Source organism: Sphingobacterium phlebotomi (genome assembly GCF_008180195.1).
GTDB lineage: Bacteria > Bacteroidota > Bacteroidia > Sphingobacteriales > Sphingobacteriaceae > Sphingobacterium > Sphingobacterium phlebotomi.
The window spans coordinates 173,015-288,357 of sequence record NZ_VTAV01000004.1; the positions used below are offsets into that span (position 1 = coordinate 173,015).

A 115,343-nucleotide genomic window follows, 5' to 3' on the forward strand; every position below is an offset into this window, starting at 1 on the left:
GACTATGAGAAAGAAAGTGGCTTTCCACCATTGATAATCAAAGGAGGAATGGCACAGGGTAAACAGAAAGTCCGTATAAAAGGAAATGTCAGTAGCCAATATCTGTCTTCCCTCCTCCTCATAGCCGCTTCTCTAAAACAAGGGCTCGTATTAGAAATTGAAGGAGAACTAACGTCCAGACCCTATGTCACCATGACCTTGGATATGTTGCAGGAAGCCGGAATATCCCATACATGGACAGACAATACCATTGAAATCGCCCCACAGCAATTTAAACCGACAACTATTTATGTTGAACCAGATTGGAGTGCCGCATCCTATTGGTACGCTATGGTAGCGTTATCCGAAAAGGGAGAAATCGTGCTACCGGGTTTAAAAGCACACAGTTTACAAGGCGATATCGCCCTAGTGGACATCATGTCACACTTCGGCGTAGCTAGCTCTTTTCAAGCGGACGGACTACATATCGCTAAGGTTAACGAAGGCTCTGATAAGGTGCTCTTTGACTTCAAGGCATGTCCAGATTTGGCGCAAACGATCGTTGCAATGGCAGCGGCTATTCGTCGCGATATTTCTATAACAGGAGTAGAAACCTTGAAAATCAAGGAAACAGACCGATTAGCTGCATTGAAGAACGAGATAGAAAAGTTTGGTGCTACTGTATTGGCTGATGGAGAAATCTACCATGTCAAAACAAACGACGTTTACACGCCAAAACAAGTCACGTTTGACACCTATGAAGATCATCGGATGGCGATGGCATTCGCACCATTGGCATTGGTTTTTGGCGAAGTTACTATTAACGACCCGGTAGTGGTGGAAAAATCTTATCCTGATTTTTGGAAACACCTGCAACAACAGGGCTTCATCGTCAAGCAATAGGTAAGCATTTAAGCAAATAGAAAAATTACATTATGGCAGGAAATTCATTTGGCAACCTTTTTAAGATAACAACCTTTGGCGAATCGCATGGAAAAGCAATTGGTGTTATTATCGACGGTTGCCCTCCCAATATTTCCATCGACGAAGATTTTATACAGTCGGAGTTGGATAAACGTAAACCGGGACAATCGAAAATCACGACACAACGCAAGGAAAGCGATGTAGCCCAAATCTTATCCGGTGTTTTCGAAGGAAAATCAACGGGGACACCTATTGCAATCCTTATCCCCAACGAAGATCAACGGTCCAAGGACTATTCCCATATTGCGGATAAGTACCGTCCATCTCATGCCGATTATACTTATCAACAAAAGTACGGTATCCGGGACTATCGTGGCGGCGGACGATCTTCCGCAAGAGAAACAGCTGCACGGGTAGCAGCGGGCGCTATCGCCAAGCTATACCTCAAGAGTCAAGGTATTGAAATTTTTGCTCATGTTTCAGCTGTCGGTACATTGGAAGCTCCGAATTTAGATACAACTAATTTGTCGGCGCTACTTGACATACGAGAAGCCAACATTGCTCGCTGCGCGGATCCTGCAACAGCAAATGAAATGATTGCCCTTATTGATTCGATAAGAAAAGCAGGAGACACCATCGGCGGAAAAATATCGACGGTAGTACGCGGTGTACCCGTTGGACTTGGCGAACCCGTATTCGATAAATTACATGCTGATTTAGGAAAGGCCATGTTAAGCATTAATGCTGTTCATGGATTTGAGTATGGTTCCGGATTTAGCGGTTCGGAGATGCGAGGTTCCGAACACAACGACATTTTCGTGAAAGCAGAAGAGCAGGTACGCACCCGTACTAATTTTTCCGGCGGTATCCAAGGTGGCATTTCCAATGGTATGGATATTATGTTTCGTACAGCTTTCAAACCGGTTGCTACGATTATGCGTGATCAGGAAACATTGAATGAAGCTGGCGATAGCACGACCATATCGGGCAAAGGACGCCACGACCCTTGCGTTGTTTCGCGCGCCGTCATCATCGTTGAAGCCATGACAGCATTGGTATTAGCCGATCACCTGCTACGATTTAAGGCGTATAAAGATTAATTGTAGAGACGCATTACCGGCGTCTCTATATACTAAAATTAAAATAATCTTGGAAAAGCGCTTTCGTTATATTCGCTCATCATTTCGTACGCCAGTTCTACCACGTCATCTACAGACGGTTTTGTAAAATAATCGCCATCAGATCCATATGGCGGACGGTTAGGTTTGGCAGTAAGCGTTCTAGGTTGTCCGTCTAATAGATAATAGCCATTTTGTCCTTCCAATATCTCCTGTAAAATAAACGCCGCCGCGCCGCCCGGCATATCTTCGTCTACCACCAATAATTTATTTGTTTTTTCCAACGATTGATGACAAATTTCCGTGCGGTCAAAAGGTTGTAAACATTGTGCATCGATAATCTCTAAAGAAATTCCCAGTTTTTCCAATTCAATGGCAGCTTCCTGCACGACACGTAACGTCGCGCCGTAAGACACGACCGTAATATCCCGCCCTTCCCGTATCCGTTCTGCCACGCCAATGGGGACCATAAACTCCCCTACGTTACTCGGCATCTTTTCCTTTAACCGGTAGCCATTCAGACATTCTATTACCAAAGCCGGTTCATCAGAACGCAAAAGCGTATTATACATACCGGCTGCCTGTGTCATATTGCGCGGCACACAAATATGCAAACCACGAAGTCCACCTAACAAGACGGTCATGGGTGATCCTGAATGCCAGATCCCCTCCAATCGGTGCCCTCGGGTACGAATAATAACTGGCGCTTTCTGCGTTCCTTTTGTACGGTAGCTCAAACAAGCCAAATCATCACTCAGCACCGGCATCGCATAAATCAAGTAGTCCAGGTACTGGATTTCAGCAATAGGCCGCAATCCACGTAATGCCAAACCAATACCTTTCCCGATAATCGCAGATTCGCGTATACCGGTATCAAAGATCCGTAATTCGCCAAACTGTTCTTGCAACCCGGCAAAACCTTGATTAACATCTCCTATCTTCCCAACATCTTCCCCAAACGCCACAATACGTTCATCACGTCTAAAATTAGTTTCAAAACAAGCGTTCAATACCTCCCTACCGTCCACAATAGAAACGTCCTGTTCATAATGTGCAGCTATACCATCTTTTTTTAATGGAGAGTCAAGTGTATCGGAAAAGAGCTTATCGTTATAACGGTCAAAATTTTGCTCCTGTTTTTCGGCATACCAAGTCATCAGCGCATCCTTTTCGGGCGAATCTATTCCCCTCAAATCGCGAATCGCTCTCCTTACATTGCTGTAAATCTCTTTCAACGACGGTTCCGCCAACGATTGCAATGTCATTAGGGGTACATCCACCAACGGATTTCCAATAGCAGACAATAGCGCTATCGCTTCATCTAAATCAACCTGAAGCGTTTTGTGGTAGTCGGCCCATGCACGACGTTGTTCTTTACGGACAAAATCTTTGGCTTCTTTTTCCAGATCTTTTAGTTCCTCTTCCTGTGCAATACCCGATTGCAACAACCAATCCCGCATCTTCAGATTACAATCGAATGTATCTTCCCATTCTAATCGTTCAGCAGATTTATAGCGTTCATGCGATCCCGATGTGGAATGACCTTGTGGCTGTGTCAATTCAGTGACATGGACAATACATGGCACATGCTCCTCCCGCGCATAGCGAGCTGCCTGTTCATAAACTTCGCATAACGCCGGATAGTCCCAGCCACGTACTTTAAATATTTCGATACCGTTGCTATCGTTTTCACGTTGAAAACCTTTTAGCACTTCCGAGATATCGGCTTTCGTTGTCTGTACCTCATTCGGAACCGATATCCCATAGCCGTCATCCCAAACAGAAATTACAACCGGGATTTGCTTCACTGCCGCGGCATTGAGGGTTTCCCAAAATACACCCTCTGATGTGGAAGCATTCCCTATGGTACAAAAAACAACTTCTCTTCCTTGACGCGAAAAGTAGGTCAGATAATCCAGGTTTCGATTTTCCTTATATAATTTAGATGCTAAACCTAGCCCCATTATACGTGCCATCTGTCCGCCTGTTGTCGAAATATCGGAAGCGGAGTTTTTCTGTTCTGTCTGGTTTAACCAATTCCCTTCCTTATCAAGCAGTTGTGTAGAAAAATGACAGTTCATTTGCCGTCCGCCGGAGGATATATCAGCTTCCAGATCAGGATTGGCATATAGTTGTGAAAAGAAATGATAAATACTAGATATACCCAAAGCAAAGGCAAATGTTTGATCCCGGTAATATCCAGAGCGCCAGTCGCCGGGTTGGAATACTTTAGCCAACGCAATTTGCGCGATCTCTTTACCATCACCAAATACCCCGAATTTTGCCTTTCCAGTTAATACCTCCTTGCGACCCGACAGGCTTGCAATCCGGCTTTCAACCGCTAATTTATAATCTTTTAAAATGATTTCACGAAAATCGTCAAAACTGATTTTTGGCGTTTCAAAATCACTGTTTATATTCATGGTGATATTAGACATATTTAACCAATGGTTTCAACAAAAGTAATAAAAATATACGTGTTATCGGAAATAGCAGTTAAGATACGCTACATTACTAAAATACTCCGTATATTTGTACTTTGATTTGAAGAACGTTCAAAATACACCATTAGTAATGATTCATTTCTTTATGAACCCAAGCCGCATCGTGTATGGTGTGCAAACCCAAAACGACTTATCGGCAGAAGATATTTCCAGATTAAACTGGCTCTTCGGAAACGCGAAAAAGCTCGACGAACAGACGTTAGACAACTATTATGTCGGTCCTCGCGCTGCGATGGTAACCCCTTGGAGTACCAATGCTGTTGAAATTACGCAAAACATGGGTATTCAAGGCATTATCCGCATTGAAGAATTTCATCCGGTAGACGAAAACTTTACGAATTTCGACCCGATGATTTCGCAGAAATATACCGTGCTGACACAAGACATGTACACTATCGATATCCAGCCAGAACCTATTCTGGAAATTGACAATATTGATGCATACAATAAATCGGAAGGTTTAGCTTTGAGTCCGGAAGAAGTGTCGTACTTGAACAACCTTTCCGAGAAACTCGGACGTAAGCTGACTGACTCCGAAGTTTTCGCTTTTTCACAAGCAAATTCTGAACACTGCCGACACAAGATATTCAATGGCACTTTTATCATTGATGGTGAAGAGCAACCCTCCTCCCTATTCAAACTGATCAGAAAAACATCCGAAACCAATCCCAATGAAATTGTTTCGGCTTATAAAGATAACGTAGCATTTGTTAAAGGACCAACGGTTACCCAGTTTGCGCCGAAATCGGCTGATAAACCTGACTTCTACGAAGAAAAGGCCTTTGAATCGGTGCTGTCGCTGAAAGCCGAAACGCATAATTTCCCTACGACCGTAGAACCATTTGCCGGTGCGGCTACAGGTTCGGGTGGTGAAATTCGCGACCGGTTGGCTGGCGGCCAAGGAGCTTTACCTTTGGCTGGCACCGCTGTTTATATGACTGCTTACTCGCGTCTTGAATCTGATTCTGCGCAGGGCAAACCGTGGGAAAATGGCATGAAGGAACGTGCGTGGTTATACCAAACACCGATGGACATCCTTATTAAGGCCTCCAATGGTGCTTCTGATTTCGGCAATAAATTCGGACAGCCTTTGATCGCCGGTTCTGTACTGACCTTTGAACACGAAGAAGGAGGCCGGAAATTAGGCTATGACAAAGTCATCATGCAAGCCGGTGGTGTAGGCTATGGTAAAGCAGACCAGGCGAAAAAAAATATGCCAAAAACAGGCGATAAAATCGTTATTCTCGGAGGCGAAAACTATCGCATCGGTATGGGGGGGGCAGCGGTGTCCTCTGCTGACACAGGCGCTTTTGGCTCGGGTATCGAACTGAATGCCATCCAACGTTCTAACCCCGAAATGCAAAAACGGGCGGCAAACGCTATCCGTGCTTTCGTAGAGTCGGACAACAACCCTATCGTTTCGATTCATGACCACGGTGCGGGTGGACACCTCAACTGTTTGTCAGAACTGGTGGAAGAAACTGGCGGATTAATCGATATGGATAAGTTGCCTGTCGGCGACCCTACCCTGTCGGCGAAGGAAATTATTGGCAATGAATCCCAAGAGCGTATGGGATTGGTCATTGCTGACAACGATATTGAAACGTTGAAAAAGGTAGCGGATCGTGAACGTGCACCAATGTATACCGTAGGTGACGTTACGGGAGATCATCGCTTTACTTTCCAATCGAAATCAACGGGAGAGAAACCGATGGATTATGATCTGGCAGACTTCTTTGGTTCTTCACCACAAACGGTGATGAAAGACAGCAAAATCGACCGTCAATACACGGATCTTTCTTACGATATTACAGAAGTTCCTACCTATTTAACACAGGTGCTGCAATTGGAAGCTGTCGCTTCTAAAGATTGGTTGACGAATAAAGTAGACCGTTGTGTTGGGGGACGTGTTGCTAAACAGCAATGTGCAGGCCCTTTACAGCTTCCATTGAACAATGTGGGCGTTATGGCATTGGACTACAACTCAACAGAAGGTATCGCAACCACCATCGGCCATTCACCATTAACGGCGTTAGTTGATCCTGTTGCAGGTTCTCGCAATGCTATTGCCGAAGCCTTGTCGAACCTAGTATTCGCACCTATCAAAAATGGTTTGGCCGGTGTATCACTCTCGGCAAACTGGATGTGGCCTTGCAATAACGAGGGTGAAGATGCCCGTTTATATGAAGCTGTGAAAGGATGCTCTGATTTTGCCATCGCTTTGGGTATCAATATTCCTACAGGGAAAGATTCGCTATCGATGAAACAAAAATACCCAGATGGCGAAAACGTGATTGCCCCGGGAACATTGATTATCTCGGCAGCAGGAAACTGTACTGACATCAATAAGGTAATTGAGCCGGTATTGTCAAAAAATGCGGGGTCTATTTACTACATCAACCTATCGCAGGATACATTCAAACTGGGCGGTTCTTCTTTTGCACAGGTACACAATAAGATCGGCAACGAAGCACCAACTATTCAGGATGCTGATTACTTCAAAAAAGCATTCAACACCATACAGGATGCGATCGTATCTGGACAAATAGCTGCTGGGCATGATGTAGGATCGGGCGGGCTGATTACAACTTTATTGGAGATGACGTTTGCTGACGTCAACCTAGCTGCACAATACGATCTAAGTGGTTTAAGCGAAGCGGATACAGTTAAAACATTATTCAACGAAAATATCGCTGTCGTATTGCAAGCGAAAGATGACGCCTCTCTTGAAGCTACATTGGCTAAAGCTGGTATACAAGCCGTGAAAATCGGAAAGGTTATCAACGGAACCGCTGTATCTATCAAAAACAATGCAGACGAATTCACGTTCGACGTAGTGGAAACACGCGATATCTGGTTTAAAACATCGTTCTTGCTGGATAGTAAACAATCCAAAAATGGCATGGCGCAAGAACGCTACAACAACTATAAAAACCAACCGCTAAACTATATATTCCCATCCCAATTTGATGGTAAAAAGCCTATACGCGTAACAGACGGGACAACAAGACCAAAAGCAGCCATCATCCGGGAGAAAGGTTCAAACTCCGAAAGAGAAATGGCCAACGCGATGTATCTAGCTGGTTTTGACGTAAAGGATGTCCACATGACCGACCTGATTTCAGGTCGCGAAACACTAGAAGACATTCAATTTATCGGTACGGTAGGCGGTTTCTCCAATTCAGATGTATTGGGTTCAGCAAAAGGTTGGGCCGGTGCTTTTCTTTATAATGAGAAGGCGAAAAAGGCTTTGGAGAACTTCTTTGCGCGCCAAGACACGATGTCGGTCGGCATCTGTAACGGTTGCCAGTTGTTCATGGAATTGGAACTTATCAATCCGGATCACGACGTGCATGGAAAAATGCTCCACAATACATCGCAAAAACACGAATCTAATTTTGCGTCGGTAAAAATACAAGAGAACAACTCCATTATGTTATCTACTTTGGCGGGGAGCACATTGGGTGTATGGATTTCACACGGTGAAGGTAAGTTTAACCTTCCCCACAGCGAAGACCAATACAACATCGTAGCTAAATATGCTTACGAACAATACCCGCATAATCCAAATGGATCGGATTTCAACACCGCTATGCTTTGTGATAAGACCGGGCGTCACCTCGTGACCATGCCACACATCGAACGTTCTATCTTCCAATGGAATTGGGCATATTATCCCGCAGACAAGCAAGATGAGGTTACTCCTTGGTTAGAAGCCTTTGTGAATGCACGTAAATGGTGTGAAAAAAATAAATAATACATGCGACCCGCCAACTGGCGGGTCTTTTTTTGTATATTAGAAGAATATAATAGATAAACCTTGTGCGATAAATTTATGAAAAGTACTACCAAGATCATCTGTTCTTTATTTCTATGTGTTTTATTTTTCCAATCCTGCAAGTTAGGGAGATTCGTATTCTATAACTTCGCTAATATCACCGATCACAAAATATTCCCCTACCGAACGATAGAAAACGCAGCCTCTCCTTTCACCTTTCCTGTAGCTCAAAAACCTAAACCGCTGAAAGATATCGAAACATCGGAAGGCGATGTACCTTTTGATACATATTTGGAACACACCAAAACGGTAGCGTTTTTGGTGATACAAAATGATAGTATTCAATATGAAAAATATTTCAACAAATATGAAGATGAATCTATAGTAGCCTCTTTCTCCATGGCAAAGTCCGTTATATCGATGCTCATCGGCATTGCTATTGCCGATGGAAAAATTCAATCGGTGGATGAGCCTATTACCAACTATATCCCTGAATTAAAACGGAATGGATTTGACGCTGTCACCATAAAACACTTGCTGCAAATGACTTCGGGGCTTGATTTCAATGAAAGTTATACCAATCCTTTTGGACATGCGGCTACTTTTTACTACGGCACCAATCTACGCAAAGCCATTAATAAGCTGAAACTGAAAGATGTACCCGGTGAAAAGTTTGACTATACCAGTGGGACAACCCAACTTCTCGGACTGGTATTAGAAAGAGCTTTAGAAAGCCAAACCATTAGTTCTTATCTAGAAGAAAAGATTTGGAAACCATTGGGGATGGAATATGATGCCACTTGGAGTCTTGACAGAAAAAAAGACGGACTGGAAAAAACATTCTGTTGCCTAAATGCCCGTGCAAGAGATTTTGCTAAACTAGGACGTCTATACCTACATAACGGGAATTGGAATGGCACACAAATCGTTCCGGAGCAATGGGTAAAGGAATCGACTAAATCAGATACAACTGGACACAGTGTTCCTTTTTATCAATATCAATGGTGGTTAACAAAAAATGCGGAGCAATTTTATGCAAAAGGTATTTTAGGTCAGTATATTTTTGTTGATCCACATAAGAATCTTATCATCGTCCGATTGGGAGAAAAAACAAGTAAGGTCAATTGGCTTAAACTTATTTCGCAGATAGCCCATTCATATTAAGGCTATCATATTGACTTACTCCCTCCTATTCTCGCGTCTTTATACCATCGATGATTTCGTTTTTCTTAAACAGAATCTTCCATGTTATCATCAGATTCCGTTTTGCTACGCCAAGAATTTTGCTTAGGAACGTTGGTTTCCGTTTCCGTTATCGTCCCTTGATATTTTGCCATGGCATAGGCCATTGCCGGAAAAAAAACAAAGACAAAGAGGCCTCCCCAAAACCCGATAAACTTCCCTATCAGGACGCTGCAAAACAAGACAAATATCGGATAGGAAATGAATAGAACGGAAAAAAGCAGGGAATCATAGAATATAGTGCCTTCGGTTTTCTTTCTAATGTAATCTCGCCATACCCGATAAAACCAAAACTGCGTGTAATATCCCATTTTGGCGGGGATACGCCAAAAATGGTCAAATTTGCTTAAAGTAGGCGTTGTGACCAACGGATGAACAACCAGCGCTTCGCGGAGGTTATTCCGGGCGTCCCGGATAATATCTACTGTCCGTACTTGATCGCCAGCTATATATTCTGTTGTATCCAAAGGCTGCAACGCTCCTAATTCCAGGGCTTTCGGTACATGTCGGAAAGAATTGTAATTTAACGTGTACGCTTGAATTTGCAACGGCAGTTCTGCCTTATAAGAGCGTTCTAGCAACGATGTCAATCCGCCGTTCATAAAAGGCTGCAATTCCCACAAGTTTCGGGATATGCCTTCGGGGAATATCAACACATGTTGCCCTGCTGCCAATCGTTGCATGCACTCGTCAAATGTAAAATCATTCTTTACGGCAAAGTCTTCGTCGTCGTTCCTTTTATAGATAGGTAACATATACAGCCAACGCAGAATTACATTTGCTACCGGATGTTTAAAAATATCCCCTCTAGTGAGGAAACAAATTTTTGCTGGAGCATAGGCCGCAATGACCAATGCGTCAAAAAGAGAATTAGGATGGTTCGATATGACGATAGTGGGATAGGTATATGGGGCTAGATGTAAATTCTTAGCTTTCAGCCCAGGAGCGTACCATTTTAATCCCAAGCGTACAAACAACCTTAATATGGAATAAAACATATCGTTAAAGAGATACTCTGTTATTACCTGTTCATTGTTTTACAGCAAAAAATAGACCTAAAATTACCACTCCTGCATAGATTTTGTAATCTTCGCAATATTCAAGCTATTTGCCATAGCCGTAAAGATACGGTGATACACTTTGTGATTTGTATATAATTCTTCGTGCGTACCATCTTCCACAACCTGTCCTTTTTCCATGACCACAATGTGTTCAGCGTCGATAATCTGTGAAATGCTATGTGAAACGATAATCACCGTACGTCCCGTCTTAATCGCATCCAAACTATTTTTGATCTGTTCTGTCGCAATCGCATCTAAGTTTGCCGTTGGTTCATCCAAGAAAATAATAGGTGGGTCTTTAAGAAAAAGACGTGCAATAGCAATCCGCTGTTGCTGGCCACCGGACAACAAATGAGCATTCGAATCATATCCATTCGGCAAATCCAAGACTTGTTCGTGTATGTAAGCTTTTTTTGCTGCTTCCACAATTTCGTCCATAGAAGCATCCGTTTTTCCATAACGGATATTCTCCGCAATGCTTCCTTTAAAGATGTGATTCTTTTGCAGTACCAAACCGACATGCTCACGTAGATGGGCGGTGTCATAATCTGCCAAATCTACGCCATCCAACAGAATCTGTCCGTTCGTAGGGCTATAGAACTTATCCAGCAAATTAATTACGGTACTCTTTCCTGCACCGGATAAACCCACCAACGCCGTATTTTGATTAGGTTGTACAACCATACTGACGTTTTTCAATGCTTGTAGACCGTTAGGGTAATGAAAGTCTACATGCTTTACTTCAATCAATCCTTTAATCTTTTGCGGACGGTAGCTGCCGGTTGGCTCACGTTGTTCTTCTTCTTCTAAAATGCTAAAGAAACCTTCAGAATAAATAAGCGCATCATTCACCTCATCATAGATGCGATGAAGCTGGCGAATAGGCGCCGACACATTATTGAAAAGGAGAATATGGAACATAATAGCACCTAAACTCATTTGCTCATTTAATACAAAGTAGGCTGTTAGTATAATGACAAGTACCACACCAATCTGTTCAATAAAACTTTTTACACTTTCAAACAGGTAACTTGTTTTGCGCGTCGCCATCTGGTTTTCTGTCATATCGTATTGGATTTTCTGATGTCGCTCTGCTTCAATTTTTTCCCTTCCAAATGACTTTATAACCAAGATAGATTCTATCAGATTTATAATCTGGTTACTCTTATTTTCCCTGTATTTGCGCATACTCCTTCGGAAACCAGATAACCTGCCCGCCTGCAGCTGTGACACGTAGAAATAGACCGGTACAAGCAACAATCCCACCAACCCCACATAAAAATTCGCTAGAAACATACAAACTAATGCCACGATAGCGTTGCTAAACAACGGAAGAATATCGATAAAAAAATTCTGTACCAATCTAGTTAGGCTACTTATCCCCGAGTCAATACGGGTCTGCAATTTACCGGATTCATTCTCCGACGAGGTAAAAAATGCCATTCGATAGGTTAAGATTTTTTCGATAATAGCCTGAGAAAAATCACGTGCAATCTCAATCCTTAGTTTCTCTCCATAGAATTTTTGTCCGAATTGTACCGCGGCATATAATATTTCCTTTCCCAAAAGCACAGCAGCTATTACACCCAAAAGGTAAAATCCTTGCGAAAGTGGCTGATTGTCGACCAAAAGCTCGCTAATCGTATCCACGGTATACTTTAGTATATATGCATTCACCTGTGCAGCAAAAGAACCAACCAACGTCAATAACAGCGTATAGGCTATTAAATTCTTATAGGGCTTGGTAAAGGGCAGTATTTTCTTAAATAATTGTGTTATGGTCATTACTATTTTAAACATTTTTTTTTCAAAAAAGTTTAATCAGATTTCTCTTCTTTATATTCAAGCTATTCGTCGTCCTGTGACACCAATGGGGACAATAATGTCTATCACCAACCCGGACAGCAATGAGACGTCGGCGGACGGAAATGTTATATCGTTGGACGGAAGGGTTACGTCGTCGTCCGCCGACATCGTTTCGTTGCCCTACTTGATGAAACTTCCGACCATCTTGTTCGCATCGGTGTACGGGATGACCATTCCGGTGCCCAATATGTATGTATTGCCGTATACCGTGAACGTTTTGATGCACAGAAGTTGCTTCCCGGCGTACGGGGAGATTCGCAAGAAGGACGAAAGTATCCTATCGATGGATGGAAGAACAGTTTCCCTGCACGGGGAAATAAGCGGAAAGACCGTCTTTATCACCTCCCCATACGAATTGGCCACATCCCCGTACGACGACATGGCGTCGTTGCCCGGTGTCTATTCCTAAAATAGCTTGACTGATTTTGACTTTATTACTGGTATTATGAGGCTGTATTTTAATAGCCCCAAACAACACAAACTTACTGATTTTATTCTCCTATTTTTATTTTTCTATTATTTTTAATTCCTAAAAAAGATACGCAAGTCAAACTAATTACTGAACTATCCAGAGGTAATCTCTCAATAGCCTAGAATTAAGTACCCCCAGATATATTTTTACTGTTTTCATCGACAGCCGGAGAGCTGTTTACTGCTTTTTTCTGCGGATCAAAAGTATGCTTTTTCCAGTGTTTTTTTAAAACACCGGTTTGCTTATGAGCTTCAACTGGAACTAGAAAATCGACACTGCGATGTGGGCGCTTCGTATTATATCTATTGACAGCGATTTTTGTAGCCTCCAGAGCAAGGTGATAATCATCAAATACCTCGCTCAGTTCATATTCATCTTTCAAAATACCGTTCACCCGCTCAGCAATCGCATTCTCATAAGGATCACCATTTTCCGTCATAGAAATCCCTATCTTAGAGGCCTGTAGGAAGTTAACATAGTCGTAACAGCAATACTGTATTCCCCGGTCCGAATGATGAGTAAGACCAGGCCTTACTCCTTCAATTTCAACTGCCATGCCAATTGCATTTAAAGGCCCTGTACTACTCAGCTCGGGCCATAGACTCCAGCCGACAATTTTTTTCGAATAAGCATCAGTGACCAAAGAAAGATAAACAAAGCCTTTATCTGTTCGAATATAGGTGATATCGCTGACCCATAATTGATTAGCATGGTTTAAAGTCTTGTCTCGAATGAGATTAGGATATTTACGATAAAGGTGATTAGAGTTTGTGGTACGGGAACCTGATCTACGTCGCTTAACCATCAAGCCATGAGCCTGAAGCAGAGTGTAAAGTTTATCGCGCCCATATTTAATATGATGAGCCTCTAAGTCAGGCTTAATCAACCGATAGAGCTTGTCAACACCCATTCGCTTATGCTCTTTACGTAATTCCTTGATCTGGCCAAGTATAAAAACCTCCTCCATTTCGCAACTAGATCTTCGCTTCCTAGAATCGTACCACGCTTGACGGCTGACCCCAAACAATCCACATAGTGTACCCTTTGAAGATAAAGGGTACATATATGTTAGCGATTGGACTGCTTGGGCCCAGACTTTTTTCTAATTTCCAGCTTATACACATTTTCAGCAATATCAATCATCGTATTTAGTCCAACATTTTTCATTTGGGCTAACTCTAATTGCTTCTCTAAATCTTTGATACGCTTCTCTAATGCCTTAATATCTGTTCTTTCCTCTGCACTCATTGATTGCAAAGATAAATGGATTTCATCAGAAAACTTCAGCTGCCAATCTCTATAGGTTTTCCGAAAATGAACAGGAAGCTTAAACCGTTCACGAGCCTCTTTAACACTCATCCGGCCAGAATCTATCTCCGAGACTAACCAACGACGAAAGCTTGGCTCGTAATTACTGTGATCTACCGTTTCTTGAATAAAACCTTCCATATTGTCGGAAAGGTTCAGACTTAATTTTTCCATTTTGCTTGATTGTTTATGTCAAGCCTTTTCAGTGTAAGACAAGCCGTTGATTAATCTCTTGCTTGTATAAATTTTGATTATTTTTTTGAGGTAAACAAAGTAATGACTTACTTTGAATATGAGAACAATTGGAATTATCCCAGCAAGGTATGAATCCTCCCGCTTTCCGGGAAAACCATTGGTTGATATCGGTGGCAAATCCATGATACAACGTGTCTACGAACAGGTAAAGGGTTGTTCCGGTCTTTCGGAAGTCATCGTTGCCACAGACGATAGCAGAATTGAGGAGCATGTGCGCTCATTTGCCGGTAATGTGATCATGACTTCTTCGACTCACCAATCGGGAACAGATCGTTGTGCTGAGGTCGTTTCAAAAATAAGCGGTTTTGATGTTGCCATTAATATTCAAGGCGATGAGCCTTTTATAAGTCCTTTGCAAATTGAACTGTTGAGTAACCTTTTTCAAGATGCAACAACCGAAATAGGAACCTTGATCAAGAAAATAGATAACCCCGATGATCTGTTTAATGAAAGTACGCCGAAGGTGATCGTTAACTCTAGAAAAGAAGCCATGTATTTTTCGCGACAGACCATCCCCTTTCAACGTGGCGCGAAGCAAAGCGATTGGATAAATAACTATACTTATTTCAAACATATAGGTATATATGGTTATAAAGTGGACATACTAAAAGAAATCACGAAACTCCCAGTATCTTCTTACGAAAAAGCAGAAGGATTAGAGCAATTACGGTGGCTAGAAAATGGCTATAAGATCAAAATAGCAGAGACTGAATTTGATACCATTGCCGTTGATCATCCCGAAGATGTAGAACTTATTAAAGGAAAGTTTTTTAGTTCGTAAAACTGTATCTTTGCCGCATGAAATATCCATGCTTGTCCAGCACAAATACGAACAAAAACAGTTTGGATATTCCATATGGCCTATGAAGATCAAATATTTACATATGAATCCATTTGCAGTGATATTCGACATGGATGGGGTAATCTGCCATACGAATCCTTACCATGCTAAAGCTTTTGAACATTTTTTTGACAAATATAAAATTCCCTACACGGAAAAGGAATTTGAAGAACACATGTATGGAAAACATAATAGCTATATTATGACCCATTTCTTCAAAAGAAATATTATAGGAGAAGAATTAAAACAATTGGAAGAAGAAAAGGAGTCCCTCTTTCGAGAAATCTATCAACAAAAAGTCGCTCCTTTGCCTCATTATTTAACGTTCCTGGACGATTTAAGATCAAAAGGATATAAAACGTCCGTAGCAACTGCAGCCCCCTTAGCAAACCTAAAATTGATTATTGACAGGTTACAGATTGCAACCAAGATGGATTTGTTATTGGCTAGTGAAGACGTCTCGCAGCACAAGCCGGACCCCGAAGTTTATCTAAAATCTGCTGAAGAACTGGGCGTATCTCCAAGTGCTTGCGTCGTATTTGAAGATTCTTTTTCAGGTGTTACAGCTGCATTGAACGCGGGGATGAAGGTCGTAGGGGTATTGAGTTCCCATAGCCAAGAGGAATTACCTCCATGTTCTCTATATATCAACGATTATAGCGAAATAGACTCTGCGCGCGTGACGAACCTATTACAAAGCTAGTTTCATGGACGAAGCACAACAACTCCTTTCCTCCCCATGGGGATGGGCAATATATTTTGTATGTGCCGTGCTGATAGGTATGTCAAAGACTGGCATCCAAAACGTTGGTACGCTGGCGGTTCCCTTGTTCGCCTTTCTATTTGGTGCAAAATATTCTACGGGTATCGTGCTCATTCTCCTTTGTATTGCAGACTTGGTTGCAGTTATTTATTACAGAAAGGAATTTTTGTGGAATGAAATAAAAAAATTATTGCCCGCAGCGCTGTTTGGGCTTGTTGTTGGTTTACTTCTCGGAAACTACATCAACGACAGATTATTTAAACTACTCATAGGTGCCTGTATTATCGTAGGAGTAGGTATTATGATTTGGTTGGAAAAAACCTCCCAACAGAAGCAAGACAAATTAACGAAAAACCGGTGGTATTCGCCTATTTTTGGTTTTATTCTCGGCTTTTCTACCATGATAGGAAATGCTGCTGGTCCTGCTCTATCCGTCTATATGCTCTCAAAACGACTAAATAAGATCAGCTTTGCCGCTACCTCAGCATGGTTCATTATGTTATTGAATTTCACCAAAATCCCATTACAGGCATTCGTTTGGCATAATCTTACATGGGCAGGTTTTTATCTCAATTTATTTGCTATCCCATTTATTCTTTTAGGAGGTTTAATAGGTATAAAAATTGTGAAGGTTCTTCCAGAGAAGGAATTTCGCGTACTTATTATAACGCTAGTTGTTATTTCAGCTATACTGCTGATTATTTTATGATTTTCTTCGATGAGCTCACAAAGCTCAGTTATCTTCGATGAGCCGTCCAGGGTTCGTGATCGGTGATTCGTAATTTATGACTAGTTACGAATCACGAGCCACAAATTACGCTAATACATCCTGTTCGCCGGGATATCGTTCAAATACTATTTTTGCAAACGAACACGCAGGAACTACTTTCCATGCGTTCTCCCGCGCTTGTTGAATAGCTGCCAAAACAAGCTCCTCTGCAATTTTATTACCGCGATAAAAAGGCTCTACTTCTGCATGAGAAATCGTCATTACATTATCCTCTACTTGATAAATTAACTCGCCAATCTGTACTTCATCATTCAGAGCAAGCCATCTGCCACTATCTGCTACATGTGTTAGTTCCATAATATAGACGCTTTTAAGATTATTTACATTCGTTTTTCAATTAAATATAACAAAATTTTGGGATAATAGTTCATTAGCCGCATAAACCTTTCGTTAAAAAAATAAAAATCCTACGTATCTTTGTTGATGATGAATGTAGACAAATTACTTGAGCGTGCGCTTAATTTTGAATTCCTATCCAAGGAAGAGGGTATCTATCTGTACCAAAATGCTGCGACGGCAGATTTGACCTATGTTGCCAATGCGTTACGAAAAATACAAGTTCCGCATGGCAAAGTCACCTGGCAGATTGATCGCAACGTCAATACCACCAATGTTTGTATTGCAAACTGTAAATTTTGTAATTTCTTTCGTCGTCCGGGCCATGACGAAAGTTATATCACAGACATCGAAACATATAAGCAGAAAATTGAAGAAACATTTCGATATGGTGGTGACCAATTGCTTTTACAGGGTGGACATCACCCCGATTTGGGTTTAACGTTTTACACAACTTTGTTCAAACAGCTAAAAGAGCTTTATCCAACACTCAAACTACATTCACTCGGACCTCCTGAAGTAGCCCACATTGCGAAACTGGAGGGATTATCCCATATTGAAGTATTACGCTCTTTGAAAGCATCCGGATTGGATTCCCTTCCAGGTGCGGGCGCCGAAATACTGAACGACCGGGTACGGAGGTTAATTTCAAAAGGCAAATGTGGCGGACAGGAGTGGCTGGATGTGATGCGTGCTGCTCATCAAATCAATTTGCCTACGTCGGCTACCATGATGTTTGGTCATATTGAAACTATAGAAGAGCGCTTTGAACATTTGGTGTGGATTCGCGAAGTCCAACACGAAAAACCTGCCGAAGCTCATGGTTTTATTGCCTTTATCCCCTGGCCGTTCCAAGACGATGGCACTTTGCTAAAACGCTTACGGGGCATCACCAATAATGTAAGCAGTGAAGAATATATCCGGATGATTGCATTGAGTCGTATTATGCTACCTAATGTCAAGAATATACAAGCGTCATGGCTCACCGTAGGGAAGAAAACGGCACAACTTTGTTTACATGCGGGAGCAAATGATTTTGGTTCTATTATGATAGAGGAAAATGTGGTTTCCGCTGCTGGTGCACCGCATCGGTTCACTTCTACATCTATACAGGAAGCTATTCTGGAAGCTGGATTCGAACCGCAATTACGTACGCAAAAATACGAATTCAGGGAACTACCACAGATGGAAGAACAAGTTATTAACTACTAAAGTCTATCATCGTGAAAGATATATTGTTAAATATAGAAGCTATTATTTTTGCATCCGAAGAGGGTATTAATGCCAACGATGTGAAACAAGTACTTAAAGATGCGTTAGCCATTGACATCAATAAACAAGAGGTATTAGACCTCTTAGAGAAAATAAAAGAAAAATACAATGATGAAGACCAAATCTTTAGTCTCAAGGTTTTCAATAAACATTACCAATTTCTGACCAAAGAAAAGTATCATGAAGTTATCAATGAACTTCAAGCACATAAAGACAAGAAGAAACTTAGTCAAGCTGCTTTGGAAACATTGTCTATCATTGCCTATCGGCAACCGATTACCAAATTGGAGGTAGAACAAATCCGAGGGGTAAACTGTGATTATTCGATTCAACGACTTCTGGAAAAGAATCTTATCGAGATTGTAGGAAAAGCAGAAACCATAGGCAAGCCTCTCTTATATGCTACTAGTGGGCAATTTATGCAGTACTTCGGTATTAAGTCAGTCAAAGATTTACCGCAGTTAAAAGATATTATCACAGAAGATAATAGTATAGGCGAAGTGGCAAAATAGCTTACGAGCATTTTAACCTACTGGTTGACAATCGATAAAAAAACAAAAAAAATTTCAAGTTAGAAGATTCTTGATTATTTTTACGGTCGGTAACAAACAGTAGATTTATCATTTATTAACACGACAAAACTATGATGGCAGCGGCAGAAAAAGAGGTTTTGGTTGAAGAAATTATCAACTTTAACGGTCCGGAAGATGATGCGGATGATGTCTATGATGACGATTTCGAATTAGATGAGATTGATTCTATCGGAGAATTTGATGATTTCGATGATGACGACGATGATTTTTAATACATGATCGCGTAAAGTTGGTAAAAAAGATTAAAAAAGCAGGGTTTTATGAAGCCTGCTTTTTCGTTGCTATCATGTTTTAATCTTTAAGTTTTAAACAATTAATCAATAGTGTTTACTAAATTATACAACGCACGGGTTTATATATTAACGGAATATTAAAAAATAATGAATAAAAAAAGAGAGCATAGGGTTATGCTCTCTTCTAAAATAATTCAAATCTTAAATTATTTTTTATGAAGCTGTTCGTACAGCTCAATTACTTTCTTTTGTAGCTCTATCACTTCTGCTTCCCGAGCTTGCAATTTATTGTTCAGCTCATCAATTTCATCTTGCGCCTGTCTCTCTTCTTCCGAATCTGATGTAGACAATAGCTGAACCAATGACATACCAAATAATTTGGAAATCTGGTTCAATCTGGATAAGTTCACATCGGTAATTCCCGTTTCAATCTTCGAAAAGGCTGGGATCGAAATGTCCAGACGTTTTGCGACATCTTCTTGACTCCAACCTTTTTGATGTCTTAACAGACGAATTTTCTTTCCTAGTGCGTTCATTTCGGGTAATTGCTATTTTATTCTATTGGATAATTCTCTCTTCTTTCAAAAGTAATAAAAAGATACTAAAGAGACTACCTTTTACAGAATAATTAATAATTTTTAAGAAATTTATCTGCTAAACTGACAATATCCATACTATTGTGATGAGGAGACACCATAAATAAAAGATTGAAATTAAATGACTTAAACTCTTCTAAATAAATTTCTAGAGAAGAAACATCCGTCAAGAATGTAAAGTTTTTATGATTAAAAATCTGCTGGATTTCGGATGCTAAATTACTTATTAATATATTTTTCTCTTTTATCGTGTCTTTGTTGATTAAAACCACCGCGTAATCAGATTCGTCCATGGATTCCCGATAAGTATCTAGAAAACTGCGGTTTATAACGTCGTAGGGGTTTAGCTCAATGATCGTTACAAGTCCCTGTTCAGGAAATTGCTCTTTAACTGCATGAATACTCGTCCTAAGTTTATATGGTGAATGAAGAAAGTCTTGATAGACAACACTTTCATTCTCGCTCGCAACGAATTCTAAATAACGGATGGAGCTTCTAAAATCTTTGATAGCTTTGTAGAAATCGACCCGCTTTATACCTAACCATTCACACACGGTATATGCTCCGGCTATATTCGATAAATTCAACTTCCCGAACACCTGCAAAGGAATACGCTCTTCGCCCAGATGGAGATACGTCACGCCTTTATTAATGGAATATTCTGGCAACTTATAACCATGCCTGTTAATATTACAGTCTGAAGTCGCCTCCACAATTTCCACCAAATTTCGGTTATCCTTATTGTAAATCAGTGTACCTTTGCGTACGATAGTATCGATAAACGTTTCGAATTGTTTAAGATATTCTTCCTGCCCCATATTTGCCCTACTTTCGTTCCATTCTATTCCGCTGATTAACGCTATATTAGGATTAAAAAGATGAAACTTAGAGCGGTGATCTATTGGAGAAGCATAATATTCGTCACCTTCCAATAAAATAATCTTGTTATGGGCGGTTAATTTTACGAGAGAATCGAACCCTTCCAGCTGCGCGCCTACTAGATAATCAAAATCGCGTCCGAGTTTCTTAAGCACATGCATAACCATACTCATGATGGTCGTCTTGCCATACGTCCCTGCAACGACTACCCGTGTTTTATCCATGCTTTGTTCATAGATAAATTCCGGAAAGGAGTATATCTTAATATTAAGTTCTTGCGCGCGAAGCAATTCGGGATTATCGCTTTCGGCATGCATTCCCAAAATCACTGCGTCAATATCCTCTGTTATCTTCTCTGGAAACCAACCCGTCGTTTTAGGCAAAAGTCCTGCATTTTTCAACCTGGACTTTGATGGTTCGACAACTTGGTCGTCAGATCCACTCACTTGGTGTCCCTGTTCGGCCAACGAAATGGCCAAATTATGCATCACCGCACCACCAATGGCTATAAAATGAACTCGCATACTTCTTAAAAATAAAAAGTCAAAATCCAACCCGTCTGTGTAATCATTCTCATCTGTGCAATCATTTTTTTAGAAACTTAGCCGCACACCATCTATCCTGTGTTTTTTTATGCTGATAATCAAATCCGGCAGATTGTGCTTTTTGTGTCAGCATCTCCAAATCTTCCCCATCATAGAAACCGCTAATATACAATTCTCCTCCAGACTTCGTACTTAAACCGTATTGTTCGAGTTGATCCATCAAGATATTACGATTGATATTGGCGAGAATGATGTCAAACACCTTACCCCTTATACGTTCCTCCGATCCTAATTCAGCATCAATGGGGGCAATATTATTTCGTGTCTTGTTCTCCTTTACACTTTCTACACAGACTTCATCATAATCTATTGCCATAACATGTTTTGCGCCACGTTTAACAGCCAATATAGCAAGAATTCCTGTACCGCATCCCATATCTAGCACCTCCTTATCCTTGAAGTCATTCTTTAAAATATAGGAAAGCATCATCGATGTTGTTTGATGATGCCCTGTTCCAAATGACATTTTAGGGTCGATGATAATTTCGTAAGGTATATCGGGCTTCGATTCATGAAAGGTAGCCCGGACATAACATATATCATCCACCGTAATCGGCTGAAAGTTACTTTCCCATAGCTCATTCCAATTCTGATCTTCTATTTCCTGGATAGTATAATGGATGTCAAAATCCTCAGTTTCCCGCAATAACAAGGTTTCTAACTCCTGTATATCCAAGTTAGCTGTCGGAATGTAGGCTGTAAACCCTTGCCCTATATATTCAAAGGTATCATAGCCAATCGCTCCTAGAGAATCAATCAGCAGATCTCTCTGCCAATCTTCCATAGTTGAAGAGGTAAACGTAACCGAAGAATACTTCATTATTTCGTATTAAAAACCTTTACAATTTCTAAAAAGTCACGTGATTTCAAGGAAGCTCCCCCAATCAATCCGCCATCGATATCCTTCTGTGAAAACAACTCATTCGCGTTTGCAGGATTACAACTTCCTCCATATAGGATGGTCGTTTCTTCTGCGATTTTTTGTGTATAGTGATTCGCAATAGTTTCACGTATAAAAGCGTGTACCTCTTGCGCTTGCTCCGGAGAAGCAGTCAATCCGGTTCCAATAGCCCATACAGGCTCGTAAGCCAACACTACTTTTTCAAAATCTTCACTAGATAAATGAAAAACGCCTTTTTCGAGTTGTGTTTTGATAACATCGAAAACCTTATCTCCCTCACGTTCGTCTTTTGTTTCGCCGATACAGAAAATAGGTTTTAAGCCATTAGCCAATGCAGCATCTACTTTTTGCGCCAATAAAGCATCTGTCTCACCGAAATATGCTCTACGCTCCGAATGACCTAGGATAACATAATCTGCGCCGGTAGATTTCACCTGTGCTCCAGATATTTCACCTGTATATGCTCCGGATTCCGCTTGATGGATATTTTGTGCACCGACAGCGACATTGCTTACGGGTTCCGCTAACTTTGAAATGCTGTGCAAATGGATCGCTGGGCTACATACAATAACTTCTTGGTCGCCCACAACCTCATCTTTCACCATGTTAACAATTTCCGAGAACAAGCTTAAACCTTTCTCGTAATCCAAATTCATCTTCCAGTTTCCTGCTACAATGTTTTTTCTCATCGTTTTTATTGTTATCTATTTTGTATATTAAATTCTTCTCGTCTTGTTAAACAATAAACCTCCCATAATATACGAAGATCTGTTTCCTGTACTTCTTCGTTTATTACTATCCCTCGCTCTTTCAACATGTCCTCAAATTTATTCCAAACATACGTTTCCTGCTTTTCGTCTGTCATCCAGGAAAAATCCGGCACAAACTTCGGAATAATATTTGACATAGACACCTGCACACCTACACCAATTACGGCACCTGTCGTGATGGAGGAATTGATACCACACATCGCAAAATCTCCCATAAAAGTGCCTATTTTATTCCTTTCTGTTTTCCGCCAATCGCCCAACTTATAATCATACAACTTAATAGTCTTCCAATTGTTTTGAAGATTAGAGTTACTTGTGCCTGCACCCAAATTACATCCTTCTCCAATGACGGCGCAACCTAAATACCCTTCATGTCCCTTTGCGCTATTTTCCCACATAACGGTATTATTGACTTCTCCTCCAATAGTTGCTTTCGGCCCTACACTTACATTCGGGTACAAACGGCTGCCCATTTTCACCCTTGCTCCTTTCCCGACAGCTATTGGACCCTTCAAATGGCTCCCCTGCTCCAACAACGCATCATCAGCAATATAAATAGGTCCATCCAACGTATTAAACGTACAACCAAATGCTTGGACATTGGCACCAACATAAAGGTTATCCCCTATTACCACATTAGAAGAATGTAATACTGCTGAAGTTCTACCTTTTGTAAGCAAATCAAAATCAAAAGCAATTTGTTTGGCATTTTGGAGATAAATATCTTCTAAAAATTGAATACGGTGCAGTTCACCTTCAAAATTATACACCTTTAATGCACTTCCTTCCGGCTGAGGATTCCACTTGTTCATCTTATATGCTATCCAATCACCATCTTTTTCCAATATACACTCTTTCTCCAGTGTGGATAGGACATTGACCAAGTCCATCGTAGGACATAGGTTGGCACGCACGACTAAATAGGTTACGGAAGATGACGGACTATGAAATTTTTCTTGAAGATAGGGTTCCGTATAAAAGCTGACGTGAACATCCAATAGCAGTTGCCATTTCTCTTGGAGTGTCAAAATTCCTACTCGAAAAGCCCCCACTGGTCTTGTGAAAGCCATAGGCAACAAATGTTCTCGCCATGGGGCTCGATCATGTAATACGACTTCTAACCTCATAATTCGATAAATTTACATAAAAAAATCCCGACAAGAAGAACCTATCGGGATGAAAGTTATTTTTGACCGAAGCCTGTAATCTAAAATTACTTTTGGTAACGGCTACGGAATTTGTCAATACGTCCTGCCGTATCAACCAATTTCATTTTACCTGTATAGAAAGGGTGTGAGGTGTGCGAAATCTCCAATTTCACCAATGGATACTCATTACCATCTTCCCAAGTAATAGTTTCTTTTGTGTCTACACATGATTTAGTTACAAAAGAATAGTCGTTAGACATATCTTTGAAAACAACTAATCTGTAGTTTGATGGATGCAGATCTTTTTTCATTTTTATCTTATGATTATTTTATATTCAACAAATTGAGGTGCAAAGATAATCTATTTCTATAAATAAAACAAAAGAATAGCTTTAAAATTATACTTAACCTGGACAAACCCACTCTCCATTATCCATTATTTAAAAACATCCACTTTTTTTTCTACTTTTGCATTCTAATTTAGCACTTTGAATCATTAACATGAGCACTGTATTATCGGAACAGGAGCAACAGCGTAGACTAAACCTCCAAGCCCTTATCGACATAGGTATTAACCCTTATCCAGCGGATGAGTTTAAAGTAGATGTATCGGCTGCAGATATTCTAGAAAATTACGAAAGAGACAAACTGAATTACAAAAATATTCGTTTTGCCGGACGGATGATGAGCCGCCGTATTATGGGGAGCGCATCGTTTATGGAATTGCAGGATGCTACCGGGCGAATTCAAGCTTATGTCAAACGTGACGATATCTGCCCCAGTGAAGACAAAACCTTATATAATACCGTTTTCAAGAAACTGTTGGATATTGGCGATATCATAGGCGTTGAGGGATATGTTTTTACGACACAGACGGGAGAAATCTCCATCCACGTCGAAAAGCTCGTGGTACTAACGAAATCGTTGCGCCCATTGCCTATTGTAAAGGAAGCAGATGGCAAAACCTATGATGCATTTACCGATCCAGAGCAACGCTACCGCATGCGATATGTGGATTTAATCGTTAACCCACAAAACCGGGAAAGATTCATTAAGCGCACGAAACTATTCAATGCCATGCGGACGTTTTTTAACGACGCTGGTTATATGGAGGTAGAAACCCCTGTCCTCCAAGCTATCCCGGGCGGCGCAGCGGCACGTCCATTCATTACACATCACAACGCTTTGGATATCCCTTTATATCTGCGTATTGCCAACGAGTTATACCTTAAACGACTTATTGTCGGAGGGTTTGACGGTGTGTATGAATTTTCCAAAAACTTCCGAAACGAAGGTATGGACAGGACGCATAATCCAGAGTTTACTGTCATGGAGATATACGTAGCGTACAAGGACTATAACTGGATGATGAGCTTTACGGAACGCTTACTCGAACATTGTGCGCTTGCTGTCAATGGAACAACGAAAGCAATTTTTGGAGAACACGAAATTGACTTCAAGGCTCCTTATAAACGGGTAACCATGGCAGATGCCATTAAAGAGTTTACGAGTTTTGATATCATAGGGAAAACAGAAGAAGAAATTCGCGAGGCCGCAAAAAGCATGGGTATCGCGGTTGATGATACGATGGGAAAAGGTAAGCTAATTGATGAAATTTTCGGAGAGAAATGTGAAGGCAATTATATTCAGCCTACGTTTATAACAGATTATCCTATCGAAATGTCACCGTTGACAAAAAAACACCGCGACAATCCGGAGTTGACGGAACGTTTTGAACTCATGGTATGTGGAAAGGAAATTGCCAATGCTTATTCGGAATTGAATGACCCGATAGATCAGCGCGAACGTTTTGAAGAGCAACTTCGTCTTTCCGAAAAAGGAGATGATGAAGCGATGTTCATCGATCAGGATTTCTTACGTGCGTTGGAATATGGTATGCCGCCTACTTCGGGACTTGGTATCGGTATGGATCGCTTGATTATGTTTCTGACCAACAACGCTTCTATTCAAGAAGTATTATTTTTCCCACAGATGCGTCCAGAGAAAAAAGAAATTATCATCGAATTGACCGAGGATGAAAAATTGCTATTGGCGCAACTTCAGGAAGAGCGTAATATTCTGGCAGACGTGAAGCAATCGACGGGGTTGAGTGGAAAAAAATGGGATACAGCCACAAAAAGCTTACGTCAAAAGGATCTGATTAATATTGTTGTCGAGGGTGACAATAAGTTTATCATAAAGAATTAGCGTTGGGATTAATCCCAACGCTAATTCTTTATTTATAAAATCGATTCACGGATACGTACTAATTTTTCGAGCAAGCCCTCCAATAAATCGAGATGCAACATATTTGCCCCATCCGATTTTGCATTAGCCGGATCGGGATGCGTTTCTATGAATAACCCATCTGCTCCTACTGCAATGGCTGCCTTAGCGATCGTTTCAATAAGCTCCGGTTTTCCTCCAGTAACCCCCGATGTTTGATTAGGTTGTTGTAACGAATGCGTACAATCCATAACCGTCGGCACACCAAATGCGCGCATTTCGGGTAATCCTCTAAAATCCACAATCAAATCTTGGTAACCAAACGTATTACCCCTATCGGTTAGAAATATTTTATCATTTCCGGCATCTTTTACTTTATCCACGGCAAATTTCATCGAAGCAGCAGATAGAAATTGTCCCTTTTTAATATTGACTACTTTTCCTGTTTCCGCAGCAGCGACCAACAAATCCGTCTGCCTGCACAGAAATGCAGGTATCTGCAATACATCAACGTAAGCAGCGGCAATATCGGCTTCATGGCTTTCATGTATATCGGTTACAGTTGGAACGCCAAATGTTTGCCCGACCTTTTCCAGTATTTTTAAAGCTTTCTCGTCCCCTATGCCCGTAAAAGAGTCTGAACGCGAACGATTCGCTTTCCGGTACGATCCTTTAAAGATGTAAGGAATTTCGTATTTATCTGTAATCTTCACTATCCGCTCTGCGATGCGCAAAGCTATTTCCTCTCCTTCAATAGCACAGGGTCCCGCCATTAGAAAAAAACGGGTAGACTCCCCATGTTTAATGGCAGGCAAATATTGTTGAATCATATATGTTGATCATTAATTTCCTAATTCAGACATGAATTTAACCCGCATTAATTGGATATCTTCATACGTATAGTCATCTTCTCCAAGCTCTTTCAAAGCTTCCTGGATAGAATCTACATCGGCCGCTCGGAAGTAGTCATATACCTCTTCTTGGCGGTCGCTATCAATCATCTCATCTACAAAATATCCGATATTAAGCTTCGTACCGGAATTGACAATAGATTCCACTTCTTTAAGTAAATCTTCATAACTAATTCCCTTAGCGGAAGCTATATCATCTAAACCGATTTTTCGGTCTATATTCTGTATAATCGAAACTTTCAATGCTGATTTATTTGCCGTACTCTTGATAACAAGATCCAATGGCCGGTCGATACCATTTTCGTCCACATACTGCTTAATCAACTCGACAAACGGTTTCCCAAATTTAAGGGCTTTCCCCGCTCCCACGCCATGCATTTGCTTCAGTTCATCCAAACTAACCGGATAATGCGTACACATTTCGTCAAGCGAGGGGTCTTGAAATATCACAAAAGGCGGCAAGGATTTCTGCTTTGCTATTTTCTTTCTCAGATCTTTCAACATTTTCAGCAATTCCGTATCCAATGTCCCGGATCCTTGCACGACTTCTTCCGAACCATCTTCATCCGCCTTTTCCATTATCCTGTTTAGAATAAATTTGATATTATATGGATTAGCCAGATATCTTCTTCCGTGTTCGGTAAGCGTAAGTAAGCCATAATGGTCAATATCTTTCTTTAGGAAGTCATTTAATTCCGCTTGTCGAATCAACGATTTCCAATAATTAACGCCTAAGCTTTTACCTTTTCCGAACAAAGGATGTAGGTCATGTTTATAAGAAGATACCGGTTGATTGTTTTGTCCAATCATCACATTAATGATATGATGATCATCAAACTTCTCTCCTTCTTTCTCTATAAAACGCAATACCTCCAGCAAATTTTCTTCAGCATCAAAATGTGTTTTCGGTGCACGGCAATTGTCGCACATATTATTACAACCTGTCTCGTCAAACTGCTCGCCGAAATAATGCAAAATTTGTTTGCGACGACATACCGACGATTCGGAATAATCAATAACTTCCTTCAATATCTGCGTACCTATTTCCCTTTCGGAAACAGGCTTGTCTTTCATGAATTTGGTTAGCTTCTCAATATCCTTTTCAGAATAGAAAGCTAAACAAATACCCTCACCTCCATCACGCCCAGCACGACCGGTCTCTTGGTAATACCCTTCCATTGATTTCGGTATGTCATGATGGATTACATATCGAACGTCCGGCTTATCTATCCCCATTCCAAAGGCAATAGTTGCCACGATAACCTCGACATCTTCCATCAGGAACTTATCTTGTGTGTCCGCTCTGGTCTTCGCATCTAATCCCGCATGATACGGTAATGCCTTTATCCCGTTGATATTAAGCACTTCGGCGATTTCCTCCACCTTTTTACGGCTGAGGCAGTATATAATACCCGTTTTTCCGGCATTGTTCCGGATGAACTTCACAATTTCTTTAACTACGTTCTTTTTGGGTCGGACCTCGTAATATAAGTTAGAACGGTTGAAAGACGACTTAAATAAGGTCGCGTTGTTCATCTGCAAATTTTTACGAATATCCGATTGTACCTTCGGCGTAGCGGTTGCGGTTAATGCGATAATAGGAATATTATCACCGATTCCGTTAATAACTTGTCTTATTTTTCGGTATTCCGGACGAAAATCGTGCCCCCACTCCGATATACAATGGGCTTCGTCTACAGCGACGAAAGATACTTTAATATGTCTTAAAAAAAGTGCATTTTCTTCTTTAGCCAACGACTCCGGTGCCACATATAGTAACTTCGTTTTGCCCTCTGTCACATCTTTTTTCACTTTCGTAATCTCTCCTTTGTTGAGCGAAGAGTTTAAAAAATGCGCAATGCTATCATTACCACCAAATGCGCGCAACTGATCTACTTGATTCTTCATGAGCGCTATAAGCGGAGAGATGACAATGGCCGTGCCCTCGCTCATCAGCGCAGGCAATTGATAACAGATAGATTTCCCCCCTCCGGTGGGCATAATAACGAACGTATCTTTCTTATTCAAGATATTCGTTATAATGGCTTCTTGATCCCCCTTAAAGGTATCAAAGCCGAAAAACTCCTGCAAATTGTCAAATAGTGATTTTTCTATTTCCATTGACCTCAAAACAAAAATTAGATGGATCCGTGGCTCATTTGAGCGCTAAATAACCTACTTTTGTAGTTAATTAAAATAAAATTAACTATTTTTTCTGTGATACACAACATCGATATCAAAAAGACTGCAATAGATACCTTGGAGCTTGAGGCTACAGCAATCCAGAAGCTCACGCAATTCATTGACGACGATTTCATTACGGTTGTAAACCAAATATTAGATTTACAAGGCAGGATTATCGTAACAGGCGTTGGTAAAAGTGCAATTATTGCCCAAAAAATAGTCGCCACGCTCAACTCTACAGGCACACCCGCCATTTTCATGCATGCAGCTGATGCCATCCATGGCGATCTGGGTATCATCCAGAAGTACGACCTTATTATTGCGCTTTCCAAAAGTGGCAATACGCCTGAAATTAAGGTATTGGTACCTTTTTTGAAACAGACCGGCAATACGCTGGTTGCGATGGTAGGCAATATGGATTCTTTTTTGGCTCAACATGCAAACTTCATCTTAAACACGTCCGTTGAACGGGAAGCTTGTCCAAATAACCTGGCTCCTACCACAAGTACTACTGCACAATTAGCCATGGGAGATGCTTTGGCCGTTTGCTTACAAACATGCCGCCAGTTTTCAGATCGTGATTTTGCAAAATACCATCCAGGCGGTGCACTTGGCAAACAATTATATTTAAAAGTTAGCGACCTATCAGACAATAACGGCAAGCCTAAAGTTGCTCCATCAGCAAGCATACGGGAAGTGCTCATTACCATCACGAAGTATCGATTAGGTGCTACAGCCGTCATCGATACGGACCATATTGTAGGTATCATCACGGACGGAGACATCCGTAGGATGCTTGAAAAACATGAGGATTTGGGGCATTTAACTGCGAATGACATCATGACACGAAATCCTAAAGGGATAAAAAGGGAGGAACTAGCTGCTGATGCACTCCACACCATGCGTGAACACAATATATCACAGCTCTTGGTTATCCAAGAAGGGCACTATGCAGGCATAATACATCTGCAAGATCTCTTGAAAGAAGGTATTATATAAGCTATTTCTGTAATATTTTTGTTCATTTAGTGAAATTTAAGTCACATACTTTGTCCTATTTGTATTTTTGGCGTATCTTTTGATAACTATTAGGAGGTTAAAGCAACAGTAAGATGAAGAAAAGAACACTAGGAATATTAGCAACGTTTATAGCGCTTATTGGTTTCATGTCCATGACAGTGGCTATTGGTGAATTTAAATTTGAAAAAGAAACCCACGATTTTGGGAATATCCCTCAAAATAAACCTGCATCGTACAACTTTAAGTTTTCCAATACAGGTGACGCTCCTATTATTGTCAGCGAGGTAAAACCGTCTTGTGGATGCTCTGTAGCTGAATTTACCAAAACCCCTGTTAAACCAGGAGAAGGTGGTACTGTTACGGTTACATATAACGCTGCGGCAAAAGGGCCGTTCACGAAACAGTTCACGATTAAGTCCAATACGAAGACCCCTATCAAAACATTGACGATTAAAGGTAATGTAGAATAGTCAGTCTATTTTATCCAGATATAAAAGCCGTCTTTTGACGGCTTTTCTTGTTTAACTACGATTTATACCAAAGTTATCCAAACGTCAATAAAAGTTGTCAAGTCCTTTCTATCACATAGGATTCGTGGAGGTTTTTTATTAGTTTTGCACTATACTAAAAAACGTACAAGGTAATGCCAGAAATATCAAAAAGGGGCGTGGATATGCCCGCTTCACCAATTAGAAAGCTTACACCTTTTGCAGAGCAGGCAAAAAAAGAAGGGAAGAAAGTATATCATTTAAATATTGGGCAACCCGATATCGAGACCCCTGAAATCATGTTAAATGCTTTAAAAAACATTGATTTTACGATATGGGCTTATACACCGTCGGAAGGTATCGCTTCCTATAGGGAAAAGCTGGCATCGTATTACAATAAATTACATTACCGTATCACTCCCACAGATATTTTAGTAACCAATGGTGGGTCCGAGGCGCTTACGATCGCTATGCAAAGTTGCCTTAGCCCCGGTGATGAAATTATCATTCCTGAACCATTTTACGCAAACTATAACGGATTTGCCTGCGCGGCAGATGCCGTGGTCAAGCCTATCCTATCTTATATAGAAACTGGCTTTGCTTTGCCTCCAATAGCGGAATTTGAGAAATTAATTACGGACAAGACACGGGCCATTGCAATCTGTAATCCTAATAATCCTACAGGCTATCTATATTCGCGCGAAGAATTAGAATCCTTGAAAACGTTGGTTCTAAAATATGACCTATATCTATTTGCAGACGAAGCTTATCGCGAATTTTGCTATGATGGCAACACCTTTGTTTCACCTATGCACCTAGAAGGACTTGACCAGCATGTAGTCATTATAGACACAGTATCCAAACGGTACTCGGCATGCGGCGCGCGTATAGGCTGTTTAATCACAAAAAACAAAGCATTGTACCAGACCGCTCTTAAGTTTGCCCAAACACGTTTAAGTCCCTCCCTGGAAGGACAGATTGCCGCGGAAGCAGCAGTAGATACACCGGATAGCTACTTTGAAGCGGTGTCCAAAGAATATACTGCACGCCGCAACACACTTGTGAAGGGGTTAAACAAGATCAAAGGCGTATTCTGTCCTGTTCCCGGCGGAGCATTTTATGTAGTTGCTAAACTCCCTATTGACAATGCTGACAAATTTTGTCAATGGATATTGGAAGAATTTTCGTACAACAACGAAACGGTTATGATGGCTCCCGCTACTGGCTTTTATAGCACACCAAATGTAGGAATCAACCAAGTACGTTTGGCATATGTATTGAAGCAGGAAGATTTACAAAAAGCATTAATTTGCTTAGCCCACGCATTGAAGGAATATCCTGGACGTACGCAACCATAGCAAGATGACTTTTCCAAAGCGATAAACTTTGGAAAAGTTACCTTTTACACCACTGGCTTATGAAGATATTGCGCGCTCTCTTTATCAATAAACAAGTGGGTATTTTGATGTTTTCGTAATATAGTAGAGGGATACCGAGAATCCACTTTTTCATAAAGCGTTTGATAGACTGCTCTGGCCTTATTCTTACCAGGCACTATACAGTACAGAAATTTTCCTTGCAATAAAGCCGGAACGGTTAGGGTGACTGCATGCGTCGGTACATCGTCAAAGGCATCAAAGCATCCATCATTTACTTGTTGTTGACGACTTTTATCATCCAAATCCACAATTTTTACCCAATGGGGATCATTAAAATCTGCAACGTGTGGGTCGTTAAAGGCAATATGCGTATTTTCTCCGATTCCCATACATACAATATCGACTGGATATCTTCTCAACAGTTGCTCGTATCGTTCACATTCTTTTTCGATATTGCTTGAATCTCCTTGTATATAATGTACCTGATGAATCGGTACTTTATCAAACAAGTTTTTCTTTAGAAAATACCCAAAACTCTGCGGATGTGCTAAATCTAAGCCGATATACTCATCCATGTGAAACCCAACGATTTTTTTCCAGTCTATATTGGTGTCTTTCCCCAACGTCTCCAAAAACTCGTTTTGCGACGGAGCGGAAGCAAATATCATATATACATAATCCTTTTCTCGTTGCAATTCTTGAATTTTTTTGCTGACCATTTCCGCAGCATCTTTTCCGAGCTGTGAGCGGCCATCATAGGTTCTGACCAGCAACTGCTCTATTTTATTCTCTTCTACTTTCATTAATTTATTTTTTTATATCTTAATTGAAAAAACAGTCTAAAAACATCATCGTGTAGGTACACGTTTATTTTAAAAAAAAGGTATACATCGTATACCTAATTACGGTAAAATCGTTGATTCTCTCGATGAATGATATCAATAGGCATGAAGTATTCTTTTTCTTGTTTTTCCTCGAACATCAAGTATCGATATAATGCTTTGACTCCTCGATAAGCTTGTTCCTGCGGTTTTTCACAAATTAGGAAATCTATCACACCCTTATTAAGAAAATTAATATTTCTATCCAAAAAGTCATATCCTACCAAAAGTATATTTTCCTTTTTCTTCTCCAAAAGATATCGCGCGACTAAAGAAACACGCGAGTTCGTTACAAAAATGAGCTTAATATCCGGATAATCTTTTAAAATCGTTACCATCGTTTTTTTTACTGATGGATAGTCTGTTTCATAGAGATTCTGTTTTAGCATCCTATCGGGATTCCTTTCTGTGAAATACTGACTAAATCCCTCTTCTTTTTTAAGGATATGGTAATCTGAATTGATGTCTTTTGCAATGTTCATTAACAATATCTGATCTGATTCTTCCACCAAGTAATCTACCAAATGTGCTGCGGTATACCCACTGTAAAAAAGATCCGGTCCAAAATAGCTTAGGTTCTTACGATTTGGAATATTGGAATTAATGAAAACAAACGGAATCTTCCTTTTCTGACATGCTTCCGTAAATGAAATTGCTTCTTCTATAAATGCAGGTGCCAACAGCACACCATCCACGGATTCTGCCTGAAGAATCACTTCCGTTTGTTTCACGAAAGAGTCTTTGTCATTCATATCATAAAAAAGCTTCTCTATTTTGACATTATAAAGCATAATTTCATTTTCCGCCTGTATAATGCCTTGCAAAGGCACTGACCAATAGTCCGTTTCTTCCGAAACCTCAGGTATTAATGTATAAAGATACATGGTTTTAGACGATGCCAACCTCCTAGCCAGAATATTAGGTTTATAATCTAATTCCTTGATAATGTCGTTAATCTTCTGTTTGGTCTTTTCCGAAACACCTGTCCGATTATGCAGTACTCTATCCACCGTTGCGATAGAGACATTCGCCCGGCGTGCAATCTCTTTTACACCGACCAGTTCTTTTTCATTTTTCTTCATATAAAAACGTTACAGAATACAAAAATAACGAATACGTAGCACTGCATCATGTTGAAATTCCATCTAATTTGATTACCCTCATAATCATATCATACCTCTCAACAATACTAACAATTGGGAGCTATAAATTGTGTACGTTACCGAATATAAGCCAAACTTTCTTTAATCCAAAATTTTTTTTATCAAAAAAACTTAATATATAGATTGAACGTCTCTATCAGCCCACTCCTCGCCCGTTTTTAACTTCAGGTCCCTAAATAGAAATGGTTTCTCTATCATCTGTGTCCTATTTAACTATTCTATGCTGAACTTTTAGCTGATTGAAACCGGATTATGCTTTATCGATAGCCTTTGCGTGTTTATGTATTTTCCGGATCGCCTCCACTATCTGATCCATATCATTCCTGTCCCCTAGCAACATATTCTGCGTAAACCAAACCGCCTGCTCATCGGCGAGTTTATCATTCTCGGGACATAGGTTACGCTCCAGCCATTCTTTCATCGTCCTCTCGCCATAGATTTTTAGATAATGTTTGTTCGTAGCCAAACTCGTCACATAGTCAGACAGGTTCATCTTACCATAACCCGGCGAGCACGGAACACCTTCTGCGGTCAGTGCGTTCAGGAACTTCTCACGAGACAAGCCTCCGAATCGTTCCCGATCGTACCTGAACATATACAGATGATAGGCACTTTTCGTGGTGCCGGGATATAGCTTGGCAGGGGTAATACCCTCGATATCGCCCAACTGGGTATCCAGATATGCTGCGTTTTCAGAGCGACGTGAGACCTGTTTCTCCAGCCTGTTCATTTGCGCCAGCAAAATATTCCCTTGAAATTCGGTCAGACGCACATTGGTGGCCCGTGTCCCGGCTCCTGTGCCATAGTTACCCACCCGAGCCTGCCCTTGCCCTTGATTATGAAAATTATAGCAGATCTCAGCAAACGTATCATCGTTTGTCATAACAGCCCCGCCTTCCGCACAATTTAGGTTTTTAGACGCTTGGAAACTAAATGCTCCTGCTAAGCCGAAGTTCCCCACCTTCTTACCCTTCCACTCCGCCAAATGTGCCTGACATGCATCCTCAATAAGCGGAATATCCGATTTCCGGGCAATGGTACTGATCACATCCAGATCTACAGGCGAACCCGCCATATGCACGGGCATAATGGCCTTTGTTTGGGGCGTAATAGCGGATTCAACTTTCCGGGCGTCCATCTGGAAGGTTTCGATATCTGTATCCACAAAAACCGGTAGCGCATAATTCAGGACGACCACATTGTATGTCGCGATGAAGGTATATACCGGTATAATCACTTCGTCACCTGGACCAGTATCCAATGCTCCCAATATCGTATAAAGTGCATTCGTACCACTGGAAACTCCCAGTACATTTTTCACACCATTCAGCGCCGCATATTCTTTCTCAAATTCGGCTACCTTAGTTCCGTTCAGCCGCCCCCAACGCGAACTGCGAACGACATCTAACAAGGCCTGCTCTTCTGGTTTGCCGACAATAGGCCACGCAGGAAACACTCCCCGAAATGCCTTTGCCCCTCCTAGGATAGCTGGCTTTCCAGTATCGGAATTGCTGAATGAAAACAACGAGGATCCGACACCCATAACTAAACCTGCGCCCCCAATAACAGCTTTATTGATAAAATCTCTTCTACCCTCATTGGGTATATCTGTGTTTTTCTTTTTCATTTTCCGATTATTTTTATATCTGAATTTTCTTCGCCAGGTTCTCCGCGATCAAGCGATGTCCTTCATCATTTGGGTGTACGCCGTCCAAAAGCAATGATGCATAACCGTCGTGCATTCTGCCATAATCCATAAAAAGTCGGTAATTGTCCGCTAACCCCGTGTGGTATTCTTTTGCCAATGCTCGCACCACCTTCACATATTCATATAAACGCAAACGCTGAAATTCGGGTCTGGGAGCTGATAGCGGATTAGGAGCCATTAACACTACCCTGACCTTCCGTTTCTGCAATTCCGTGATCATATAAACGAGGTTGTCCCGATATTGATCCAGCGAAATACGCGACGCTCCTCCCGGAGTTTTGCTGTCGATATAGGCATCATTCGTCCCAAAGCCTATGATCACAAGGTCAGGATGCTGTGCCAGCACCTCTTCTTCAAAACGATCTCTGCCATGCCGCACGTTGGCAATAGCATTATCATCTATTGTACCCGAATGGCTGCTACCTACACCGGAATTGATTATTTCAATCTGTATCTTTCCGTCCAGCAAATCCGGTAAACGCTGAGCAAAGACCTGATCGACTCCTTTCCTGGGCGCCGTGATAGAATCACCAAAAGCCACTATACGTACAATCTTCCGATCTGGGATCAAGGAAAAACCGACTAGCATCCCGCACAGTAGAAGGAAGAGCGGCGCCCATCGCATCTTTACCAGTGCTTTGAAGACACCGACAATGCATTTATCTATCATTTATGTTCACTATCAAAAGGATTTGGTATTTTAATCAAATCTTCTACCTCATACCCATTATGTTCAAAACGGGCAAGTGAATAAAGTTCCCCGTTATGGCCAACTGCCACGGAGTTTACGTAGGTTGGTCGGCTACCGTCTTCATAGAAAACTGCACCGTGATCCGTATAAGAGTCGCTGGGTATATGGTAGGTTACCACATGCAGGTTTTCCAAGCCCTTTGCTGCACCCTTAGCTATATTCTCCAGTCCTTTTAGACGCTTTCCGTTCTCATAAATCGGTCCGCCTGTCAGGTAATAAATTGTCTCACCGTCTCTTCCCAACTGAAACCCGAGATAACCATAACTGAACTGATCGAACATGCCGCTTTTCTGCGAAGGTTCGGACGTAATCCGGCGTACTATCTCTATAGAACCTTTTCGGGGATCGAAGCGGAACAAATACCCCGAATTCCCATGTATCCCATAAGCGACTCCCTCTGGTGCGTACCAGAATATCTTCCGCCAATTATAACCCATGCTGCCCGGCCTGGTAGGGTCATATTTCCCGAAATAATCAATCCGCAGGTCGACCCCTTCCAATTTATTCAAGGCGGTATCCCCTGGCTGGTACGTGAGGATATCTCCTTCCGCAGTAGACAGGTACACTTTTCCGTCTCTCGGATCTACCAGCAGCGAGCGGCAGATCACACGATAATCCTCTCCTACTACTCCATCTTCACCGCGCCCCGAGGTCAACTCGATATTCCGAATTTCACCTGTATTGATATTGTAATGATAGAAATAACCAAGGGGCCAAGATGTACCGTAAATGTGCCCACGCTCTCCATCTAATGTCATTGCAAGCGATCCCTGTCCTTCAGGAAGGACAGCCAGATCTTCGAAAGTCCCTGATGCCAAGTCGTAAGTCAGAATATGCCCTCCGGGATAGGCTGTATATCCTTCCGGCGGCACCGCATGCGCGCGGTCGACACCATCGACAAGTTCATACACCCCTACATGGGTGGAAAAATAAAGTTTTCCGTCGTACTCATAGAAACGGACATGGCTTTTTCCTTGAGGGATGGCCTTGCTGTCTTTTTGTCCAGTAATCTCATCAAGATCCGCCAATAAGGTCGTTTTATCTGTTACCGGATCATACACATAGATCTGCCCGGCGATATCATAGGATTCCGATGAAAGTACATAGTAAACCCTTCCGTCACTAGCGACGGATATGGCATTATAGGTGTCATGGGCGAGTTCAAACCCTGAATAATAACGTGTTGCAATTAACTTCTTTTCCAATTTTCTGTTATTTAATATAAAGTTCTTGCACTACCGATTGGCAGGCATCGTAAATAATTTTTTCAATAGTGGGATTCCACTTAGCAGGAAGCCCGTACACCATTTGTGAGGTATTACCCTCATAACCGCCTTCTTTCAATACTTTTGAAGAAGGAATATACCCCATCACATCATTGCTGTAGGCCAGCACGAAGGTTTCTGTTCCAAATTGCTGTTTTAAGCCAATGGCGTATTCAATCACCGCTTCACCGGCCAAACTGATGACCAGCTGTCCGCCGAGTGTCAGGGCCTGCACTGGATAGGGATAAGATGTTTCCAGTTGTTCACCATCCGTAAGTTTTCTATGGAGCCGCCGAGCCCAACGAGAACGGTAGGTCTTATCTCCGTCTTTCCGGATCATCTGGTCGAGATCGGCTACTGTCGGCATTTTTGAGAAGAAAAGTTCCACCTCTCTGTAAGCGCTTCGCTGCACTGGTGAAAGCAACTTCATCCCGTTGTCCTGCAATACCTGTTCGACGGCAGCCGCCAGTTCCTTGCCATACTGTATAGCCAAGGGCTTCGTCCGTCTCGGCAGTGGATTCTGATCGCCGGCAGCACCCTGAAAAAACATCGCCACCGCGCCCGGGTATCTGTTCTCCAGTTCTATCTGAGCCACTCCTGGATAGTCGCCAGACCATTCAAAGCCATCCAGCACCGTGGGATGACAAGCATAACTGAACATGATGGTTTTGACTGTCCCATCCCGGCGTTTGGCAGTGATAACAGAAACCGCATGATCACTAGGCCCTTTCAATTCTGTTACCGTGTGCAATGTTGCTACAGGATTATTCCGTCTGTTCACTTGAAATCGTGTCACTCCCGTCCCTGCTTGCAGCGATACCGCTTCCATCTCTGAAGCAGCCTTTAATACCGTGCTAATTACTTTCTTTTCCAACCAGTCCGAATAACGATCTATTTTTCCCTGCTGCCCCTCTTGCAATGGGTAAATATCCTGAAGAGCATCCGCCAGCACTGGCCCGCTGTGTGTATGGGAACTGTTGAGGACAATCTGTCCCTTGTTCACCTGCAGTACCCTGCCTAGCTCCGCCTTGATACGGTCTGCCATGGCCCTTGGGAAGCCCAATATGTCTGACGACACCCATATAGTCCGATAGCCCGTACTGTCGTCCATCACCATCGCTTTTACCCACAGTGCATGCATCTTTCCCTGCGCTGGCTCCTTACGGGCAGCATAACCAGCCATCCAGATATTTTCATCCGGAGTGATGTCTGCCGTAGCCACACCAACTCTCCACTTGCCTTCTGCTACAGATTCCCGCGTCTTGCCCGAAATCGACAAGCAGGTGAGCCAGCAACATATCATCAACAACCACCGATTAGAAAGAGGTATAGCTCTACTTATGCTGATCTTCTTCATTATCATGCTAAACTTAGGATATCTTCTTTTTTATCTGGTCTGCATTTTTGTAGATCCGCTCCATAGCCGAAGCAATCTCTTCCATATCTGTCCGTGGGCCTAGCAACAAATTCTGAGGTAACCACACCGCTTCTTTATCGCACAGCAATTCGCTATTGGCACAGCGGTTCCTTTCCACAAAAAGCTTGAAATCAAGATCAGCCGCACTATATGCATTTGTATACACTGGTGATGTGAACGCATCGTTCAGATAGGCTTTGTCGGTTAACGAATCATAACCCGACGAACATCGAACCCCTTCCGCGCGAAGCGCCTTCAGAAATGCCACCCTGCTCAGACCCTTGAATTCATTTTCCTGAAACCGGAACGGATACAAGTGGTATGCACCCCGTTCTGTCTTGTCATACAGTTTTGCGGGTACGATACCGGGAATATCCCCAACCAAAGAATTTAGGTAAGCAGCGTTATTATGCCGTGTATTGGTTTCTTCGTCCAACCGCTCCAACATGATTAGACCGATAGCCGCTTGGTATTCTGTAAGGCGAACCTTGGTACCCACGATCGCACTGCCACCAGACACCACACCAACAGCAGTACCATAAGGCATACCTAAATTATGATAGGAAAAACAACGGTCCATGAAACTATCGTCGTCACTCACTACAGCTCCCCCTTCTCCAATCGGGAGATTCTTCGAATTCTGGAAACTGAAACACCCAGCATGTCCGATAGTTCCAACCTTTTTACCACCATATACGGCTAAGTGGGCCTGACAACTATCCTCAATGACGATTAGGTTATGCTGACGGGCGATTTCCATGATAGAATCCATATCCACCGGCAACCCCATAATATGCACCGGCAAAATCGCTTTCGTGCGCGGAGTAATCTTTTTTTCCACCTCTCTCGGATCCATTTGGAATGTTGCCGGATCGATATCAGCAAATACTGGCATCGCGCCATTCATCAATACTGCCTGAATCGAGGCAATGAAAGTATACGGTGGCACAATCACCTCGTCACCAGGACCGATATCAAACTGTGATATCGCGGTGATCAATGCATTCGTTCCGTTCACCGTCGTCAAACTCCGTTTTGATCCTACGGCTGTTGCCCAAGCTTCTTCAAACTCAGCTACTACTTTTGCCCGCGACCACACTCCACTACGAACCACCCGCAATAGGCGTTCGTCATCCGTGGCAGGGTTCCAAACGGGCCATTTCGTCCATTGCTTATTTGCCAAAACCGGAGCCCCGCCCAAAATAGCTGGAACCCCTGCAGTTAAAGACGAAGCTGTCAATATTGTTGGGGCAGCTAGCAAACCGGCCCCCATAATGGATCCCTGTCGTAGGAACTCTCTCCTTGAATAATTCATGTATTATATTTTAAGTTTAAATAATGATCTGGAGCTTACAAAAACGCAAATCTGGTAAACCCAAAACATTACCGATTAATTTATATCCTTTCACAAGTGAATACTGGAAAATGCTTTATCATAATTCTCGAGCGTAGTATATTAATTCCGCCGCTCTTCCCCCTATTTCAATAATAACCATAATATTTTTAAAATGCAAAAAAGACGTAAAACAACTATTTCATTTGTGTATGTATTTCTTTAGGACGAACCATGCTTTCTTGGAAAATTCTCCCAAAGCAATCCGTGACTTTGATTTCTACGGTACTGGTAGGCGATGATGCCTGCACCTTGAACATATGTGCCGTTGGGATCGAAACGAAAGCACCCGTTGGTGCCGCATTTCTATTCATTCTTTGTGCGGAGTACGATATGATATGCAGTGGATCCGTGACATGTACCCTCGTGATCGGTAAAGAGACACCGTTTTCTGTCACTTCCACCGTCCAATCTGTATCGTAATTCCATACATTGATGAGAATCTCGTTGTTTTGGTTTAGATTAACGTATTCTCCGGCATAGGTATTCCAAGATACGCCAGTGGTGCTGGGGTTATGTAGCGGAACATATTTATCTTCCGTTAGATGAACCTTGTTCAGGTCATAGGCTCGAAATTGATAATCTTCTTCGTACCCTATACTTTTATACGTCCATTTCAATTGTCTGTCTTCCATTTCCCATATGGCATATCCGCCGGGCGTGCCGTCTTTGCAGATATGGTTGCCGGCGTGTCCATCTCTTCCTGTCCACCACCATGTGGCACAAACTGCTCCGGTATTATGCTCCATGATGGAGGGTGAAAGCCGGACATTATAGTTCGCATGAACGTGCCCCGATAAGATGTTGACGTCTGTGAAGCCACTCAACGCATTGACAAACAGTTGTGACTCTTGTAAACGGAAGACTCTAGACTCCTGCCCACTTCCATTCAGGGAGAGGTTTGAAATAAGTTGAACATGCATCGCGATGACAATAGGTGTGGTCTTGTCTGTAACGGTGGCAAGGTCTTTCTTCAACCATTCCAACTGGTCGGAAACGATCCTCGGACTGTAGGCTCTTGCACCATTATTCTCTTTAAATTCGATATTATCCAGCACGATATAATGCACTTTTCCAATATTGAACGAATAATAAGTAGGACCTATCACCTCCCTGAATTTGTCTTCGGAGATCCAATCGTCAGTATGACTTGGGTTATTATCGTGATTTCCCATGGTATTGAATACTGGGGCATTGATTTTATTCATTTCCCTCAGGTAGTCAGGGAGACCATAGTTAGTCAACAGCCAGTAGGTATCCCACGACATATCACCCAAAGTCAATGCATAGACTTTGTTGCCTGCATTTTTATATTTCTGGATGGATTGGTTGACGTCCGTTAAAAATCCCGTTTGAAATTGGCTAATATCATTGTTTCGATTGGCCAAATGCATGTCACCCAACACCATAACAACATGTTTATTGTTATTGACCGGAGTAAGCTCAAAGTCGTGCGTTTCAACCGTTTCTTCCGGTTGTCTCAGCCGATTGAAAAATAAAGGGGCATTTATATCGGTGGCCACTTCGTAATTACCGGGAATAGAAACAAATACATATTTCGTTTTCTTTGCAGAAGGAAGGTAATATATACCGTTCTCGTCGGTTGCCGTCACTTCAAAACCATCTGATACGACTACATTGGCAAGGCCAACGCCGTCAGCGAAAACAGTTCCTTTTATGGTCATCCCATCTTTATCTGGAATGCTGGCATTGAAAACAAAATTTAAGGCTGTTTGGCCCAGTGTGACTGTTCGGGAACCCCGTTTTACCGAAACTCTATATCCCGAAGTTACGAGCTGTTCTGCCAGTACGATAACCACGGATTCTGCTGATACACGCGAGACATCAATCGCCGCTCTTGGATAGCCGGCTATCAACGGATCAAAAATAACTTGGTCTCCCATAGCAAAGCCTTTGCCCGTTATCGTAAGTTCCATTCCCTTGCTCACGTCTATATTGGAAGGTAAAGAGACATCGGTTATATTGAGCGTATTTTCGTTACCTGATGTAGTGGGATCCGGCTGGGGTGGTTCAGGCGTTTCCGTTGATTTTTCACAGCTTATCAGGTTTAATGTCAACCCCAAACCGGTCACAACTGTACCTCCAATAAAGGCCCGTCGGGTAAAGGTATCTGTCTTTTTCATTTTTTTGAATTACGGGTTTAAATTCACTCTATTTTTGTCATATTAAATAAGAAATGGGAGGGGATATCGTCAATCGACAATCCAGAAAGTCTCTGTCGTATTGAAATCATTGAACACATAAAAATCGCCATTTGATTCCATACCGTACAACGTCGTTCCAACACTCACGATCTTTTCAAATCGATCCCAACCTCTACCGATCCGGCTCTTAAAACCGGGCACCCCACTCACGGAAATCGGGATATTCCACAAGTAACCATTCTGATCGACAGCCAATATAGCTTCGTGGTTGTACAGCATAATCTCTCCATACGCATTATAACCCGTTCCAACAGATGCACCATTCGGAGTTCCCCAAGTGGCATCATTCCGGGCTATCCAAGTATTTAGGGCACCCGCCGCGGACCTGGAAAAAAAGAATCCTCTGGTAGGTAGGTACTGGATATGGCTAAAGCCCGAGCCAAACGTTGCCGCTCCTACCACACTGAGTGCACCGTCTTCCAGCTGTTGCATGGTCACCCTATTGTTGGTGAGAACCCCAATAAACTTGTTGTCATCGTAGAAGAAGAAGTCCCGATACGTACTTCTAGGCGCGATTGCGGGGTAAGATTCCGTTTGAGTCAATTCCCCGTTGGTATCGGCATCGTACGTGATTAGATCACCCGCAGTGTTCCATTCGTATAGCAATGTACCATAATTGTCAAAGTATTTGCTTCCACTCTTTCCTTGAAGCGAAATTTTCGTTCCTCTTTCCGACACTGCCGTAGCTGCGCGGTACACCTGGAAACCGTTATACACCGTATCAATACCCTCAGGCAGGAAAAATACCGTGCGAAAACGAAACTCGTTACCAGCCGAAAAATTGTTCAACGCCACCTCATTGATTTCCGGTTTAATCTCCACCGTCTTTTCCACACCTAAATCATTTGTATAAACAATCTCTGAAAACAACACGCTATCTCCTGCCGAAGAAGGAGACAGCATGAGATTGTATATGGATTGCTCATAATCTAAATCAAAAGCTTGGACTCTTCGAGCACGTAAACCGTCACCAAATTCCAATCCCCAAACGGTAACGGTAGCTGAGGAATAGAGGGAGCTTTCCCCCCGGCTGTTCACATTACGGAACTCAAATAACGTACTTCCCTCCGGCAGGTCGTCCAACGTAATCGAATCCTTCTGTATACCAGATGTATTACGAACAAACTCCTTCACAACGGAGTCCTGCCGCATATTCCAATAGATGATCGTTCGCTCCACCTTCGGATCGGCACTGACATACCATGTTAATTTGGCCCGGCCGAACCCCGGATAATATTCAATCGAATCTACTTTCCCCAGATAAGACCGTTCTTCTCTACCGGCAAACTCCTGTTGGATATCATTCATCTTGTCACAGGACGTCAGTGCCAGAAGCAAGAGCACGGGGAGATACCATGCCTGTGCGAATAATTTTATTATATTTTTCATCTGTTTATCTTTAATTTTCAACCATCGGTTACAATCCAAAATTAGTTGGTATTGTCACCGTAGAACGTGATCTCCCCCATGGAAAAATAATTGTCTGAGGGTAGCGGCAACGGCGGGCCGGTAGTAGGCGCAGGTCCGGCGGGTGCAATTTCACGCATCACTAACCGAATATACCGCACCGGCCTTGCTTCTAATGGCACGTGGAATTCTGCTCCGTCTTCTGATAATTTATTCGCAGCGTCAATATCACCTGATTTGTCATAACGCGGTACCGCATGCCAACCTAAATATGTCCAATCATCCTTAAAGGTTTTTGCCGGAAGCACGGTCGTGTTGTCAACACCGTGAATATGACCACCTCGGACACCGATCTCATCTAACCAATAGGGACGATCTGTCAGTCTGCTATGATCGATCTCATCGATACCCCAGGCTTCGAATTGCAGGATATTAACCTGCGCATAAGGCTCGTAACGCCGATAGGGATGAACCACGATCCGGCTAAGCTTTGCAACCTGCTGCATATCGATGGTTATGGAGATACCGCTACTTCCGGATTGTGTCAGCCACCCATGATTTGTGGTGTTAACAATATTATCCCACAGCACGTCGAACTGACCCCTAGAGGCTAACCTAGTGGTGTTGTCATACGGGATATTCGAACGATAGTCGGCGTACGGTTTAGGTATCAATGTCTCGAAGTTCGGCACAGTTGTCAGCCAGGTGGTATCAGAAATATTCCCCCATTTATCTTCAAATGAAAGAGCGAAAGTCGTTTCTACGGCCTCGAAGCCTCTGAAAGCACGTCCTTCTTCCCTGATGCTACTGAAATACATCTCCTCATGATCCACCTTGTTACCTTCTCCGACAGTCATAAATCTGACTCCCAGCTCCGTTGCGTAAGGATTTTCCCAGGACGCGAACACACCACCAAAGGTAGACATCATCTCCAAAGAATTGAACGCTAAGTCTATCGTTGACGGCAATGGTTCAAACTCAACCTCTACCGGTGCCGATCGCTGCTCTTGTCTGTTGACCTTATATAGGGTTGCCTTCGCCTTATTTACACGATGAAATCCCTCAAGCTTCAACGAATTCGTATGTACAGAAGCTTTCTCTGTATACGTTCGTCCATTACGTTCGTATTCGGCCATGACATATAAGATATCCGGGTCATTAGGTATACTGTAGCGGATTTCAGCTCCTCCATTGATTGGTGTGACTTCATACTCCTCCAATGGTCCGGAGGCCCAATCTCCCCCAACAGGACGTTTGTCATCTATCTCTGAGCATGCCGAAAAAGCAGCTAAGAACAAAGTGGCAATTACTATAATAACTATATTTTTCATAACAAAACTTATTAATTTCTATCAGTTCATCTTTATACCGTTGGATTACCACCCGTAGGTTTGCACCAGATTGGTATTGACCCGCAAGTCCCCTATACTGATGGGGAACAGGTAATCTCTGAACGTAACCTGACGTTTTGGTGCATAGGCAGTAGGTACATAAAAATCATCATCGCTTGACGCACCCGTCTCTCCCCACTTCGTTGGTGGTAGCGACCAATATTGACCTGCGGTTTTCCAACGCCGTATATCCCAAAAACGCTGTCCTTCGAATGCTAACTCAATCAGGCGTTCTTTTTGGATAATCCGGCGCATATCGTTCTTATTCTTCGGTGCATCGGGATTGTGCGCAGCCGCTTGCCAAGAGGCTACTACGCCATCTAAGCCGGCTTTGTCCCGAATCTGATCAATCCAATAGTACACCTCTTCGTCAGGTTGCGCTTTGGATTCATTCAATGCTTCGGCATACAACAGGTATAAATCTGCTAAACGTAATAAAGGGAAGTGATAGCGTTGATACGAAAATTGTACACTTGATGAAACGCCCTTGCTAGCGGAAGACTCAAAAGGAAGAATCTTCTTGGGGGTGTAGGAAGCCTGCCCTTGTGTTCCTATGATTTCAGTACCTCTACTCCTTACAAAGGGGCTAAACGTCTGCCCTCCGTCTTCTGTCATAGATTCTGTCTCAAAGAAGCCCCTGTCAATCACCAGATTGGCATAGAAGCGAGGCTCCCGGTTGAAATGCATTGTCGCAGTCACTTCATTGGTAGCAATGTATGACGCATGATTGTCCCCGGGTGTGGCACGTCTTGGCCTGTAGCGGTTGCTATAGTCAAAGTACTTGTCCTCATCCATCGGCACACCGTTATTGGTATAGAACAATTCGCCCATGTGCCAGGACGCCGACATATAATTGAGATAGAGTGGCTGATCCTGAGGATACATATTCGGATAGAAGCTGCGCATCATATTCCCCAACGATGCGAAACTCACACCTCCCTTTCCTTGTGCAAAGTTCTCCTGCGTTGCCCATATTACGCCTGTATTGCGATCAATAGTTTCCGTAACCGACTTGCGAACAGTCATCATCGTGACGAGTGTATCGTTCATAGCAAAAGTCCTTGGCGAGGAGAATTTGTTGAATTCGTACAAAGCATATCCGCCTAAATGTGCTACATCAATGGCCTCTTTTGTTGCTTGTGCAGCTCTTACCCACTTATTGGGATCGGCTACAGATGGTATCAATTGTACGCCACGGTTGTCTACCCAAGCGGCATAGTCGGGGTTTCCATTGAACAGCGGGCTTGCGGCCCAAGCCAATACCTTTGCTTTGATACCTAAGGCAATCACCTGAGAAATCCTGCCTTGTTCGGTCGTAGGGTCCTGGATTACCGGAGGCAAATCCGGGACAGCTTCGTCTAATAGCTCTACGATATAGTCTACGACATCATCGATCGGCTCGCGGTACGCCATGACCTCTTCTGTAGGAGATGATGGCTCCATATTTTCCCGGACAACCACAATCGGCCCGTACAGCTCCATCAGGAAAAAGTGGTAATAGGCTTTCAGAAATTTTACCTCTGCAATCCACTTCCGTCGCTCCCCTTCGTCAATATCCTTAGGAAGATGCGCATTTTCCAAGAAAATATTGCAGGTACGGATTGCTTCGTACATGGGTTTTCCTCCACTACTCCCCGACCAATAATCAAGGTAGGGTGAATTCGAATTTTGATTGCCCTGAGAAATCTGACCTGCCGGACGATTTCCTGCGCGCACATCTGTCCTCCAGTCGTACTCATCCCTGCTGGTTAAATAAGCGGGATAATAGTGGGGATCGGTCGGATCCGGCAGATAGGAATACACCGTCCGAAGGAATTTGTCCATGACCGAACGGTTGGAGAATGTATGTTCCAATGTTGCCGTATCATTGGGTACTACATCAAGGTAATTACAACTCGTCACACCCATTATGGTGGTAAGGGTTATTATTCTTATAAAACTCTTCATGTTCTTGTTTATTTAAAAACTAATACTTAAACCACCGTTGAATACACGCTGAACCGGATACCCCAAACCATTGCCTGCCATCTCCGGATCCCACATCTTAAAGCTAGACCAGTGGAAAAGATTCGTTCCGCTGGCATAGACCCGCATGGACTTCACGAAGAACCTATTTGTCAAGCTTTCTGGCAAGGTATATCCAATCTCTACTTGCTTCAACCGGATGAAGGTACCATCTTGAAGCCAATAGGTACTCCCCGCATTATTGTTCGCTATAGCGTGGTCTGACAGCCGTGGCCAGAACGCATAAATATCTCGATTACTTTCGGACCAATGATCGTCAGCTATGTATTGCAAGAGGCCACGCTGTCCCTGGTTGATGAACGGTGTAATGTTCCCCGGAGAAACATAGAATGACGAACGGGCTGATCCCTGAAAAAACATATTGACGTCAAATGCCTTGTACCCGACGGTGAAACCGCCTCCGTATATAATTTCCGGTGTCGTGGGGTGTCCGATGGGCACCATATCATCCGAATTGATTACCCCATCATCATTGATATCCTTGTACTTGATATCCCCTGCCATATATGTTCCCCCAATCTCTTGACGAGGCGAGTTATTCACTTCCTGTTCGTCAATAAACAAGCGCTCCGCGATATAGCCCATCGGTTGACCTAGTTTTGTTCCGATGCGCGAACGCCAAGGCGCATCACTGTAATCAGCCTCTTCGAATTCCTTATATCGGGCAGATGCATAAGTAAAGTTGCCATTTACAAGCATCCAAAAGCCACTGGCATAAGATTTTTCATATTTTAACTCGGACTCTATCCCCCGACCCTGTGCAACTCCGAGATTGGCCTGAGGAGTTGTCCGTAAGCCCATCGTCGAGGGTATATCCGCCCGGTTTTGCAATATATTTCTACGGGTTTCCTGGAACATATCCGTGATAAGTGTCAAATTATTATCGAACAGACCAATCTCCAGGCCGACATTGGCCTTAGTAGCCACTTCCCAGGTAATCAAATCATTGGCATAACGGTCAATACGTATCCCGTCACGGAAGTAATTATCATTACCCGGCAGACCGAACCAATACCCTGGTCCATTCATATTAATCTGGGACAGATAAAAGAAACGATCATTGACTGAGCCGATCGCATCATTACCCACTTTACCATAGGTGCCTCTTAGCTTCAGATTGGACAAGACGGGTTTCAGGTTTTCCATAAAAGATTCATTACTGATTACCCATCCGGCACCAACGGTTGGAAAGAACCCCCAACGGTTTCTTCTGGCAAAGCGTTCCGTACCGTTGTATCCGAAATTGAACTCTGCAAAATAGCGGGAATCGTAACCATAAGCCACACGACCTGCAGTTGAAATATTTCGCATAGGCAAAGAAGCCTGTATCAAGTCCGACGGCCCCTCGTACAAAGCTGCATAATTCAGCGAACCCTGTTCATTCCGCATGGTACCTACGAGCAAGCCACTGATATCATGCACACCATTTAGTAATTTGTTATAACTCACACGTACCTCTCCGTAATTCGAGGCATTGACTTGCCGAATATCGTTACCGTATGTTAGGTATTCGGTTCCGCCGTCGGGATTGAGTGCCAATAAACTATAGGAGCCATCGACAGTTGAAACAGGTGTATAATAGAATGGCGTATAGCTGCGCTCTAACTGATAGAAGGCCTTACGCATAACATTAAAAGTACCCCTAGCAGATAAACCTTCCAACGCTCCGGTAAACTTGTGATCCATCTCCAACTGCACCAACATCGTAGATTCCTTTGATTCCTTATTGGAACTGACTACCTGAGCTAAAGGATTAACATATTGTCCTAATTCGGAACCCATACCAAACAGGATATGATTAACCCCTCCATAAGTTGCATCTGCGGGATAATACGGGAGGAACTTCACGGGAGTGGCATTTCGGGCTTGATGAAACACATCGGCACCACCAGCTCTCGGACCGGTGCGGTCATCGAACGATCCGTACGCTCGGACGACACCGGTTGTGGTTGGCGCAAAGGTAATGGTCACGTTGGATCGAATCTGAAGCCTGTCAATATTTATGTTGTTGTTGAACAAGTTATCCTTACTTTCTTTCAAGATGCCTTGGTCGTTTTGATAACCCGCGGCCAGATAATACTGTACGGCCTGACCTCCACCGGTAAGATTCAAATTGACCCGACGATTAGTAGAATAGTCTTTTAGTAAATAATCGTACCAATCTACGGACGGATAACGCAGAGGATCCGAACCGCGCTCTGTTTCATAGATGGCAGATGAGGTATGCGGAAGCGATATCTCTGCATCACGGGTCCTCACTGCCTCATTATGGAGCCGCATGTATGTGATCGGGTCTGCCAGGTCAACTAACTTTGTATTGTAAGAAGTGGATTGCTCTGCCCGGGCACTGATCGACAATTTGTCAACCTTCCCTACCTTCGTCGTAACCAAGATAACCCCATTGGCACCACGCGCACCATACAGGGCTGCAGCACTAGCATCTTTCAATACCGAGAAAGAAGCAATGTCATCCACGTTTAGTCGAGCTAAGTCGTTTGTGCTCATCTCAATCCCGTCGATCAAAATCAAGGGATCCCGCTTACCGCCACTACTGAATGTCGTAATTCCCCGTATGAAAAACTCTGCATTGTCCAAACCGGGTTCACCAGATCGTTGATAGGCAATCACACCGGCCAACCTCCCTGCAAAAGCTCCGGTCAGATTACTCGAGGGAACCCTCAGCTCCGAAGGATTAATCGTTGTCACAGCACCAACGAGACTTTCCTTTTTTTGTGCTGTACCGAAAGCGGTAATGACAACTTCTTCCACTGCTTCCGATGCTTCTTCCATAATCACACGGACTTCTTTCAAACCTTTGACAGGCACTTCCTGTGTAATCCAGCCCACTGATTTGATCTCCAGTATCGCGTCATCGTTTGGAATATTAATCGAAAAATTTCCGTTTAAATCCGATACCGTACCAATACTCGTCCCTTTGACCTTGATAGTGGCACCGATTATCCCGGCTTCTTCGGCGTTGCTAATGCGACCGCTGATTGTACGTTCTTGTACAAAAGAGACTCTTTCGAAGACCACGCTACTAGCCTCCAGACCATTCGCTTGTAGCGAAAGAGGGATAAAAGACAGCCAAGCGACAACTGCCATCGAGACGACCTGACAACACCATTTAGCTACTTCGTCTAAACTAGGTTTTATAGTTTTTTTCTTCATAAAAAATAATACTTATCATTATATTGTTAACATTTGATTTTTCACTATTTAGCATTCTAGCTTTTCAAACCCATCAACACTAGAAATTTTTTATTCAGTCCCTCATTGATTAAGCGCTATTTATTTATCAAAAAATGTATAAAGCGGAATAAAACTGACCTAATCACCAATATTATTGTAAACTTTTCGAACACCTGTAATACATTAATCAATCTAGATTGCAAGGCCCGAATGAAAGTCATTGCTCCGAATAAAAAATCAAAATATCAATGAACAAAAATTCTAAACTTATTTGATACGTTTACGTTACCGTTTTTGTACCAATTGAATTAAATCCCCCTTTATTCCTTTTGCAACTTCCATTTTATTACGCGTCGAAATTAAAACTACCGTATGAACATGATGATAAGGATTCGTTATAATAACATTAAATATCATAAAGAAACGCTTAATCGTTTACGTAACCGCGGCAATAACAAAACCAATCCATCTTACCAATATTAACGCATTCGTTATATTTAACACTAAATTTCTTCATGTTCTATCGTTTTAGCTTCCTCTAATGCCTTGGTGGTCAAATAATATTTTGCCAGGATAAACGATTTTTCCCATGCGGGCAAAACACCTTCTTTCCGGTATTGTAAGAATCTATCCAATACTTTTGCGAAATGGTCTTCATGACTGAGATACAGATTATCTGGAATAATGATCTTATAGGTATTTGATACTTTTTCGACGGTTAAGCCAGATAGGCCATTGATTGCGCTCAACGCATCCATGAGTTGGCTTTCAAAATTATCTGCACTGTCGTTCGGTGAAACAAAAACAGCAGCTTTACCCTCCTCATCGGGTTTAACCTCTATTTTCAACTGATTAGCGAGAAAGCATGCATAAAACTGATCTCCTCTTCCATCCAAAGACTCCGCATGCCATCTGACGTCAATCGATACAGGCACCCCTTTAAAAGTATAGTCCATTTTTCCATTACAAAAAACGTCGATGTGGTCGTCGCCAACAACATGTTTTTGCAATGCAGATGGAAAATCGGACAAACCGGTTGATCGTTGGAACTGTTGTTTAGACAGACTGGTTTTCCATCGCCGTGAACCCGTAAGCTTTACATCCTGGTCAATATCGATAACCGTTTCTGATGATAGCATCCATTGTGCCAAATCGATATAATGTGTCGTGACATCGACCAATCCCTCACCTTGTTTTTCTGTATCAAAAAACAAGGCCGGACGTAAAAGCGGTTTACCGGAAACATCCTTGATAAAATGATGTTCACTTTGGAACAAGATTGCCGGTCCATCCTCCACAGCTAATAATCCGCCCGAAAAATTCTTATTATTCAACAAGGACTTCACAATCTGATTTTTCACATCGTATCGCTCGGTCATCATATCGTAAATCAACACCAATTCTTTTCCTCCTTCGCCTTTCATTAAACTGTTCAATTTGCGATAACCGGCGGCATCTATGACCAACGGTTTATCGGCAAAAACATCACGTCCGTGCTGAGCGGACTCTTGGATATAATCTATCTTCCGTTGATTATCGCCAGCCAACACCACAACATTACCAGCTGTTGGCTCAAATGCTTTTTCTAAAAAGTCTACTCCATAATAGTCGACGATTTCCCATCGTGTAGGATCTTCTTCTCGGGTATTGTATTGCGTAATCAATTGCCTATATCCATCTACGGTAGTACCCGAATCTGCAAATAAGTGCACGACCGAATCAATACCTGGATGAACATGCTTTTGAACCAAGGCCGCATGAAAATGCTGTGGATCGATAACTGTCAATCTGGCTCTCTCGTCTTCTCTTTGGCTAGTAGAGTTTTCCCTGTTACATCCTACACTCGATATAAGAAGTACCATGAAAAAAAAGTTACGTAATATTTTCATCTTTACAAACCCCATTTTCTGATTTTGTGACCATAAACTGCATAGTATACTAAGTATATATAACACGGAAATAACACCCAATAGGCTTCTCGTAATCCATAGCCATCAGCAAAATAACCATAAACCATGGGTAAAATAGCGTTACCGCACAACCCCATGATCATCAATGATGCGCCCACTTTAGTAAACCTGCCCAATCCGTCCAGTGCGAGCGGCCAAATACCCGCCCACGTCAAAGAATTAGAAATACCAAGCAATACAATGAACCAAATAGATATATCAACGGTATGTCCTAAGAAAGTAACTTCACCCTTTGCATAAATAATAAGCAACGAAAGTACAGTCCCTAATACCGTAACAATCCTTAATAGATTCGTTTGGCTAATGAACCGCGGTGTAATAGCGATTCCCATGAAATAACCTATAATAGCCATCGTCAATGTATACGATGGAAACACCTTTGCCTCCACAAGCGAAACGCCCATGGATCCCGCATAATTAATGATGGTATCGATAGAAATGACCTGCGCACCAACGTGAATAAAGATAGCCACCGCGCCCAAGATGAGATGGGGAAACTGAAAGATACTGGTTTTATTGCTATTTGTCTCCGCAACTTCTTCACTTTCTTCGTCGGTATTTATCTCCGGAAGTGGAGAATACCGAACTCCGATACCGATCAACAGCATGGCACAACCTACAACTGCATACGGTATGATAACGCGTCGAATCAGTTCATCAAGTGCGGTACTTCGGTCTGCATCCGTCATGTCAGCCAAACTATCAAACATGGCCTGATCTGTTGGGCGAAGTACAGCAGCGGCAAACAGTAGTGGTGCGACAATTCCTGCAAATTTATTACAGATACCCATGATACTGATACGCTGCGCTGCACGCTCTTTCGGCCCCAGAATCGTTATATATGGGTTCGCGGCTGTCTGTAGAATAGCCAATCCAACACCGAGCGTGAACAACCCCAGCAGGAATATCTCGTATGTACGAGTCATCGCCGCTGGAATAAAAATAAATGCACCCGTCGCCAAGACTAGAAACCCAACCATCATTCCTTTCTTGAAACCGACGGCTTTTAACAGGTACGAGGACGGTACCGACATCACAAAATAAGCAATGTAGAACGCAAACGCAACCAAATAGGATTGGAAATGCGTCAGTTCACAGGCAATCTTAAAATACGGTATCAGAATGGCATTTATCCAAGACAAGAAACCGAAAATAAAGAATAATAAGGCTATAATACCAATGGAAATGTTTGTTTCCTTTTTGGTCAAGCTTGCCACTGTTTTTACAGTTATTGCACTCATCTGTTATTTAGATTTTTTGGGTTCACCGTCGTTAGCGTATTCATGATTTAGATCAATCGAACGGCCGTTGGAAAATTTACTGACATCCGCAGTTTCGATAAAAGCACAAATTTCCAGTGTTTCCTTACCATCAAAAGGCACAACTTTGGTATCAAAAAAATCCACTATCTTTTCTAATAACGGATTGTATCCGTTATACGCGCCCAATGCCACGGTGGCCTTCTCACAAAAAATTGTACCTCCATATGCACTTCTACCTTGTTTACCTTGTCTGGTACCTCGTACCGTCCCGATACGACCGCCCTCCCACATACCCACGATAACATCAGCACCCTCTGTATGCGTTCTTGATACAGACTTACACCCTGTCCCCATGGCGGCAAAAAGCATCTCCACGCCATGGATCCCGTACCAGAAAAAATCTGGATGACTCGGATCTAATGCTGCGGGGGTGTATACATCTGCTCCAAGTACCTTACCATATTTACCGTCAATAATATCTTGCATTCCCTCGATGTATCGAAGGGAAGAAGACGAAAAGAATGGAATTTTGTATTGCTCGGAAAGTGCAAATATTTTCTGAGCATCGGCATAAGAAGCTGCTAACGGTTTATCGATAAAAAGCACTTTATTCGCTTTAAATACTTCCTCTGCCTGCTCCAAATGAAGGCGTCCGTCGTTGGTCTCCAACAGAACAAAATCCACCTGTTTCAACAGTTCTTTAATAGATTTGGTAATCTTAACTCCATACTGCTGTATGTCTTTAGTAAATTTCGGAATACGATCCGTAGCCGATGGAATAGTCTTGGTGCCATAGGGGTATGCAGCCACCACTTTATACCCACGATACCCTTCCGGGTTCTCATTAATGGATTTCGCAAAAGCCACAGAATGGGATGTATCCAACCCAATAACACCTATGCGCTTCCCTTCTAGAGAGGCAGTTGGTAATGTAAAAGCGGAAGCTTGACTTGCCGCCAGTCCCAACATGGCTAGGGAACTAGCGCCTAAAAAATCTCTTCTGGTAAGGTTTTTCATTAGTATAAATTATCTATGAGTGTTAGATCTCCATTTTATAGATGAGCTCGTTACACTCGGTTTATTTTTTGATGGCAATGCAGCTTGTGTCAACTGGCTAATCATGCCGGTTTCATGTTTCGGTTTATCTACTTATTTTTATAAATATAGACAATTGTGTACGTAACCGAAAATATTTTTTAAAAATTAATTTCCGATCGTCGTTCATATACCACATTTCCTTTCACCATCGTATATTGAATCTGAATACGATCATCGAAGATAACGATATCCGCGTCTTTTCCAATAGCAATCGAGCCTTTATCTGCTTCTACTTTCATCACCCGTGCCGGATTTAGTGTAATCATGCGGATAATTTCTACCAATGGAATATTGCCCAATTTTAACATCGTCCTAACCAATCTATCCGTTGTTGATACACTTCCGGCAAATGCTGTTCTGTCCTTTAACTTTGCGACACCATCCTCGACGAGCACTTCCATTCCGTCATCATAACTCCCCAGTATTGATGTCGTATCACTGGTACCCGCAGCACGCATAGCATCTGTTATTAACACCATTTTCTCCGGCCCCTTTATTTTGTAAATCAACTTCAATAAAGGATCGGGAAGATGTACACCATCCGCAATGAGCTCAACATCAAAGTCATCAATTAAATATCCAGCCTCAACGACACCTGCATACCGGAAAGCATCACGTCTTGTGACTCCCGACATGGCTGAATAAAAATGGGTCATCAGATTATATCCCGCCCGGTTTGCTTTTTCAACATCTTCATAAATCGCATCAGTGTGCGCGATTGCCGCAATGATATCGTTTGCTACCAAGTATTGTCCAAATGCCAATGCTCCTTCCAATTCGGGAGCGGCGCTCCATCGTACAATACTTTTATAGTTAGCTATCAACGTCTTATATTCATCCGGATCAGGGTTTCGTATATATCTCGGATCTTGCGCACCGCGCTGGCTCATCGCAAAATAGGGACCCTCTAAGTGGATACCCAATAAATCGGCGCCGTCATGAGCATATTTTTTTACACTTTCATAACTCCTTAATGTTTCTTCCAAACGTTCTGTCATGGTGGTCAACGTCGTAGGCACAAGTGATGTCGTTCCGAACCCGGCGTGTGTTTTCGCTATCTGAATAAATGCTTCCTCTGTCCCATCCATAAAATCATATCCACCGCCACCGTGAATGTGAATATCTATAAAACCTGGAGACAAATACTGTTGATTTACATCAATCAATGTATAGTCCTCATATTTATCAAGGGATGAAAGTTCATTCGTTGGAATCACAGCCTTTATTTTACCACTTTCTACCAGCACACCTCCTTCAGTTATGGTATCTTTTAGGATTATTCTCGCGTTATAAAACAACGTCGGTCTTGTCATCTTTAGGTTTTCTTTACATTTGTGTACGTACACGAAGATACAAACTTTTTTTATTTAACAAAATAAACTTCTCTTTTTTTTCAAAAAAAGAAAAACGTCGTTGCTTTGGATGTTTGAGATAATGGGTTGGCCAAAGGATGCTGTACAAAAAAAGGAATTTTCCTATTTTTGTTTATATATGATAACAATAGAGGAGTTGAAAAGCGAGCTTTTAGGGAAACTTTTTCCTGAACGGGTAGAGATTTCACAGGAACAAGTCGTGGTGGATGTGGACACCTTTCTGAAGATACAGTTTATTGAAGCAGAAGCCTGGAAAAAAGATTTAGAAAAATGTCCGGCTTATTTGCGGTTAATCAAATTTCGAGAAGCTGTAAAATAAGATGAATAGAGGGGATCTTATAACGAATAGATCCCCTCTATTTTTATCAAAAATATTTATTCTTGTTGCGCCAATTGAACTGAAAGCTCGTTCAATAATGCTTTCGCATCGTTGAGATCTTGATTCCAAGTCTCGTTACGTTCCGTAATCTTCAATTTTTGTATAGCGTTTTCCAACCGATCTAAATTTGCTTGATCACCTTTGTCTTGTAATGTATGTTTTATTACTTGGATCTTCGCATAATCCTGAAGCCCTTCCAGTAGGCGCTCGTAACGAATCGAGCTTCTGGCATTCGGATATACGATATAGGTATCACCTGCTGGCCAGGTGCGGAAGCGAGAATCTAACAATGGATTTTCCACCCAAGAGTTGAATGCCCAACGCAGCATACCGTCAAAATTCGCCGCTTCGGCATACCATGCTAAAAGAGCAGATTCCGCAGGGTCAGAAAACGTAAACTGGTTAGGAAATGCATCACTACAACAAATATAGAAGGTAGTATTCAGTCCACGCGATTGACGATCTTTGAGATCCTCCGCAGAAAAAGGATGTCCCAACGCAATGCTAATATCATCACTATTCGGATAACGCTGGTAAGTTTTTTGGTTATCAGCATAAGAAACGCCCAATTCCGGTGATACTTTTTGTAATAACGACAAAGCTCCATCCACTTCTTCCCTTGTACGTTCGTCAATAGCAATATTGGTTTTTTCCAACCACCCTTTCCCACGAAGATGCGCTACAAAATCTTCTAAGAACGGCGTCCATAATTCTTCAAATATAGGAGTACCAGGTTTTGCCTCGACATTTACCAATTCATCGCTTGCCTCATCTTGATAATGGATCTCATTATTCCACGGGATAATGGAATAACAGTTGATCATCTTGTTAATTCCCAGATCCAACATAAACTGCACCCATTTATCAAATACGCTGTAATCATACTTCCAAGAACCATCCTTTTGCTTTGTCCAAATAATCATATCCGCGTACGGGTCGAATGTCTGCACATTCCATGGATCCTTGTTAAGTGTTGCTGTAACCACTTTTTGCCCTACATCGGCTAACATCTGCATTTGTGGTTTCAACGCTTCAAAATGTTCTTCAGACCACATTTCAAGTCCTTCTACGCGAGCAACTGCGGAGGGATGTTGCCATTGGTCCAAATGGTAAGTCCATTCCGAGGGCTTTGGCAAGACTTGATCGATAACATGCAAGGAAAGGTCCAGTTCCTGCGTGGGCACATCACCCGCTTTCACCTGTACTTTTGCCGTATAGTTTCCTGGCTTTGCGTCCGCTGGAATACGCACCGTTACCCAAACAGGCCGTACTTTCTTTGCTTCGAGACTGAAAGAAGTGAGATTATCCAACATATCGGGAGAAAGCGATGAAGCAAAATTTTCCGGTTTTCGGTGTCCACATCCTCCGGCAAATTCATCGGTCATCACGTAGCGAACGAAATGGGCCGACGCAATATCAGCAGGTAAATCCTCTCCGTTTTCTGTACGGAACCCCGATACTTCCACTTGCGCATCGGCAACTTCAGCATTGGTCCATAGCAATATTTGAGCAGAGACACGCTCCCCTCTCCATCCTGTTACAGATTCTTGCTTTTCGATAGCAAAGTCCGGAGCTATCGATTTTGGAAAGCGTTTATCAATGGTCACAAAAGAAGCATGTAGTCCACTTTCAACCTTAGACCAATCCGACAACGTATCTGTTGTCGGATCGGGTAATTCCGTAAAACTGGCCAATTCGAATGGTGTCTTTCGCTCCTGCTCTTGTTGATTTTGGGTACAAGCAGCAGCCATACCCAACAAGATAGCACTATACAAAACACCTTTTAATTTCTTCGTATTTAAGTTCATCATAAATAAATTATAACCTAAACTTAGCGAAAATGGCAAGCACCTGCAAATCGTATTGAAACACAATCGATTGCTTAAAAATTAGTCGACATATAGCAACAAAGTTTCTCCCTTCTTAACTCATCATTCGCTACTTAAAATCCCATAAATAAAGCGTATATTTGCAACATGATTAATGTGTCTAATTTATCGCTTCGTTTTGGGAAGCGTGTACTGTTTGAAGATGTAAACTTGAAATTTACACCTGGAAACTGTTATGGAATCATAGGCGCCAACGGTGCAGGAAAATCAACATTCCTTAAAATTGTCTCGGGAGAAGTTGATCCTACGACGGGGTCTGTATCTTTTACTCCGGGCGAGCGTATGTCCGTCCTGAAGCAAAATCACTACGAATTTGATGAATTTACAGTTCTCGAGACGGTCATGATGGGCAACCAGGAGCTTTACAAGGTGATGAAAGAGAAAGATGCCATTTACATGAAAGAAGACTTTACAGATGCGGATGGCGAACGTGCCGGCGAACTAGAAAGTCTCTTTGCAGAAATGGATGGATGGAATGCGGAAAGCAATGCCGCAACCCTATTGAGTAACTTAGGGATCAAAGAAGGTCTTCATTATAAATTAGTCAAGGAACTAGACGGTAACGAAAAAGTACGCGTGCTTTTGGCACAGGCTTTATTCGGTAACCCGGACATCTTGATTCTCGATGAGCCTACAAACGATTTGGATATCAATACCATCGCTTGGTTAGAAGATTTTTTAGCGGGGTATGAGGCTATTGTTTTGGTTGTATCGCACGACCGTCACTTTTTAGACCATGTCTGTACGCATATTGTCGATATCGATTTTGGTAAAATGAACATTTACACCGGTAACTATAGTTTCTGGTATGAATCTTCACAGCTGGCATTGAAACAACGAGCAGACCAAAATAAGAAGATGGAAGATAAAGTTAAAGAGCTACAGGAGTTTATTCGTCGGTTCTCGGCAAATGCCTCTAAATCTAAACAGGCGACTTCCAGAAAAAAAGCGCTTGAGAAGCTCAATGTGGAAGATATCAAACCTTCTAACCGGAAATATCCAGCTATTATGTTCAATCAGATGGATCGTGAGCCGGGCGATCAAATATTGCACGTAGAGGGACTAAGTAAAACCGTCAACGGCGAAGTTTACTTTAAGGACGCCACTTTTATGATCAATAAAGGGGATAAAATTGCTTTATTATCGGATAATTCTTTGGTAACATCAGCTTTCTATGAAATATTAGCCGGTCGTGACAAAGATTTTGGAGGGGAGTTTAAATGGGGGATTACGATCACGCCCACCGATATGCCTATTGAGAACGCCGAGTATTTTGAGGGGCGCGATGAGAATCTTGTGGATTGGCTCCGTAATTACACATCAAAACCGGATGCTGACGAACAGTTTATTCGCGGATTCCTAGGAAAAATGTTGTTTTCCGGCGAAGAAGTTTTGAAAAAAGTATCGGTATTATCGGGTGGTGAAAAGATGCGCTGCATGTTCTCAAAAATGATGCTTCAAGGCGCTAATTTCCTTCTATTCGATGAACCTACAAATCACCTTGACTTGGAATCCATCACCGCATTAAACAACGGCTTGTTAGACTTCAAAGGTTCGATGTTGTTTACTTCGCGTGACCACGAGTTGACGCAAACCGTGGCAAACCGCATCATTGAGCTTACGCCTAATGGTGTAATAGACAAATTAATGTCATATGATGAATACATCAACTCAGATGTTGTAAAAGCACAACGCGAAGAGATGTACGGCAAAAGCATAGCATAAGCAAAGCAGGAGTTATAACAACGCTTCATCTAGCATAAAAAATAAGGGGAAATGTACATTTCCCCTTATTTTTTATTACTTTGGCTTTCTAAACTTATAAAACAGGCCATGAAAATAAACACATTGTCCTCGCTTGCATTAATAGCGGGAATTGCTTTTTCATCTTGTTCTTCTGGAACAACGTCTTCGAATGCACAAGTAGAAGACACCCTACAGGATACCATTGGTTATCCCGAAGAACATTTAAACTGGAAAATAGGCGCACAGGCGTATACCTTTAGGTTGTTTACGCTTGCCGAAGCATTAGATAAGATAGATAGCGCAGATTTAAGGTATGTAGAAGCTTTTCCAGGACAAATCGTCGGCGCTGGAAATGAGGAAAAGTTCACCTATACGCTCTCGGAAGAAGGGCGGGATCTCGTGCGAAAACTCTTGACCGACCGTAATATTACACTACATGCTTTTGGTGTAGTCAACGGTAACGATGCAGAAGAATGGGAACAGATTTTTGCTTTTGCCCAAGATATGGGTGTCAGGGTAATCAATTGTGAACCTAAAGAAGAACATTTAGATATCGTCTCCGCCTTGTGCGACAAATACGATATCCGTGCCGCCATTCACAATCATCCCGAGCCTACGACCTATTGGAAACCGGAAGCTGTATTAGCAGCATTGGACGGAAGGAGTACGAAAATGGGAGCAGCGGCCGATGTAGGCCATTGGATGCGTTCAGGATTAGACCCGGTAGAATGCCTAAAGAAATTAGAGGGTAAAATTATACACGCCCACTTTAAAGATTTGAATGCTTTTGGCGATAAAAAAGCCCACGATGTACATTGGGGAACAGGCAAGCTTCCTATTAACGAGGTTATCGAAGAGCTGAAAAGACAAAATTTTGATGGGATGCTTTCCGCAGAATATGAATACAATTGGGAGAACAACCAAAGTGATGTTGCCCAGAGCGTACGCAATTTCCGGGAGCTATTATCGGCATCCGCTAATTAATCCAGTTCTTATAAAAATTTTCTTGCGGTGGTCGACTTAAATCGATAAGGTAGCCGTTGACCACCGCATATTTCAATGCTGTATCATTTCCTAAAAAGAAATTACTGGTTCCTGTCAGTACTATTTTAGGTGTAGGCACAAAATCAGCGTGAGCGGAAACAACCAAGGGAAGATGGTGTAGACGACCCTGTCCTCTGGAGGCTACCCTAACTGCAATATATCCCTGCTTTAGCAACTCCCAAGCCCTGTTGTTATCGACATCATTAACGGTCTGAAAGATTTGCGGATATACTTTGCCTTGCACAAATTTCAACCCGTTGGCATCTAGCTCATCGTACCCGTACGTACCTTCCAAATCCCCTATGTCTTCTACCCAACCACGTACACAATAATCTCTTTCCACGGTTAATTCGGCTCTGCGGATAGCGATATCGGTCATTAGAGGTATACTATCCGTCCCCAAATCGATCTGACGAATAAGCACATCATGCAATTGAGAAGCATTAAAAGGAATCTTATCGTACGCCTTGTAGTCATATTTTTTATACGATTCTTGTGCAATTTCCAATAGAGCGTTAAGGATAATAGCAAAATTAAACCGTCTTATTTCCTGTTTTTCGGGATCGCCTTTTAACCCCCCAGACTCAATTAAAACCGTGCTCGCTCCCCATGCTTGAAAGTTGTCACCAAAGCCACGTGGCGAATACGTATCGTCATACTTCGCCACTGCATCAGGAACATATTGCTGCAGGAGATTGTTCATCCCCACAATCAGCTGCATCGCTCCTTTCCGCACATCGTTTATTTCTCTTTCCGTGTTATAAGCTGGTGCTAGCATCGCTATCGTCACCGGATTTTTTGTTTCCGGCACATTATAGTATATACTCTGGTCGTGTAGGTTAAAGCCGTAGTTTGGCTTAATCTCTTCCGCCATCCGTCGCAGAAGCTTTGCTTCCACAGTGTGATTGGCGCGAGCATCTCGGTTCAAATCAATATATTGTGCATTTCGTCGTATAAAACGTTCGGCACCATCGGGGTTAAGCATCGGAATAAAATGAATGACCAGGTTATCCTTTAGGCAAAAGCGAATGGAGTCAAAGCCATCATCCTCGCCTTCCAAGAAATTGAAAATATCAAACAACGCCATCGTTGCTGTAGGTTCATCGCCATGCATCTGCGACCACAACATGACTTTTTTTTCTCCATTACCATATTGTAGTTTATAGATCGCTCGACCTTCCACCGATTCCCCAATCTCCCGAACTTGCAAGACAGCTTTCTTTTCATGTGTTTGTATTAAGTCCACGACATCTTGATGCTTAAAACGCCTATTCGTTAAAGCAGCCTCCCTATACATCTGATGTAGGCTATTGTAAGCTGTTGTATCCAAGGTCATAGCATCCGCATATCTATTTGATTCGCTGCTCGTCATCGTCGTTTGATTACAAGACTGGAGACTTGTAACTATACATAAAAGAAATAAGGTCTGTTTCATAACATTTAAATAACGTTATATCTATTTGTGCATGGTACATCAGCCGTGTTTCTACCGATTAAATAACAACCGATGCCCTGTACCTGCTTCAATAATCTTGCCATCTGTATAAGCTACGTTTCCAGAGACGAACGTGTGGACTATAGTAGACGAAAACGTGTGTCCTTCAAATGGTGACCAGCCACACTTAGACAAAATGTTATCCTTAGAAACCGTATAGGATCGATCAAGATCTACTAACACTAAATCTGCCCAGTATCCCTCTCTGATAAAACCTCTGTTTTCGATCTGGAATAATTCAGCAGTATTATGTGCTGTTTTTTGCACCACTTGTTCCAATGTGATTTTACCTTGCTTGACGAAATCTAACAATGCTTGGAGTGCATGTTGTACCAACGGACCGCCAGATGGTGCCTGTGCATAAGGTTTCGATTTTTCTTCGAATGTATGGGGAGCATGATCTGTAGCTATAACATCAATATGTCCATCCAATACTGCCTGAAAAACCCCCTCCCTATCCACAGCCGTTTTCACCGCGGGATTCCATTTGATGAAGTTTCCTTTATCTGCATAATCCGCATCGGAAAACCAAAGATGATGTATGCATGCCTCCGCTGTAATTTTCTTCTCTTTTAAGGGGATAGCACTAACAAAAAGTGCTGTCTCTGCCGCGGTTGAAATATGCAGTATATGAAGACGGGTATTATGTTTTTTGGCAAGTTCCACCGCTTTGGAAGAAGAAAGATAACAAGCCTCTGCTGTCCGGATAAGTGGATGCATAAAAGGTTGCAGTCCTCCTTCACCGTATTTTTCCTTAAAAGCTTGAAGATTCCGCTGTACCGTCGCTTCGTCTTCACAGTGTACGGCAATCAATGTCGGTGCTTCTGCAAAAATCTTTTCCAACGTCGCCTCATTATCGACCAACATATTACCCGTAGACGAACCCATAAAAATCTTGATACCACATACATCACGTGGATTCGTTTTTAAAACCTCGTCTAAGTTATCATTCGCTGCACCCATGAAAAAAGAATAGTTTGCCAATGATTTTTCGGCAGCAATATCATATTTTTCCTGCAACAATTTTTGGGTTAACGTATTCGGAACGGTATTCGGCATTTCCATAAACGAGGTTGTTCCTCCCGCGACCGCGGCACGGCTTTCGTGCCAAATATCAGCTTTATAAGTCAGGCCCGGTTCACGAAAATGCACTTGATCATCGATGAGCCCCGGTAACAAATGTAAACCTCGTGCGTCTATTGTTTGATCAGCCGCGTGATTAATTTCCTCCGCAATCATTTCGATGCGCCCTTGATTGATATATACATCGCTCAAAAAAGTCTTTCCTTCGTTAACAATTTGTGCGGATTTTATAAGAATTGATGACATTTCTTTAATTATGAATTATGCGTTATAAAGTTTTAAATTTATCTATCCACTTCCCCCAATACAATATCGATGGAACCTAATATAGCGATTAGATCCGCTATAAGCTGCCCTTTACCTAATTCGGGCAATACAGAAAGGTTATTGAAGCTAGGACCTCGAGCTTTCACCCTTCGCGGCACATCTGTTTTCTCTTGTGTTACGAAGTGAAAGCCTAATTCTCCTTTTGGATTTTCCGCACGAATGTAATATTCTTGTGCTTTCAGGTTCACCTTTTTCGGGACTAATCCTCGAGGATCGAAATCGGGCGTTCTTTTAAAATCTGCTTCAAGCCTCTGCAGACATTGTTCGATGATTTTTACAGACTCCTTCACCTCGTCTACCCGCACTTTATATCGATCCCAGCAATCTCCGAGTATTCCCATTTCTCCCTTTCCAATTGGGATTTCAAACTCGATTTCAGGATAGACGCTATAGCCATCAACCCGGCGCAAATCCCACCTGATGCCCGAAGCCCGCAACATCGGTCCACTACATCCATAATTGATAGCTACATCAGCAGGCAAAACCCCAATATTCGCTGTACGTGAAATAAATATCTGATTATTGGAAAGCAAATCATCCAGCTCTACCAACTTGGGTTTAAAATAATCTATAAATTCTTGGCAACGAGCTTCAAATCCAACGGGTAAATCATAAAACAGACCACCTACCCAAATATAATTGTAGAGCATACGTGATCCAGAAGCCCATTCCAACATATTCATAATGTGTTCTCTATCCCGAAAGCACCACATAAAAGGCGTAAAAGCCCCGATATCGATCCCATACGTGCCGATAGCGATCAAGTGGGAAGCGATACGATTAAGCTCACACACTAACACCCGTATATATTCCACACGTTTTGGTAACTTGTCCTCTATCTTGAGCATGCGCTCCACTCCCATCACAAAAGCGTGGCTGTTGTTCATGGACGACAAATAGTCTAACCTATCCGTAAATGGTATCGTCTTCCCATAATTCATTGATTCAGCATGCTTATCAAAACAGCGGTGAAGATAGCCCAAGTGCGGAATGATATCTTTAACAACTTCTCCATCAGTAATGAGTTCTAAACGGAGCACACCATGTGTAGAAGGGTGTTGGGGGCCCATATTGATGACCATCTCCTGCGACGTTATTGCTGCAATCTTCTTCTTATAATTTTCCAGTCCTTTGGTATAATGCGTCATCTTCGTCTATTTAATGGCTATTCCGTGATATGTTTCCGCATCTTCATAATCCTTCCGCAAGGGGTAGCCTTGCCAATCGTCGGGAAGGAGGATACGTCTTAAATCGGGATGCCCCGTAAAAAATATTCCCATCAAATCGAATGCCTCTCGCTCATGCCAATCGGCGGTACGCCAAACGGTGGAAACAGAAGGGATCTCGGGCAAATTATCAAACCGGCGATCATTCTCGATTTCTACTTTCAGCACAAGTTGCGTTTGATAAGGAATAGAAGCCAAGTGGTAAACGATGGCAAACCGGTTATCGGGATGAAAATCTACCGCGGATATATTCGAAAGAAAGTCAAAATAACATTCTTCAGTATCTCGCAAAAAAAGGGCGATTTCCAGTAGACTGTCAGCATTTACGATCAATATAGGCTGCAAATGATCCTCTTCTATACGGACGACAGCCTGTTCGCCAATACCTGCAATTATTAAATCTTTTATTTTTGTTATCATGTACTAGGGTGCTAATCGTTGTATAATCCAGTCCCCTTGTTGAAAGACATATTCTATACGGTCGTGCAAACGGCTACTTCTGCCCTGCCAAAATTCCATTCGTAATGGACTGACCAAATACCCTCCCCAAAAAGCGGGGCGCTCTATATTTGTTTTTTCAGCATATTCTGCCGTCAACTCTTCTACACGTGTTTCTAACACTTCTCTATCGGCAATAACTTGGCTTTGCGGCGAGGCGATTGCCCCTATACGGCTTCCTCTCGGTCGGGATGCAAAATATTCATCCGAATCTCCTGATGATAATTTCTCTACCCATCCCTCAATGCGTACTTGTCTTTGCAGTTCGGGCCAAAAAAATAAAATGCTTACTTTCTTTTGTTTCGCCATAGCTTGCCCCTTCTTACTATGGTAATTCGTAAAAAAGCTAAATCCAGAAGGTTTTATATCTTTTAAAAGAACGACCCTCGAAGAGGGAAAACCGTCTTCTCCAACCGTCGCCAAAACCATCGCATTCGGTTCGACTACTTCCGCATGACGGGCTTCGTCAAACCAACGTTGAAACTGTTTGATCGGATTAGATAGAACATCCTTTTCGTCCAATTTATATTTACAATAATCTTCCCGTATAGCTGCAATATCTTTATGGATAATGGACATGGGTTAAGTCTGTTGATGCAAACACAAACTTAATCAAAACTGATGGGATTCGTAAAGTCTATTTTATTTTCCCATAAAATACCGTATATTGAAGCAGGTTTTAGAGGAACTAAAGATTCTTATTATGTTCAACACGCACACACCTCAAAAAGGAAGTTTATTGCTCTCCGAACCATTTATGCTCGACAATAACTTCGAAAGGTCTGTTATTTTACTATGCGAACACGATGCTGTTGAAGGAACAATGGGTATCATTATCAATAATCGCTCTTCTCTGCTATTATCAGATATAATACCTGATGTAGAAAATCCGCGGTTTCCCTTGTATATCGGGGGCCCAGTAAGCGTCGAAGCATTGTTTTTTCTTCATAAGGTTCCTGAAAAGATTGAGGGAGGTGTTGAACTTGTCGACGGCATTTATTTTGGTGGAAATTTTGAACAGATACGGTTTCTAGTAAATGACGATCTCCTTCAGCCGGATGAAATTAAATTTATTCTTGGCTACGCTGGATGGACACCCGGACAATTGGACGATGAAATCGAACAAAACAGCTGGGCGGTACACAATAAGTTCCCAACTGATCTACTTCTTCTGCAAGACGGCGAAGACCTATGGAAGCAGGCGCTTATCAGCCTAGGTCCAAAATATGCGCATGTCGCCAATTTTCCTAAAAGCCCCGATTTGAATTGAGATATAGGCTTTTACCCCGACCTGTCATGTTTTTCGACTTTTAGTAAACGTTGTTATGACAGCATCCATAATTTCCCCGAAAGTCTTTCAAAAACCCGCATAGCCTATAAGGAAGATACATCGGAGGCTATATCGAAACGTTAGATCCCTCTATTTCGCAAAATTCACTAGATTTGAGATATCTTGTCCGCTTTTTTGCATATTATAAAATAAAATGGATAATTTTCTACAACTTCCGTAACGTCGAGTAAACCAGCTCCTCCAAACTCTTCCTGTATTGTTTCCAAATCATAAAAGAACATCTTTACGCCACCGAACATTTCAAAGCGGTCTTTACCAATCTCCATACCCTGTCCGTATGTTTGTGCTTCTTTTGTAATGGTCGTGAAAATCATATAACCTCCATCCGTTAGTTGGTTATAACAATCCAGAATAAGCTTTTTCCTTTCCTCTTTATCCAATAAATGGATGAGTGCATAACAAAATATACCATCGTATTTTTTGTCATCGAAAGGCATGTCTGCCACGGAGCCGTAGAAAATAGGTATTATATCTCCGTAGTGTTTTCTTGCCAGTTCTATGGCCGTTTTGGATATCTCAATGCCCACGACGTCCATTCCGTTATCCTTAAAAACCTGCGCATTTCGTCCATATCCAACACCAGGAACTAATATGTTTTTTAGGAATTTTTCTTTAAAAAAATCTTTCGCCAGCACAGCTGATGTCGCTGGTTCTAGTCCCCACATCTCTCGTTTACTCACAAAACTCTCTTCCCAAAATTCTGCCATTTTATATTATTGTTTACTGGGGCTTTCGATACCACCTTGTTGTAATACAACGAACTGTGGAAAACCTAATTCCCGTATATTGTTTTCCAATGTTCCTTTCATTTTATCGTAGAAAAAAGAAGAACCTTCATTTACACCAAAAGTTGTTTGGTCAATTCACTTCCTGTCGCTCCATATCCTCCAATAATAACTGCTTTCATGTGTTTATTTCATCTTATAGACGTCTATATTGACGATCTGAGGCATTTTCTTTCCATTTTTTGCTGCAACCAAATTATTGGCTGCCATTAACGCCATTTTTGCCCGTGTCTCTACTGTTGCGGAACCGATATGCGGCAGTACACATACATTCGACATATTTAAAAGCGGGTTGCTAGGTAACATCGGTTCTGGATTCGTAACATCAAGTCCAGCACCCCAGATATCGCCATTCATCAACGCGTTAGTTAAATCAAATTCATTATGGATCCCCCCTCTCGCCGTATTGATAAAAATAGCTGACTTTTTCATTTTTTTAAATGTTTCAGCATTAAATCGTTCCGCGGTCTCCGGACTTAAGTCGGTATGCACAGATATAACATCACTTTTTTCCGACAATTCATCAAAAGATACATACACCGCATCCAGTTCCTGTTCTGCTTTGTTATTTCGATTTCGATTATGGTAAATAACTTCCATCTTATATACTGCTTTCGCTTTACGAGCTAGTGCCAGTCCGATTCTTCCCAATCCAAATATGCCCAATGTTTTTCCATAAAGTTCAACACCAAGATCTTGCGTGAAACTCATACCTTTCCATTCACCACGAGCTATTTGATTTGCCCGAAAGAACGCTTTTCGGGATACCGCTAGCATCAGTAGAAAGGCAATATCAGCTGTTGCTTCACTCAATACATCCGGTGTATTACTAACCGGTATACCCGCTTTTGTAGCGGCACGGATATCAACATGATTATATCCGACACTTGTCAACGCAATACCTTTCAGATGGCCACAATGCTGAAAAAAATTCGCATCCAACACAGCGCTTCCGCGATGTAATAGAAAGTCGACTTGTTGGCAAGCTCTGATAAGCTCTTTGGACGTCCAGCTCTTTCCCCTTTCAGCAGTTATAACTTCGAGTCCTTCCTCCATTAACTTTGCCGCTGTCGTATCTGGAATGTTTCTCGAGATGAATACCTTCATGTTACCAATATACAGTTTTAAATAACATTAAACTACTCATCAAGCATTTCATCAATAGGCGGATCTCCCAGCACCGTATCTCCTCTAACAGACCTCAAATACCCCTGAAAAGAAATCTCCAACGCATGCGAAATAAGTTTAGCGTGGTCGTCACTTGTCCCATACGACCCCAACACCACTTTGTCGTCATCGCTGTTTCCGATGATAGCCATTACACATTTATCACTGTCAGGAAGAAAAAGACCAACGCCGATCGTTTCATCATTATAATTAACCAACCACGTCTCTTCGACTTGGCCTTCAACTGCCTTAGGAAGGTCGGACTCTTTTTTCAGCTGCTCCAACTTTACATTATCAAAATCAAGATTGTTCATAACGACTATGTATATATCTCCATAAACATCTGCGGTAAGTTTTTTGTTTTAAGTAAGATTTTATAGCTGACTTAACCATTCCAATATATTCCGCAACAAGTGTATATGGTCTTGTCCGTCCACATGGTTCATTCCTCGCTTTTCACTATTTATACCTTTTAACAGCGCTGTAAAGGGGGAAGCATCAGCAAAGATACAAACTCGACCATTGCCACATTTTAATAAGGCTCCATTCGCAAGATTGCTCCCCGATATATAAGGGATGTCAGGTTGGATAGCGTGCTCCATATCTTTCGTTTTTGAAGGTAGGTATAGGCGGTACGCATCACCCAATACGGAAAAAACTTCCGCTTCTTCCGGAGCAATAAAACCGCTTCCAACCCAACACCGCAATTGGTTAACCCGGCGCCCCTCTCTATTGGTAACGGCCGACGGAAGTAAGTTTCCTATCGTCCTATTGAACAGCTCCGCTTGTCCATCCATACGATGAGTGACACCATTAATAACATTAAAACCAAACCGTTCCGCCAAAAGTCCCACCGCACCAGCACTTGGCATCTGATCTGTAATGATGAGCAACCCTCCACCATCGTCGTGTACCCAGCGATAAAGGGCTTCAATTTCCTCTTCACTATAAATAGTTGGATTTGGAAGATCCCAGTCGGAAGGATGGCTTAATGCATTCACCGTTACGAATATCTTTGCCTTAGCTAAATTTTCCGCGCTAATCAACCTTTTATAATCTTCAAGCAGATACCCTTCTGCCTTCGCGACGTCGGCAAAGCCTTTATATTGACCGGAAAGCGAAAAAGCATTATAATGGTGCTGATCGAATAAAATCAGCGGACCATCCTTTCCGGGAAATAGCGGTTGCTCCAGCCGGACCTCAAAGTGCGGATCAGAAACAGATTGTGCCATCAAGAGCACGGGCAGAAAAAACGACATTATTAAAAATTGCACAGCTTTCATCGCCTTTACTTTTCTTTAACCCAACGGTCATCTTCAAAACACTGCATCATGACTCCTTTCCCTTTTTCTTCATAGAAGGTTACCGGCATGGCAGATTCTTGATTTACAAACTCTTGGTCTGTAATACACTCCAATGGTATACGCTTGTCATCCCATCCCTGAACGAGTACAAGTTGTTTACCATCAAAACCGACTTCAATCATATACGTTTGTTCCCGTTCGATGTAATACTTCCCTATATATTGATTTGCCAATGACGATTTCAACGATTTTCGCTGTGTAGGATTGAAATTCACCCTAACCAAATCTACGCGATCCAGAATTTTCACAACAGTAGGCTTTATAGCATTAAATGCTAATTTGTACTGCTCTTCACGAGATTCGAAAGTCAACTCTCCTGTTCTTTTCAATTGGTAGCGTCGGTCATCCCATACCTGCCTAGCCTGTAATTCACTACCTATCACTTCAAATTGGATATAGGCTACCCGATTCGGGAAGCGGTAAAAACCTTCAAATTGTTGTAACGAAGTTTGCTTTGCAGGAGAATCAACCGACGAATTTCGATTACCCATTGCGACGTGTAATCCACATAGCCCAATAAGAGCGATGACTACCCAAAGTTGTTTTTTGTTTGTTTTCATATTTATCCTTGTTTTAGTGAATGAGGCAAGTATAAGCAACCTACTATTTATAAGCCTCCGTCTGGATAAATCTGTACCATAATGGCTATTGCTGTTGCAGATATTGCTTCGGCGTCATGCCGACTTCCTGTTTAAAAGCGGTATAAAATGTTGTTTTAGAATTAAATCCCGACCGGATGAAGATTTCCTGAATACGATAATCGTTTCGTGTATTTTCTCTTAACAATTGTTTTGCATAACAAATACGGTAGCCATTTATAAATTGGTAAAAATTTAGGTCCATACCTGTGTTCAACACATAAGAAAGCTCATGAACAGACAGTCCAATTTTATCGGCCAATAGCGGCAAAGTTAATGTGGGATCCAAATAGAGCTTATCCCTGTCCATCAAGTTAAGCAGTCTTTCCTTGAAAAAACTCACTTGTTCTACTGTCAATCGCTCTTTGTCCTTACATAATACCGCCTCCTTTATAATGGCCACCTCTTTATCTACGAGTTGATAAATTGCCGTCTGTGATAGCGCATAATAGCAAAAAAACAACACACCTACCAGATAAAAACTGTCCATTAGAGGCGATAGCGAAGGAGTAAAACGGACAATCAGAGACAAAACACCCAACAGCAAGATTCCCCACCAGATATTAAGTACCCACTGGAGATCCACCTCATGAAAGTCAGCTGAGATATTCTTCAATAATGCGCGATGTTTGCGTAATAACACATACGTCCAAATACCATAGAGAAGAAACTGAATATATAAAAAATAGCGTATTGTATAGATTACAAAATTAGGTAAAACGTATCCCCCCGGAAGCAGCGCGATAAGTATTAAAGTCGGTATAAAATGCCAAAAATATTTAAACGGTGACTGATCGGGAGAAATATATAAATTTATAGCAACGAAAAAACAAGGTAATATTGCCCACCTCCCAAATTCTAAAAAGTACAACAGTGGCACCACTGGCTCTAGTAGGGTTACACTTTCCAATAGGAGTTGGATAAATACACTCGATAGAAAAAAACTACAGATCCCAAGAAATAGATTGGCTCCTTTATTGGCTTTGGGTTGATTAAACAAAAGTAGCAACGTGAGCAGAAACAAACTTCCACCGCATAGTCCATAAACTAATATTTTGTATATCATACGTCTCTGTATAGCCAGTTAAAGATAGCCAGTTTGGATCAGATATTTAGCCATCTGTATCCATACGGACTAAAGAATTATTTATCTAGCGCATAAGAAGGTTTATTCTACGCTCTACATAACAATTATATCAAACAACATATTCCGGCTTCCAATATTGTGTTTTTTCTGTCTCTATGGCATCCAAACCCATGCAAATAGCGATTGCAGAAACGCGACCTGTCTCAACATTGGATGCCGGCATGTTACCACTTATTATACAATCTCGAAAATCAATAAAAGCACTTATCGTAGGTTCAACCATCTTTCCACCAGATGCTAGATATGGAATTTCTGTTTTTTCGCCTTGCGTCGCGTTTAAAATAGTGGCTCCTGTCACGCCGTCGACCGTACCCAACGTCCGTTTTGTTCCTTCGGGGTAGATATATGCTTTATCGCGTTCTATTTCAATTGTCGCTTTGTTGCCTAATATTCTGATCTGATAACCATTAAACGCGTTAGACAATACCGAGGTATATGTTGCCTTTATACCTTTCTCATATTCATAGACAGTCCTTATATTATCATGCGTCTCTCTCCCGTCTTTCCAATAGTCGATGCCTCCCAAACCGATCACTTTTATAGGGTGACAATCTGTCATAAAATTCACCGCATCTATCTGGTGAGCACATAACTCAGATAAAGGTCCCCCACACATGTCTTTATACATCCGCCAATTGATAACCTTCTCTAACTTTGGATCTTTAACAGGGTATCGCCAGTCCGAGTTTCGATTATATTGGCATTCAAAACTATATGTATCCCCTATCCATCCCTCGTTGATGACTTTCTTTACTTTGTGATACAGCTCGAAATTTCTGTATTGAAAGCCTACTTGAAAAACTAATTTCGAATCTCTTACCCTTTTTACTAGATCTAGGGACTGCGTTATGGAAAAGGCCATAGATTTCTCGACATATACATGTTTATTTACCGAAAGTGCCGCTACCGCCATAGCGTAATGCAAATACAAGGGCGTCGCAATGACAACTGCATCCACATTTTTGTCTGCCAATAACTGCTCATAATCAATATATGCTTTCGCTTTCGGGTCGGCTTTTGCCATGGCTGCATTTAGATTATCGGGAATGATGTCGCAGCACGCTACGACTTTCAAACCTGAAACTTTGTTTATTGTATTTATTAACCCCAGCCCACGTTTTCCCGTACCGATAACACCCACTTGAACTATATTTTCAGTGGAGATAGTCTTTCCTAACAGCGGTGCTTTAGCGACCATCAAACCACCTAGTGTCAAAACCGAATTGCTCACAAATTTTCTTCTACTTATTAATTTATCTGACATTATTCAATTATTTCTACGGCTCCATTACCGTAATATCCACTTGCTTTACAATCTGCTTATCATTATACGCTGTTTTAGCCGAAGCAACAAAGGTGGCGGTATATGTGCCAGCCTCAGTATATACATGCTTAAATTCCTGTAACGGCATATCTGCATATCCCTTTATCGGTATACTTCTGTCTACTCCCATATCGATTTCATCCACTTGAAACGATTTTGAGATTCCCCATTCTTCATACTCCAGCCGATGCCCCGAAGTAGCCGCCAACAACAAGATTGTCGATGCGACTGTACTAGAAGACGTCAGCAAGGTATCCTTTTTTACAAGCTTCCATCCCATTGATGCGTAAGAAGCTAAATCAACAGTATGCCCATATTCGGTATTTACCCGAAGAGCATGCGAACGGGTTCTCCAATTTCTACTCGGAATAGAGCCCTCAGGCACTGGTGGCGCTACATATCGGTATGCAATATAGAACGGTCGTCCATCCTCCAGCATATCAGCTAAATTCACCGTTCCCGATGATTCCCAGCTGGTTTGCCATGGAGCAGGGGCTGCCCAGCGAAATCGATCGCTTAGATCATACCATGTGCTGGCGTTTACATCTTCGTACTTATAAATACCATTAAAGTCCGTCGAGAACATCAGTTTCAATTGCGCGGCCTCCGTGGGCGAATTATGCGTATCAAAAGCAAAAAAGAGATCCTTCACTTTATCAATTCGGGGCACATCCCTAAAATTGTATGCGTTGCCCACTTCACCAGAATAAAAAGAGAGTTGCGCGGGATCTCCCGTCAGGAAAAAAGAGGCCTCTTCACCCGCTGTTACCGTTAAGCTTGCAGGCTGTACAGAAAAAGTAGATACATCTTCCGCCTCTTCCTTTTCGCAGGAATTCAATATTGCTAGGCACAATAAGATGCCGATTAAATGAATTTTCATATTTCTAATTTATATTTCATCATATTTATTACCAACCCGGATTCTGGGGGGTTAATCCTCTATTCAATGCCATCTCACGTGGCGAAAAAGGCCACAACATATCACGCGGAGAAGCATTTTGAAAACCGAGCACACCATAAGCGGTTGACGAAGAAGCACGTGGTACCGGAAAATCGCCATTGATAAAATCGTTCTCTATACGTTTCATATTGATCATAAACTTTCCCCAACGAATTAGATCATGCTTCCTTAATGTTTCAAAACACAGTTCTCGGGCCCTTTCGTCTTCAATGAGCTCTTGAAAGCTCTCTTGGGTGGCTGTTTGGTCGTTTGTTAGATCGGCATTACTCGTTTGCCTGGTGCTGAGCAATGCAATAGCCTCAGCGCCAGAACCACCGCCGCCAGTCAACGCGATAATCGGGGTAGATGTGTAGTTACTCCCCTCCTCTATTATTTTAACTCTTGTTACTGTTCCATTCGCGTTCACAAAAGCCTTACCCGCGGCTCCCGTGCCACCCCCTCCCGTGATTGTTACCGTTGGTGCCGATGTATAACCTGTTCCACCATTCAATACTTGGACCATGCGTACGGATTCATGGGGGAGATATTTTCCATAAGCCCTCCTACGAACCCTATTGACTGCCTCGACCGCTTCATCAGAAGGCTCCTGGTTCACCATATTGTCCGCCTCCGCAAACATCAATAGCACATCGGAAAACCGCAGCAGCGGAAAATTAATAGGTCCGGCATTCTTATTCTTGGGTGTAACCAGTTCCAATTCCCGACGCCATTTGCCACTTGTACGTTCATAAATCTGTGTCGTAGTAAACGGTATTTCTACAGCAGGTGTACCCGTTATCCGATACGGAGCGATAGCCCACTCACGTCTTTCATCAGACGACAATAAACTAGCTGCGTCATCGTAGAGATGCCATAATCGTCCCGTAACCTGAATAAATCCATAACTATAACCATACGTTTCATCTTCTCCAGAATAAGCAATGCCATTATTGCTCCCCACCCTTCCATTTTCCTGGAAAGCATCCGCCGAATTTCCATAAAACTCTACCTCCCATATGGACTCTTTGATATCATATCGATCCTGGCACATATTCATAAAAACCTGCTGATAAGAGGGGTTAAGATCGTGCTGGAATCCATCTTCTGGAGCAGGGTCGATTACCTTTTTGGCCCAATCCCGGGCTTCATTATATTTACTGCTATCGTTGATAGGTTCGCCGGCCATGTATAAACATACGCGCGCGAGCATACCCCTTACTGCAGACTTGCTAACCCGTCCGCCATGCCCTATTTCTGCAATCGTCTTCACCATCGCCTCTGCTTGTTTCATATCCGCGAGTATCTGTTCATATACTTCTCGAGCCGCGATGCGTGGCGCTACCGTTTGATCTGCCGAACTGATGGGTTCTAACATTAACGGCACGTCGCCCCAATTGCTCACCAATAACAGATGGAAGAATGCACGTAAAAACAAGGCCTCCCCCTTAATCGCTGCCAATTCCCCTTCGTCCATATCTACTTTATCCGCATTTGCCAATAAAAAATTAGCCCTATTAATACCATCATACCAATGAACACCGGCATTGGTTGTACCTTCCACATTAACGTTAATTCTTACGAGCAGGAAGAAGATGTTGAGCATCTGGAAGCAGGCGAAATGCAGGAAGTAAATGACCTGATTAAAGAAGGAAAAGCAGAAGAAAGCGATAACCGATAAATTATCAAAGCAAATTCTCAACAAAATAAGGATGCTCGGGAATATAAACCCGAGCATCCTTATAATTAAAAAAGTTAATCACTAAAATCCGTCAAACTACGTCAACATTGTTGCCGCTTCATCATCTACAAGAAACAGTAATTCTCCTGTGATTGGTTTCAGAAGTTGAGACGGATACAGTTCCGGATTTTTATCTCCTTGCAAAACCTCCCGCAGGGCTTTGGCTTTTTTCTCTCCAAAGGCAATCACCACTATCTTTTCTGCTCTATTAATAAAAGGAGCCGTCAGCGTAATCCGATACATATTTTGCGGTACCAGAAAATATGCATCTACCCATTTATCTCTCTCATGCAGCACTTTAGTGCCCGGAAACAACGATGCCGTATGTCCGTCGTCTCCCATTCCCAAAAAAATAAAATCGAGCCGTGCATTATCCCCTAATTTTTCCCTTAAAATTTGCTCATAGGTTTGCGCATAATCTTCCGCATCCACACCTTTTTTATACATCGGAAAAATGTTGGATTTCGGAATAGGAACGTGATTAAGTAGTGTTTCGTAGGACATCTTTGCATTACTCAAATTATCGTCAAGCGGCACCCATCTTTCGTCGCCCCAAAACACGAAAATCTTGCTCCAGTCCACCTGTGATTTATACGTATCTGTTGCTAATAATTTGTGTAAATCAATCGGAGAAGAACCTCCGGTTAATGCCACAGAAAAAAATCCCTTTTCATCTATATTCTTTTTCGCTTCGTCGACAAAAAGCTGTGCTGCTGTTGCAAAAATTTCTGCTTTATTTTTAAACTGTTTTATCATGTTTTTCTTGCTTTAAATCTTCCATTGTTGTCGATAACCATCGATGCCCCTGTCTGCTCAATAGATCATCAGCTGCTTGAGGTCCCCAACTACCCGCAGAGTAGGTGTAGATGGGAGAATATGTACCATTTTCCCACTCCTCCTGAATCGTAGCAATGATATCCCAAGCTTCCTCCACTTGATCTGAACGCATGAATAGCGTGGAATCGCCATCCAAGGCATCTATAAGCAAAGTTTCGTATGCTTCGGGGCTGTCCGGTGCACACTCGAAATAATCAAAAACCATTTCAGCCGGTTTAAGCGTCATATCCAACCCAGGCTTTTTCGCCATGAACGCCAAGCGAATGTCCATTTCCGGCTGAATATTAATCGTCAATTGATTAGGCTGTAACTTATCTTTACTATTAACAAAGGTTTTGTTCGGAACTTCTTTGAAGTTAACAATTACAGATGATTTCTTCTGTACCATACTTTTGCCGGTACGCATGTAGAAAGGTACCCCCTGCCATCTGGGGTTGTCGATATAAAACTTCATTGCGACAAACGTTTCCGTTTTCGAATCGGGATCTACTCCTGGCTCCTGTTTATACGCTTTCTTTGGCTTGCCGTTTATTACCCCTTCCGTATATTGTGCACGCACCGTATAATGATTGATATCTTCCGGTTTTATTCGTCGTACGGCTTTTAGTATTTCCGCTTTTTTGTCCCGGATTAAAGAAGATTCAAATTCAACGGGAGCATCCATAGCAACCATACAAAGAATCTGTAGGAGATGATTTTGAATCATATCCCGCAAAGCACCTGAATGGTCATAATATCCCCCCCTATCTTCAACACCAACTTGTTCGGCAACCGTTATCTGAACAGATTCAATATGTCTATTGCTCCATAAAGGTTCAAAAAAAGTATTCGCAAAGCGGAAGGCTAAAATATTCTGGACAGTCTCTTTTCCTAAATAATGATCGATCCGATAGATCTGTTCTTCTTTAAAGTTTTCATTTAATAACTTATTTAATGCTACCGCCGAAGCCTTATCATAGCCAAAAGGTTTCTCGATAATGATACGATCTTTCTCTATTTCGCTTGCCAACCCCATTTTCTTTAAGTTAGCAGAAACCTTGTCGATAAAACTCGGGGCTACTGATAAATAAAATAGGCGGTTTGCTCGGCGATTGCAAGTTACATCGAATGCCGTTAACTTATCATGGAGATTACGAAATGAATTTTCATCAGTAATATCAAAATTTACGAAAATAATTTTCTCACTAAAATTCAGCCACTGTTTCTCGGTGTAATTGTTATTGCGTGAAAATTCCCTCAAATTTTCCAAGACATACCTTCGAAATTTCTCCTGAGTATATGGCTTTCTTCCCAATGCAAGTATCTGAAAGTGCGCCGGCATCCATTCATCAATGAATAGATTAAAGAAAGCCGGAAACAATTTCCTTTTCGCTAGATCACCTGTTCCACCAAATACGACAATGGAGGTTGGTGCTGTTGTTCTGTCGTGCGTCATTTTACAGTTGTTAAATTAATCCCATTGTGTATGAAATAATATCGTCTTCATCGAAAAACGGTACCAAACTCGTTATGGTCGCGTCTACAGGTTTACCTGCTGGCACTAAAAGCATAATTGATCTAGGCTGTTGCAATAACTCCATAAATTCTTCCGCATGCGTCGTTGTTTTAATATCTTGTCCGTCTTGCGCTTCAGATTGTAATGATTCAGCTTTTTCCGGCTCTAAATCCAATCCGGTCACAGCGAAACCGTTGTCGGCCATGTTAAGGAGCAGATTGCGGTCCATAACCCCCAAACCAACGATTCCAAAGTTGTATTTATTCATTTTTTAAATTAGTTATGTATGGAAGGGTCAAATATATTGAAACTTGTAAGTTATCAAAGCGTCCGTTGCTTCTTTTCATGCATTTACTATAGTGTTAGACGCAAAAAATCGTTTTTTGACTCAAATGTGATTAACCGAGCAAGCGTAACAGTCCCAAGAAACACCCTATATCACCTCCACAGGTTCCTGCTTAAATTGCTCCACAATGCATTGTCGGTGTCTCTTTCCCCATTCTGCTAAACTGTCGATTACCGGCAGTAAATCCACGCAGTAATCAGTTAGCTCATACATGACCGATATCGGTTGTTCGGAGATTACCGTACGTTTTATTAGCAGGTTCATTTCCATATCTTTCAGTTCTCTGCTGAGCATCTTTCCAGAAATGCCTGTTACTTCTTTGAGTATCTCCGAATAGCGTCGTTTTCCAAAACCTAGTAAAGAGATGATAGTAATCTTCCACTTTCCGTTCAACACATCCATGGTGTCGTGTACAGCGGCGATGTGTTTGCCACAATTTGAATATTCCCGTCCCTCGCAAGGCACTTTTTCTGTTTCGTTTTCCATAAAATGTCACTTAGTTACCCGAATGTCACTATTACTTTTTGTCCCTTGGTTACAAATTTACACCAAATCATCGGATATTTGCCTAGGTTTTATAAAAAAGATTACAAATGGAATTACAAGACGCTTTATCATGGCGATACGCCGTAAAAAAATACAAAGAAGCAACAGTAGCTGACGACAAAATCCGTCGCATCCTCGAAGCAACCAATCTCAGCGCATCCTCGGTGGGTATACAGCCCTATCGGGTTATCGTAGTCAAAGACAAAGCCCTGCGCGCCGAACTCGGAGCAGGCTCTTTCAATACCCAGATTACGGATGCATCACATTTACTTGTGTTTGCCGCCTATACCCATATTGATCAAGGCATGATAGACGACTTTATGGCGCGTACGGCAGCTATACGATCGATGCCGGTGGAACAGCTCGCTGATTTCAAGAATAAACTGGAAAGCTTCCTGTTGGCCCGTACTGACAACGAAAATTTTACATGGACTTCCCGTCAAGCGTATATTGGCCTTGGCACCGCCTTAATTGCCGCAGCCGCAGAACAGGTAGACTCTACACCGATGGAAGGTTTTGACGCAGCACAAGTGGATCGCATACTTGGTTTAACCGAAAAAGGGTTACACAGTGTCGTGTTGTTAGCCCTCGGCTATCGCGACGAAGAGCAGGACTGGTTAGCGCCCCTTAAAAAGGTTCGACTACCGGTTGAAGAATTTGCCCTACAAGTTGGCTAAATATACCCTACTTACTAAAAAAATCCCCGATCACGATGCTTTTCGGGGATTTTTCATAAACCTATTGGTCACAGAAGTACCCTCTAAACCCCAAAAACCGAAACTATACCGCACACAAATTGTTCTATGAATATTACTTAAAGAAAAACGATATGAATACGAACAAGAACAAAGAAAAACCACAATCAGATCGCGAGCGTGGGGTTGCTGAAAATGAAAAAGCGAATTATAGCGGTTTCCCTCATGAAGAATCGAAGGACGGAGAGGATAAAGATAATATCAAAGAGACTGATCGATTGGAGAAACGCGACAAAGAAGGTGGTGATCTTGCTGGTAACGCTGCCGGAAATACGCCTCCTGACGAGAAAGAGGAATAACTTCGATATGAGTTTTAACGTAGTTTTCATTACTTTTACAACATGAGCAACAATGATATCATGAAAAAGCTCCGCGTGGCTTTAAAATTTACTGACGACGACATTATCGAAGTATTATCTCTCGTGGATTTCAAGGTAACCAAAACCGAGCTGAGTGCGATATTCCGCAAAGAAGACCATCCAAATTTTAAACCTTGCGGTGACCAGATACTCCGAAATTTCCTAAACGGACTGATTATATACAAGCGCGGCCCCAGATCTGCTGCTCGCTAGTTGTTCTTCATATAGATAGGGCTTACCTTATTCTATGCCTCAAGGATTCGTGTTAAAAATTAATCTATTCGCGATTACGCCCCACGATCCATTTTGAGAATATCCCAATCCCAAAACGATGATGAGATTATTATTTATTTTCACCATAATTCAGTACCTCATTGGGCTGAACATTATTAGAGGAACGGAAATTCCCCCCTCCTCTGCTATTACAATACGCGTCGCAAGCTACAATATCCGTTATGCCTCTGCCAATGACGAGAAAACGGGAAATGCCTGGGCTATCCGGAAAGAACATGTTGCAAACCTCATGCTGAACCATCACTTTGATATTGTTGGCACACAAGAGGGCGATAGCACGCAGATCGATGATCTCTGCCGTCTTATGCCAGCTTTTGGCGTCGTATCAGCGAACTACGGAGGAAAGAACAATAAGCTACATACCGCCACTATATTTTTTAAAAAAGACAAATTTGAAGCAATGGATTCCGGGGTTTTCTGGCTCAGCGAGACCCCTGATGTAGAAAGTATAGGTTGGGATGCTTCGGATACCCGTCTGTGTCAATGGGTTCGATTTAGAGAAATAGCAACCTCCCGAACCTTTTATTTTTTTAATACCCATTTTTATTGGCGCAAGCAGGTTGCCAAAGAAAACTCAGGCCCTCTTCTTGCTGAAAAACTATCAAGCATTGCCCATCATAGTCCTGCGATTGTCACCGGTGATTTTAATTCAACAGCAAACAGTTTCCAAATCAAGGCAATTCAAAAGATCGCTCATGACGCATTCTTGATCAGTAAAACTCCTCCAAAAGGACCTGAAGCAACCGGGTTCCCCGGCGGGATATTTAAAGGTTCACCGAAAAATCGTATAGATTATATTTTTGTAAGCAACACAATCGATATTCTTGATTACACCGTAATAGACAACACTTACGGAGATAATCGCTACCCATCGGATCACCTGCCGGTCACAAGCGAGATTAGATTTTGATAGATGAAGCCGATATAATGAAAATAAACAAAAAAAACATTCCCGTAAGAGCGCTGCCAAAGGAATATAGCAATGGCATTGCCGTGGCAAAAGTATCCGCGGAATCTTTTTTGGCCGACGATGAAACGATGCATGCACATCGACACGATTACCACTTTTTTGTGTTGCAGGAGAAGGGCATTACCCATACCGAAATTGATTTTGAGCAATATCTGATTACCACACCAACGATTCTTTATCAATCGCCCAACCAAGTACACCGTGCTTTGAAAGTAGAAAATATCGGCATGTATATGCTCATCATCAGCGACGAAAATATCCATTCAGATTACCTGGCACTTTTACAAAGTATTGCACCATTGAAACCATTGCCGATTCAACGCAACGAACTTACCATTGTTCGCCAGGCATTTGATCTGTGTACTGATTTGTACAAAAGGACAGCAGATAAACTATACTTTTCTTCACTGAAAGATAGCTGCAATGCCTTGGCCGGAGTTATCATTTCGCTGTACCTGAAGCAGGCAAAACCTCCCGAATCACTTTCTCGGTTTGAGCGGATTGCTCACGATTTTTTGCGGTTATTGGAACAATATTTCGTAAAGATGAAACGCCCGTCCGATTTTGCAGACGCATTACATATTTCTGTTTCCTATCTCAATGAATGTGTGAAAAATGTAACCGGGCAGTCGGTTTCGTACCACATTCAGCAACGGGTAATTTTGGAAGCGAAGCGCTTGCTTTATCATTCCGATAAATCGGTAAAGGAAATTGCTGCGGAATTAGGCTATGATGATTACCCCTACTTTTCCCGATTATTTATTAAAGTAGTCGGAATGACCGCTGTAACTTTCCGAAGCAAAACTTTGGCTCATTAATGGCATAAAAAAACCAATCGCCATTAATAACCGCGAATAGTCCAACAATTACACTTTTCCGTCCTTTTTCATTTTGCACAAACTCTCGTCCTTTGCTACCAACAAAATGAAAGATTATGCCAAGTGCTCCAAAATGGGTTTTCGACACCTTAGATTTATTTATATCCAAAATCCCTTGCGTAACTATAGATGATACAGCGTATCTATCGCCATCTATCAAGCAATTCCGGTTGAAAGGAGATTTTAAAAATCTGCAGTTTCCGGTTGGTGCTTTCTTTGATGTTCGGGTAAGCGATACCGACGCACGAAGATATACCGTTGCTCATATAAACGAGGAAAAAGACAAATTAGTGCTTATTATTCACCTGCATGGAAAAGGTTGCGGAAGCGATTACATGCATCAATTGAAAACAGGCGATACCATCCGTTTGAACAATCCCCGAACCGAACAAAAGTATTATGATGAGACGGCGAAAAAAATCGTATTTTTTGGTGATGAAACCTCCTTGGCATTGGCTTGTTCATTTCTTCCGATTGTCAAGAAAAACAAATTGCCTATCCGATTTATTTTTGAGCTGGACGAGGAAAATAAGCTTGTACCTGGATTATTAGGGTTAGAAAACAGCATCATCTATTCGAAAAATAATCTGTTTGAAGACGCAACATGGATACGGGAGCATTTAACCATTCTTAATAGCGAGAATTGGCAAAACGCATATTACGTTTTGACCGGTAACGTGAAGTCTGTACAGACATTTCGGAAAGTCATCAAAAGCAAAACCACCGCCAAAATAAAACACCATGGTTATTGGCTAGACGGGAAAAAGGGATTGTAACATATATTAATCAATCCCCTGCTCCTGCTTCGTTAGTTCGTCCGTATCTGGCGACATGTCAAGCCGTTCAACAGGACCTAAAAACTCACCATATTTAGTCGGATTGAATGGATCGTAGTAGTACAATCCAGCTTCAGCAAATAATCTCAAATGTCTCGCCATTCTATTCTGGAATTGTCGGTAGTCCTTTTGTGCCGGAGATGTCCATGCTGACTCCGCCAAAGCCGTTATTCTCGGGAAGAGTAAAAAATCCAGGTGCAGCTCTGTGGATATAGATTCCGTCCATAAATTGGCCTGTATCCCCTGTATCAGTTTATCGGCTTCAGGCAAATCAAGAATGTCTTCGCCGGGAAAATTATATACCTTTTCTATAGGCGCAAAATCTCCCGACCATTTACGTCCGACGGTGTGTGCCGCGTCTTGTACAAAATCGAAGTACAGAGGGATCCGTGGGCATAATACCGTTTTAAAACCTTTATCTAATGCGTTTTTCAGTTGGATATCTTTATCATGTCGCCACCAAAACACCGTCGTTTTATCTACAGTTAAATCAGATTCTACTACTTCATCCCAAGCCAGTATTTCATTGTCCATCCTCATGATGCTGTCCGCCATTCTTTCAACAAAGTAAAATTCGACTTCTTTTAAATCTTTGAAGTTCCTTTCCTTCATCAGACGTTGCACATCTGGATCCACGTTCCAATGCTGGTTACCAAAATGCACTTCATCTGCACCTATATGTATCTTCCGGGAAGGAAAAAGTACGTTTACCTCTTTTAAAATGTCCGTGAGATATTGATAGGTTGATTCTTTACCGGGATTAAAGGTAAATTCAGGATATTTAGGTGAACCACCGCCGCTATATTCCGGATAAGCCCTATTTGCTGCCGTGGCATGTCCAGGCATGTCTATCTCCGGGATAACCTCTATGAATCTTTCTGCAGCGTAAGCCACAATTTCCCTGATATCCTCCTGTGTATAATATTGAGCGGGAGCCAATGCATCTGAATGATTACCTATACCACCTACCAGCGTAAGCCGGGGATATTTTTTGATTTCTATCCGCCAACCCGGTTGATCAACTAAATGCCAATGGAATTTATTGAGCTTATAAAACGCCATCCAATCCAGCAATTGCTTTACCTTTTCTTTGCCGAAGAAATGGCGAGATTCATCTAGCATCAAACCCCGCCAATGGTACATTGGGCTATCTTCTACATTCCAGTTTGACAATTTAATCTCCCCTTCTACGTTAGCTGTCTGGCGCACCAACTGTAATAAAGAAATTGTTCCGAGAAATAGTCCCTCTTCATCAGCAGCCTGTATTTCTATCTCTGTAGCAGACATCGTCAGTTTATACGTATTTTCGTTCAATGCCGTAACCGGCACGATCGAAAGCTTAATAACAGCGGAACGTTTTTCAGGCAAAATGTTCAAGGTAATTCCTGTACTTTTCAGCACTTCGTTCTGGAAATAATACGCCACCTTCGAGGTATGTTTCCCTTCAGTAACGATTGTCGTCTTTTCTGACAGGATAAACGTCCCGGTTGCCTTTGTATACGTCTTGGGTATCGGAATGATGGGAATTTGCTGAGCAATGCCTGCTTTTGTCATTCCTGTCAATAGCATTATTACGGTAAATTTGATCAATGTTTTCGTTATCATAGATGTTCATCTGATATGGTTGTCTATTTTCTTTCTATTCTCAACTTCATCTTAAAGCGATGACTACCTGCAGTCAATTGTACCACTTTACTATCATGCACGTTACTTGGCATATAGAATGTAGCCGAAGCATTGGGCGGAACCACGATATCGTAATAGATGCTATCTCCTTGCTTTTGCCATGTTGATCGAATTTCACCATAAGGAGAGATATAGCGCACGTCCGACTGATCCAGCCCTTCGGGAAATATCGGCTTGAATATTATATTTTTAAAACCAGGCTTTTCAGGGTCTGGCAATATCCCGCCTATGGATTTAAAAAACCATCCGCCAATTTCTCCAAACATCATGTGGTTGTCTGAAATATCTCTTTCAGCATCCAAATCCCAATTTTCCAATAGTGTCGTTGCACCATTCTCTGCCCACCAGCCCCAAGAGGGATACGTATTTTGTACCGCTAGCTTGTATGCAGTTTCACCGTAGCCGTTATCTTTTAGTGCATTCAGTATAGCTTTGGCTCCTAAGACGCCTACATCAAGATGAAAATCGCTTTCCTTCACCTTTTCATTTAGATTAGCCGCTACTTTAGCCTTGCTGTCATCAGGAACGACGCCCCAGTGCAAAGGTACGCTCAATTCCGTCTGACTGCCGTCTGCATACATGCCTGTCTCCCGGTTCAGGAATTTATTATTTATGGCGTCCTTGATTTTCTCACGTAATGCGTCATATCTCTTGTAATCTTCCTCTTTGCCGAACAGTTGGGCTGCATTTGCCAAAATCCGCGCATCTGTATAGAAATATACCGAAGAGGTCAATTCGAGATTAGACTTTGTTTTTACGGGCACCCAATCCCCTCTTCCAAAAGTTGTCAACCCATCTGGGCTGATACCGTCTACATAATCTACATAACGTTTGATGTTATCATAGCACTCTTCCAACAGCCTGCTATCACCATAAAACATATACACTTCCCAAGGAATGATCGCAATGGTGCTTGTCCAGTCCAGACCGTTTGCCGTACCATATCCCCATCCTCCAGTAGGAATAATATCCGGCAAAACGCCGTTTGGCTGTTGTTCGTCGCGGTGGTCGGCCAACCATTTTTCATACACGGTTATTGCATCGAAGTTATACAACCCACTTTCAATAGCGAGGTGTCCATCCCCGGTCCAACCGTTTTTTTCACGCTGCGGACAGTCTGTGGGATAGCCCATAAGATTAGATAGGTACGCATTATTCGTCATCTCCCACAGTCTATTTACAAGCTTGGACGAAGTTTTGACTGATCCGATGGGCTGCACGTCGCTATGCATAAAATACGACGTCACATTTGAGGTTTCAATATCCAAGGGCTCGGTACTCGTCATCTCCACATAGCGGAACCCCTTATAGTTGAACTTTGGCATGAACGTATCTTGCTTTTTCCCACTTAAGATCAGTATATCGGTCTGAAACGGATCTTTAACGTTGTCGCCACGATAATACACATCAATATTGGACATATCCACACGACCATTATCGTGTAACCTTTCACCATGCTTCATTCTAACGACCGTTCCTTCCTTGCCTTTCAAATTGACCGCTGTCACCCCCGCCATATTTTGCCCCATATCAAACACATAGGTGGTATCGTCAATTTTATTTAGCGCTTGTGGGTGGTATGTTTTGACCAACCGAATGGGTTGCATCTGTTGCGAAACAATTAAATTGGATGGTGCGGCTCTATATTTTACGCTTTTCCACTTGGAGTCATCAAATCCCACGTTGTCCCATCCGTCTTGTTCCAGACGCGCATCGTAATGTTCTCCAGTGTATATACTGTTGGACACAATGGGTCCGGACGAAGTTTTCCAATCACGTTCGCTCACGATGGTCTCCACGGTACCATCTTCGTATTCTATTCTCAAATCCAGGCAGAAGGCCGGCCTGGCCCGCCAGGGGGCATTATGAAAATCCCAAACCGCTAACGATTGATGGTTGTACCACCCATTTCCCAAAACCACACCGATAGCATTCGCTCCGTTGGTTAGCAACGCTGTCACATCATGCACGATATATAACGTCCGACGATCAAAGCGCGTATACATCGGATCTAGCCGATGATTTCCAACACGCTGACCATTTAACGAAAGCTCAAATAGCCCCGCTACAGCTATATAAGCACGGGCATTTTTGATACTTTTCTTTGTCTGGAATTCTTTCCTAAAATAGGGTGCCGGTCTATAATGAATATCGTGTTGATCACTGATCCAGCTTCCTTTCCACGACCCTGTTCCCATCATCCCTGTCTCAAAAGCCGATACGTCCGAATCACTGATTATATTATTTCCGTCCCAAACCACAACTTTCCAAAAGTATCTCGTCCATGGCGTCAACGCTGGACCATTATAGGAGACCAAGCGTTCTTCCTTATCAACTTTACCGGTATCCCAGATATTGCCCTTATCTGCCACAACCTCCATAGAGTCCAATCCGACAAGAATTCGGTAAGCTATTTGTTTTGCTCCAACCGTGCTGCCGTCCAAACGCCAGCTTAGCCGCGGACTTGGTGTATCGATCCCTAACGGCGAAAACATATGTTCACACTTCAGATCGACCGGTCGCGATAATTTATGATCCTGTTGTGCATATACGACCACATTACCGCATACAACTTGGGTACACAGTAAAATAATCCAAATAATAGATCTAAAGTTCATGTTCTGGCTATTTCATTAATTGACCTTAAATTAAAGAGAAAAACTTAAAAATCCCAAAATTAAACTTAAAGATCGTCATAAATGGTGATTTAACTATCACCCCTAATTCGGCTTTGTTCCTCGGTGTAAATACATGAGTCCAGTCTGATATTTTGCTGCAGAAACACAGCAAAGCCATCAAGAGCGCGCCCCGTCCATTTCTTTTATGAGACTAGAATATTTTATCTATTAAAAACTGTACGCTATACTCCCCAGTACGTTTCGCGACATCATCGGGTTGACCGTAGACCATCCTTTGAAATACGTTTCGTCTGTCAGATTATTCGCTTTCACAGCCAGCTCGTAATTTTTATAACGATAAGATACACTCGCATTAACCAACGTATAAGCCGGAACAGTAAATGCGCCCGTAGGTACACTGTTCGTAATCAAGTTTTTCCCGGCGTGGTTAACCCCCGCTCCGATACCTACACCATGCAATAGCCCACGCCTAACGGTATAATTTGCCCAGAAATTGAATAAGTTCTTCGGTCCCGCTTCCGTTGGGCGTAGATTATTAACGGTTGCAGCTGCTTTCGTCAGCTTGCTGCTGTTGTTGCTATAGCTCAAAATAACGTCCAAACCTTCCATTGGGGCGGCCGTCAGATCAAATTCAAACCCACGGCTCAAACGTGTTCCATCCTGTACCGTAATATTATAGAACTCGCCATCACGTTCAATAGTTTCCGGTCTGGTGATGTTGTTGACAGAAATATCATAATAACTTGCCGTCAACCCCACACGGTCATTAAATAAATTAAACTTCACCCCTGCTTCCCATTGCTCGGCTTGCTGTGGTTTGAAATCGCCCGAAACATCGGGTAAAGGTTGTACGATCGGCGCAACATTTTTGAATCCATTCTGATAATTACCGAAGAACGATATCCGATCTTTCATAAGCTCGTACACGAGCCCTGCCCTTGGTGAGAGAGCGGTCTGGCTATATGCACCCGTCGTTGTATCCGAATCATAATTATACGTCCCTTTGTTGTCAAAGTAATCCACACGTAGTGCAAGATGGACATGAAGAGCAGGTGTCACATCCAACACATTGGAAACATAACCTCCCAACACCCCGTTCCGGCTACGGTTATTTGTTTCAGCACCATTCGAGGCCGCAATAGCTTGATCGATGAATGCCGCATTGAATTTGTAGTAGTCCGGATCGTCATAAGATGTATTTATCTTATCGACCAAAACGTAAGGCGAATTGTGTGTTACCGCCTGCTGGAAGAGATAATCAATACCAATCAACGTACGGTTACGCATCGATCCGATCCGGTAATCGCCTATAAAGTTCTGCTGCGCATTGAACACTTTCGCAACATAATCCTGATCTCCGGCATAACGGCTGATCAACGTATCGTTGCCGGGTTCCAAGTACATCACATATTGGAAATAACCATCAGATTTCCGTTGATTGAAACTAACGGTCGTGTTGGACGTCCAACGATCATCTAGACGATAGTTTACGTTTCCACGAATATTAGCGATGGGGTTCTTAAACGTTACATCATTATTCGTATACGATTTATCGAAATCAAACTGCAGCTCGGATGGTGTACGCGCAAAAAGGTCACGACTTCGATTTAGAAATACCATCAAGGGGTTGGTCGCTTTACTTTGGTAAATTTCAGCATCAAGCTGAATATCCAAACGCTCATTGGCCCGATAAAGCAAAGACGGAGCAATAAAGAAAGAGCGTTTAAATCCGGCATCCTGAAAAGTACCCGTACTAGTATAAGCCGTATTCACACGCCCCAACCATTTACGATCCTTCGAAAGCGGACCGTATACATCCGCCGTTACCCGATGTTGGTCAAAAGATCCAAAGATATAATTTACACGCCCGCCAAGCGTGTCCAAAGGCTTTTTTGTCACATTATTGATCAAACCACCAAAGCCGACAGCCGCCCCACCAAACAATGTTCCGGAGGGGCCTTTAATCACTTCAATCGTTTCCAGATTTATCGGATCGGGGCTTGCGCTGGCAATACTTACTACACCGTTGACCATAGCAACCTGCGTTGTAAATCCGCGCAACGTATAATAAGACGCTCCATCTCCCGGGCGACCAGTAGCACCCCATAACTGATCCACACCAGAAACATTCGCCAAGGCATCATCAAAACTGGTGTTCACCTGGCTTTGCAACAGCTCCTTCGTAATAACAGCGTATGATTGTGGATTTTCCATATTGCGTAAAGGCATCTTAGCCACATAGGGGCTAGTTTTCCGTGTATACGTATTCCGTATCCCATAAATATTGATTTCCTCCAGAGAGGCTCTATTCTCGGTTAAATAAATTGTCGGAACTGACATTCGTCCACCCGGACGGATATAGATTTCACGAGACAATGGCTTTATGCCTACCCCAGATATCGCAAGTACATATCTTCCCGTATCGACATCGTTGAACGTGTAATTTCCCTTCCCGTCGGTATAGGAAGACTTCCCAACACCTTTTATATTAACCGTAATACCAGCAGCAGGCTGGTTATCCGCAGATAGAATTTTCCCGTAGATTTCCACTTTGTGTTGCGCATACAATAGCGTATGGGCAAGAAGACATACAGCAATTAAGATTTTTCGCATGATAGACTAACATAATTATTTAGAACAATTAAAAATTGAGCTAATTTAGATTAATTCTAGACAACAAACAAGTCCATATCAAATTTTGTATATAAAAAGCAATTTGGATCATGATATGAAAGCTAAAAAAATACGAGAACGAATGAATTTACACCTGGAAAATTCTTACTTTTAGCTATCTTTCGGGGCAATTCAAGATATTTACTATGGTTACGACTCTCGCTGTTATCTCTACACTCTTCATTCTTTTAAGTGTATTGCCGTTTATCCAACATCAGCACTGGGTATTCCGCGTAGCCGAATTTATCAAAATACAGCTCGTTATCCTACAAATTATTGCCTTCGGTATAACGATGATATATGTAGAAGATAGTATCTGGCTTTGGATCGTTCAAACCGTCCAGTTCGTACTGATTGTCTACCATATCTACATCTTAATGCGGTACACCAAATTCTGGAAAAAACAAAAGCCTTCCAAAGCATCATCTAGTTCCGATAAAATAAAGATTATTTCCTGCAACATCTATCAATTCAACAGCGAATACCATCGCTTTATCGAACTGATCGAGCAAGAGCAGCCAGACATTTTTGTCACGATGGAGAGTAACGCTGACTGGGAAAAAGCGTTGCATCCGCTAGAAAAGGACTATCCCCATCAAAAGAAGGTGGCTTTGGAGAATACCTATGGGATGCATCTTTACACGAAATTAAAGGTTCACAACATACAAACTCATTATTTTGTAGCGGACGATGTTCCGAGTATAGAAGCAGAACTCGAAACAAACGACGGCCACCGCTTTGTTTTCTTTGCTGTACACCCACCCCCACCAAGCCCAACGGAGGAAGATAATTCCAAAGAACGGGACGGCGATTTGCTAGCGGTAGCGAAAAAAGTGAGAGACTATGCATTACCCGTTGTGGTCACGGGCGATTTCAATAATGTCGCATGGGCAAGATCCTCTATTTTATTTAAGAAAACAAGTGAACTTATCGACGCACGTATTGGACGGGGCATACTCTCTACCTTTCATGCCAAATATTGGTTTTTTCGGGTTCCGTTAGACTTATTATTTCACAGTACAACGATAATAATAGATAAGCTATTTATTTATCCATCTGTCGGTTCCGATCACTTTCCAATAGGCTGCACTTTCCACATTGACGTCGAATCAGACGAGCAGGAAGAAGAGGTAAAGCATCTTGAAAATGGAGAAATGCAAGAGGTTAACGAATTTATAGCCGACGGAAAGGCAGAAGAAAGCGAAAATCGCTAGAACCCAATTACTTGCCAGCGTCACCTATTGGTTTTAATAGGAACAAATTATTATCCGCTAGATTAAATACGGCGTAGTGTCCTTCCGTGCCTATCGGAACAGAAAATCTAAATCGATCGTATCGCCGTTAAAATTTATCGATTTTCATATACGAAATACGGTTATGCAGATATTTTTATGAAAATAAAGCTTCATATTCGCATTGATCTTATTTAGATTCAATATAAACAAGTAATTATTAATTATTGTCAAAAAAATGAAGAACTATAACTATCTAGCATTCAACCTGCACCTTTTATTAATATGTGCAGCTTGCTTTTCTTGTAGCAAAAATGACGATCCACAACCCGATCGTGACCCAACGCCAGATGAAGAATTTTATTACAAATTGCATCGTGTTGAAAACTTAGCCATGGAAACGGACGACGACAATCCTACAGAAGCAAAATCAGCCGTCTATTTCAATCTCGCAACCCAACAAGAAGTACCAAATGCACAAGCGAAAACTATGCGATGGGATCTCTCGTTCAGTGGGCTTTACAATAGCTTCATAGGCGGAAATAATGGTACCAACGCAACCAATTTTGGATACGGCGGAGCGGGAAAAGGCGGTATTCTTATTCTAGAGAAACCTTTTGACGAGGTTACCGAAGTACCTGATGGTGCGCAATTTAAACTGGGCAGCGGTGTCATTGGTACAGATGATGCTGGAGCCTTCAGTGAGGGAATCGGCTGGTATCTTTATGATTTTGGAGGCACAATTCTAGGAAACGGAACAACAGAAAAGACACACGTTGCCTATGCTTTGGGGGCATCCGTGACGACCAATGATGGTACCGTAATCCCCGCACGTACGATCATCCTCAAGACGCCAAGAGGAGATATCGCAAAAATCAAAATGATCTCCTGTTATAAAGATGTTTTCACCGCCGACAAATGGTTCAAAGACACGCCACATATGTACTTCACCTTCGAGTACCTTGTCATTCCCGCAGGTTCTAAACATTTCGAAATCAAACCGTAATTAACCGCAGCATATGAAAAAATTAACATCTCCAACAACCGTTTTATTCTTCATCTTGCTTATTGCAGCCGGATGCAGTAAAACAGAGGAATTGCCTCCCCTGAACCAGAGCCGTATATTAAGCTTTAAAGTTCCCACTGCCGATGGCGAGATCATTGGAGCCGTTGATGAATCCGACAAAACCATCACGCTCTATCTGCCTTTCTATTACCAATTCTCAGTCATCGATCCAGAAATAAAATTAAGCGACGGTGCAAGCTTACTCGAAGAGTCTGTAACGGTCGACGTACTCGACAATGGCACGATCTACACGGTTGTCGGCGCAGATCATAGTAAGACAAGCTACACGTTGACTATTCATCTGCAACAGGTCTCCCCGCTTATCATCACGGAACCTTCAACGGCCGATCAAACGGCTATATGGAGTATAGGAGATAACCGCATCAGCATCAAAGCAAACTTTCATACAACAGACCCAACCCTTATCAAAGCTTCGCTCGTTGATGAAAGCGGTCACGATCATCCTTTTATTGCCAATACAGGGTATGGCCCAGCGGGCGTAGTCGCCTCGATAGGTGCTGATGGAAAAAAAACCTATAGCTATGGTTCCCTGCAAATACCTCCAGAACTTTTACCGGGAATGTATCATATAAAAGTATCACATTTAGCCCTAAACGCTACAACAACTTACCCTGTACAGCTAGTATGGGGTCGGCCAGCTTCATTTGTGTATGCACCGGTCACCATCGGACCGGGCGAAACTTTCACCCTCGAGAGTGCCTCTACGGCCATACATGATATCCGGGAAGCCTACTTCACGATCGGCGGAGAGAAAAAAATGTTGGAGATCCTCAGCCAAGACACTAAAAAAGTTATCATTCGCGTGCCCGATGATACACCAACGGGCACACACATCCCTTCCATTGTCTGTGGCGAATTTGAACCGTCAACTCCGGGTTGGTGGGGTATTACTATAACGAAATAATCATTATGAAGCTATTTACTCGTATCAGCATCTTTACTGCATCTATAGTAGTTGCAGTCGCTTGTAAAAAAGAAGAAGCCTTGCTACCATACAACGATATCGTAAACTTCACTGTAGCAGTCGATGAAAGCGCTATGATAAAGGCTGCGATAGACGGAGATTCTATCGTCCTATACTGGCCTATCGGGCAGACGATTCCAGAAACATTGACACCGACGATCCACGTCGCTGATGGAGCAAGCATTTCACCTGCATCCGGCGAAACCATTTCTTTACGTGGAGAAGTGACTTATACCGTTACCGCCGAAACAGGCGATACAAAGACCTATCGCCTACGTATCCCTAATAACCGTCCCCGACCATACATAAACAGTTTCGGAGGATTACAAACCTACCAAGATAAACAGTATATCTTTCAAAACTTTGCGCTTTCCATTCGTGGAGACTATTTTGATACGTTGGCGGATGGTGCAAAGGTGTATTTTGTCGATATTGCCGGAAACGACCGTGAAGTAGAAATACAACATAGCACCGAACTTGGCTATAATGTTTTAGCATCTGTACTAGGAACCTTCTCCGGCTTGAAGATTTTTTCCTCCGGTTACACGATTTTCTACGAAACAACTCCCTTTGAAGTTGCGGGAAACCCCTTTGTAATTATAGAGACACCAAAATCAACCCTATCCGTAAAAACGGGGGGCACCATCACCCTCACTGGGGTAAACACAGATAACGTGGAGAAAATGGAACTAGGAAATTACTTTAGCAACAGCTATAAAGCCGTGACAATAGTTAATAAAACGGAGAGCAGTATTATATTTCGAGTACCGGAAGACTTTCCGCCTGGTGAATACAACGAACTGGTGGTCCATTATCCAGCAGGTCCCTATCATGACGCAGGACAAGCAAGCACGTATATGGAGACATCAAATAGTATCGTGATAACCCAATGATGATGTTAAGCATACAAAGCCACCCGTAGCCTGTACACACTCCGGGTGGCTTTAATTCAATAACCTGCGTCCAGCTTCCAAAGAATTAACGTTTATTTCACAGCATCTTAACGGTGCTATTGCATTAAAAAAAGAAGTTTGTACCAAAAGGAACTATTCGTTACTTATGATATGTTAGATGCTACGTGTGTACAAAATATAGCTCGTTCTGACTACAAGGCGTTCAGTCACCTTTATGACAGATACTGGGATCTCCTGCTTTCCGTCGCACTGAAAAAAACGGGCGATAGCGATATCGCCATGGATATCGTACAAGATCTTTTTGTCGATATTTGGCAACGCCGAAGTACCCTACCCCAAATCGACGATGTACGTAAATACCTTATCACATCCTTATACTTCAAGGTATTCATGTATTTTAGGAAGCAAGGTATCCAACAACGCCACATAAGTTCCTATTTCACATTCCTAGAAAACGAAAAAGAAGAAGATTTCCTCCAACTATTAGAAGGCGAGATACAGCATACTCAATTGCTAACCGCAATAGAAGAATCGGTTGAAGATATGCCTGAACGCATGCGGCAAGTCTTCAACCTAAAGTACTACCGCTCACTAAGCAACAAGGAAATTGCCGAAACCATGGGTATATCTGTACAGACGGTCAAGAATCAGCTTATGCGATCCCTACAACATATACGCAAATCTGTTCCAGAACACCTATCCCATTCCACTACCTTCCTATTTGCGCTTTTTTTCCTTTCCTAAGCGCAATATAACGTTCACCATATCTTTATATAAAGTTAATATGAATACCGTGGTACCCTATTAACCTTTCTGCAACTACTATATATATGCAGGACGACAAAAAACATTTAGAACGTTTAATCAACGAATATTTGCAGGGCACTACTACACCGGAAGAAAAAAAGCATCTCGAAAGGTGGATGGAACATTTGGATGTATCAGATGGGCAACCCGCGGCAAGTGAATTCAGGAAGATGGTGATGAAAAAACAGATCGACCTTCGTACGGGAGCCCTTGAAAATACGAAATCGCTGCACAGACGAAAAATGTGGTGGTCTACTGCCGCTTCTGTTCTTTTGGCACTTGCGATCGGCGCCTACCTTTGGCAATCCAACCAAACCGAAGCAGAAGATCGGCATACCGTGGCCGCAAAGCCATTTCCCACTATACAACAAGTGACCAACAATGGCAGCCAGGATACCCTAATCTCCTTAAGCGATGGATCTGAAGTACTTCTGAGCTCAGGTAGCGCCTTGATCTGGCCAACAGAATTTGCACCCGACGCACGCGAATTACGATTAGACGGAAAAGCCTTCTTTCGTGTCGCAAAAGACCCCAAACGTCCTCTATCCGTCTACTCCGGCGATATCATCACTACCGCTTTAGGCACATCTTTTTGGATTGAAAAAATGGAAGGAAAACGCTCACCAAGGGTAAAACTGGTAACCGGTAAAGTCAGCATCACACAACAACTGGATTATGGTCAGGATACGCTTTTAGCTACATTAACGCCCGGACAGGAATGGAATACTACTGCGCTCGAAGAGTCGACCATAGTACAGGAGAAAAATAAATCTATGCCTGCGCGCACTCCCCAACCAGACACCACCACAGCATTGGACTTCCATCACGTGCCGTTATCCGAAGTCTTTCCACGCTTAGCAGCCTACTATCACGTCACGATCAAATTCAATTCCGACGATTTAAAAGGTATGTCGTTTTATGGTACATACGACAAGGGGAACCAAATACAAGAAATCATACAGACAATTGCTTTAGCAAACGACCTTACCGTACGATACGATGAAAAAGAAGTAGCTTATACCATCAAAAAGTGAACAACTAAATAAAATAATATACAGAATAAATAAACGGCTAAAATCAGCCGTAGGGAATACTTATGCATCAGAAAAACCAACAAAATATGAACAAATCCATTATCAATCGCACACCTTTCAAAGGTTTCTTCAGCCTCCTGCTGCTTATCGGTATCAGCAACTGGGCGATGGCTCAAAAAGTAGGCGAGCTTGTAATCATTGTGCAAGACGGCAATTCGCAGGCTATTCCAGCAGCCACTATTTCAGTCACGAATGCTACACTGGAGATCGAACGCACCTCCGCTTCCGACGAAAAAGGTAAGGCACTATTTAGCAACCTTCCAGCAGACAGCAATTACTGTATTTCCGTATCCTACACAGGCCTCTCTGCCAAACAGACATGCCAATACATCGTCTCCGTCGGAAAGCGGTCAAGTGCTGTCTTCACACTGGATGAATTCAGTAGTACCGATATGGACGAAGTCGTGGTCACGGCCATCGGTATCAAACAACAAAAACGAAAAGTAGGATACGCTACACAGGAGGTACCGACGGAAGTACTGGAAGAATCAAAAACGATGAATATCGGTAATGCCCTTTCGGGCCAGGTAGCCGGTCTAATCGTCAACAATCCGACAGGTATCTTCCAAGCACCCTCCTTCAACCTCCGCGGAAAACAACCGCTGATTGTCATCGACGGTATCCCGGTAGAGACCGATCTGTTTGACATTCCTAGCCAACACATCGAGAACATCAACGTCTTAAAAGGAACAGCTGCCTCCGCGCTGTATGGTTCCAGAGGGAAGGACGGAGCGATTCTGATTACCACCAAAAACGCCAAAAATGAAACACTCGAGTTTACGGTTGGTTCCACCAATATGGTTTCTGCGGGTTTCACGGTATTCCCCGAATCACAGACCGAATTCGGAAGCGGCTCCAATGGCCAGTACGAATTTTGGGACGGTGCCGACGGCGGTATCTCCGATGGCGATATGACCTGGGGGCCAAAACTCAACACCGGCGAAAAATACCCACAATGGAACAGCCCGATCCGTGACAAACAAACCGGCGAGGTCATTCCCTGGTGGGGTGATGTCAGCGGGACCATATACAACGACAAAGCGCGCTACGAACGCGTGCCGACAGATTGGGTCGCGCACGACAATCTACGCGACTTTCTCCGTCCCGGCATTGTTACGGAAAACAACTTTACCCTATCCTTTAAAAATGATAAGTTAAGCTTGTTTACCTCAGGAAAATATGCTCTACAAAAAGGTCAGGTTCCCAACACCAAACTCCACTCCGGCGGGCTGAACATGAATTCTTCCTATACATTTTTACCCACACTCAATCTGGATCTGAATGTTTCCTACAATAAGGTTCAATCACCCAACTATCCCAGATATGGTTATGGTCCCAAAAACCATATGTATACCATACTCCTTTGGATGGGTAATGACGTCAATGGAAACGACCTTGCCAACCATTTCTATGTCCCGGGACAAGAAGGATATCGCCAAGCCAATTACAACTATGCCTGGTACAACAACCCCTACTTTGCAGCGTATGAACTAAACCAGGAGAGCGATCTGGGCGTGCTGCACGGACACACCCGCCTGAACTGGCAAATCACACCTAAACTGAATGTACAAGGACGCATGGCCCTGCGTCAGCGTACCAAATTTGAGGATATGCAAAGCCCAAAATCGTATATGAATTACGGCGACTCACGTAACGGTGATTATAAGATGTGGGACAAAGACCAACTTAATTTTGATGCCGATGTACTCGCCACCTATACCGACTCATTCAGCGACAATTTAGGAATGACCGTCAACGCGGGTGCATCAACCTTCAAACGTGCGTACAGCGAGGTCTTTCAATCTACTGACGGTCTTGTCGTTCCGGGCGTCTACAATCTAGGAAATACACAGGGGCCGATAAAGGCCGAGAACCGACGCACGGATAAAGTAATCCGAAGCGTATACGCATCCGTTAATTTTGACCTATTCCAGTCGACCTACCTCAACCTATCCGGACGTAACGATTGGTCTTCCACCCTGTCTAGCGAAAACAACTCCTATTTCTACCCATCAGCGTCCTTAAGCACGATTCTATCCGACTACATCAATTTACCGAGTCAAGTAGACTTCTTAAAGCTATACAGCTCCTGGGCATCCGTATCGGACGACTTGGACCCCTATAACCTACTGGCCTACTATAAAAAGAACATTACCTACGGGTCAACACCTTCTGTTACCTATCCCGAGAGCATTGTCAATCCATCCATCTTGCCGGAGCAATCTATTTCATGGGAATTAGGTACCTCCATGGCATTTTTCAAAAACCGGTTTTCAATCGATCTGGCGTACTATAACGTGCTAGACAAAAACCAAATTATCGATCTTGAAATTTCCGAAGCATCCGCATTCAGATACCGTAAGGTCAATGGGAACCGCTTCCGGACGCAAGGGGTCGAAGCCGTGTTGAATATGGCCCTCATCCGGAACACTGATTTTTCTTGGAACACCACCATTAACTGGATGCGATCTGTCGAGCGGTTGGAATCTATCTATGGCGACCAAGCTAAGCTTGGAAACCTGCAAAAAGGCGATCGCGCAGACGCCTATTACGATCAGGTATGGCAAAAAAGCGCAGCCGGCGAGGTCGTCCTGAATCCGACTACCGGTATGCCCCTACGCGATCCATTTCCACGTTACCTAGGTTACTTCAATCCCGACTGGCAATTCGGTTTCCTACATACGTTCAAATGGAAAGATTTCACGGCCCACCTAGACATCGACGGCTCTATAGGCGGTGTGATGCGGTCGCAAACCATCGAGAAAATGTGGTGGGGCGGCAAACATCCCTCGTCCACACGCTATCGACAAGAAGAATATGACGCCGGCGAGTACATTTACGTGCCAGAAGGCGTCATCGTAACCGATGGCGACGTTACGTACGACGTAAATGGCAATATCACTTCAGACACCCGCGTCTACCAGCCATTCGATAAAGCAATCAGCTGGCAGTCGTGGAGCCAAAACTACCCATACCAAGCGCGTGTCACCGAATCGGAAAGTGAACTATTCGCTAACGTATACGACCGTACCTTCGTCAAGCTCAGAAGACTATCGATCGGCTACGATCTAAATAAGATCATCCGCAGCAAGAAAATGAAAAGCCTCGATTTCGCTGTCTTTGGATATAACCTTCTCGTTTGGAAGAAGATTCCATACGTAGACCCCGATTTCGGTATCGGTAACGACGATAACCTCCAAGATCCTTCAACCCGATACATTGGCGCTTCCTTAAATTTCAAATTTTAACCATTCCAGACATGAAAACGATACAACACCTTCTATTTACAGGAATCTCGATCCTCTTCCTCCTATCTGTTAACTCCTGTCAAAAACTGACGGAAATTAACGAGAACCCAAACGAAGCCGCCACAACTCATCCCCAGGCTCTGCTCAGTAAGGTGGAATGGGAAACCTTCCGTGTATGGCATGGCACTACGCCGCTTTACATCCTCAAAATGATTGTCCAGACGGACGGTGAAAACGCTAACCAGCTTTACAATTGGCAACGCGGGGGCTTCGGCGAATACCAACAATTACGGAATGTTCAAAAAATGATGGAAGAGGCGGAAAAACTCAACGAGACAAACTATATTGCTCTCGGCAAGTTCTTTCGAGCCTACTATTTTTACAACCTCACGCTCTTTTTCGGTGATATTCCCTATTCCGAAGCGTTGCAGGGTGAGTCGGCGTCCATCTTCCAGCCCAAATACGATAGCCAAGAAGCTGTATTCCAAGGCATACTAACCGAATTAGAAGAAGCTGTTACGCTGCTCAAAGACAACCCCAACCCGATGGATGGTGACATTATCTATAACGGTAATCCAAATAAATGGATAGCGCTTATCAACGCATTCCGTTTAAAAGTACTGATGACCTTGTCTAAACACGAAGAAAGCGTGGCTATGGATATTCGTTCAGCGTTTGCAGCAATCTACGCCGCGGAACCGTTGTTACAAAGCATAGAAGACGATGGACAGCTCGCGTTTCTGGATCAACAGGATGTGCGCTATCCGGAGTTCAACTCCAGCAGCTACGGTTCCGGAATGTATATGGATTCAACCTTTATTCGCCGCCTTCAAGATCACAAGGATCCCCGTTTATTCGTCATTGCCACGCAAACGCGTTTAGGCCGGGAGGCGGGTGCCCCCTTGGACGATTTTAGTTCGTACGAGGGCGGAGACCCCATCGCCCCTTATGCACAGGTCAATGATAAAGCCGTAGCAGGGCGTCTGTCTAAAGTACACGACCGCTACACCGACGACCCCACCAACGAACCCTTTGTGCTGATGGGTTATGCCGAGCAACAATTTATACTCGCCGAAGCGACGGTTCGCGGTTGGATAAGCGGCGATGCAAAAGCCCTGTACAACGAGGGTATACGCGCATCCTTCGCCTTCTACGCCGCATACGCGAAAAACCTGGGCGCCTTCGTAGCAGAAGATAAAGTTGAAACGTATATCGCCCAAACGCTGGTAGACCTGGATGACGCAACGTCTACCGAAGCCAAATTAGAGCGCATCATGATGCAAAAATATTTGCGTTCGTTCCATCAAGGCGGATACTCGAGTTATTTCGATCACCTCCGTACAGGTTATCCTACGCTACGCAAGGCAGCCAATGTGCAGGTAGCCTACCGGTGGATGTACCCCCAGACCGAGTATAATCAGAACACGCAGCACGTAAACGACGCGATCCAACGCCAATTTGACGGCGACGACAACATCCATAGCCAACCATGGTGGTTAAACTAAAAAATAACAGTAATTTAACACGATGATGGATAACAGAAGAACATTCATAAAAAAAGCGGCTCTATTGGCGGGAGCAACCGCCGCCTATCACGCAATGCCCAGCTCTATACAGCGCGCACTGGCTATCGAAGCCCCGGAAGGGAGCACTTATCTGGATGCGGAACACATCGTCTTCCTGATGCAGGAAAATAGGTCTTTCGATCATTGTTATGGCACATTAAAGGGTGTACGCGGGTTTAACGATCCGCGTGCTCTCCAGCTTGACAACGGCTTACCGGTATGGTTACAAACCAATGCCAAGGAGGAGACCTTCCCACCGTTTCGTCTGGATATCGAAAATACCAAAGCCACCTGGATGGGTTCCCTCCCGCATGGATGGCGTGACATGGTCGGCGCCAGAAACGACGGAAAGATGGATACCTGGTTAGAGGCAAAAAAAGCCGGTAATCCAGACTATCAGCACATGCCCTTAACGATGGGCTATTACGCTCGACAAGACATACCGTTCTATTATGCCTTTGCCGATGCCTTCACTGTATGTGACCAACATTTCTGTTCCTCCCTCACCGGTACCAGCGCGAACCGATCTTATTTCTGGGCGGGTACCATACGCGAAGAACCCCATAATCCCGAGTCGACTGCCCACGTCGATAACGGGCAGATCAATTATCAAGATGTACGGTGGACCACCTACCCCGAACGATTGCAGAAAGCCGGAATCGACTGGAAAGTGTATCAGAACGAATTGAGCCTTCCCGTCGGGCTCACCCCTGAGGAGGAAGATTGGCTTGCCAATTTCACAGACAATAATTTAGAATTCCATGCCCAGTACAATGTGCGCTTTCACCCGCCCCATCAACATTATATGGCTCAAGAAGCCCATCGTCTGCGAGAAACATTGAACGATAACATCACCGACGACGAGCAGCAAAAGGTCCAGAAACGTTTGTCCCAACTCGAAAAAGACATGGCTTATTACACTCCCGAAAATTTTGAAAAGCTCGATCCGGTGGCCCAGGATATACATAAGCGCGCATTCGTTACGAACACAGCCGACCCAAACTATCACCGGCTCGAAACCATCCATTACCAAGATCATACAGGTGAAAAAAATGTACGTGTCCCCCAGGGCGATATATTCCATCAGTTTCGCGAAGACGTAAAGAACGGAAATTTACCTACCGTATCCTGGCTCGTCGCACCCTGCCGTTTTTCCGACCATCCCGGATCGCCATGGTATGGCGCCTGGTACGTTTCAGAAGCACTAGATATCCTGACAGCCAATCCAGACGTCTGGAAGAAAACCATATTTATACTGACGTACGATGAAAATGATGGCTATTTCGACCACGTGCCACCTTTTGTTCCGCCGCACACCGCCCGTCCGAATAGCGGCAAGACACCGCAAGGGATGGATACTGCTGCCGAATACGTTACCGCCGAACTCGACAGCCCCATTGGCTTGGGGTTCCGCGTACCACTGGTCGTCGCCTCCCCTTGGACCAAGGGTGGATGGGTCAATTCAGAGGTATTCGACCATACATCCAATCTCCAGTTTTTGGAGCATTTTCTAGAGAAAAAATTCAGCAAAAAAATCACCGAATCCAATATCAGCCCTTGGCGCCGACTCATCTGTGGCGATTTAACATCGGTTTTTCGTCCCATTCAAAAACAATCCGACGTTGCCCTTACACCTGTAAACCGGAATGCCTATGTGCAACGTATTTATTCTGCCAGAGAAAAGACAGTTCCGAATAACTTCCGGCCGTTAGATGCCGAGCAGATTCAATCATGGCGCCGCGGGGATGCCAACCAATCGCTACTTCCCCTACAAGAAGAAGGCACAAAACCAGCTTGCGCGCTCCCGTATGACGTCGAAGTCAATGCGCACGTCGATGAGCGTGCAGGCGAACTTGTCGTACAGTTTTCCGTCGGCGGACAGCTTCGAGCTCACAAAGCCATCGGCGTTCCGTTTATCGCCCTCACGTACGACAGCTACAAGGATGGGTCGCGCAATCGGGGTGTCTGGAATTTTGCGGTGTGTAGCCAAGAGCCGCTGACCTATAGCTGGAAACTAAACCATTTCCGGGACCACAGGTATCGGGTAGATATCCATGGTCCGAATGGCTTTTATCGATCATTCCAAGGCCCTATCACACCTGCAGTTACCAACATGGGAATCGTCCGTCAGAAACAGGATAAGCAAATGTTATCCATCGATATGCGTCAGTCTGACGGTCCACATACCATCCGTGATCTCTCTTACGGGCAGGGCACACTGATCAAAAATACAGCCCAACGGCGCGTTGTAGAGATTGATCTCCGTAAAAGCCATGGATGGTATGATCTGGAGATACGTTCGCTAGACGACGAAAGGCAGGTCTATCGCTATGCAGGGCATCTGGAAACCGGTAAATCCAGCATGACCGATCCGCTCATGGGATATGGGAAAGTTCCGCAGGGTTCCTAACCTAGTAAACACCCGAAGCGAACGCTTTGGGTGTTTGAAAATAAAAAGGTATTAAGCTTGCAAAGCCATTATAACACGTTTTTGACGACATTACAGTACGTACAAGTACATGTAAAGCTTATTTTTGTTTGACAATTGAAGAAATTATCTTAGCTTGCTAAGCATATGGACAGATCGATGCACACTACTCACCTTTTCACCCTACGCTGGTTTACCTATTGTACGCTCCTACTCGTTGCACTACAGGCTTGTCAAACGCCGAGCAAAAGTGATACGCAGGTTACACAGGCAGACTCTTCCCGGCCAGAAAGCATGGATACCACCGCATCCGTGGCGAAGCCATACAAACTGCAGCCCCAAGCAGTCAAATTCCTTTGGCGCGAAGACCGGGCCATGGATGGATATGATGTAACCGTCAGTACCATCGTGCTGGACGACGCCTATGTAGCCAGTATATCCGATCCGGAAAAGGCCGCACTAGGCTATGTGGCAACTTTTATTGGAAATGAATGTGCTTGGGACGGCAAGGCAGCTCCTGACCGCAGCAACCTAAAATGTAAAATACTTACTGCATTGGATCTGGGCTACCAATGCTCCGACACCCACCTAGGCTTCCTGCGTCACTGGTTCCGCGGCGACAGCACCACATTGCAAAAACTAGAAAGCTGCCCTACGATCCCCGATGGTTCGACTATACAAGAAACGTTCGACAAGATTGACGTAGCGGTCGACGACAACGAAATTATAGTAACTTATACGGTTGTCAGTATCAACACCCGACAGGGGAAAACCTGGACCTGGGACGTTAAGGATCATTTCCAGTTGCATGACAACGGTCTTGCATTGGTCGAAACTGAAAGATCAGAACCGACGGCGGCTGATTTTAATGTTTCGATCTAAACGCGTAGCACTTTTTATTTCACAACAAAATAACGTACTACTACCTAAAACTATTTTCCCCGCAATAATTCGATGGAATAGGCATAACGGTTCGGTTACTTTTGTATCCGATGAATATGATATTAATTACGCATCTTTTCGTTGAAGAAGGTAAACGGCTACGACGCATCGCCGTACAGGATATCCGATACCTGAAAGCTGCAGGCGACTATACCGTAGTTTATGTAGACAAGGGTGAGTTTATAAGTTCATCAGGTATCGGCTGTATCGAACAAAAACTCGATCCATCCCGCTTTATGCGTGTGCACCGTTCGTTTATCGTCAATCTGGAATACATCCACGCTTGTCATCGGGATATCGGCAGGCTCTATCTTATGATGGACGATGGGCAGAAAATCGGGGTAGGAAAACGTTATATGCATCAGATCAAATCATTAATACTGTAGTCGCTGCGTATTTTCTATATGGACGGCGAGCCGTTGCTAATTTTAAAATTCAACACCACAGTAGTTGACGGGGGAACCTCGCAGTTTTGTACATCCATTGGAAAGATTAGGCCCGAAAACGAACCTTCTATGTACTGGCCAACATCCGTCAGCGTAGCTGTTCCGTTAAATATATGGTCATTCTCACACGTACGGTAGAAACTAACAGCATTACGCCTTTGCCCTCCACGATATGTTGTATAGTACAGCACGGCCTCGCCGCTGTCGGTGCCACCAGGGTAGGTGCCGGGGCCAGTACCAAAACACTGGAGGGTCAGGGTAATCGGAGACTCGTCTCCGCCTAACCGTATGTATACACTACCATTGACAAGTTTAGCATCGTTTCCAGTTTTGGATAGATCCTGCTCCACGCCATTCACGATGAGTTGAACAAGATTTTCGGGTACAAGCCGGATGGTCGTCAATAAAATAAGCTTTCCAAGCTTTCGCCGACCGCCGGGAGCGCCTCGGTCGCTGATGTAACCGTTCTTGCTCTCCACTTCGACCTGTATTTCCACATCCGTAGCTCTCTCGATCGTGGTCGGGGCGGTGTAAACCGCGTCACCGGGTACCATATTCGTGTTGATTTTGGGCGATAGCGATCCCGGTCCGGAGATAATCTTCCAACCGCTCACCGTCAAATCCTTAGAAAAGCCGATATCGTCCATTGCCGCTAAAGGAACACTATCGATGTGGCTTGTCGGCATGAGTTCGGCAAGTACCTGCTCCAGCAACTTCAGATTGACCGTTTCACCAGCACCTACCGATTCTTTATCTTTCCGCAGCGACAGGAGGTCAAACCACACCCAGTCGCTGAAATGTGTCGTTTCAACCGTTAGTCGACGTTGCGAAACATTCAGTTCCGTAGAACTACCGCACCATGCCCCGTCGCGCCGCTGGAAGGCTACCATGCGCGTCGCTGGATTACCTTCGGCGTCCGGATCATACAAAAACGAGAGCTCAACAGGTTTATTAAAGCGGATACCCTCGGGCGTCAGCCGGAATGCAGGATTAGCCGATGTCTCGTCCAATGTATTGCCGATGGGCTGGATGCTGAACGTCGTCAGTTCGTCCACGGCGCCGGGCGGGATTTCCATTCGTATCACATCCCCATACAACAGGACGCCGCCATCGGGGCCGATCATTGCCGAAACGGCATCGCCCACAGGCTGTCCCTTGGGTTTAACTACCGGCTCGCCGAAAACAGGGTCGGGTTCCTCTGTCAATGGTGCGTCCTTATTGCAGGATGCCGCCAGCAAGAGCGGCAACATGATTGCAAATCGATAAACTGTTAACGTAAGCGAATTCATGGGCTTTTTTATGCAAGTATCGGCGATTGCCGACAAATATTTTCGTCAATTTCGACGAACAATCAATAAGGGCGATAAAGAGCCAGAAAAGGCGGTAAACATAAACAAATACATATCCTGACTATAAACTCCAATCCCCTCGATAAGGTCGACTTCGCATCATATTGGCAAACGGATCGTCAAATTCCTCTTTTACTGGATCCCATCGCAATTTCCTTTGTAACTCATAAGCAATATTAACTGCGTTACAAACTGTCGACGTACGCTGTCCGATCTCCACGTCACAAATTGGCTTCGAACGGCATTGAATAGCTTTCACCCAATCCTGATAGTGATTATCACTATAATACAGACGCTTATCGTTAGCCGTTAGGTTATGTGTAGCAAGTGTCGTCGGATTTGTTTTCAAGAACGACCTACTTACCTCTATGATGCCGTCGGTCCCTATAAACTGGATAGCATTAGGTTCTCCCCAATCAACATGATTGACACGTGTGCCCTGCTCATAAATATATGTTAACCCCTTTTCTGCCTGTGGAACCTTCGGCGGGATAAATTGGACAGGCCCACTATTATCCATGCCTAAAGCCCATTGAATAATGTCAAACATATGTGCGCCCCAATCTGTAATATACCCTCCCCCAAAGTCTCGATATCCTCGCCACCACGCCCATTTATCATCTTCGATCGGCGGTGATAAAATGGGATGATAACCGCGGTACAAAGAGGGGCCGATCCACATATCCCAATCTAAGTAATCCGGTATAGGAAAGGAAGGCAGATCACACTGTCTTACCGGTTCCCCTACCGACACGTTGATTTCTTTCACATCCCCTATATAGCCGTTATATACCAATTCCGCCGCGTGTCTAAAGTTGAACGACGAACGTTGCATGCTCCCCGTTTGAAAAACAACCTCGTATTTTCTGGCCGCGTTCACCGTGGCTCTTCCTTCTGCTATGGTCAGGGCTAATGGCTTTTCACAATAAATATCTTTCTTTGCTTTCGCTGCGTCTACAGCGATCTGCGCATGCCAATGATCCGGTGTAGCGATAACGACAGCATCCACCGAGGTCAATTCCAGCAGTTCTCGAAAATGTCGATATTTGCCGATAGAGGAGTTCGATTTTCCCACCGTACTTTGAGCAGTTGTAGCCGCTTTGGCGAAATAATCTAATTTCTTGTCATCCACGTCGCAAGCGGCTTGAATAATCACTTCCGGACAGCCGTTCAATCCGTGCAGCAAATTTAGACTCTGTTTACCGACGCCGATAAAGCCCATTTGAATTTTGTCACTTGGTGCCAGGAATCCATTCCCGCCCAAGACACGCCGCGGAACGATGGTAAAAGCAACCGCGGACTTCAAACCTATATCAATAAAATCTCTTCTTTTCATTTTTTTGATATTACATTAATTTTCTGTTGGCACAAGGCTTACGGCGCTAATTTCAGGCAAACCATTGCCATCGATTGTGGTCGCTTCGAGTACAAACGAGATGAATGGTTCCCCTATTGCTTTTTGTGGTATTTCGATCGTGCCCATTTTTACTTCTTCAAAGGATTTTCCTTCCTTCCCCTCAAAGCTATACGTCACCTTACCGGCGTCCGTATGGAAAACCACTGTTCCGCCCGTTGTTGATAATGGCAAATGCTGAATCAATACGTCGTATCGCCCAGGCCGTTGTATCTTTACCCTCCAAGATACTTTATCATCGGTATGCGTCCATCCCGCAAGGGCATTCGGACGTTTAAAATCATGCCTCGCACCACTTATTTTCATCCCATGTGTCGTATGGATGTCCGCATTATCGGCAGATAAGACAATCCTGCCATCCGATAATGCTTGGGCAACACTCTCTTCCACTTCGAGGGCACCCTCCACCTCCATCACCAACACCTTTGGTCCGTCCTCCAGCGAAAACGTAGGGACAGAAATTCCTAAACCCATTTCCTGCGGAACCACATCCATCGAACCATCTTTCGAATCCATCTCATAAAGGCTCTTCACGGCATTTTTTAACGGTACATTGATAACATTACCTTGCGGAATATCAAATACATGTAAGTAAAGCTTGTCCCCTTTTATAGTACAATAGCCCCAATCCAATTTTCGAAAGGGACTCGCCTGCGTTCCATAAATAGATTCGCCGTTTACGGACATCCACTTTCCTACCCGCTCCAATATTTCCACCGCTTGATCTGGAATTTTGCCGTTACCGTCAGGCCCCACATTTAAAAGAAAATTTCCTCCCTTGCTAACGGTTTCCACCAATAGGCGCATAATCTGTGGGAAGCTTTTCCAGTTTTGGTCATGCGCACTATAACCATAACTTTCGTTCATCGTATGATTTACTTCCCAATTCGTTCCGCTGATACCCGTTGGCGGCACGTATTTCTCAGGTGTTCCTATATCACCGTTCTTGTTCTCTAACCCATTCCAAAACCGATTGTTGATCAATATATTCGGTTGCCATTTAATAAGATCCGTCAAGATCCGTTTCGTCCCCCAGCTTTCACCTTCGTGTTCCTTACTACTAAAGTCAGCCCACAGTACATCCAGTGCATCGTAATTGTTAGCCAATTCTTTGATCTGACCGTACATATAATCCTTATATCGTTCATGGTCGGGAACATGTCCTGTAGGATTTGGATTTAACTGGAACGCTTCATACGAATCCGGATGCTGCCAATCCAGTAACGAGTAGTACGCTCCCGTTTTTAGCCCTTCCTGTTGAAATGCCTCCATAATTTCTCGGTATAGATCTCTTCCATCAGGCGACAGATTTGCTGTCCCCGTTACCTCATTGTGCAATGCAAAAGGTTGATCACTGTTAAATAAACTAAACCCTTCGTGATGTCGCGAGGTCAGAACCATATATTTCGCTCCCGACTTCCTGACCAACCTTGCCCATTGCTTGGGGTCAAAGTCCTGTAGCGTAAATTTAGGTTTCAAATGTTCTGTATATTGTTTACTGGGAATCTTACCCCAAGTCTGTATCCATTCCGCATAATGCTGCGGGTATGTTTCACCTTTAAAAACACCGCCGGCAGCACTATATAGTCCCCAATGGATAAAAACACCGAAGCGGGCTTCTTGAAACCAAGCGAGACGCTTTTCCTGTGTTTCCAACCATCCCGGAACACCCTCAAAAGGTTCGGATTTACTTTGAGCAGTTAAATCGTTAACGGATAATAAAAGAAATAGATAAATGATGATCTGATATTTCATAGTTACTGCGTTTATAATAATGTTTTCTGTAATTTTTGTATTTTATTCTGAATGCGCATACTTTCTTTTTTTGCTTTATCAAGCGGCTTTCCCACAGGTAGCCCTGGCCGTTCATGCCCCGTATATGTTAGCCACGCATTTTTTACTATTTCCTGTCGCTCTTCCAATAATTTATAAAGATGCGCATAATAAGACGTGTTGTCCAGACACGCAGCTAGAAAGTCTTTTGTGGCAAAGGTGTCATCAAAATAAGGAATGATACATTCGGCTATTAGGCGGTGACCTTCCAAACCAGGATGAATACCATCCTCTGCTAATTTAAAATTAGGTTCACGTTTCTTTTTTTCCATTAGGTAGTCTTGCATAGGAAAGTGTATATCTATGACTTCCCAGTTTCTTTCCCTTCGTTGGTCGAGAAGCCATTGTGCATACCGATTAAGCACGAGGTTATAGCCTTTAAGACCCCGTATAGGATCTTCATGGACACTTGGTGTAATAAAAACAATCCGTTTAACCTCTGCCGCTTTAAGCTTCGTATACAAACCGATCATCCCTTCTTTGTATCGCTGAAAATTCGACTCGCTAAACGGTTGATAGATGCCGTCATTCATACCATAGCACGCAAAGACAACATCCGGCTTTATCCGTTTGGTGACATTATCAAGCCTGCTAAACAGCCACGGCCGCACAAATGCTCCCTCCGCATGACCATCTTCACTAAGACCCGAAACGGTTTCGCTCGGCAATCCCAGATTAATGGTTTCAATCTCTGAGGCTGGAAAAGCCGTTATCAAAAAACTTTCAAACAGGGCTACATACTGCCCCGCATACGTTATGCTATTTCCTAAAAATAATATCTTTTTGGCATCCCGTATAGGAAACGGAGTTCCCAAGGGGTGGTCCTGACCACGCCCCTCTACAGCAAAGCCTAAACATACAAGGAAGACAATACAGATACGATTCATGGCGAGCTCGGTGTTATTTTCAAAGTATATCCTTTTGGCAGTTTCCGAACTGCTTTTGGTAGTTTTACCAAAAGACCTTCTTCTGTTTGGCTAAAAGCGACTTTGCCTATCCCCAGTATCTCCACTTGTTTCACACCGATTTGTCCCTTGGCCAAGCTTTTTACAACGGCTACCCCACTTTCAGGCAATTCGAGCGATACCACATACAGATACTTCTCCCGTTCTGTAAACCAAAAATCTTGGGACGTGAACGCTGCTTTAAACCCTTCCTTCTCGCGTTGTTCGGTATCTGTTATATACACGGTCGTCGGGCCCTCGCGTTGCACTTTCCACGGTTTAGATCCGTAAATTGCTTCCTTGTTTACCGTCATCCAACTACCGAGTTTTTGTAGGTTGTTCCTAACCGTTGGCGCTACATTTCCTTGTGCATCCGGACCGATATTCAACATATAGTTGCCTCCTTTACTTACGATTTCGACAAGCCAGTAAAGCAACTCATCGACACTTTTCCAATCTTGGTCGTATGCCTTGTATCCCCAGGAATGGTTAAACGTACCGATCGCTTCCCAAGGCTTATCAAATTGATCTTCAGCGGTTGGGATACGGTTGTCTCCGGGAATCGCATAATCTCCCATATTATTGCCGATACGTTCAGCGACAAGGACACTTGGATTGATATCATAAACTGTCTTATAAAAGGTATAGCTTTGCTCCCGAGTCATTAAACCCGGCATGTCAAACCAAATGTAGCGGATATCCGGATATTGCTCCAGTAGTTCTTTTACCTGCGGGATGGCCTTATTTTTTAGATATGAAGAAAAGGTATTGGGACTCGGATCCCATAAATTTGCGCCGAAGCTATCCGTATCTTTCCCCATCCGATCGTTGGCGGCTTTTGTCGTCGCGTATTGCGCGTCAGCCCCATCTGCCCAATCAATATTATGGGAATAATACACCCCGAACTCCAACTGATGCCGTTGACAGGCATCATACAACTCCCGCACAATATCCCGCTTAAACGGTGTGGCATCCATCATATCGAAATCGCTGACTTTCGAGTCGAATAGCGCGAAACCGTCGTGGTGTTTACTCGTAATGACGATATATTTCATTCCAGCTTCCTTGGCCATGGTAACAATATGGTCCGCATCGAAATCGACAGGATTAAATGAAGCAGCTAAATCCGCATATTCCTTTCGTGGGATCTTTGCAACTAACTGAATCCATTCAGCTACACTCGGAATCCCCATTTCTTCCATTGTTTTCCCCTTCCATACCCCGCCAGGAATAGCATATAACCCCCAATGGATGAACAAACCGAATTTTTGCTGCTGGAATTCCCGTAATGCATGTTCTTTTGACCGATTCATTTTATTCCAATCGTTTTCCATTGATTGGCATAGTGCATCACCGCTCCAGACAGCCGTCAATAATAACATTATAACATATTTCATAAACTAATCTTCCATTGAAATTTTTAACAACTGATGCTTGCGAATATCGGATTGGGGAATCAAGACGTGTAATACACCGTCCTTCATTTCCCACGTCTGGATGGTCAGACCATTTAATTCTATCCGATTCGGTTTACGATCTATATTAAACACAATCTCATACGCTCGCCTATCCAGCATGCCTTTATAAGCACCAGCGGTTGGAGCTATCGTGAATTCGATCTCATTTCGTTTTTCATGACATTCAAAATGTGCTTTCGAAATTGCACCTTGCTCAAAATCAAACGATTTACCGTCATCTTCCAATAATATATAGGAGCTTTTCCCTTCGGGGTATACCTTTAAGATAAGCGTGTCTAACGGATTTTGATCAACATATTGCATCGGCTTTTGAAACGGAATAATGGCACCAGCCTTCACAAAAAGCTGACCACCGGTATGTGCAGGAATCCTCGGCGAGACGGTCTGCCCACCCTTTACCTTTTCGCCCGACCAGTAATTCACCCATTTACCTGCAGGCAAATAGACTGAATCCGTAAAAGCACCGACCAATAGATGTTCCCCAAACATAAACTGCGTCGTCATATTTTCCACCTCCTTATCTCGTGGGAATACCAAAGGCATTGCCCGTAGGATGGGCATTCCCGTTTGGCTGCCGTGTATGGCAGTCGAATAGATATACGGCAATAGGCTGTTACGCAACTGTGCATAGAAACGAAACGTTTCCTTATATTCGGGCGAAAAATACCATGGATAATGCATACTTGCCCAACTATTGATTTGTACCCATGGCAGAAAAAAGCCAAAATGGAAACCTGCTTTCACATCTTCTACCGCGTCCAGTACATCCGCGGAAGTATTAAGGAATCCGCTCAACCCCAGGTTGAGTTGATCATAGAGCGCGTCCCGACCACCACCATTGTCTCCAGCGGTAGACGCTCCCCAATGTTGGCTTCCAGCATACCCTCCACAATAGTGGTGAAAAGACCGAACTCTTTTGTGTTCGCGGAAAACACGGTACATCTGTTTTGGCAATAGCACTTGATTTAAATTGTGCATTTCTCGATCCGTGTATCCATTGTAATATACTCTATCGGGGTGCTCGTCGAGTGTACGTCCCGGATCGAGCTTAAATCCATCAATCCCCTGGTCAACAAATTTCATCAGATGGGGAAACCAATGTGCTTCGCCCGACAGTTTACCACCCTGCTGAGCAGCCAAATGGTCTTCCTCTTCAATACTCAGATCGTGATCAATACACAACCATAACGCTACATGATAACCTAGTTGGCGTAATTTGGATAGAAACAACTGCTTGTTCTCATACCGATTGCCTTCGCCCTTCTGCCAAAAAAAATAAGCCGGAAATTTGGATAAATCCCAATCTTTCTCCGTTGAGTAATCGTAAAATTTAGCCATCCACTGCGGTTCGATCCAATACACGTCAACCGGAATATTTTCCGCTCGGAACCGTACTGCGTTGTCCAACATTCGAAACTGATCTTCCATCATATTCCCCCCGAACGCTAAACCATAAGCCCATTTGGGTAACAGGTATGGTTTGCCTGTTATCGTCGTATATAAGTCGATCGTATTTTCCAAGGATTGCCCCGTCATTAAATAAAAATCGACCGTTCCATCCGTATTGTACACGTAAAGTTGGTCTTCTTTAAAATGTCCTACATCAAAATAGTTCAGAGACGTGGTATTGTTGAAAATCCCCCAACCACCTGAGCTAACAAGAAATGGCGAAACCATATCCGACTGCTGATACGTTGCCCATATCCGCAGGAGTGATCCTCGGTGCTGAATAGCTTTACGACTGGCCGCGCCAGCACCATAAAAACGTTCCTCTGGTCTAATCGATAGACGCGCTATAGCCGGTTCTAAGTGGTTTTCTCCTTGTTTAACAGCTTCCGAAATGCGATCTTCGCTTGTCGTATCTCCGATAATTTCCCTTTTGGTTAGTGCTCGCTCATAATCCGTTACAGTTTCATGCAACCCTTTATAGGTTTTATCCTCCTTTTCCAATACCGACAAACGGGTGATGATTTCCTTTCCAGATTGCGACCGAAGGATAATCTCCCCATCTCTCCCATTGATTTCCAACAGATTTTGATCTGTCGTTATCCGGTAATCCGAACCTTGCTCTATTACTTTTGTTTTACCATCCCAATCTTTCTTTACAATTCCATAGCGTTCCATCAATGTTTCGGGAAAACTGTTCGTCGGTGAAACTCTTATTCTGAATGTTTGGTTAT

At 43.0% G+C, this 115,343-nt stretch carries 95 protein-coding genes (2 of these 95 running past the window's edge); 37 read left to right on the forward strand and 58 right to left on the reverse strand.

The window, feature by feature from the left end; all coding sequences use genetic code 11:
• Together aroA and aroC are read left to right on the forward strand one after the other, a co-directional pair.
• On the forward strand, positions 1 to 882 hold the 3' portion of the coding sequence (gene aroA / locus FXV77_RS08765; RefSeq protein ID WP_148918841.1) for a 3-phosphoshikimate 1-carboxyvinyltransferase. The gene continues 375 nt to the left of window position 1, outside the view; 882 of the gene's 1,257 nt are visible here — the last part of the coding sequence; its start codon lies off the left edge, out of view; the stop codon is at positions 880 to 882.
• Between the two features lie 32 nt (positions 883 to 914).
• The gene (gene aroC / locus FXV77_RS08770; protein WP_148918842.1) at positions 915 to 2,003 is read left to right on the forward strand and encodes a chorismate synthase; all 1,089 of its coding nucleotides are present in this window, start codon (positions 915 to 917) and stop codon (positions 2,001 to 2,003) included.
• Between the two features lie 38 nt (positions 2,004 to 2,041).
• Here the strand turns inward: aroC and FXV77_RS08775 are convergent, their stop codons facing one another.
• On the reverse strand, positions 2,042 to 4,459 hold the full coding sequence (locus FXV77_RS08775) for an alpha-ketoacid dehydrogenase subunit alpha/beta (RefSeq protein WP_148918843.1): 2,418 nt from the start codon (positions 4,457 to 4,459) through the stop codon (positions 2,042 to 2,044).
• Between the two features lie 136 nt (positions 4,460 to 4,595).
• On the opposite strand from FXV77_RS08775, the gene purL reads away from it, so the two are divergent.
• Together purL and FXV77_RS08785 are read left to right on the forward strand one after the other, a co-directional pair.
• Positions 4,596 to 8,282 (forward strand): phosphoribosylformylglycinamidine synthase, encoded by a 3,687-nt coding sequence (purL, locus tag FXV77_RS08780; protein WP_148918844.1) that lies wholly within the window; start codon positions 4,596 to 4,598, stop codon positions 8,280 to 8,282.
• A 78-nt stretch (positions 8,283 to 8,360) separates the two neighbouring features.
• Positions 8,361 to 9,467 (forward strand): serine hydrolase domain-containing protein, encoded by a 1,107-nt coding sequence (locus FXV77_RS08785; protein ID WP_148918845.1) that lies wholly within the window; start codon positions 8,361 to 8,363, stop codon positions 9,465 to 9,467.
• 65 nt (positions 9,468 to 9,532) lie between these two features.
• Here FXV77_RS08785 and FXV77_RS08790 read toward each other — a convergent pair whose 3' ends face one another.
• Together FXV77_RS08790 and FXV77_RS08795 are read right to left on the reverse strand one after the other, a co-directional pair.
• Positions 9,533 to 10,543, reverse strand: coding sequence for a 1-acyl-sn-glycerol-3-phosphate acyltransferase (locus tag FXV77_RS08790; RefSeq protein WP_148918846.1), 1,011 nt, complete (start codon positions 10,541 to 10,543; stop codon positions 9,533 to 9,535).
• Between the two features lie 63 nt (positions 10,544 to 10,606).
• The gene (locus FXV77_RS08795) at positions 10,607 to 12,406 is read right to left on the reverse strand and encodes an ABC transporter ATP-binding protein (protein ID WP_246162367.1); all 1,800 of its coding nucleotides are present in this window, start codon (positions 12,404 to 12,406) and stop codon (positions 10,607 to 10,609) included.
• Positions 12,407 to 12,476: 70 nt separating this feature from the next.
• On the opposite strand from FXV77_RS08795, the gene FXV77_RS08800 reads away from it, so the two are divergent.
• A complete protein-coding gene (locus FXV77_RS08800) occupies positions 12,477 to 12,881 on the forward strand; it encodes a hypothetical protein (protein ID WP_148918847.1) in 405 nt (134 codons plus the stop codon).
• A gap of 187 nt (positions 12,882 to 13,068) precedes the next feature.
• Here the strand turns inward: FXV77_RS08800 and FXV77_RS08805 are convergent, their stop codons facing one another.
• Together FXV77_RS08805 and FXV77_RS08810 are read right to left on the reverse strand one after the other, a co-directional pair.
• Positions 13,069 to 14,007, reverse strand: a complete 939-nt coding sequence (locus tag FXV77_RS08805; protein ID WP_148918848.1) for an IS3 family transposase — start codon at positions 14,005 to 14,007, stop codon at positions 13,069 to 13,071.
• Positions 14,008 to 14,012: 5 nt separating this feature from the next.
• Complete coding sequence (locus FXV77_RS08810; protein ID WP_148918849.1) at positions 14,013 to 14,426, reverse strand: hypothetical protein; 414 nt, start codon at positions 14,424 to 14,426, stop codon at positions 14,013 to 14,015.
• A 118-nt stretch (positions 14,427 to 14,544) separates the two neighbouring features.
• On the opposite strand from FXV77_RS08810, the gene kdsB reads away from it, so the two are divergent.
• The 3 genes from kdsB to FXV77_RS08825 all read left to right on the forward strand — a co-directional run bounded on the left by kdsB (position 14,545) and on the right by FXV77_RS08825 (position 16,820).
• Positions 14,545 to 15,288, forward strand: a complete 744-nt coding sequence (gene kdsB / locus FXV77_RS08815; RefSeq protein ID WP_148918850.1) for a 3-deoxy-manno-octulosonate cytidylyltransferase — start codon at positions 14,545 to 14,547, stop codon at positions 15,286 to 15,288.
• 103 nt (positions 15,289 to 15,391) lie between these two features.
• The gene (locus FXV77_RS08820; RefSeq protein WP_148918851.1) at positions 15,392 to 16,051 is read left to right on the forward strand and encodes an HAD family hydrolase; all 660 of its coding nucleotides are present in this window, start codon (positions 15,392 to 15,394) and stop codon (positions 16,049 to 16,051) included.
• A gap of 4 nt (positions 16,052 to 16,055) precedes the next feature.
• Complete coding sequence (locus FXV77_RS08825; RefSeq protein WP_148918852.1) at positions 16,056 to 16,820, forward strand: sulfite exporter TauE/SafE family protein; 765 nt, start codon at positions 16,056 to 16,058, stop codon at positions 16,818 to 16,820.
• Positions 16,821 to 16,925: 105 nt separating this feature from the next.
• On the opposite strand, the gene FXV77_RS08830 is transcribed toward FXV77_RS08825, so the two are convergent.
• Complete coding sequence (locus FXV77_RS08830) at positions 16,926 to 17,198, reverse strand: GNAT family N-acetyltransferase (protein ID WP_148918853.1); 273 nt, start codon at positions 17,196 to 17,198, stop codon at positions 16,926 to 16,928.
• Between the two features lie 129 nt (positions 17,199 to 17,327).
• On the opposite strand from FXV77_RS08830, the gene FXV77_RS08835 reads away from it, so the two are divergent.
• The 3 genes from FXV77_RS08835 to FXV77_RS22070 all read left to right on the forward strand — a co-directional run bounded on the left by FXV77_RS08835 (position 17,328) and on the right by FXV77_RS22070 (position 19,314).
• Positions 17,328 to 18,449 carry a CofH family radical SAM protein gene (locus tag FXV77_RS08835; protein WP_148918978.1) on the forward strand — a complete coding sequence of 374 codons (1,122 nt, stop codon included), beginning with the start codon at positions 17,328 to 17,330 and terminating at the stop codon, positions 18,447 to 18,449.
• 11 nt (positions 18,450 to 18,460) lie between these two features.
• A complete protein-coding gene (scpB, locus tag FXV77_RS08840) occupies positions 18,461 to 19,021 on the forward strand; it encodes an SMC-Scp complex subunit ScpB (protein WP_148918854.1) in 561 nt (186 codons plus the stop codon).
• Positions 19,022 to 19,152: 131 nt separating this feature from the next.
• Positions 19,153 to 19,314, forward strand: a complete 162-nt coding sequence (locus FXV77_RS22070) for a hypothetical protein (protein ID WP_165293271.1) — start codon at positions 19,153 to 19,155, stop codon at positions 19,312 to 19,314.
• A 227-nt stretch (positions 19,315 to 19,541) separates the two neighbouring features.
• Here the strand turns inward: FXV77_RS22070 and FXV77_RS08845 are convergent, their stop codons facing one another.
• The 6 genes from FXV77_RS08845 to FXV77_RS08870 all read right to left on the reverse strand — a co-directional run bounded on the left by FXV77_RS08845 (position 19,542) and on the right by FXV77_RS08870 (position 24,545).
• On the reverse strand, positions 19,542 to 19,871 hold the full coding sequence (locus FXV77_RS08845) for a helix-turn-helix domain-containing protein (RefSeq protein ID WP_148918855.1): 330 nt from the start codon (positions 19,869 to 19,871) through the stop codon (positions 19,542 to 19,544).
• A gap of 92 nt (positions 19,872 to 19,963) precedes the next feature.
• Positions 19,964 to 21,334 carry a Mur ligase domain-containing protein gene (locus FXV77_RS08850; RefSeq protein ID WP_148918856.1) on the reverse strand — a complete coding sequence of 457 codons (1,371 nt, stop codon included), beginning with the start codon at positions 21,332 to 21,334 and terminating at the stop codon, positions 19,964 to 19,966.
• 61 nt (positions 21,335 to 21,395) lie between these two features.
• Positions 21,396 to 22,235 carry a 50S ribosomal protein L11 methyltransferase gene (prmA, locus tag FXV77_RS08855; RefSeq protein WP_148918857.1) on the reverse strand — a complete coding sequence of 280 codons (840 nt, stop codon included), beginning with the start codon at positions 22,233 to 22,235 and terminating at the stop codon, positions 21,396 to 21,398.
• Complete coding sequence (gene tpiA / locus FXV77_RS08860) at positions 22,235 to 23,005, reverse strand: triose-phosphate isomerase (RefSeq protein WP_148918858.1); 771 nt, start codon at positions 23,003 to 23,005, stop codon at positions 22,235 to 22,237. Before tpiA ends, prmA begins: the two co-directional genes overlap by 1 nt.
• 11 nt (positions 23,006 to 23,016) lie before the next feature.
• Complete coding sequence (locus FXV77_RS08865) at positions 23,017 to 24,213, reverse strand: putative sugar nucleotidyl transferase (protein WP_148918859.1); 1,197 nt, start codon at positions 24,211 to 24,213, stop codon at positions 23,017 to 23,019.
• 86 nt (positions 24,214 to 24,299) lie between these two features.
• Complete coding sequence (locus FXV77_RS08870) at positions 24,300 to 24,545, reverse strand: type B 50S ribosomal protein L31 (protein ID WP_130139794.1); 246 nt, start codon at positions 24,543 to 24,545, stop codon at positions 24,300 to 24,302.
• A gap of 190 nt (positions 24,546 to 24,735) precedes the next feature.
• On the opposite strand from FXV77_RS08870, the gene lysS reads away from it, so the two are divergent.
• On the forward strand, positions 24,736 to 26,442 hold the full coding sequence (gene lysS, locus FXV77_RS08875; RefSeq protein ID WP_148918860.1) for a lysine--tRNA ligase: 1,707 nt from the start codon (positions 24,736 to 24,738) through the stop codon (positions 26,440 to 26,442).
• Between the two features lie 32 nt (positions 26,443 to 26,474).
• Here the strand turns inward: lysS and kdsA are convergent, their stop codons facing one another.
• Positions 26,475 to 27,290, reverse strand: a complete 816-nt coding sequence (kdsA, locus tag FXV77_RS08880) for a 3-deoxy-8-phosphooctulonate synthase (protein WP_148918861.1) — start codon at positions 27,288 to 27,290, stop codon at positions 26,475 to 26,477.
• Positions 27,291 to 27,302: 12 nt separating this feature from the next.
• Positions 27,303 to 29,492, reverse strand: a complete 2,190-nt coding sequence (gene recQ, locus FXV77_RS08885) for a DNA helicase RecQ (protein WP_148918862.1) — start codon at positions 29,490 to 29,492, stop codon at positions 27,303 to 27,305.
• Between the two features lie 99 nt (positions 29,493 to 29,591).
• Here recQ and FXV77_RS08890 point away from each other — a divergent pair, with 99 nt between their 5' ends.
• From FXV77_RS08890 to FXV77_RS08900, 3 genes are all read left to right on the forward strand, one after another.
• Positions 29,592 to 30,554, forward strand: a complete 963-nt coding sequence (locus tag FXV77_RS08890) for a KpsF/GutQ family sugar-phosphate isomerase (RefSeq protein WP_394344141.1) — start codon at positions 29,592 to 29,594, stop codon at positions 30,552 to 30,554.
• Between the two features lie 113 nt (positions 30,555 to 30,667).
• Positions 30,668 to 31,045, forward strand: coding sequence for a DUF1573 domain-containing protein (locus tag FXV77_RS08895; protein ID WP_148918864.1), 378 nt, complete (start codon positions 30,668 to 30,670; stop codon positions 31,043 to 31,045).
• Positions 31,046 to 31,218: 173 nt separating this feature from the next.
• Positions 31,219 to 32,421 (forward strand): pyridoxal phosphate-dependent aminotransferase, encoded by a 1,203-nt coding sequence (locus tag FXV77_RS08900; RefSeq protein ID WP_148918865.1) that lies wholly within the window; start codon positions 31,219 to 31,221, stop codon positions 32,419 to 32,421.
• Positions 32,422 to 32,465: 44 nt separating this feature from the next.
• Here the strand turns inward: FXV77_RS08900 and FXV77_RS08905 are convergent, their stop codons facing one another.
• The 16 genes from FXV77_RS08905 to nagA all read right to left on the reverse strand — a co-directional run bounded on the left by FXV77_RS08905 (position 32,466) and on the right by nagA (position 56,903).
• On the reverse strand, positions 32,466 to 33,245 hold the full coding sequence (locus FXV77_RS08905) for a glucosamine-6-phosphate deaminase (protein ID WP_148918866.1): 780 nt from the start codon (positions 33,243 to 33,245) through the stop codon (positions 32,466 to 32,468).
• Between the two features lie 95 nt (positions 33,246 to 33,340).
• The gene (locus FXV77_RS08910; RefSeq protein ID WP_148918867.1) at positions 33,341 to 34,405 is read right to left on the reverse strand and encodes a LacI family DNA-binding transcriptional regulator; all 1,065 of its coding nucleotides are present in this window, start codon (positions 34,403 to 34,405) and stop codon (positions 33,341 to 33,343) included.
• A gap of 331 nt (positions 34,406 to 34,736) precedes the next feature.
• On the reverse strand, positions 34,737 to 36,113 hold the full coding sequence (locus tag FXV77_RS08915; protein WP_148918868.1) for a DegT/DnrJ/EryC1/StrS family aminotransferase: 1,377 nt from the start codon (positions 36,111 to 36,113) through the stop codon (positions 34,737 to 34,739).
• Positions 36,114 to 36,126: 13 nt separating this feature from the next.
• Positions 36,127 to 36,864, reverse strand: a complete 738-nt coding sequence (locus FXV77_RS08920) for an SGNH/GDSL hydrolase family protein (RefSeq protein ID WP_148918869.1) — start codon at positions 36,862 to 36,864, stop codon at positions 36,127 to 36,129.
• On the reverse strand, positions 36,861 to 38,150 hold the full coding sequence (locus FXV77_RS08925; protein ID WP_148918870.1) for an NHL repeat-containing protein: 1,290 nt from the start codon (positions 38,148 to 38,150) through the stop codon (positions 36,861 to 36,863). Before FXV77_RS08925 ends, FXV77_RS08920 begins: the two co-directional genes overlap by 4 nt.
• A gap of 7 nt (positions 38,151 to 38,157) precedes the next feature.
• Positions 38,158 to 39,567 (reverse strand): neutral/alkaline non-lysosomal ceramidase N-terminal domain-containing protein, encoded by a 1,410-nt coding sequence (locus tag FXV77_RS08930; RefSeq protein ID WP_222867752.1) that lies wholly within the window; start codon positions 39,565 to 39,567, stop codon positions 38,158 to 38,160.
• Between the two features lie 13 nt (positions 39,568 to 39,580).
• The gene (locus FXV77_RS08935) at positions 39,581 to 40,942 is read right to left on the reverse strand and encodes a DegT/DnrJ/EryC1/StrS family aminotransferase (protein WP_148918871.1); all 1,362 of its coding nucleotides are present in this window, start codon (positions 40,940 to 40,942) and stop codon (positions 39,581 to 39,583) included.
• Positions 40,943 to 41,157: 215 nt separating this feature from the next.
• Entirely contained in the window at positions 41,158 to 43,164 is a 2,007-nt protein-coding gene (locus tag FXV77_RS08940; RefSeq protein ID WP_148918872.1) for a calcineurin-like phosphoesterase C-terminal domain-containing protein, read from the reverse strand.
• A gap of 69 nt (positions 43,165 to 43,233) precedes the next feature.
• The gene (locus FXV77_RS08945; RefSeq protein WP_148918873.1) at positions 43,234 to 44,634 is read right to left on the reverse strand and encodes a DUF4998 domain-containing protein; all 1,401 of its coding nucleotides are present in this window, start codon (positions 44,632 to 44,634) and stop codon (positions 43,234 to 43,236) included.
• Between the two features lie 41 nt (positions 44,635 to 44,675).
• On the reverse strand, positions 44,676 to 45,983 hold the full coding sequence (locus FXV77_RS08950) for a DUF4959 domain-containing protein (protein ID WP_148918874.1): 1,308 nt from the start codon (positions 45,981 to 45,983) through the stop codon (positions 44,676 to 44,678).
• A gap of 45 nt (positions 45,984 to 46,028) precedes the next feature.
• Positions 46,029 to 47,990, reverse strand: a complete 1,962-nt coding sequence (locus FXV77_RS08955; RefSeq protein WP_148918875.1) for a RagB/SusD family nutrient uptake outer membrane protein — start codon at positions 47,988 to 47,990, stop codon at positions 46,029 to 46,031.
• Between the two features lie 12 nt (positions 47,991 to 48,002).
• Positions 48,003 to 51,239 (reverse strand): SusC/RagA family TonB-linked outer membrane protein, encoded by a 3,237-nt coding sequence (locus FXV77_RS08960; RefSeq protein ID WP_148918876.1) that lies wholly within the window; start codon positions 51,237 to 51,239, stop codon positions 48,003 to 48,005.
• Between the two features lie 524 nt (positions 51,240 to 51,763).
• Positions 51,764 to 53,122 (reverse strand): putative oxidoreductase C-terminal domain-containing protein, encoded by a 1,359-nt coding sequence (locus FXV77_RS08965; RefSeq protein WP_187444072.1) that lies wholly within the window; start codon positions 53,120 to 53,122, stop codon positions 51,764 to 51,766.
• A gap of 29 nt (positions 53,123 to 53,151) precedes the next feature.
• Positions 53,152 to 54,471 carry a sugar MFS transporter gene (locus FXV77_RS08970; RefSeq protein ID WP_148918878.1) on the reverse strand — a complete coding sequence of 440 codons (1,320 nt, stop codon included), beginning with the start codon at positions 54,469 to 54,471 and terminating at the stop codon, positions 53,152 to 53,154.
• A 3-nt stretch (positions 54,472 to 54,474) separates the two neighbouring features.
• Positions 54,475 to 55,509, reverse strand: coding sequence for a Gfo/Idh/MocA family protein (locus FXV77_RS08975; RefSeq protein WP_148918879.1), 1,035 nt, complete (start codon positions 55,507 to 55,509; stop codon positions 54,475 to 54,477).
• A 179-nt stretch (positions 55,510 to 55,688) separates the two neighbouring features.
• Positions 55,689 to 56,903: an N-acetylglucosamine-6-phosphate deacetylase gene (gene nagA / locus FXV77_RS08980; RefSeq protein WP_148918880.1), complete on the reverse strand. Its 1,215-nt coding sequence runs from the start codon at positions 56,901 to 56,903 to the stop codon at positions 55,689 to 55,691.
• Between the two features lie 178 nt (positions 56,904 to 57,081).
• On the opposite strand from nagA, the gene FXV77_RS08985 reads away from it, so the two are divergent.
• Positions 57,082 to 57,282 (forward strand): DUF6965 family protein, encoded by a 201-nt coding sequence (locus FXV77_RS08985; RefSeq protein ID WP_148918881.1) that lies wholly within the window; start codon positions 57,082 to 57,084, stop codon positions 57,280 to 57,282.
• A 56-nt stretch (positions 57,283 to 57,338) separates the two neighbouring features.
• Here FXV77_RS08985 and FXV77_RS08990 read toward each other — a convergent pair whose 3' ends face one another.
• A complete protein-coding gene (locus FXV77_RS08990) occupies positions 57,339 to 59,153 on the reverse strand; it encodes a DUF4091 domain-containing protein (RefSeq protein ID WP_246162372.1) in 1,815 nt (604 codons plus the stop codon).
• A gap of 165 nt (positions 59,154 to 59,318) precedes the next feature.
• On the opposite strand from FXV77_RS08990, the gene FXV77_RS08995 reads away from it, so the two are divergent.
• Together FXV77_RS08995 and FXV77_RS09000 are read left to right on the forward strand one after the other, a co-directional pair.
• Complete coding sequence (locus FXV77_RS08995) at positions 59,319 to 60,956, forward strand: ABC-F family ATP-binding cassette domain-containing protein (RefSeq protein ID WP_148918882.1); 1,638 nt, start codon at positions 59,319 to 59,321, stop codon at positions 60,954 to 60,956.
• A 108-nt stretch (positions 60,957 to 61,064) separates the two neighbouring features.
• Positions 61,065 to 61,961 carry a sugar phosphate isomerase/epimerase family protein gene (locus FXV77_RS09000; protein ID WP_148918883.1) on the forward strand — a complete coding sequence of 299 codons (897 nt, stop codon included), beginning with the start codon at positions 61,065 to 61,067 and terminating at the stop codon, positions 61,959 to 61,961.
• Here the strand turns inward: FXV77_RS09000 and FXV77_RS09005 are convergent.
• The 5 genes from FXV77_RS09005 to pdxH are packed head-to-tail and all read right to left on the reverse strand — an operon-like array spanning position 61,954 to position 67,229.
• Entirely contained in the window at positions 61,954 to 63,456 is a 1,503-nt protein-coding gene (locus tag FXV77_RS09005; protein ID WP_246162374.1) for a M14 family zinc carboxypeptidase, read from the reverse strand. The two genes, FXV77_RS09000 and FXV77_RS09005, sit on opposite strands and share 8 nt — an antisense overlap.
• A 51-nt stretch (positions 63,457 to 63,507) precedes the next feature.
• On the reverse strand, positions 63,508 to 64,845 hold the full coding sequence (locus tag FXV77_RS09010; protein ID WP_148918884.1) for a dihydroorotase: 1,338 nt from the start codon (positions 64,843 to 64,845) through the stop codon (positions 63,508 to 63,510).
• Between the two features lie 38 nt (positions 64,846 to 64,883).
• Positions 64,884 to 66,074, reverse strand: a complete 1,191-nt coding sequence (locus FXV77_RS09015; RefSeq protein ID WP_148918885.1) for an NADH-quinone oxidoreductase subunit D — start codon at positions 66,072 to 66,074, stop codon at positions 64,884 to 64,886.
• 6 nt (positions 66,075 to 66,080) lie between these two features.
• The gene (locus tag FXV77_RS09020) at positions 66,081 to 66,572 is read right to left on the reverse strand and encodes an NADH-quinone oxidoreductase subunit C (protein ID WP_148918886.1); all 492 of its coding nucleotides are present in this window, start codon (positions 66,570 to 66,572) and stop codon (positions 66,081 to 66,083) included.
• A 3-nt stretch (positions 66,573 to 66,575) separates the two neighbouring features.
• A complete protein-coding gene (pdxH, locus tag FXV77_RS09025) occupies positions 66,576 to 67,229 on the reverse strand; it encodes a pyridoxamine 5'-phosphate oxidase (protein ID WP_148918887.1) in 654 nt (217 codons plus the stop codon).
• Positions 67,230 to 67,317: 88 nt separating this feature from the next.
• Between pdxH and FXV77_RS09030 the strand changes: the two genes are divergently transcribed.
• Positions 67,318 to 67,920 carry a YqgE/AlgH family protein gene (locus FXV77_RS09030; protein WP_246162375.1) on the forward strand — a complete coding sequence of 201 codons (603 nt, stop codon included), beginning with the start codon at positions 67,318 to 67,320 and terminating at the stop codon, positions 67,918 to 67,920.
• A 167-nt stretch (positions 67,921 to 68,087) separates the two neighbouring features.
• Here the strand turns inward: FXV77_RS09030 and FXV77_RS09035 are convergent, their stop codons facing one another.
• From FXV77_RS09035 to FXV77_RS09075, 9 genes are all read right to left on the reverse strand, one after another.
• Positions 68,088 to 68,708 carry a class I SAM-dependent methyltransferase gene (locus tag FXV77_RS09035; protein ID WP_148918888.1) on the reverse strand — a complete coding sequence of 207 codons (621 nt, stop codon included), beginning with the start codon at positions 68,706 to 68,708 and terminating at the stop codon, positions 68,088 to 68,090.
• 204 nt (positions 68,709 to 68,912) lie between these two features.
• Positions 68,913 to 69,893 (reverse strand): 2-hydroxyacid dehydrogenase, encoded by a 981-nt coding sequence (locus FXV77_RS09040; protein WP_148918889.1) that lies wholly within the window; start codon positions 69,891 to 69,893, stop codon positions 68,913 to 68,915.
• Positions 69,894 to 69,925: 32 nt separating this feature from the next.
• The gene (locus FXV77_RS09045) at positions 69,926 to 70,267 is read right to left on the reverse strand and encodes a hypothetical protein (protein WP_148918890.1); all 342 of its coding nucleotides are present in this window, start codon (positions 70,265 to 70,267) and stop codon (positions 69,926 to 69,928) included.
• Between the two features lie 60 nt (positions 70,268 to 70,327).
• On the reverse strand, positions 70,328 to 71,236 hold the full coding sequence (locus FXV77_RS09050) for a hypothetical protein (protein WP_148918891.1): 909 nt from the start codon (positions 71,234 to 71,236) through the stop codon (positions 70,328 to 70,330).
• Between the two features lie 5 nt (positions 71,237 to 71,241).
• Positions 71,242 to 71,877 carry a hypothetical protein gene (locus tag FXV77_RS09055; protein ID WP_148918892.1) on the reverse strand — a complete coding sequence of 212 codons (636 nt, stop codon included), beginning with the start codon at positions 71,875 to 71,877 and terminating at the stop codon, positions 71,242 to 71,244.
• A gap of 85 nt (positions 71,878 to 71,962) precedes the next feature.
• On the reverse strand, positions 71,963 to 73,021 hold the full coding sequence (locus FXV77_RS09060) for an AraC family transcriptional regulator (RefSeq protein WP_148918893.1): 1,059 nt from the start codon (positions 73,019 to 73,021) through the stop codon (positions 71,963 to 71,965).
• A gap of 130 nt (positions 73,022 to 73,151) precedes the next feature.
• Entirely contained in the window at positions 73,152 to 74,366 is a 1,215-nt protein-coding gene (locus tag FXV77_RS09065) for a Gfo/Idh/MocA family protein (protein WP_148918894.1), read from the reverse strand.
• A 13-nt stretch (positions 74,367 to 74,379) separates the two neighbouring features.
• The gene (locus FXV77_RS09070; protein WP_148918895.1) at positions 74,380 to 75,306 is read right to left on the reverse strand and encodes a DUF5017 domain-containing protein; all 927 of its coding nucleotides are present in this window, start codon (positions 75,304 to 75,306) and stop codon (positions 74,380 to 74,382) included.
• A 28-nt stretch (positions 75,307 to 75,334) separates the two neighbouring features.
• On the reverse strand, positions 75,335 to 76,927 hold the full coding sequence (locus tag FXV77_RS09075; RefSeq protein ID WP_187444073.1) for a RagB/SusD family nutrient uptake outer membrane protein: 1,593 nt from the start codon (positions 76,925 to 76,927) through the stop codon (positions 75,335 to 75,337).
• Between FXV77_RS09075 and FXV77_RS22075 the strand changes: the two genes are divergently transcribed.
• Positions 76,898 to 77,044, forward strand: a complete 147-nt coding sequence (locus FXV77_RS22075; protein WP_187444074.1) for a hypothetical protein — start codon at positions 76,898 to 76,900, stop codon at positions 77,042 to 77,044. The two genes, FXV77_RS09075 and FXV77_RS22075, sit on opposite strands and share 30 nt — an antisense overlap.
• Positions 77,045 to 77,140: 96 nt before the next feature.
• On the opposite strand, the gene pgl is transcribed toward FXV77_RS22075, so the two are convergent.
• The 4 genes from pgl to FXV77_RS09095 all read right to left on the reverse strand — a co-directional run bounded on the left by pgl (position 77,141) and on the right by FXV77_RS09095 (position 80,268).
• Entirely contained in the window at positions 77,141 to 77,860 is a 720-nt protein-coding gene (pgl, locus tag FXV77_RS09080) for a 6-phosphogluconolactonase (protein ID WP_148918897.1), read from the reverse strand.
• Entirely contained in the window at positions 77,844 to 79,376 is a 1,533-nt protein-coding gene (gene zwf, locus FXV77_RS09085; RefSeq protein ID WP_148918898.1) for a glucose-6-phosphate dehydrogenase, read from the reverse strand. The genes pgl and zwf overlap by 17 nt, the downstream gene beginning before the upstream one ends.
• A gap of 10 nt (positions 79,377 to 79,386) precedes the next feature.
• Positions 79,387 to 79,704 (reverse strand): NAD(P)-binding domain-containing protein, encoded by a 318-nt coding sequence (locus FXV77_RS09090; RefSeq protein ID WP_148918899.1) that lies wholly within the window; start codon positions 79,702 to 79,704, stop codon positions 79,387 to 79,389.
• Positions 79,705 to 79,869: 165 nt separating this feature from the next.
• Positions 79,870 to 80,268: a winged helix-turn-helix transcriptional regulator gene (locus FXV77_RS09095; RefSeq protein ID WP_148918900.1), complete on the reverse strand. Its 399-nt coding sequence runs from the start codon at positions 80,266 to 80,268 to the stop codon at positions 79,870 to 79,872.
• A gap of 107 nt (positions 80,269 to 80,375) precedes the next feature.
• On the opposite strand from FXV77_RS09095, the gene FXV77_RS09100 reads away from it, so the two are divergent.
• The 6 genes from FXV77_RS09100 (at position 80,376) to FXV77_RS09125 (ending at position 84,360) form a co-directional block, all read left to right on the forward strand.
• Positions 80,376 to 81,005 (forward strand): NAD(P)H-dependent oxidoreductase, encoded by a 630-nt coding sequence (locus tag FXV77_RS09100; protein ID WP_148918901.1) that lies wholly within the window; start codon positions 80,376 to 80,378, stop codon positions 81,003 to 81,005.
• 152 nt (positions 81,006 to 81,157) lie between these two features.
• Positions 81,158 to 81,382 carry a hypothetical protein gene (locus FXV77_RS09105; RefSeq protein WP_148918902.1) on the forward strand — a complete coding sequence of 75 codons (225 nt, stop codon included), beginning with the start codon at positions 81,158 to 81,160 and terminating at the stop codon, positions 81,380 to 81,382.
• A gap of 42 nt (positions 81,383 to 81,424) precedes the next feature.
• Entirely contained in the window at positions 81,425 to 81,655 is a 231-nt protein-coding gene (locus tag FXV77_RS09110; RefSeq protein ID WP_148918903.1) for a DUF1456 family protein, read from the forward strand.
• A gap of 118 nt (positions 81,656 to 81,773) precedes the next feature.
• Positions 81,774 to 82,646 (forward strand): endonuclease/exonuclease/phosphatase family protein, encoded by an 873-nt coding sequence (locus FXV77_RS09115; RefSeq protein WP_148918904.1) that lies wholly within the window; start codon positions 81,774 to 81,776, stop codon positions 82,644 to 82,646.
• 17 nt (positions 82,647 to 82,663) lie between these two features.
• Positions 82,664 to 83,524: a helix-turn-helix domain-containing protein gene (locus FXV77_RS09120; RefSeq protein WP_148918905.1), complete on the forward strand. Its 861-nt coding sequence runs from the start codon at positions 82,664 to 82,666 to the stop codon at positions 83,522 to 83,524.
• A 116-nt stretch (positions 83,525 to 83,640) separates the two neighbouring features.
• Complete coding sequence (locus tag FXV77_RS09125) at positions 83,641 to 84,360, forward strand: FAD-binding oxidoreductase (RefSeq protein WP_148918906.1); 720 nt, start codon at positions 83,641 to 83,643, stop codon at positions 84,358 to 84,360.
• 6 nt (positions 84,361 to 84,366) lie between these two features.
• On the opposite strand, the gene FXV77_RS09130 is transcribed toward FXV77_RS09125, so the two are convergent.
• The 3 genes from FXV77_RS09130 to FXV77_RS09140 form a co-directional block, all read right to left on the reverse strand.
• The gene (locus FXV77_RS09130; RefSeq protein WP_246162378.1) at positions 84,367 to 86,025 is read right to left on the reverse strand and encodes a beta-N-acetylhexosaminidase; all 1,659 of its coding nucleotides are present in this window, start codon (positions 86,023 to 86,025) and stop codon (positions 84,367 to 84,369) included.
• A gap of 23 nt (positions 86,026 to 86,048) precedes the next feature.
• Complete coding sequence (locus FXV77_RS09135; protein WP_148918907.1) at positions 86,049 to 88,724, reverse strand: alpha-L-rhamnosidase; 2,676 nt, start codon at positions 88,722 to 88,724, stop codon at positions 86,049 to 86,051.
• Positions 88,725 to 88,952: 228 nt separating this feature from the next.
• On the reverse strand, positions 88,953 to 91,358 hold the full coding sequence (locus FXV77_RS09140; RefSeq protein WP_148918908.1) for a TonB-dependent receptor: 2,406 nt from the start codon (positions 91,356 to 91,358) through the stop codon (positions 88,953 to 88,955).
• A gap of 206 nt (positions 91,359 to 91,564) precedes the next feature.
• On the opposite strand from FXV77_RS09140, the gene FXV77_RS09145 reads away from it, so the two are divergent.
• The 11 genes from FXV77_RS09145 (at position 91,565) to FXV77_RS09195 (ending at position 106,085) form a co-directional block, all read left to right on the forward strand.
• The gene (locus tag FXV77_RS09145) at positions 91,565 to 92,632 is read left to right on the forward strand and encodes an endonuclease/exonuclease/phosphatase family protein (RefSeq protein ID WP_148918909.1); all 1,068 of its coding nucleotides are present in this window, start codon (positions 91,565 to 91,567) and stop codon (positions 92,630 to 92,632) included.
• Positions 92,633 to 92,888: 256 nt separating this feature from the next.
• Positions 92,889 to 93,656: an HmuY family protein gene (locus FXV77_RS09150; RefSeq protein ID WP_148918910.1), complete on the forward strand. Its 768-nt coding sequence runs from the start codon at positions 92,889 to 92,891 to the stop codon at positions 93,654 to 93,656.
• A 13-nt stretch (positions 93,657 to 93,669) separates the two neighbouring features.
• The gene (locus tag FXV77_RS09155; protein ID WP_148918911.1) at positions 93,670 to 94,641 is read left to right on the forward strand and encodes a hypothetical protein; all 972 of its coding nucleotides are present in this window, start codon (positions 93,670 to 93,672) and stop codon (positions 94,639 to 94,641) included.
• A 5-nt stretch (positions 94,642 to 94,646) separates the two neighbouring features.
• Positions 94,647 to 95,594: a hypothetical protein gene (locus FXV77_RS09160; protein WP_148918912.1), complete on the forward strand. Its 948-nt coding sequence runs from the start codon at positions 94,647 to 94,649 to the stop codon at positions 95,592 to 95,594.
• A 138-nt stretch (positions 95,595 to 95,732) separates the two neighbouring features.
• On the forward strand, positions 95,733 to 96,359 hold the full coding sequence (locus FXV77_RS09165) for an RNA polymerase sigma factor (protein WP_148918913.1): 627 nt from the start codon (positions 95,733 to 95,735) through the stop codon (positions 96,357 to 96,359).
• An 86-nt stretch (positions 96,360 to 96,445) separates the two neighbouring features.
• Complete coding sequence (locus FXV77_RS09170) at positions 96,446 to 97,456, forward strand: FecR family protein (protein WP_148918914.1); 1,011 nt, start codon at positions 96,446 to 96,448, stop codon at positions 97,454 to 97,456.
• A gap of 86 nt (positions 97,457 to 97,542) precedes the next feature.
• The gene (locus FXV77_RS09175; RefSeq protein ID WP_222867753.1) at positions 97,543 to 100,764 is read left to right on the forward strand and encodes a SusC/RagA family TonB-linked outer membrane protein; all 3,222 of its coding nucleotides are present in this window, start codon (positions 97,543 to 97,545) and stop codon (positions 100,762 to 100,764) included.
• A gap of 11 nt (positions 100,765 to 100,775) precedes the next feature.
• Positions 100,776 to 102,269, forward strand: coding sequence for a SusD/RagB family nutrient-binding outer membrane lipoprotein (locus FXV77_RS09180; protein ID WP_148918915.1), 1,494 nt, complete (start codon positions 100,776 to 100,778; stop codon positions 102,267 to 102,269).
• A gap of 22 nt (positions 102,270 to 102,291) precedes the next feature.
• Entirely contained in the window at positions 102,292 to 104,739 is a 2,448-nt protein-coding gene (locus tag FXV77_RS09185) for a phosphocholine-specific phospholipase C (protein ID WP_148918916.1), read from the forward strand.
• 165 nt (positions 104,740 to 104,904) lie between these two features.
• Positions 104,905 to 105,639: a hypothetical protein gene (locus tag FXV77_RS09190; RefSeq protein ID WP_148918917.1), complete on the forward strand. Its 735-nt coding sequence runs from the start codon at positions 104,905 to 104,907 to the stop codon at positions 105,637 to 105,639.
• Positions 105,640 to 105,749: 110 nt separating this feature from the next.
• The gene (locus tag FXV77_RS09195; protein WP_148918918.1) at positions 105,750 to 106,085 is read left to right on the forward strand and encodes a LytR/AlgR family response regulator transcription factor; all 336 of its coding nucleotides are present in this window, start codon (positions 105,750 to 105,752) and stop codon (positions 106,083 to 106,085) included.
• Positions 106,086 to 106,099: 14 nt separating this feature from the next.
• On the opposite strand, the gene FXV77_RS09200 is transcribed toward FXV77_RS09195, so the two are convergent.
• From FXV77_RS09200 to FXV77_RS09225, 6 genes are all read right to left on the reverse strand, one after another.
• The gene (locus FXV77_RS09200) at positions 106,100 to 107,434 is read right to left on the reverse strand and encodes a hypothetical protein (protein ID WP_148918919.1); all 1,335 of its coding nucleotides are present in this window, start codon (positions 107,432 to 107,434) and stop codon (positions 106,100 to 106,102) included.
• Between the two features lie 121 nt (positions 107,435 to 107,555).
• Positions 107,556 to 108,830 carry a Gfo/Idh/MocA family protein gene (locus tag FXV77_RS09205; protein ID WP_148918920.1) on the reverse strand — a complete coding sequence of 425 codons (1,275 nt, stop codon included), beginning with the start codon at positions 108,828 to 108,830 and terminating at the stop codon, positions 107,556 to 107,558.
• A gap of 15 nt (positions 108,831 to 108,845) precedes the next feature.
• Complete coding sequence (locus tag FXV77_RS09210; RefSeq protein ID WP_148918921.1) at positions 108,846 to 110,663, reverse strand: alpha-L-fucosidase; 1,818 nt, start codon at positions 110,661 to 110,663, stop codon at positions 108,846 to 108,848.
• Positions 110,664 to 110,674: 11 nt separating this feature from the next.
• Positions 110,675 to 111,628 carry an SGNH/GDSL hydrolase family protein gene (locus tag FXV77_RS09215; protein ID WP_148918922.1) on the reverse strand — a complete coding sequence of 318 codons (954 nt, stop codon included), beginning with the start codon at positions 111,626 to 111,628 and terminating at the stop codon, positions 110,675 to 110,677.
• A complete protein-coding gene (locus tag FXV77_RS09220) occupies positions 111,625 to 113,082 on the reverse strand; it encodes an alpha-L-fucosidase (RefSeq protein ID WP_148918923.1) in 1,458 nt (485 codons plus the stop codon). Before FXV77_RS09220 ends, FXV77_RS09215 begins: the two co-directional genes overlap by 4 nt.
• Positions 113,083 to 113,085: 3 nt before the next feature.
• On the reverse strand, positions 113,086 to 115,343 hold the 3' portion of the coding sequence (locus tag FXV77_RS09225; protein ID WP_148918924.1) for a glycoside hydrolase family 31 protein. It continues 145 nt past the right edge of the window; the window shows 2,258 of its 2,403 coding nt (coding positions 146–2,403); its start codon lies off the right edge, out of view — the gene reads right to left on this strand; its stop codon occupies positions 113,086 to 113,088.

What these genes read in the sequence shown, in the direction of transcription:
- aroC (WP_148918842.1), top strand. Translation starts at nt 915, where the DNA reads ATGGCAGGAAATTCATTTGGCAACCTTTTTAAGATAACAACCTTTGGC.
- FXV77_RS08775 (WP_148918843.1), bottom strand. Translation starts at nt 4,459, where the DNA reads ATGTCTAATATCACCATGAATATAAACAGTGATTTTGAAACGCCAAAA.
- purL (WP_148918844.1), top strand. Translation starts at nt 4,596, where the DNA reads ATGATTCATTTCTTTATGAACCCAAGCCGCATCGTGTATGGTGTGCAA.
- FXV77_RS08785 (WP_148918845.1), top strand. Translation starts at nt 8,361, where the DNA reads ATGAAAAGTACTACCAAGATCATCTGTTCTTTATTTCTATGTGTTTTA.
- FXV77_RS08790 (WP_148918846.1), bottom strand. Translation starts at nt 10,543, where the DNA reads ATGTTTTATTCCATATTAAGGTTGTTTGTACGCTTGGGATTAAAATGG.
- FXV77_RS08795 (WP_246162367.1), bottom strand. Translation starts at nt 12,406, where the DNA reads ATGTTTAAAATAGTAATGACCATAACACAATTATTTAAGAAAATACTG.
- FXV77_RS08800 (WP_148918847.1), top strand. Translation starts at nt 12,477, where the DNA reads ATGGGGACAATAATGTCTATCACCAACCCGGACAGCAATGAGACGTCG.
- FXV77_RS08805 (WP_148918848.1), bottom strand. Translation starts at nt 14,007, where the DNA reads ATGTACCCTTTATCTTCAAAGGGTACACTATGTGGATTGTTTGGGGTC.
- FXV77_RS08810 (WP_148918849.1), bottom strand. Translation starts at nt 14,426, where the DNA reads ATGGAAAAATTAAGTCTGAACCTTTCCGACAATATGGAAGGTTTTATT.
- kdsB (WP_148918850.1), top strand. Translation starts at nt 14,545, where the DNA reads ATGAGAACAATTGGAATTATCCCAGCAAGGTATGAATCCTCCCGCTTT.
- FXV77_RS08820 (WP_148918851.1), top strand. Translation starts at nt 15,392, where the DNA reads ATGAATCCATTTGCAGTGATATTCGACATGGATGGGGTAATCTGCCAT.
- FXV77_RS08825 (WP_148918852.1), top strand. Translation starts at nt 16,056, where the DNA reads ATGGACGAAGCACAACAACTCCTTTCCTCCCCATGGGGATGGGCAATA.
- FXV77_RS08830 (WP_148918853.1), bottom strand. Translation starts at nt 17,198, where the DNA reads ATGGAACTAACACATGTAGCAGATAGTGGCAGATGGCTTGCTCTGAAT.
- FXV77_RS08835 (WP_148918978.1), top strand. Translation starts at nt 17,328, where the DNA reads ATGAATGTAGACAAATTACTTGAGCGTGCGCTTAATTTTGAATTCCTA.
- FXV77_RS22070 (WP_165293271.1), top strand. Translation starts at nt 19,153, where the DNA reads ATGATGGCAGCGGCAGAAAAAGAGGTTTTGGTTGAAGAAATTATCAAC.
- FXV77_RS08845 (WP_148918855.1), bottom strand. Translation starts at nt 19,871, where the DNA reads ATGAACGCACTAGGAAAGAAAATTCGTCTGTTAAGACATCAAAAAGGT.
- FXV77_RS08850 (WP_148918856.1), bottom strand. Translation starts at nt 21,334, where the DNA reads ATGCGAGTTCATTTTATAGCCATTGGTGGTGCGGTGATGCATAATTTG.
- prmA (WP_148918857.1), bottom strand. Translation starts at nt 22,235, where the DNA reads ATGAAGTATTCTTCGGTTACGTTTACCTCTTCAACTATGGAAGATTGG.
- tpiA (WP_148918858.1), bottom strand. Translation starts at nt 23,005, where the DNA reads ATGAGAAAAAACATTGTAGCAGGAAACTGGAAGATGAATTTGGATTAC.
- FXV77_RS08865 (WP_148918859.1), bottom strand. Translation starts at nt 24,213, where the DNA reads ATGAGGTTAGAAGTCGTATTACATGATCGAGCCCCATGGCGAGAACAT.
- FXV77_RS08870 (WP_130139794.1), bottom strand. Translation starts at nt 24,545, where the DNA reads ATGAAAAAAGATCTGCATCCATCAAACTACAGATTAGTTGTTTTCAAA.
- lysS (WP_148918860.1), top strand. Translation starts at nt 24,736, where the DNA reads ATGAGCACTGTATTATCGGAACAGGAGCAACAGCGTAGACTAAACCTC.
- kdsA (WP_148918861.1), bottom strand. Translation starts at nt 27,290, where the DNA reads ATGATTCAACAATATTTGCCTGCCATTAAACATGGGGAGTCTACCCGT.
- recQ (WP_148918862.1), bottom strand. Translation starts at nt 29,492, where the DNA reads ATGGAAATAGAAAAATCACTATTTGACAATTTGCAGGAGTTTTTCGGC.
- FXV77_RS08895 (WP_148918864.1), top strand. Translation starts at nt 30,668, where the DNA reads ATGAAGAAAAGAACACTAGGAATATTAGCAACGTTTATAGCGCTTATT.
- FXV77_RS08900 (WP_148918865.1), top strand. Translation starts at nt 31,219, where the DNA reads ATGCCAGAAATATCAAAAAGGGGCGTGGATATGCCCGCTTCACCAATT.
- FXV77_RS08905 (WP_148918866.1), bottom strand. Translation starts at nt 33,245, where the DNA reads ATGAAAGTAGAAGAGAATAAAATAGAGCAGTTGCTGGTCAGAACCTAT.
- FXV77_RS08910 (WP_148918867.1), bottom strand. Translation starts at nt 34,405, where the DNA reads ATGAAGAAAAATGAAAAAGAACTGGTCGGTGTAAAAGAGATTGCACGC.
- FXV77_RS08915 (WP_148918868.1), bottom strand. Translation starts at nt 36,113, where the DNA reads ATGAAAAAGAAAAACACAGATATACCCAATGAGGGTAGAAGAGATTTT.
- FXV77_RS08920 (WP_148918869.1), bottom strand. Translation starts at nt 36,864, where the DNA reads ATGATAGATAAATGCATTGTCGGTGTCTTCAAAGCACTGGTAAAGATG.
- FXV77_RS08930 (WP_222867752.1), bottom strand. Translation starts at nt 39,567, where the DNA reads ATGAAGAAGATCAGCATAAGTAGAGCTATACCTCTTTCTAATCGGTGG.
- FXV77_RS08935 (WP_148918871.1), bottom strand. Translation starts at nt 40,942, where the DNA reads ATGAATTATTCAAGGAGAGAGTTCCTACGACAGGGATCCATTATGGGG.
- FXV77_RS08940 (WP_148918872.1), bottom strand. Translation starts at nt 43,164, where the DNA reads ATGAAAAAGACAGATACCTTTACCCGACGGGCCTTTATTGGAGGTACA.
- FXV77_RS08945 (WP_148918873.1), bottom strand. Translation starts at nt 44,634, where the DNA reads ATGAAAAATATAATAAAATTATTCGCACAGGCATGGTATCTCCCCGTG.
- FXV77_RS08950 (WP_148918874.1), bottom strand. Translation starts at nt 45,983, where the DNA reads ATGAAAAATATAGTTATTATAGTAATTGCCACTTTGTTCTTAGCTGCT.
- FXV77_RS08955 (WP_148918875.1), bottom strand. Translation starts at nt 47,990, where the DNA reads ATGAAGAGTTTTATAAGAATAATAACCCTTACCACCATAATGGGTGTG.
- FXV77_RS08960 (WP_148918876.1), bottom strand. Translation starts at nt 51,239, where the DNA reads ATGAAGAAAAAAACTATAAAACCTAGTTTAGACGAAGTAGCTAAATGG.
- FXV77_RS08965 (WP_187444072.1), bottom strand. Translation starts at nt 53,122, where the DNA reads ATGGTACTTCTTATATCGAGTGTAGGATGTAACAGGGAAAACTCTACT.
- FXV77_RS08970 (WP_148918878.1), bottom strand. Translation starts at nt 54,471, where the DNA reads ATGAGTGCAATAACTGTAAAAACAGTGGCAAGCTTGACCAAAAAGGAA.
- FXV77_RS08975 (WP_148918879.1), bottom strand. Translation starts at nt 55,509, where the DNA reads ATGAAAAACCTTACCAGAAGAGATTTTTTAGGCGCTAGTTCCCTAGCC.
- nagA (WP_148918880.1), bottom strand. Translation starts at nt 56,903, where the DNA reads ATGACAAGACCGACGTTGTTTTATAACGCGAGAATAATCCTAAAAGAT.
- FXV77_RS08985 (WP_148918881.1), top strand. Translation starts at nt 57,082, where the DNA reads ATGATAACAATAGAGGAGTTGAAAAGCGAGCTTTTAGGGAAACTTTTT.
- FXV77_RS08990 (WP_246162372.1), bottom strand. Translation starts at nt 59,153, where the DNA reads ATGATGAACTTAAATACGAAGAAATTAAAAGGTGTTTTGTATAGTGCT.
- FXV77_RS08995 (WP_148918882.1), top strand. Translation starts at nt 59,319, where the DNA reads ATGATTAATGTGTCTAATTTATCGCTTCGTTTTGGGAAGCGTGTACTG.
- FXV77_RS09000 (WP_148918883.1), top strand. Translation starts at nt 61,065, where the DNA reads ATGAAAATAAACACATTGTCCTCGCTTGCATTAATAGCGGGAATTGCT.
- FXV77_RS09005 (WP_246162374.1), bottom strand. Translation starts at nt 63,456, where the DNA reads ATGAAACAGACCTTATTTCTTTTATGTATAGTTACAAGTCTCCAGTCT.
- FXV77_RS09010 (WP_148918884.1), bottom strand. Translation starts at nt 64,845, where the DNA reads ATGTCATCAATTCTTATAAAATCCGCACAAATTGTTAACGAAGGAAAG.
- FXV77_RS09015 (WP_148918885.1), bottom strand. Translation starts at nt 66,074, where the DNA reads ATGACGCATTATACCAAAGGACTGGAAAATTATAAGAAGAAGATTGCA.
- FXV77_RS09020 (WP_148918886.1), bottom strand. Translation starts at nt 66,572, where the DNA reads ATGATAACAAAAATAAAAGATTTAATAATTGCAGGTATTGGCGAACAG.
- pdxH (WP_148918887.1), bottom strand. Translation starts at nt 67,229, where the DNA reads ATGTCCATTATCCATAAAGATATTGCAGCTATACGGGAAGATTATTGT.
- FXV77_RS09035 (WP_148918888.1), bottom strand. Translation starts at nt 68,708, where the DNA reads ATGGCAGAATTTTGGGAAGAGAGTTTTGTGAGTAAACGAGAGATGTGG.
- FXV77_RS09040 (WP_148918889.1), bottom strand. Translation starts at nt 69,893, where the DNA reads ATGAAGGTATTCATCTCGAGAAACATTCCAGATACGACAGCGGCAAAG.
- FXV77_RS09045 (WP_148918890.1), bottom strand. Translation starts at nt 70,267, where the DNA reads ATGAACAATCTTGATTTTGATAATGTAAAGTTGGAGCAGCTGAAAAAA.
- FXV77_RS09050 (WP_148918891.1), bottom strand. Translation starts at nt 71,236, where the DNA reads ATGAAAGCTGTGCAATTTTTAATAATGTCGTTTTTTCTGCCCGTGCTC.
- FXV77_RS09055 (WP_148918892.1), bottom strand. Translation starts at nt 71,877, where the DNA reads ATGAAAACAAACAAAAAACAACTTTGGGTAGTCATCGCTCTTATTGGG.
- FXV77_RS09060 (WP_148918893.1), bottom strand. Translation starts at nt 73,021, where the DNA reads ATGATATACAAAATATTAGTTTATGGACTATGCGGTGGAAGTTTGTTT.
- FXV77_RS09065 (WP_148918894.1), bottom strand. Translation starts at nt 74,366, where the DNA reads ATGTCAGATAAATTAATAAGTAGAAGAAAATTTGTGAGCAATTCGGTT.
- FXV77_RS09070 (WP_148918895.1), bottom strand. Translation starts at nt 75,306, where the DNA reads ATGAAAATTCATTTAATCGGCATCTTATTGTGCCTAGCAATATTGAAT.
- FXV77_RS22075 (WP_187444074.1), top strand. Translation starts at nt 76,898, where the DNA reads ATGAACACCGGCATTGGTTGTACCTTCCACATTAACGTTAATTCTTAC.
- pgl (WP_148918897.1), bottom strand. Translation starts at nt 77,860, where the DNA reads ATGATAAAACAGTTTAAAAATAAAGCAGAAATTTTTGCAACAGCAGCA.
- zwf (WP_148918898.1), bottom strand. Translation starts at nt 79,376, where the DNA reads ATGACGCACGACAGAACAACAGCACCAACCTCCATTGTCGTATTTGGT.
- FXV77_RS09090 (WP_148918899.1), bottom strand. Translation starts at nt 79,704, where the DNA reads ATGAATAAATACAACTTTGGAATCGTTGGTTTGGGGGTTATGGACCGC.
- FXV77_RS09095 (WP_148918900.1), bottom strand. Translation starts at nt 80,268, where the DNA reads ATGGAAAACGAAACAGAAAAAGTGCCTTGCGAGGGACGGGAATATTCA.
- FXV77_RS09100 (WP_148918901.1), top strand. Translation starts at nt 80,376, where the DNA reads ATGGAATTACAAGACGCTTTATCATGGCGATACGCCGTAAAAAAATAC.
- FXV77_RS09105 (WP_148918902.1), top strand. Translation starts at nt 81,158, where the DNA reads ATGAATACGAACAAGAACAAAGAAAAACCACAATCAGATCGCGAGCGT.
- FXV77_RS09110 (WP_148918903.1), top strand. Translation starts at nt 81,425, where the DNA reads ATGAGCAACAATGATATCATGAAAAAGCTCCGCGTGGCTTTAAAATTT.
- FXV77_RS09115 (WP_148918904.1), top strand. Translation starts at nt 81,774, where the DNA reads ATGATGAGATTATTATTTATTTTCACCATAATTCAGTACCTCATTGGG.
- FXV77_RS09120 (WP_148918905.1), top strand. Translation starts at nt 82,664, where the DNA reads ATGAAAATAAACAAAAAAAACATTCCCGTAAGAGCGCTGCCAAAGGAA.
- FXV77_RS09125 (WP_148918906.1), top strand. Translation starts at nt 83,641, where the DNA reads ATGCCAAGTGCTCCAAAATGGGTTTTCGACACCTTAGATTTATTTATA.
- FXV77_RS09130 (WP_246162378.1), bottom strand. Translation starts at nt 86,025, where the DNA reads ATGATAACGAAAACATTGATCAAATTTACCGTAATAATGCTATTGACA.
- FXV77_RS09135 (WP_148918907.1), bottom strand. Translation starts at nt 88,724, where the DNA reads ATGAACTTTAGATCTATTATTTGGATTATTTTACTGTGTACCCAAGTT.
- FXV77_RS09140 (WP_148918908.1), bottom strand. Translation starts at nt 91,358, where the DNA reads ATGCGAAAAATCTTAATTGCTGTATGTCTTCTTGCCCATACGCTATTG.
- FXV77_RS09145 (WP_148918909.1), top strand. Translation starts at nt 91,565, where the DNA reads ATGGTTACGACTCTCGCTGTTATCTCTACACTCTTCATTCTTTTAAGT.
- FXV77_RS09150 (WP_148918910.1), top strand. Translation starts at nt 92,889, where the DNA reads ATGAAGAACTATAACTATCTAGCATTCAACCTGCACCTTTTATTAATA.
- FXV77_RS09155 (WP_148918911.1), top strand. Translation starts at nt 93,670, where the DNA reads ATGAAAAAATTAACATCTCCAACAACCGTTTTATTCTTCATCTTGCTT.
- FXV77_RS09160 (WP_148918912.1), top strand. Translation starts at nt 94,647, where the DNA reads ATGAAGCTATTTACTCGTATCAGCATCTTTACTGCATCTATAGTAGTT.
- FXV77_RS09170 (WP_148918914.1), top strand. Translation starts at nt 96,446, where the DNA reads ATGCAGGACGACAAAAAACATTTAGAACGTTTAATCAACGAATATTTG.
- FXV77_RS09175 (WP_222867753.1), top strand. Translation starts at nt 97,543, where the DNA reads ATGAACAAATCCATTATCAATCGCACACCTTTCAAAGGTTTCTTCAGC.
- FXV77_RS09180 (WP_148918915.1), top strand. Translation starts at nt 100,776, where the DNA reads ATGAAAACGATACAACACCTTCTATTTACAGGAATCTCGATCCTCTTC.
- FXV77_RS09185 (WP_148918916.1), top strand. Translation starts at nt 102,292, where the DNA reads ATGATGGATAACAGAAGAACATTCATAAAAAAAGCGGCTCTATTGGCG.
- FXV77_RS09190 (WP_148918917.1), top strand. Translation starts at nt 104,905, where the DNA reads ATGGACAGATCGATGCACACTACTCACCTTTTCACCCTACGCTGGTTT.
- FXV77_RS09195 (WP_148918918.1), top strand. Translation starts at nt 105,750, where the DNA reads ATGAATATGATATTAATTACGCATCTTTTCGTTGAAGAAGGTAAACGG.
- FXV77_RS09200 (WP_148918919.1), bottom strand. Translation starts at nt 107,434, where the DNA reads ATGAATTCGCTTACGTTAACAGTTTATCGATTTGCAATCATGTTGCCG.
- FXV77_RS09205 (WP_148918920.1), bottom strand. Translation starts at nt 108,830, where the DNA reads ATGAAAAGAAGAGATTTTATTGATATAGGTTTGAAGTCCGCGGTTGCT.
- FXV77_RS09210 (WP_148918921.1), bottom strand. Translation starts at nt 110,663, where the DNA reads ATGAAATATCAGATCATCATTTATCTATTTCTTTTATTATCCGTTAAC.
- FXV77_RS09215 (WP_148918922.1), bottom strand. Translation starts at nt 111,628, where the DNA reads ATGAATCGTATCTGTATTGTCTTCCTTGTATGTTTAGGCTTTGCTGTA.
- FXV77_RS09220 (WP_148918923.1), bottom strand. Translation starts at nt 113,082, where the DNA reads ATGAAATATGTTATAATGTTATTATTGACGGCTGTCTGGAGCGGTGAT.